Consider the following 115,343-nt stretch of genomic DNA (forward strand, 5'->3'; position numbering starts at 1 on the left):
TTTGGAACAACTTGAAACTTCAACATATCAAGACATAATACAAAAACTAGATATTTCTGAATATGAAGGTAAACCCATTATTATTAAAGGCTGCTCAAACAAGCCAGTACCTCAAAATGCTTATATTATGTTAAGTAACAAGCTAAAACCAGTTGCCAAATCTATTATGTATGGCGAAGCATGTTCTTCCGTTCCGCTTTACAAAAAAAAGTAATAGTGACTTCTTTACGTAACTAGTGTCTTAAACGTAGTTAATAAATTAAAGACCTTAATTTAAATTAACATTTGTTAAAAATTAATTTATATTTGCCAACATTTTTAAAACTAACAATGATGAAAAAACTATTATTTTTCGCAATTTTATTATTAAGTGTTTCTGTTATACAAGCACAAACAAAAGAAGAATTAGAAGCTCAAAAAGCTGAAAAACAAGCTGAAGCAGATGCTGCTACAGCAGAAGTGGCAGCAATTCAAGCTAAACTTGATGCATTACCAGGATGGAGAAAAGGTGCTTTTGGAGTAATTGGTGGTAGCTTATCTGGTTTTAACAATTGGTATGCTCAAGGTGCACCAAATAATGATTCTGGTAATATTGGGTTTACACTTAACGGTTTTGCTAACTTAATTCAAGAAAAATTCTTTTGGAGAAACAGTTTAACTACAAATTTAAACTGGGTGAAATTAGACAACAAAGATATTGATACGGACAGTGATAATTTTGAACCGACTACGGATGTATTCAATATATCATCGCTTTATGGTAGAAATATTACTAAAAACTTAGCTGCTTCTGGATTAATGGAGTATAGAACAACGATACTTAACAACTTCAATGATCCTGGTTATTTAGATGTTGGTATTGGTGCAACTTGGACGCCTATTGAGAACTTAATAGTGGTAATACACCCATTAAACTACAACTTTGTTTTTGCTGATAATGATGCTGTTTTTGAATCTTCTTTAGGTGCTAAAATTGTTGCTGATTATACAAGACAAATTGGTGCTATTGCTTTTAAAACTAACTTATCTGCTTTCCAAAGCTATAAGACTTCAGAATTATCTAACTGGACATGGACAAACTCTTTTAGCTACACGCTATGGAAAATGATTGGTGTTGGATTTGATTTTGGTTTGAGAAGCAACCAACAAGAGGCTGCCAATTTCCAAGGTGTTGCTTTAGAAGATGCTGATAATGATTTACAATCTTACTATACTTTTGGTTTAAGTTACAAATTCTAACATCATATAAATTTGTAGATTTAAAATCTATAAGTTGAATTTTATAAAAAAATGCGCTTCCCTTTTTTTGGGAAGCGCATTTTTTGCGTTAGGGATTGAACGGCATGTTTGAAATCCCCGACGCAGGAGGGATTGAGTAGTGAAAGCCCGACCCTTTGGGTAACGCCCAAATTACTCTATCCCATATCCTCGTAGTTATAATCTGGATATAGGAAATGATTATAAGGAAAACGGGTAACGTGAATTTCGCGAACCTCATCGTAAACACGCTTTTTAAAATCTTCTAGATTACTTTTATTTATCGCAGATATGAATAAAGCGTTGTTACCAACTTTACTCATCCAAGTACTTTTCCATTCTTCTAGCGTGTAGTGCTTTTTTGTTCGTTCTATTTCCAAATCTGTTTCATCATGCGGTTCTGCTACGTAAGCATCTATTTTATTAAAAACCATAATAGTTGGCTTATCGCTACTATTAATTTCGCCTAAAATTTTATTTACAGATGCTATATGCTCCTCAAAATTAGGATGTGATATATCGACTACGTGTAACAATAAATCTGCTTCTCTAACCTCATCTAGTGTGCTTTTAAAACTATCTACCAATTGTGTTGGCAACTTGCGGATAAACCCTACGGTATCACTTAATAAAAACGGTAAATTTTGAATTACTACCTTTCGTACGGTTGTATCGAGTGTTGCAAACAGCTTGTTTTCGGCAAATACTTCGCTTTTGCTAATAACATTCATAAGTGTAGATTTACCAACATTGGTATACCCTACTAATGCAACACGTACCATTTTACCACGGTTACCACGTTGCACAGCCATTTGCTTATCAATAGTTTTTATACGTTTTTTTAATAACGCTATTTTATCACGAACAATACGTCTATCTGTTTCAATCTCTGTTTCACCAGGACCACGCATACCAATCCCTCCTTTTTGACGTTCAAGGTGTGTCCACATACCTCTTAACCGTGGTAATAAATATTCACATTGTGCAAGTTCTACTTGAGTTCTTGCATAACTTGTTTGCGCACGTTGCGCAAAAATATCGAGGATTAAATTAGTTCTATCTAAAACTTTTACGTTAAGTATTTTACTAATATTTCGTTCTTGTGCTGCAGAGAGTTCGTCGTCAAAAATAGCCGTATCAATGTCATTTTCCTTTATAAACTCGCTTACATCTTCCATTTTTCCAGAACCAATGAAGGTTTTGGCATTAGGCATATCCATTTTTTGTGTAAAACGCTTTACGGCATAACCACCGGCTGTAAAGGTTAAAAACTCCAACTCGTCTAAATACTCTTTGAGTTTAGCTTCGTCTTGATCTTTAGTTACAATACCAATTAAAACAGCTTTTTCTAATCCCATACACGCCTAAAAATTATAATAATATTATATGGACAAAGTTACATAATTGCAGGGATTTTAAGGTTTATAATTTTAAGCCTATTTTTGACTCATGATAGACGATTTTGACGATATACCCGTACGCCACGATATGCAAACTGTGGCTTTTTACAATATTGAGAATTTATTTGATTTAAGAGACAGTAAATTCACTAACGACAATGACTTTTTACCAGGTTCTGCAAAGCGATGGACCCCCAAACGTTATAAAAATAAATTACGAAAAATAGGTTTTGCCATTTCTAATATTGGAAGAGAAGAAACGGGAAAACACCCTGCCATTATTGGTCTTGCCGAAGTAGAAAACGCTAAAGTACTTGAGGATTTATTAGACTCTAAACATTTAGACGATATAGATTACGACTATGTACATTTTGATTCTTTGGATGAACGCGGTATTGATGTAGCAATGATTTACGATACGAATGTTTTTAAACCTATGCATACAGAAACATTCTCTGTAAGTTTAACTGATGATGATGGCTCACCTGATTATACACGTGATATTTTGCTAGTTGGAGGGCACTTAGATGGAGAATATGTTCATTTTATTGTTAACCATTGGTCATCTAGACGTGAAGGACAAAAGGAAACAGAGTTTAAACGATTAGCAGCTTCGGAGAAGATAAGTGAAATTATTTCATCAATAACTCAAAAAGACGAAACCGCTAAAATTATGGTTTTGGGTGATTTTAATGATACTCCACAAAATGAAAGTATTAAACGTTTGGTTAACGACCATAGTTTATTTAATCCCTTTGAAACCTTACGTTCTTTCACGAGAGGTACAGTAAAACATAGGCGTCAATGGTATATTTTTGATCAAATACTAGTTTCTACTATTTTTTTTAAAAGTTCTAACGACGAATTCGAATTTTTTAAAGCTGATATTTTTGATCATGACTTTTTAAAGCAGTTTAATGGGCCCTTTAAAGGTGCTCCTTTTAGAACTTATGTTGGAAAAAAGTATAAAGGCGGATATAGTGATCATTTTCCTGTTTATACTATTTTAAAAAAGTAATCATGTAGCCTGAAAAAGAATATAGGTTAGGCCTAAAACAACAATAGGAAGTAACCAAAGTATCCAAATATTATAAGTCTGTTTTCTTTTTTTTAGCATTTTGGCATTAAGCAAATTTCTTTTCTTTCCGCTGTATTGCATCCAATTTTTAAAAAACACAATTATACTGAGCAAAACAAATAGAGTCCATGCTTTAGATGATGACATGGTATTAACATGCATCTGTCTAAAAAAGCCAGCAAAAAAAACACCTAAAAGTAACAGCAAGCTACATTGGATGAAGGACACATAAAACGTAGCAATCTTAATAGCTTTTTTGCTTTTTTTCGTTTTATAATACTGAAATATGTTAAAGAAAAAAGTGTCGAATATAGACATATAGTTGATGTTATTACAAAGGTATGATTATTCCTGTTAATCAATCTTTCCAAAATCGATAAATACCAAAACTAATTATCTATTCAAAAACTATATCATCAATATAAATATGATGACCAGCTCCATAACTTTGCGAAAACAACGTAAACCCAGAACGAATGCAACTCAAATCTTGCTTTTTAAGTTTGATAGTATATTTCTTCCATTTAGTTCCTAACTTTATTTCACGAGATTCTTTGGCAGTATCTGGGTAAGCTTTGTCTTTTCCTATTAAACCAAAACCAATGGTAGCTCTAAGCGAACTTTCACTACTTTTTGCCCAAAAACTAAACTTGGTGGCACCAGAAATATCATAACCTCCAAGAATATCACCCCAATCATTGGCTGGGTTTACCATACCCAATCCGTACCAATTGTAGTGATGATTATAGCTTATTTTTAAAGCTGCACTTCCAGAATGTACATCAGTAGTATTTCTAGTATCTACTAATATCTTTTCGTAATTACCCATATAAGCTGAAGGGGCATAAGGCATATCTTCACCATCTTTATACACATAGAATGGTAATCTTACTTTAGGTACAAGATACTTTCTGTTTTTAGCATCTTCATCTGTTACTTTAATAGCTGTTGATGCAATACCAACATTATTGTAACTATCCTTGGCATTTACATAAACTTTAATGGCGCCATGTTCTTTGGGTAGTTGAATTTCAAAACTACTTTTTAGAGTTCCTCTGTGCATTAAAGTATTAATTTGATTGCGCCTAATTCTACTACCTTCTCGATGGTTGTAATGAAAACTAATATTAAGTGTCTCATTTTCTACATCTGCAACGTTTAAAGTTACTGGAACCCAAGAATAACTTTTGTATTTACCATAAGGTAATTCAAAATTTACTACTGCCGGCACGTTATTTATTGGTTTTTCACCAGTATATGCTTCTCGGATAGCCCAGTATTGTGGTCGGTATGCTCCTCTATGATGCGTATGTAACCAAGGTGATCCATAATGATTACCATCGCTGTAATGAAATACGAATACACCTAAATTAGCTGGTTTATTAGCTATCCATTCAGGATATCCATTAGCTATGGCGTTATACTTTTCTTTATCAGTTGGTTCTTGTTTTACACCATATTTTTCAATTTTAATATCCCACTCGCCAGTAACACCAAACTCGGTAACGATATAAGGTTTATCAATATTACGTTTTTCTAATTCTGAAGCTAAAAATCCTGCACCTGCACCGTAACTATTTAATCCATAAATATCAATAGAAGGTACGTATTTCTGCCACCATTCTAATCCGAAAGTCCAAGCCTCTACTGATGTTATTGGATGGTTAGGATCAATAGATTTTATTTTACTGCAAATCCGTTCCAAGAGTTCTGAATATGCTTCCTTTTCTTCATCGGTAGCCATATTTAAATATACCTCGTTACCAATTCCCCAAGTTAAAACTGCAGAATGGTCTTTATACTTTTGCACAACACGTATCGCATTATTGTACATGTCTTCCATTCCTTTTTTGTCTTTAAGGTAGTTAAAACTATCATCGTCTTCCATTCCAGGTCTACCATGGCGCATCCAAATACCAACCATAACTTTTATATTGTACTTTTTGGCAGCCTCTAAAAGTTGAGGCATATTATTTCCAGTAGCCCAAGTTCTGATAGCATTAACACCAAGAAAATTTAAGTCTTTAAAATAGGTGTCGTAGTTTGCTATGTCTTTATCGTAGCCAAATGTTACCCCTTTTATATCGAAAGGTTTGCCATCAACTAAAAGTTGCCAACTTTTGCCTTGTTTTTGAATGGTTGTTTGGGCTTGGGAATATTGAAATATACACCCTAGAACGAGTAATAAAGATAAAATTCTCTTCATATGATTTTCTTGTTAAGATAAGATATTTTAAAATGGTTTTATAACAAGGTGCCTTTAGACTTGTCTATTAATTTTTGTCTGGAATTTTATTGATTAACAAAAACTTTAGCCAACACATTACTTAGGCGGATGAGACCCGCGTTAGGGATTGTAGCGGCATCCTTTTGTTTTTTATATAAAATAGACTGACGTTTATTGAAAGCTATGGATAGTCTAGTGGATTTTTGCCTTGGTAGAAATAATAGAAACAAAAGATATAGCGAAAAGCCCGACCGAAGCGATCCTACAAGGTTTTTTAACCTTGTAGGTATGAGCGCAGGGAACGCCCAAATTTAAATTATTTTATGGCATGTAATCTACACTAATCTCATCCAACTCGTAAACTCCATCAAACGTAGATTGTCCACTTCCTGTATACTTAAACGCAATATGAATAGTACCTGAAAGACAAGATAAATCTATATTTCCAGAACTAAACCATTCAGCAAAAGAATCAGAATCTTTTACTACATAAGCATCAGTTAAAATACGCCATGTAGCGGCATTTACTCCTGCTTCGGAGCCATCCCAATCATCAGCATAAAATACTTCCATATAACTACTATCTGCTAAACTATTTGAAGTTTTAAACTGTAAAGTCTCACCGTCTTGAGTATCTAAATTTATTGCAGGGGTAATTAGCCAACCAATATTACTTGCATCACCAGAACTAGCGGATTGAAATCTGCAAGAACGCCCTAAGGAAGCGTTTGACGAGGTTGAAGAATATCCTTCCCAAGCCTCAGTTCCTGCTTCAATGTAATTTGTCCATCCATCAATTTCTATAGGTCTATTATTCCTTTGTGGCTCAAAATCTTCATAGAGTAAATTCTGTGATCCAATTGCTGAAGCTAAACCACAAGAAAACTCTAGTGGATCGCAACGCTGATTATTATCAAAATTAACATCCACAGAACTATTTATAACTAAAACATTAAAGTTGTCTCTGAAGTCACGACTAAACACACCTGTAACTTGCCCTCTTCCTTGTGGTACAATTAAAGATTTAAAATCTGAAAATGTACTGGTTTGCATGATAATTTGAATACCTGAATCACAACTTTCCAATAAACGTAAACCGTCAAATTCATCAAACGATTCACTAGCGTAGGTTGCTCCTAATTCAAATCTGTTTAATTGCATATTGTTTAACTGTATTAAGGTGTTTTCATCAGCCTCAGTTAAATCTGCTAAGCCAGAAACTTTGGGTTTAATGTCAACAATCTCGTTGGTTCTTAGCACAATTTCTTTGTACTCTGCAGGTTGAATCTGTTCTACACTAACCGCTTCTCCTTTTCCAATGGTTACTACTCCACTGGTTTCGCCAATAGTTAAACCTTGTAATTTTACATATACTTTTTGCCCAAATTGGTAGGTATCAGACAGACTACTTTGATTAATATCTATTTTAAAACCTAATCTGGGATCGCTGTCAGGATTACTATCATCTATTTTATTTTGAATAATCAATTCTTCAAAAAAGTTCCCAGCTTTATCTGAGGATACGACATAACCTTTAATATAAATATCGTCTTCAATTTTTACAGTTGTATTTCCCCCATTAACAGTTTGCTCATAAAGGGATTTAATAGCTTTAAAGGTGGTAAGCTTTTCATCAGGAATCATTGGGTTTTCACTAGAAATATTTGGTACACCAAAATCATCATCATTTACACAGGAAAAGCATACTAAAAGTATTCCAAAAAACACTATTGCTACTCTGTTAATACTTATTTTCATAGTTTATATTTTTAGTTTCCACAAAGGTTTCGATTGCTCTTAACCTATAATTTGGATTATATTTTAGAACCTGTAATTCACATTTAAAAAATATGTAGCACCCCGACCATACCAATATTTTGATCCAAATACAGGTATATCTAGTGCTTGATCATCTCGTAGTTGTCTGAAATTTGCATTTCTACCTTGCTCAAAACCACCTGTTTTAAATACCTCATCCAATAGGTTATTCACACTTGCAAAGACACTAATGTATTTACTCCCTATTTTCCACGATTTTCCACCCACTAAATTCACTGCCATATAATCATCAAAACGCTCTTGCCTCAATAATTCTCTAGCTAACTCTTCATCATAATCATTAAATACATTACCATCAAAATCTGTTGTGAAATTCGAAGATCGGGTTAATGGACTTATATCGATATACGTATTTGTAAAGAAGTTTGCCGTAGCTCCAAACCACCAAAAATCAGGATCGCGATATTCAAATCCAACAGAATACGCTCGATGCGGACCCGCAGCAATTTTGTAATCTTTTAAATTTGATGTTCCAAAATCCTTAAACCCATCTATAAAACCTGCAGCCACAGATTCATCATCCGCTTCGGTTGTTAAAAATAAATTGGGGTTGTTGGCATAAGTAAATTGCCCAATTGAAGCCACCCCTTTTAATTTAATACTAGGAGTTACTTGTGCTTCTACTCCCAATTCCCCTCCAATATGTTGTTTATCAATACCTTGTAAAATTTCTTGAATAAACGCCACATTATCACCGCCAATACCATCTGCAAAGAAAAAAGAGATTTCATTGGCATCTTGAATTTTAGTGTAGTAACCTGTTATTTTTGCTTTTATAATTGGCGAACGAAAAATATAACTAGCATCAGCAGATACTATTTTTTCCAGTGTAATATCTGGCACTACATTATGGTTTTCTCTTGAATTGGAATACGTATTTCTTAGTGATGGTGCTCTTGTAATGTAGCCTCCATTGACATTCACTAAATGCTTGCCCGAAATTTTATAGGTTAATCCGCCTTTAGCTCCAAAACCCATAAAATTCAATTTCTCACCTTTACCCAAAGAATTATCGGGAAATGCTCCGTTTTGATATAGGCCTTCTCTTTGATATTGAGTATTTGTTACGCTTCCTGATAGGAAAAAATCTAATTTATTATATCTAAACTGCGCTTGGGCAAACCCACTGATAACATTGGCAAACAAATTATAATTGTATTTAAATTTATCACCCTCTGTTACTATTCGATTAGGGTTTTGTAAATCGTTCTGCGCTTCATCAACATCATCGGCAAATTGATCGATATCCAAATAGGTTTCTGCTCCTAGCAGATCTAAGACTTCAGCAAAATTCTCTGATTTTAAAGTCTGGATACTCAAACCTGCATTCAAAATCACATTATCATTCAACTCTGAATTTAAAATTGAATTTAATGTAAACTGAGAATCATCAACGCGATCTTCGTAAAGCGCATATCTAGCATTACCACCCGTTTGTGCATTCGAAATATTGGCTTCATACAGTGTATTCCAGTCAATTTGACCATTATTCTGAAATTCCTGCAACGCCAAATACGCAAACTGTAAATCGTCAGGAAAATTACGCTCAAAATAACTTGGGAGCTTTTGGTAGTATGTTGGACTGGGATTTGCACCTCCACCTTCCGGAACACCATTAACCAAATCAGTTCCATTATTATCCAAGCGGCTATTTCCTAGTTTCCCAAACTGATAAGCTACATTGGTATTCAATTTTGTTTTTGACGATATATCCCAATAATGGTTTAGCATAAAAACAGGTTCTTCAACCTCTTTAATACGCGAATTTCGCTTTTCCCCATCTTGCCATCCCCAATACTCGTTGTATCGAAGACCCTTCAAATCAAAGACTTCTTGTGTGTTTGGGGAAGATTTCCCTCTTCTATTAGGCGCATATATTCCCGTAAAACTCAAACTATGTTTATCATTCAACTTATTTTCAACAGATAAGAAAAGTGAATTTGCATCATAGATAGTGGCATCCTGATACCCTTCATTTCCCCATCGTCTCCCAAGGGAAATAGTATATGCCCAATTGTTTTTTAATAATCCAGAAGCATAGGTTGCCATTAAGCGATTGGTATAACTCCTATTTGAAGAGGAGTAGGTTAAGCGTCCACCTTGTCTTGCCTGAGATGCTCTTACGTTTATGTTAGTAGTTCCTAAAATACCACCAAAGTTATAATCAGATGGAGCTAGACCAGTGGTTAATTCCTGATTTCGTATCACATCGTTCAAACCGCCCCAATTGCTCCATTGGGGTCTGCCATTAAACAACTTATTCATTGGAATACCGTTTATAAGCACACTTCCATTTTCAGAATCTAATCCTCTTAATCTGAAGAACGACTGGCTAAATTCAAATGCTGCTGTCCTTTGAAAAACATCTAGTGAAGATGATAATAATCCCGTAATATTATCTGCCCCAACAGCATCATTATCCAACTCATCATCAGAAAGTGTTATGGTAAACAAATCTTGACTTTGCGATAAGTCACGCTCTAAAGACATATCACTAATATCAACCGTTTGTCCTTCATTTATAATAATCGGAAAACGTTTGGTAGTATATCCTGTCTTAGAAATTTTAAGAATCTGTTCACCTAAAGGTACGTTCGTACTGAAATAAAATTCTCCTTGAACATCGGTAAGCACAACTAATTCTGTACTTTCCAACTCAACAGTAACATTCAAAATAGGCTGAAATGATACTGCATCCTTTACACTACCTTTAACAACTGTCTGTTGTGAAAAAAGGGAAATTGAAAAAAATCCGAATAAAAAAATGAGGGTTATTTTATTCATAATTACCTTTAAGACACCAATAATAAGAAAAAGTAACTGATTGATTATAAAAAATTTAAATCATTAAGCTAACTTTGGCTTGGGTTTTGCACTGAACAAATTGCAATTTTTAAGAATGAATTTTTTTAAACTTACTTTATCTATTTTTTGCTTGAGTGTCGTCTTAAACTTGGATGCTCAAGATAAAAAATTCAAAATACATACTATTGCCTTTTACAATTTAGAAAACCTATTCGACACTATTAATAACCCATTAAAACTTGATGAGTATAGTCCCATAATGGGATTAAAGACCAATCGAAAGCAAGCTTATTTGCAAAAATCAAGAAATATGGCTCGAGTGATTTCTGAAATTGGTAAAGATGTTACACAAAATACTCCTGCCATACTTGGTGTTTGCGAGGTTGAAAATAGAAATGTACTTGAAGATGTAGTTAACGACTCTCTTTTAATTGGAAAAGATTACGGTATCATACATCATGATTCACCAGATGCTAGGGGAATTGATGTAGCCTTATTATATCAAAAAAGCCTGTTTACTCCAATTAACACCTCTACTCATGAATTGAAAATTTACGATGACCAAGATGGGAAACGCATCACAACAAGAGATCAACTGGTAGTAAGCGGTCAATTGGAAGGCGACATTGTTTATGTTATTGTTAATCACTGGCCATCTCGACGCGGTGGTGAAGCAAGAAGCAGGCCTAAACGTATAGCTGCGGCAAAACTGAACAGGCGTATTGTAGATTCGCTTCAAACTCAAGATCCCTACGCTAAAATATTTATCATGGGCGACATGAATGATAATCCAAATAACCCAAGTTTAAAAGATGCATTAAAAACCCAAAGAAAACGTAAAAAAGTAGGATTTAAAGGGCTGTATAATCCTTATGAGAACTTTTTTCGTAATGGCTTGGGCACAACCGCTTACCGTGACAATTGGAGCCTATTTGACCAAATTATCATATCTAAGCCGTTGCTTGAAAAAGATTATTCATCCTTTAGATACTACAAAGCTGGAATCTTTAATAAAAACTATTTAATTACTTCAACAGGGAAATATAAAGGCTACCCATTTAGAAGTTGGAATAATGGTGGATTTAGTAACGGCTATAGCGATCACTTTCCTGTATATGTGTATGTAATTAAAGAAGTTTATTAAAGTTTACCCCAACCAAGTACTCCACGGAATTCTTGATAAAAATAATACTAAAGCAATGGTATAGAAAATTGCAATAGTTTTTAATTTTGGTCCAGAAGTTAATTTCTTTTTATGCTTTGAATACCCAATAGTGATTAAAGCTACGGCTATTATATTCACTAATGGATGCTCTACAAGATACAATCTATTAATAGCATCTTTCATAACACCACCCATTCCTAATTCACTAAAAAGCGCTAATCTTGGTGAAACAAAATATAAAACTAGCCCAATTAATAATTGAATATGCGAAACAATTAATGTGAATAAAGAAATTCTAAAATCTTTAGCACTGTATTCTTTTCCTGTAACTGTTTTAAATAAAGCATTACCTGCTGCAAGAATTAAAATTAAAAGCACTAAATATGCCCAGTAAGAGTGTAATACTTGAATAGTTTCGTACATAATTCAGAATTTAAGAAGTTCAAAAATAATGATTTTAATCTATAAATAAACCACTTCTTAAAAAGAAGCGGTTTATTTTTATCTTTAAAAGATTAATTATTGCCATTTATTTTCAGCAGCATCGCCACCCCAAATTAATGTTGCTAAATATGGGTTATCAATAAAAGGATTTCTATTTCCTTGTGCTGCGTAAATAACATTATTTCTTTGTTCTTCAAACTCAGAAACTGGGTCTTCAACATTCCATTTTAAGAATAACTCTGCTGTCCCCACTTTTTCAATTTTTTCACGGTATCTAACATTAAGATATAAAATCATTCTTGCTACATCACCTTTCCACTCATCTCCGGGATACCATCCGTTACCGATACGCTTGTAATTACCACTTCCATCAACAAAAGGCAAATTACTTCTATCGGTATTAACTGTAGCATCTGTTGATCTTAAATGGTGTAAATCGGTTACCGCATCTGCTAATCTTAATAATGATTGTGGATAAACATGCTCTGTATTAAATGTTTGAGGCATATAGTCATTATTACCTGAAGTGTACTCTTCCCAATATCTGCTTTCACCAGAATACATTAATGTTACATTATCAGGATTTGACAAATCAGCATCGGCATTATATAAGAAATCATGTCTGTCTCCATAGGATAAAATATCCTCATGATTATCTACAGTATGCTTTCTCAATGCATCATAATTTGCTTCTCCGTCTTGGCTAAGTGTTATGGTTGCATAATATAATTCTAATTCTTCAGGAACATCTAGTCCAAGTCCAATATCTGGCGTATCAAAATCTCTAGTTTCGGCACAACCTATAAATAGTATTGAGGTAATTATAAATATATATTTTTTCATATTTTTTTGTTTATTTAGTTAGCCACCTAAAGTTTAAGGTGGCTTAACTGTAATTTTAAATTATTCACTTATTGGTAAACCCAAATTCCATTTTCTTTGATAACTGCAAAATCTTCTGTAGTTCTCGAACCATTAAAAACATCTATCGTTACAATATATTTTTGAGCCTCGCCAGCAGTTGGATTTATACCATCTAAAATAACAGTTATAGCCTCTAGTACCATTTCATCAGTCCATTGAGCACTATTCCCCGCCCTTCTATCCATATTGCCAAAATTATCCATACTACTTGTAGCATCTGGATATTTTGCTGAAAGCGCAGCTATTATCAAATCATAATCGGGTCTCCCCATGGTATATTTTATTGTGTTGTCTGGTACCCACTTATTACCATCGTGACCAAATTGTAGTTGTACTTGGTGAGGTGTCCACTCTCCATTAACCACACTGTATGAGTTTCCTCTTAATACAGTGCTTCCATTAAAAAATCTGTAAATTACAAGTACTTCATCTTCTTCTTGTGCAAAATCATACGGAGAAGTTCTACTTAAAAACCTTGGAAGATAATCTTCAGGTGCTACAGAGTTACTAAAGTTATTAAACCTACCTGGTCTTCCAGAATCTTCTCCCATAGCGTCATAATCAGATTTGCTTAAATAAAATACGTTTTCAGCTTCTTCCCATCTTGACCCGTCATAGGTGTAATAAGCTCCTTTATTATCAACTTCTCCTTCAACTCCAATAGTCTTTATTGCAAATGACTCTATTCTCCATCTAGGAGAAACATCATCAGTTGATGTATACTTAAATGCTACGTGAATAGTTTCCCCATCATATGCAGAAAAATCTAAATCAGGAGACAATGTTAAACTACCATAAGCTGTTTTATCAAAATCTAGAGCTGTCCAAGAAGCAGCCATAGGGTCTGTACCTGTTACGTAATCTGTAGACACTATAATATCAAACAAATCTATAGGACTACCAAATAAATCAATTTCTTGATTAATTTGAAATTTCAAATCTGTTTGACCTACCAAATCAATTTCTGGAGAGATTAACCAATCTTCATTTGCAAATGCTCCACTTTGAAAACCAGAACCTTGAACGTTAGCAGAACCAACGGTCCAACCTTGATCTCCTAGTACATCAATGTTCTCAAAATCATCATAATTTGTTGGAAAAGACGCTTGGTATATATTTGCTAAACCTATTTCTGGCTCATTAAAAAACTGATCGTATCTTGCTAAAACCATATCGCCTTCTTCAGCCATAGTTATAGCATCTTCCAAAATTTCTGGAAGAAAATCATCTGAATCAATATCTGGATAAAATGCAGCACCTTGATTTCCAGTTGTAGCATAATCTGCTAAACCAAGCTGATATACTGTAGCATTTGTAAGTCCCATTATTTCTGGTAAATCTGTACCAAATTCAATCTCATAATTAACTAATACTGATGATCCTTTTCCCCATACTGGATATCTAACTGTAAGGAAGTCTGGAATCAACTCTTTCGCATCATCAATACTTTCAAAAAAAGAATTAGCAACACCTATTTCTTCATAATCATCATCAGATAGTGTAATTGTTTCATCACCAACTACAGTATTGTCAAGACCAAGTTCATCATATGTATCCTCTAAGGAGCTTTCACATGACACCAAACTAACCGTTAGTATCATGAATATGTAAATAATTTTTTTCATTTTATCTCTCTATTTAGAAATTAATTTTTGTGCTTATACTAAACGTTCTGCCTTGACCAAAAAACACTAATGCATCTGTGGCTGAACTAGTAAGTCCATCATCTGCTCTGTTTATAAACTCTTCATCAAATAGGTTATTTATTCTACCCACAATTCTAGCGTTAAAGTTTCCAAATTCAAAATCATGTCTTAATATGATATCTGATAGGAAATAACTAGGTACTTTCCAAGGCTTAGTATCCAAAGTTGCTTGAGTTGATCTGCTCTGTAAATCGAAATCAGCATAATATCTATCATAATAGTTGTAATCAAAAGAAAATGATGTTTTTCGAGATAAATTTAATTGTATTCCAAGGGCTGAAGTAGTTTGAGCTGAACGTCCAACTGGTATACCTTTTAAAAATATATCTGTAGTTTCAAGTTCTCCATCTTGATTAGTTACAGGATTTCTATCAATATCAAAGAAAGGCACATCTGTTACATTGTTATTCCATGTCCAATCTCCAAACGACACCATTCCAGTTACTGTTAAGTATGTAAATGGTCGAAATTCAAAATCGAATTCAATTCCTTGGTGTAAAGCTTCTAATCCATTAATATTTGCTGTAATTAAGTCATCACCTGTACCTCTGTCAGCAGTCTCTGTTCTGTTTTTCCAAATAGTGTGATATACATTTAAATTGGCTGATAATTTCTCAGTTCGTAATCCGTAACCAACTTCAAAACTCGTTATCTTTTGATTTTCAACACCTTCGTTTAAATCATCATTACTAAAATTCAACCAAACATCATCTAAAAATGGTGCTCTTTCAAAATACCCAGCATTAACAAACACATTGTGCATATTATCAAAACGATAGTTACCTCCCAATTTTACTCCAAATCCATAGAAATTTTGTGGATCTGTTAATTGTGTTGGATCAGCATCAAGTTTTTGGAAAAAATCTTCTCTTTGGTATCTACTATTATTAAAATTAGCAGCTAAAAAAGCTGAAAAGTCATTATCATCATATTCTACTTGACCAAAACCACCAATCCATTGATGGTATCCTTTATCGTGATAATTAATTTTATCCCCAACTCTAGTATTTCTATTAGGGTTATTTATATCATCATCACTAAGAAAATAACTGCCTCCTAATAAATCTGTAACTTCTTGAAAATGTTCTCCTACGTACCAACGATAATCAGCACCTAAGTTCAAATCAATATTATCTGTGAGTTTTGTATTAAAAACACTCAAACCTCCAACCCAAACATGATCATTTCTACTTGCTCTTAGAATAGCAGATGAACCATTGGGACCACTGGCTATATTTTCATCTACAATTCTATCTAAATCAACGGGTCCAAAATTTCCTATTTTATAATCGGCATCAGAGAACTTATTACTTTCCTCACCTGCTATTCCACCGCCTCCACCTGTTCCAGTAGATCCATAAAGAGAAGTGGAAAGGGTACTATTATCATTAATTCTCCAGTAGTGGTTGATAGACATTAGGGGTTTATGATAAAAATTATCTTCTATGTTAGTAACTTCTCCATTCTTATATCCCCAATCCGGGTTATATCGAGTACCTCTATCACTCAATCTATAATCATTAATTAGAGATCTATTTTGGCGCTGTCCATGGCGTTGTTTAGCTCCAAAAACATTAAAGGCAAACTTATGCTGGTCATTTAATCTATATGATATATTCAAAAAATAAGAAATTGCTTTGAAATTAGTACCATCTGCATAAGTAGCATCACCTACTGTTCTATCTCCATAGGCTGTTACAGCAAATCCATTATCTTGAAGTCCAGTTGATATTTTTGCCCCATAACGCGTGTAGCCATCATTTCCAACATCAAAACCAACAAATCCTCCTTTTTCTGAATCTGTAGATTCTGTAATGGTATTTATAGTACCTCCAATTGAAGGTACAGCAATTTTTGCAGCTCCCAGACCTCTTTGTGTTTGTACAGTTGATGTTACACTTCCTAAACTAGCCCAATTACTCCAAAATATTCGGCCATTTTCCATATCATTAACAGGGATACCATTAATTAAAACAGCAACATTCTCTGAATTAAAACCTCTCATGGTAATTTCGCCATCACCAAAACCTCCACCGTTACGTGTTACAAAAACACCTGGTGTAGATTTTAAAATCTCCGGAAACTCTTGATTCCCTAATTTAAGTTGAATCTCTTCTTTTCTAATAGTAGATACTGCCACTGGCGTTTTTCTGTCTACAGCCACAGAAGCAATAATCTGTATTTCTTCTAAACCTACCTGATTTGATTCTAATATGACATTCCCCAGAGTTGCATCTCCAGAAAAAGAAATCGTTTTAGAATTGTATCCGATGTAAGTGATTACAATATCTCCTGTAGAAGATTTTGTTTTAATGGTAAAGTTACCGTCAAAATCTGTAGTAACACCATTTGAAGTGCCTTTCTCAATTACATTTGCTCCAGGAAGTGGAATATTAGTTCCAGCTTCTAAAACTGTACCTGAGATAGTACTTTGCGCCATAACGACTGCAGAAAATAGCAACGCTAGACCAAACATTAAAAAATGTGTAGTTTTTTTCATAATTATTTATTTGAAATTAGTCGAGGCAAAAATACTGATAATTAGAGTATATACATTAACCAAATGTTAAGAATCTTAACATTTATTATTAACAAAAAAGCACCAATATCAATGATATTGGTGCTTTTAGTAAGAATTTTATAATGATTTAAGCGTTTTCCTTATAATATTTCAACAGATTTGAGGTAGAATTATCATGCTCATTCTTTACCTCTCCACTAAATTCTTGTAAAATTTTAGAAGCTAATTGTTTTCCTAGTTCCACTCCAAATTGATCATAACTAAAGATATTCCAGATAATACCTTGCACAAAAATTTTATGCTCGTACATAGCTATCAATTTCCCTAAGCTTTCAGGTGAAAGTTTATTGATAAAAATAGTGTTTGTGGGTTTGTTCCCTTGAAAAACTTTAAAAGGAATAATATCTTCTTTAGTGCCTTCAGCTACAACATCTGATTTAGTTTTACCATTTAATAAGGCTTCTGTTTGCGCTAAAAAGTTAGATATTAGCTTATCTTGATGGTCTTGATTACCGTGTAGTGATTTCGTAAAACCTATAAAGTCAGCTGGAATTAATTTAGTTCCTTGATGAATAAGTTGAAAAAAAGCATGTTGCGAATTTGTTCCTGGTTCGCCCCAAATTAAGGTTCCAGTTTCATAATCTATAGAATTACCATTTCTATCAATACTTTTTCCATTACTTTCCATAATACCTTGCTGTAGGTAAGTAGCAAATTGATTTAAATATTGAGAATAAGGAATAACTGCTTCACTTTCAGCACCAAAAAAATTATTGTACCATATACTCATTAGTGCTAAAACTACAGGAATATTACTTCCAAAATCTTCACTTTTAAAATGCTTATCCATTTTATGAGCACCTTTTAAAAGACTATCATAGTTATTATAACCAACAGCTAAACTAATAGATAATCCAACTGCACTCCATAAAGAAAAACGACCACCAACCCAATCCCACATGGGGAAAATATTATTTGGGTCTATTCCAAAGTTTTTTACCGAATCGATATTTGTTGAAACTGCTACAAAATGCTTAGCTATATCATTAGCACTAGCATGTTTTAAAAACCAAGATTTAATAGTATTTGCGTTGGATAATGTTTCCTGTGTAGTAAATGTTTTAGAAACTACAACAAAAAGGGTTGTTTCTGGATTTAATTTCTTGATAACCTCGTTTACATGATCGCCATCTACATTACTAACAAAATGCGTTGTTAAATGGTTTTTGTAATACTGTAAACTATCAACTACCATCGCTGGCCCTAAATCCGATCCTCCAATTCCAATATTTACAACATCTGTAAAAGGCTTTCCTGTATAACCCTTTCTGTCTCCATTTACAACTTCTTTAGTAAACGCTTCTATCTTTCTTTTTACTTGATAAACTTCTGGTATCACATTTTCTCCATCAACTTTTACGTTATAAGATTCTGGTGCTCTTAATGCTGAATGCAATACTGCCCTTCCTTCGGTTTGATTAATAATTTCTCCTGAGAACTGACTCTCAATAGCTTCTTTAAGTTTAACTTCATCGGCCAATTCGAGAAGATATTTAAACGTTTCTTCAGTAATTCTATTTTTTGAGAAATCAACATAAAAATCATCCCACTTAACTGTAAAGGTGTTTGCTCGATTTTTGTCTTTTGCAAATAAATCCTTCATATGGATATTTTTTATTGCTTCAAAGTGTTCCTCAAGCTTTTTCCAGGAATTCGTTGTTGTTGGATTTATGTTTGGTAAGGCCATGAATATTTGATTAATAGTTAAGTGATATTAGATTATCATTTTGTTTTACAGTATGCTCTGGTTGATTCTGTTCTTCAAAAACATCCTCTAAAAAATGAATATTATCCAATTGATATTTTATGGGTTGAATAAAATTCAAGTATTTTACTTTTAAGGAATCTGAAATAGGCTTTGCTTCAGGTAATTTTTGTTTAAATGGGTCTACTTCTTTTCCATTTTTCCAAAAACGATAGCATACATGAGGCCCTCCAGTGCTTCCTGTCATACCAATCCATCCTATAACATCTCCTTGTTTTACAAATTGTCCAACTTTTGCGTTGCGTTTACGCATATGTAAATATTGAGTTTCATAGGTAGCGTTGTGTCTAATTTTAACATAATTACCATTGCCTCCTCTGCGTTCTGATCGTGTAACTGTTCCATTAGCTGTTGCCATAATTGGTGTGCCAATTGGAGCAGCAAAGTCAGTACCTCTATGAGGTTTTACCCTGAAACCGTAAACTGCAATACGACGTTTTAAATTATACCTAGAAGACAATCGTCCAAATTTTATGGGGGATTTTAAAAATGCCCGTCTTAGATTTTTAGCATCTTCACTAAAGTAATCTACAATCCCTTTTGCAGAGTCTGTTACAAATTCAAAAGCGTAAAAAGGCTCTTTATTATGTTCAAAATAAGCCGCTTTCACCTCATGAACACCTGTGTAAATGGTGTCATCTATATATTTATCAGTGTAAATAACCTTAAATCGATCTCCCTTTTGAAGCCTCCTAAAATCTATAGTCCAAGCGTAAATTTCGTCAGCCATTTTATAAGCTAATCTAGGGCTCAATCCTTGTTCTTCTAAAGTTTCGGAAATATTATTACTTATTACACCAGTAGCGGTTTTCTCAATATATTTAATAGGCTTAGTATCCCTGTATGCATGTATAGAGTCTTGAAAATCTATAACAACGTATTCTTCTAAATTAGGCTGATAAATAAAACATCTGGGTGTTTCTAAAGAATCCTTTGCACATAAAAGCGTATAAGGTTTCCCAACTTGAAGACGCCTAATATCAAACGTATCTTTTGCTTTTTCAGCAATGTTGAAAATTTTAGGATATCCAACGTGGTTACGTTCTAATATTTCACCAAAACTATCTCCTTTTCTAATAGTATCTTTTTTAACAATGTAATCTTTTACATTAAAGCCAAATTCTAAAACTTCTTTTGGTTCCTCTAAAATAGGGATTGGTTCGACTACAACAGGTTTTTCATCGTCTTTACACCCAAAAAGCCCAAAGATTAATATAACTATTACTAAATACCTGTTCCCCACGTTTCTATTTCTTTTTTGGTCCATAAATCTGGAAAAAATATTCTTTTTTGATACTTAGGGTGCATATACTTAACCCACTCGCTACCACCAGTAGCCTCTGCAGTTTCTCCTCCAATATTTAAGTAATGATTTGCTGTATTATAATGTGCCATAACCCATTTTACGTTAACCGTATAATCATAATGACGCATGGCTTTAATTAAGGCTTTGTTTTCTCTGTCCTTTTTTGGCAATGCTTTGTACTTAGACCATAAATTTCTACCCTCATAAGCCTTAGAAAACTTGATAAATTCTTCTTTATAGCGTTCTTCAAAAGCAGATAATGTGTACGTTTTTTTGCCCGTTTTATAATCTTTACCAGCTGCTTGCCAATACAATTGCTCAAAGGCACTATTACAACAAATGTTTTTATCTGCCTTATCTCTAAAGCGCTTATCTATTAAGTTTATCAGATCGGTAGAAGCAAATTCTACCATTCTGTATTGTGCGCTTTGAAATCCACTAGCTGGTGTTAAAGTAGTACGAAATTGATTGTATTGATCAATATTCATTCCGTCTTTCATTATACTAAAAGAAGAGGTTAATACATCAAAATAGCGACTTACACGCATTACTTTTTCGGTAAATTCTGCAACAATAAAATCATTTTCCGCTACTTGTTCTAACTCGGTAAGTATCATTTTAAATAGCAATTCACTAATTTGATGATACATAATAAACACCATTTCGTCGGGAAAATCAGTTCTGGGTTTTTGAAGATTTAATAAAACATCCGTTTGAATGTAATCCCAATAGTTAATGGGTTTACTGTGTAACAAACCTTCCAAGTGCACCTCAACGTCTTGGTCTATGGCTTCGTATTTTTCTTTAAGTTGGTTGGTTATTTTAGAGTTCAAAATACCTTAATTATTAACAACTATTTTAAATGGATGCTTGAGTCCTTTAAAAGCTTCTAAGTCGGCTCTTAAAGACCCAACAGTTAAATCTGCTTTAATACGCAAAGGTACTTTATTTTTGTCTTTCGATACCCATAGTGTTAAACTTTCTTCCTCTTTAAAAACACGCCCTGCCATTACATATGGTCTAAATTTTAACGACTCAATATCTCCAAATTCTGTATCAATAGTTTCCTCTCCTAAATACTTTAGTTTAAAACCATAATTTTCTTCATCAAAAAACATATCAATCTTTACCTCATCACCAACTTTTAAAGACCTTGTATCTAAATTATTCCGCAAATAGTAAAACGTAGATACCATATCCTGGATGTTAGGCTTAGTATCAATAACCTTTTTAGTCTTTTTCTTTTTATTATTTATATGGGCTTTGTTATTTTCTTGATCAAATTCTATTTCTAAATCTTTTGTATGTCCACCTTCGTAAATATTTCTAACAAACTTATAAGGCATTATGGTTTGCTTATCAAAATAGCTTTCATACCTATCTTTAACCTTAAAGAACCATTTAATCATGCCCGTAGTCCAGCCCTTGCCTACTACATGGTACACATCTTTATCACCAAATTTAGCATCTTTAACCGTAAGTGTTGCATTACCTGCTTTAAGCCAATTGCTATAACTCATTTTAAACTTAAACCATTCACCACTTTCAAAAGCCGATTCCTGTTGGGCAAAAGCAGTTTGCATGGAAACTATAGTAATACATATAAGTAGTAATCTTTTCATTTTCTTTGGGTAATTGTAATGTAACTCCGTAGCGTAACATTTATTGTTTTAAGTAAGAAATTACAATTACTGTTCCAAAAATAAAAATTTTATCCTATTAGCAAGGGTTAAGCACATTATAGTTCTGTTAGATTAACAAAAATTAACGCATTATTAGTATTTGGGCGTTACCACAAGGGTCGGGCTATTCGTTACAAGTCCTCGCACTTCCTTCGTCAGGCTGTGGGCTTTCCTCTGCTATCCCTAACGCAGAAAACCTGCTGATTTAATATTAGCAGGTTTTCTATTAGTGTTATAGTTAAGTTACGTTTAAAGTGTCCCGCGTTTAGCTTGCTCGCGCTCAATAGACTCAAAAAGCGCTTTAAAATTCCCCGCTCCAAAACCTCTTGCGCCCACACGCTGAATAATCTCAAAGAATAACGTTGGCCTATCTTCAACAGGTTTGGTGAAAATTTGTAACAAATAACCCTCTTCGTCGGCATCAATCATAATTCCCAATTTTTTTAAGGCTTCAATATCTTCTCGTAGTTCATGACTATGCTCTTCTAAGCGTCCTGGAACTGCTCTGTAATATTCCTCTGGTGGGATGGATAAAAACTCCACACCTCTGCTTCTTAACTGGCTTACTGTTGTAATAATATCATCCGTAGCCACTGCTATATGTTGCACACCAGAACCTTCATAGAAATCAAGATATTCTTCAATTTGCGAACGTTTTTTACCTTCAGCAGGCTCATTAATCGGGAATTTTATTCTACCATTGCCATTACTCATCACCTTACTCATAAGTGCAGAGTATTCCGTATGGATTTGTTTATCGTCAAACGATAAAAAGTTTTCAAATCCCATAACATCTTCATACCATTTTACCCATTTGTTCATTTGCCCCCAGCCCACGTTACCAACCATGTGGTCTATATACTTTAAACCTGCTGGTTCTGGGTTATAATCACTCTCCCAAGCTTCAAATCCGGGTAAAAACGTGCCATTGTAGTTTTTGCGTTCTACAAACATGTGCACGGTTTCTCCATAGGTATAAATTCCTGCTCTAACAACTTCACCGTGTTCGTCTGTTTCAACAGTTGGCTCCATATATGATTTGGCACCTCTGCTTGTAGTTTCTTCGTATGCTTTTCTAGCATCTTCAACCCAAAGTGCAATTACTTTTACACCATCACCGTGTTTTACAATATGCTCGTTTATGGTCGATTTACTGTTTAATGGCGTAGTTAAAACTAGTTTTATTTTATCTTGTGTTAGCACATAACTCACAGAATCTTTAGCGCCAGTTTCTAAACCTCTGTAGGCATAAGATTGAAATCCAAATGCTGTTTTGTAAAAATGTGCCGATTGTTTTGCGTTACCTACATAGAATTCTACATAGTCTGTTCCTAGAAGTGGCAAAAAGTCTTGTGCACCCTCAAATATTTTTTCTAAACCGTAGTTTACTGATTTTATGTCTTTACTCATTTCTTTAGTTTTGTCATTCCCGCAAAGGCGGGAATCTTATCGTTTGAAACTCAATTTTATATAATATGGATTCCTGCCTTCGCAGGAATGACAACTTACTCCAACCAAGATGTATGATAACTATCATCGGCTATTTTCATACCGTCTTCTGTAACCATCAGTGGTTTAAAGGTATCTACCATGACTGCAAGTTCTTCGGTTTTTGTTTTCCCAATACTGCGCTCGGTAGCACCGGGATGTGGCCCGTGTGGAATACCTGCTGGATGCAACGAAATATGACCAGCCTCAACATCGTTTCTACTCATAAAATCTCCATCAACATAATACAACACCTCATCACTGTCTATATTGCTGTGGTTGTATGGCGCTGGGATGGATTGCGGATGATAATCATACAATCGAGGTACAAAACTACATACTACAAAAGCATCGGTTTCAAAGGTTTGATGTACTGGTGGTGGTTGATGAATACGACCCGTAATAGGCTCAAAATCATGAATTGAAAACGCGTATGGATAATTATAGCCATCATATCCAACGACGTCAAACGGATGCGATGCGTAAACCATTTCTATAATGTCATCTTGTTTTTTAACCTTAATTAAAAAGTCTCCAGATTCGTTATGGGTTTCTAATTCTTCCGGTCTGCGGATATCGCGTTCACAAAATGGTGAGTGTTCTAATAACTGACCAAACCAATTGCGATATCGTTTTGGCGTGTAAATGGGCCTGCGAGATTCTACTATAAAAAGTCTGTTGTCTTCGGTATCAAAATCTATTTTATAAATAATCCCTCTTGGAATCAATAGATAATCACCATATTTAAAATCAAGATTTCCTAACATGGTTCTCAATTTTCCTGTGCCTTTGTGAACGAAGATTAATTCGTCTGCATCGGTGTTTTTATAAAAATAATCTTGGGTAGATTGTTTTGGAGCTGCTAAAATAATGGCACAATCACTATTTATTAAAACTGTTTTTCTACTGTTTAGAAAATCGTTTTCTGGCTTTACTTGAAATCCTTTTAAACGATACGATTTTATATTATTTGCTTTGGCTATTTTTGGCGCTACATTGTATTGTTTTCCTATTTTTTTTACTTGTGTAGGACGTTGCTCGTGATAACTGTTTGTTGACATGCCATCAAACCCAATAGTTCCAAACAATTGTTCGTAATACAAACTACCATTTGGTTTCCTGAATTGGATGTGTCGTTTATGCGGAATATTTCCTAATTTATGATAAAAAGGCATACTTTGAAATTTAAAAAATTAAATTTAGCCGAAAGCTAAACGAATGATACTAAAGATAATAAATTAAAAAGGATTCCTGCCTTTGCAGGAATAACAAGAATGTATGCTCATTCAGGATTTCTCTTGATGAGATAATGAAGATGTGCCAGTAAGTTTTCCCAAAAAGGCTTCATAGTTTCACAAATATCGTGAAAATTCTTGAGAAAATGTGATCGTGTAAAGCATCATAAGATTTACACCTTCGCCTAAGTAGTAAATACCACGATTAAAACCAAAAACCTACATTAAAAAACAACGTACCCTCTCCCTGTTCTGGAGAATAACTGTATTTAGTTTGCACAGGACCTAAAAAAGTTTCTATGGCATAACCAATAGCATATCCTCTATAGTCTGGAAGCGTAAACCACTCACCAGTATCAAAAATATTATCATCAACATTTGCCCAATTACCCTCTAATGTAATGTGATGGTGTTTTATAAACTCGAAATCTGCAACTACAGAGGCTTTTACATAACTATTTCCTGATAAGGAGATAAAATCGTACCCTAAAAAAGGAATAAAATTATTAATAAAATTATTTCCATAACCTCCCAAAGCAAAATCTAAAGACTTATTTGATTTGTCTCCAAATTTAAATCCACCACTACTACGCAAATTAAGTGCTATCTTATCTGAAACACCAATAGCGTAGCCCACTTCAGCTTTAGCGATAGAAAACTCTTCAAAATCATCTACAATACCTGATCCATTAAAATAAATATTTAAACCGCCATTAAAGTAAACTCCTTTTTTAGGAAAATATTTATTATCATAAGTATCAAATTTTAAATTTCCAAAAACACTAAGGTAATCCGAACTTTCTATTATAAATTCTTCATCTGGTGTATCCCCAGGAATCGTTTCAGAATCTATCATTAAACGTTTATGTTCCAAACCTAATGCTAATGAAAAATCTCGCCTAAAAAGTGTTTTCAAATAAAATTGATTTGTTTGGTCCCTGAGCTTAACATCCATTTTGTTTAATCCCATATTTGATATAACATCTTCTTCTAAAAATAAAGCAGCACTTATATTTTTATTAAACTGATTATATCTTGATCTTAAACCTACACTCCAATAAAATCCTTTATCAATTAAATAATCAAAATTATATCTTATGTTATCTCCTAAAATAATATCAAGCGAACCAACATCATTTTTAAATAATAAGCGTTTTTTAGTTAGGTTTACAAGCGCTGCACTCTTGTATAAATCATCATAATGTAAACCAAGTTTTAAAAACGTATTTACTTGTGCCTCTTTTACCCTAGCTACTAAGTCATAGCCTATTTTGTTTGGGCTATCTTTTAGTTCAAACTCAAAAGCATCAAAGTTATTTGTTGCCACAAGATTATTTAAACCTTTAGTAAAATCTCTATAACTTACTTTTTTCTTTTTCTTAATTTTAAGTTTTCCTAGCACATAGGCTCTAGTATAATTTTCTAGACCCTTAATTTTTACTCCATTTATAGTAACACTATCTATCCGCTTCAGTTTAATTTTTTGATTAATATTAGGTTTGGAAGAAGCTACTTTTTTTAAACCACTAAGCTTTGTTATAGCAGCATATCTTCCAGATTCAATAATATCGTTTCCTTGATCAAAAGACACCACATTGAAATCTTTAATATTAGGTTTTATATAGATATCGGTTTTCTTAACCTTAGTCTTCATAGCATTAATCGTCCTGAAATTATTAATTTGAAGAAGTACTTCAGGTGCAGATGTTAAATCATCACGAGCTGCTAAACCATCTTGTACATCCACACCAATAATAACATCCATACCTTTTTCACGTAATTCATCAATGGGATAATTATTTACCACACCACCATCAATTAAAATCTCATTATTAATTGTAACAGGTTGAAAAAGGGAAGGTAATGCGCCACTTGCCATTATAGATTGTGTCAAATTACCTCTATCTAAAACTACTTGCTTTCCGTTTTCAATGTTTGTGGCAATACAGAAAAAAGGAATAGGCAACTTGCTAAAATCATTGATAGTATTAACATGAATAAGCAATTTTAAAAGTAAACTGTATGTATTATGCCCTCTTGAAAGTGCAGATGGTAATTTGATTTTAAAGTTTTCAAAAGGCAGTTTTACCGCATATTTCTCCATGTTATCCCGCTCACTAAATGCTGTGGAGGACCGTGGTAAATCGTCATTAATAATCGTATCAAAATCGACGTTTTGAAAAATTGAATCTAGCTGTTTTCCTGAATACCCTGAAGCATACAAAGCACCAATTATAGAACCCATACTGGTACCGGCAACATAATCGACTTTTACACCTAAGCTATCAAGAACCTTTAAAACCCCAATATGTGCTAATCCTTTTGCACCACCACCACTTAACACCAAACCTACTTTTGGTCTAGTATTTTCCTTTACTTCATTTTGCGCTTTCGCGGAAAGTGAAGCGATTAGAAATAGGGTTAATATTATTGGTTTTAGGTTCAAGTTTACTTTTTCTTATTTAAGTGGTTATTTTATCTTTAATTAACTTCACAATTGTTTCAGCTTTTTCAAAATCTACATTTTGCAACCATATTTTTAAAGTATGATTTACCGTTTTTAATTTTATGTTAGCCTCATTTTTATAATTTTCTCCACCTCCACTTGCAACAAATAAATCTAAAATCCAACTTAAAGTTGTAACAAACCAATCTGTTTTTTTGGGAGTTAACTCAATATTTATAATATTTTTAAATGAAAATGATCCACAATTTTTTGACCGCGAAGCATCTGTAATTTCAATACCTAATCCATCTAACTTTATTTTTAGTAGTGGTTTATATCTCAACTCAAAAGTTTCTGTCATTTAAATACTATAATTCTATCTTATTTCAAACCCACTAGTTTTTTACTTCTCATGATAATAATTATAAACCTTTTCAGCACGCGACACCCCAACAACTGCCTCCAGTTCATCTAACTTAGCATTAGCTACACGTTTAGCTGATTTAAAATGCCTTAGCAATTCTATAACCGTTTTCTCACCAACGCCATTTATGGTTTCTAGCTCTGTGTTTAACGCTGTTTTACTACGTTTATTTCTATGATGTTCGATTCCGAAACGGTGGGCTTCGTTTCGTAGCTGTTGAATAATTTTTAGGGTTTCGCTTTTCTTATCTAAATATAAAGGAATTGGATCGTTAGGGTAAAATAATTCTTCCAAACGTTTTGCAATTCCGATAATAGCAATTTTCCCTCTTAGATTTAAAGCATCTAAACTTTTTAATGCAGATGATAGCTGCCCTTTTCCACCATCAATAATAATGAGTTGTGGCAACGGCTGCTCTTCTTCCAATAAACGCTTGTAGCGTCGATAAACCACTTCTTCCATAGATGCAAAATCATCTGGACCTTCTACGGTTTTTATATTGAAATGACGATAATCTTTTTTACTAGGTTTTCCATTTTTAAAAACCACACAAGCAGCTACAGGATGCGTTCCCTGTATATTTGAATTATCAAAACACTCAATGTGTCGTGGTTCTTCTGAAAGTCTTAAATCGCCTTTCATTTGTGCCATAATACGATTGGCATGCCTATCTGGGTCAACGATTTTCATTTGTTTAAAACGCTCCATTCTAAAATACTTGGCGTTTCTGAGTGATAAATCTAAAATATGCTTTTTATCGCCTAACTTTGGCACGGTTACTTTTACATCTTCTCCCAACTCAACTTTGAAAGGCACATAAATTTCTTTGGAATTGGAATTAAAACGCTGCCTAATTTCTGTAATAGCGAGTTCTAACAATGCTTTATCGGTTTCGTCTAATTTTTTCTTAATTTCAAGTGTGTGTGAACGGATGATTGAGCCATAAGACAATTGTAAAAAGTTGATATAACCATAACTCTCGTCACTCATTATGGAAAATACATCTACGTTGCTGATTTTTGGGTTAACTATCGTTGATTTTGCTTGATAATTTTCTAAAACCTCAACCTTCTCTTTTATTTTTTGAGCCTCTTCAAACTGCATGTTTTCAGCAAACTGTTTCATTTGCGTTTTAAACTGGGATAAAGAATCTTTAAAATTGCCTTTTAAAATTTCTTTTATGGCTTTGATGTTTTTATTGTATTCTACTTCAGTTTCTAAACCTTCACAGGCACCTTTGCAGTTTCCTAAATGGTATTCTAAGCACACTTTGTATTTGCCTGCATCTACTTTTTCTTCGGATAAATTGAAGTTGCAGGTTCTTAAGCTATAGAGTCCTCTTATTAAATCTAGAAGTGTATGTACTGTTTTTACACTGGTGTAGGGGCCAAAGTAATCACCACTTCCTTTAAATACTCTGCGCGTAGAAAACACTCTAGGGAAACGTTCTTTTTTGATGCAAATCCAAGGGTAAGACTTATCATCTTTCAACAACACATTATATCTTGGCTTGTGCTTTTTTATAAGGTTGTTCTCTAATAAAAGTGCATCTGTTTCAGTTTCTACAACGATGTGCTTTATGTTGGCAATTTTTTTTACCAGTACTCGGGTTTTGCCATTTTCGTGGGTTTTGGTAAAATAGGAACTAACACGTTTTTTTAAGTTTTTTGCTTTCCCAACATAGATAATCGTCCCTTCTTTATCGAAATATTGATAAACTCCAGGTTGATTTGGTAAGGTTTTTAATTGTATCTCTAAATCGGGGGTATTCATGTCATGTAAAGGTATATTAAATTCTAGATAATGTGAAAATTCGTCTCTCTTTTTTAGTATATTGCATAGAAAGGCTAAACCGCTTTTAATGAATATAGTTATACTCTCCAGAAATCCTAATTTATACTCTACCGACCGTTTAGTTGAAGAAGGTGAAAGAAAAGGCCATAAAGTAGAAGTAATAGATCCGCTTAAATGCGATATTATTATCGAAAAGGAAAAACCAACCATCTATTATAAAGATAGATATTTAGACTATGTTGATGCCATCATTCCAAGAATTGGAGCTTCAGTTACGTTTTATGGATGTGCCGTGGTACGGCAGTTTGAAATGATGGGGGTTTTTACCATCGTTACTTCAGATGCTATACAACGTTCCAGAGATAAACTACGGAGTTTACAACGATTAAGTAAAGCAGGTATTGGTATGCCAAAAACCGTTTTTACAAATTACTCAAGGGATGTAGAAGAGGTTATTGAGCATGTTGGCGGAACCCCTGTAATTATTAAACTTTTAGAAGGCACACAGGGTTTAGGTGTCGTTTTAGCTGAAACTAAAAATGCAGCCGAATCCGTTTTAGAAGCTTTTAACGGCTTACAGGCAAGAGTAATTGTTCAAGAATTTATAAAGGAAGCTGGTGGTGCTGATTTACGTGCTTTGGTAGTAGACGGGCAAGTTGTAGGCGCTATGAAACGCCAAGGTAAAGCAGGTGAATTTCGGTCTAACTTACATCGTGGTGGTTCAGCAAATATTATAAAACTAAATCATGATGAACTAAAATTAGCCATGAATGCCTCAAGAGCACTTAAATTACCCGTTTGTGGCGTAGATATGTTACAATCTGCTAGAGGTCCTTTGCTATTAGAAGTTAATTCTACACCTGGTTTAGAAGGTATTGAAACTGCCACAGGACGAAATATCGCTAAGGCTATTATACGTTTTATTGAAAAAAACAGACAATAAATGACGCAAATTAATAATGGAACTTTAACTATTCTTGGTGAAACAATTGAGCTTGGTGAAAGTAGAGAAGTAAACTTTGATGTTGCAAATTTGCACACCTCTACGCCAGTAAATGTTCCCGTAATTATAGAACGCTCTAAAAAACCCGGACCAACCGTTTTATTTACTGCTGGCATTCATGGAGATGAAGTTAATGGTGTTGAAATTGTACGACAACTTATTGCTAAAGGTATAAACAAACCTAAATGCGGTACTATTATTTGCATGCCAGTAATTAATATTTTTGGATTTATTAATTTGAAACGTGAATTTCCTGATGGTCGTGATTTAAACCGTGTGTTTCCAGGAAGCCCTTCGGGTTCGCTTGCAGGACGTGTCGCTTATAAATTGATACATGATATTATTCCGCATGTAGATTTAATTATGGATTTTCACACAGGAGGCTCGGGTAGGTTTAATGCTCCACAATTACGTTATTCCAAAGAAAATAAAGAGCTTAACGATTTAGCTAAAGTATTTGGGGCACCTTTTGTGTTATACTCTAAAAATTTATCAAAATCTTTTAGAACCACTTGCTATAAACTTGGAAAACCACTTTTGCTTTTTGAAGGCGGAAAATCGTTTCATATTGATGATATTGTTACCAATTCTGGTGTTAATGGCTCCAAACGTGTATTAAAACATTTAGGCATGTTAAAAACCGTTTTTAAATCGTCTAGACCTAAAAAAGAAACAGTTTTTATAAATGAAAGCCGATGGCAACGTGCAAAATATTCTGGTATGTTTAAAGCATCAGTAACTATTGGAACATACGTAGAAAAAGAAGATTTAATAGGGAATATTACAGATCCTTACGGAAAGTTCAACTATTTTGTTAGAGCTTCAAATAGCGGATATATTATAAATGTAAATGAATCACCTATTGTTTATCAAGGTGATGCATTGTTTCATATTTCTACAGAACTTAAAAAGTAGAATTATGACTAAAACTGAGCTTCGAAAAACATATAAAGCTTTACGAAAAGACTTGTCTTCTGAAACTATCGAAGATTTAAGTTTAGCCATTTCCAATCAGCTTTTAAAAATTCCTATTTGGGAATATTCGTTTTACCATATTTTTTTAGCTATTGAAGCGCAAAAGGAAGTGAATACCGATTATATTTTGAATATTTTATCGGGTAAAGACAAGAATGTCCTGATTTCTAAAAGTGATTTTGAAACAGGAGAAATGACGCACTTTTTGTTGACAGACAATACCGTTATTAAAAAAAACAATTATAATATTCCTGAACCTGTTGATGGGATTGAAATTACTAATGATAAAATTGAAGTTGTTTTTATTCCGCTTTTAGCTTTTGATAAACAAGGAAATCGCGTAGGCTACGGGAAGGGCTTTTATGATCGGTTTTTAGCAAATTGCAAACCTGAAACTATAAAAATTGGATTGTCTTTTTTTGAAGCTGAAGTTGAAATTAGTGATGTTTTTGATGGGGATATTGGGTTGGATTATTGTGTGACGGCTAATAAAATTTATCAATTCTAACTATTTTTTTTCTTAACAAGACATATTATCATTGAAATTAAAGTTAGAATGGCTAAAATTATTATCCCAGTTATAACTAACTTAATCCAAATTTCAACATAATTTAACTCTGGCGCTATAGTCCTTAAAACTAATTCTGCTGAGAAACACCAAATAATTGATAGCGCTATAAGCACTGCAAAGTGAAGTAATATTATTTTCCAATTTTTCACTCTTTCGAAAATGCCTTCTTATTAAACACAATAAGCATAATAAAACCAGTACTTATAGCCATATCTGCTATATTAAAAACAGGATCGAAAAAGCTAAAGCGTTTTCCGCCGTAAAACGGAAACCACTCGGGTAAATCTACTTCAAATAATGGAAAATGAAGCATATCTACAACTTTACCATGTAGTAAACTATCATAACCTCCTAATTCAGGTAAAAATGTTGCTACTTGACTATAACTATCATCAAATAAAACACCATAAAATACAGAATCTATTATATTCCCTAAAGCACCAGAAAAAATTAAAGCAATGGCTATAATTAATATTTTAGAACTCTGTTTTTTTGTAGCATCGTAAAGCCAATATCCAATACCAAAAATAGCAACTACCCTAAATAGTGTCAAGATTACTTTGGCTGTTCTATCTGAAATAAACGACGCAAAATCGCTAATTTTTGTCCCCCAAGCCATTCCATCATTTTCAACAAATATGATTTCAAACCAACTAAAAACATCAATACTTTCTTGAAGTACAAAATTGGTTTTAATGTATATTTTACTAATCTGATCGATTAATAAAATGATGATGATTAGTGCTATGGATTTTTTTAGTGACATAAAATTTATTTAAGACCTTTCAACTTTAGTCTATGCTAAGCGCAGACAAAGTACTCAAGGCGACAAAAATGTTTAAATAAAAAACGTCTCGGATTAAACGAGACGTTTCAAATATATTATTTTAACAAAATTATTTTTGCATGTTCTTTGCTTCAATACTTAACGTAGCATGTGGCACAAGCTCTAAACGTTTTTTGTTAATTAATTTTCCTGTTACTCTGCATACCCCATACGTTTTATTCTCAATACGGATTAATGCATTTTTCAAATCACGAATAAACTTTTCTTGACGAATAGCGAGTTGCGAATTAGATTCTTTACTCATTACCGCACTGCCTTCATCAAAAGCTTTAAATGTTGGTGATGTATCTTCTGTACCATTATTATGGTCGTTCATATACGCACTTTTAATCAACTCTAAATCGTGTTGTGCTTTTTCTATTTTTTCTGTTATCAATTCTTTGAATTCTGCTAAATCAGCATCTGAATATCTTACACTGTCTGCCATAATAATTTAATGTTTTTGAATAAATAGCTTGGTATTTACATCGTCAAAAGCAATTTCTATACCATCTTCTAATTTATCTATAATTTCAAGTTCATTTGTTAATGTTTCCGATTTGATATAAGCTCTATTCGCATCAACTGCATTTACAATCTGATCATCTTTTTGAAGAATAACATCAATTCTGTCTGTAACTTCAAAACCTGAATCTTTTCGTAAATTCTGGATTCTATTAATCAGTTCTCTTGCAATACCTTCTTTTCTTAAATCGTCAGTAATTGTTACATCTAAAGCCACTGTTAAAGCACCTTCATTTGCAACTAACCACCCCTCAATATCTTGAGATGTAATTTCCACATCTGTAAGTTCTAAGGTAATAGTTTTTTCGTTTACTTCAACGTCTAAAATACCCTTTTGTTCGATATTTTTTATATCATCAGATGTAAAGTTATTAACTACCTGAGCTACAGCTTTCATGTCTTTCCCGAAACGGGGTCCTAACACTTTAAAATTAGGTTTAATTTGTTTTACAAGAATATCTGAAGCATCTTCTAAAACTTCAATTTCTTTTACATTTACCTCAGATTTTATAAGGTCTGATACTGCTAAAATCTCATTTTTCTGGGATTCACTATTTATAGGAATCATTATTTTTTGCAGCGGTTGCCTTACTTTTATTTTCTCTTTTGCTCTTAACGATAAAACTAAAGAGGATATTGTTTGAGCACTTTCCATCTTGTTTTCCAAAGACTTATCAACATAAGTTTCATCAAAAACAGGGAAATTTGCCAAATGTACACTTTCAAATGCTTCTTTCTTGGTTGCTGCATTTAAGTCTAAATACAACCTATCCATAAAAAATGGTGCAATTGGTGCTCCCAATTTAGCAATAGTAACCATACAAGTATAAAGTGTTTGGTAAGCTGAAATTTTATCTTGTTGATAATCCCCTTTCCAGAAACGTCTTCTACTTAAACGTACAAACCAGTTACTAACATAATCTTGTGTGAAATCTGAGATTGCTCTTGCTGCTTTTGTAGGCTCGTAATCTGCATAAAACGCATCAACTTTTTGAATTAGTGTATGTAATTCTGAAAGTATCCATCTATCTATTTCGGGTCTTTCACTTAAAGGAATATCAGCTTCACTATAATTAAAGTTATCTAAATTCGCATATAGTTGAAAGAATGAATATGTATTATAAAGTGTTCCGAAAAACTTACGTTTTACTTCTTCAACACCATCCAAATCGAACTTTAAGTTATCCCAAGGGTTTGCGTTACTAATCATGTACCAACGTGTGGCATCTGCACCATAATTTCCTAGAGTTTCAAACGGGTCCACAGCATTTCCTAAACGTTTGGACATTTTTTGCCCATTCTTATCTAATACTAATCCGTTTGACACCACGTTTTTATAAGCTACAGAATCAAAAACCATAGTTCCGATAGCATGAAGCGTATAGAACCACCCACGAGTTTGGTCGACACCTTCAGCAATAAAATCTGCTGGATACGTTGTGCCTTTATCAATTAAATCTTTATTTTCAAACGGATAATGCCATTGAGCATAAGGCATAGAACCCGAATCGAACCAAACATCAATAAGATCGTTTTCGCGGAACATTTCTTGACCTGTTGGGGATACTAATACAATATCATCAACAATGTTTTTATGCAAATCGATTTTAGCATAGTTTTCTTCGGAATTATTTCCCACTTCAAAATCAGCAAAAATATCTGCTTTTAAAACTCCAGCTGAAACAGCCTTAGCCATTTCAGATTTCAACTCTTCAACTGAACCGATACAGATTTCCTCTTTACCATCTTCAGTTCTCCATATTGGTAATGGAATTCCCCAATAACGAGAACGTGATAAATTCCAATCATTAGCATTTGCTAACCAATTTCCAAAACGTCCAGTACCTGTTGATTTTGGTTTCCAGTTTATAGTTTCGTTAAGTTCAAACATTCTGTCCTTAACATCAGTAACTTTTACAAACCAAGAATCTAATGGGTAGTATAGAATAGGTTTATCTGTACGCCAGCAGTTTGGATAACTGTGTTTATACTTTTCAACCTTAAAGGCTTTATTTTCTTCTTTTAATTTTATGGCAAGTTCAACATCAATAGAACGTTCTGGTGCTTCACCATCTGTATAATATTCGTTTTTTACATATTTACCAGCAAACTCTGCCATTTCTGTCCTGAATTTCCCTTGTAAATCTACCAGAGGAACCAAATTATCGTTCTCATCTTTTACCAACATTGGAGGAACTTCAGGTGATGCTTGTTTTGCAACTAATGCATCATCTGCTCCAAAAGTTGGTGCGGTATGTACTATTCCTGTTCCATCTTCAGTAGTAACGAAATCTCCAGAAATTACTCTAAAAGCATCTTGGGGATTATCGTTTGGCAAGGCGTATTTTAAAAGTTGCTCGTATCTAATTTCCAGTAAATCTTCACCTTTACATTCGGCAGCAATTAAAAAAGGGATTTTTTTGTTTTCTTTTGAATAGCTTGATAATTCTGAAACATCTTCTGTTTGCTGATACTTTCCTGTAAACTGTTTTCCAACTAGATTCTTAGCCAAAATAACGTGAATAGGCTCAAAAGTATATTGATTATACGTTGCCACTACAACATAATCAATCTTAGACCCAACAGTTAACGCCGTATTACTTGGTAAGGTCCAAGGTGTTGTAGTCCAAGCTAGAAGATGTAAATTATCGAATTTTTTTAAGAATTCTGGTAACGTGTTTTCAACTGCTTTAAACTGAGCAACTACAGTAGTATCTGTTACATCTTGATAGGTTCCTGGTTGGTTTAACTCATGTGAACTTAAACCGGTACCTGCCTTTGGAGAATACGGTTGTATAGTATATCCCTTATATAACAAACTTTTATTATAAATCTGCTTTAATAACCACCAAACAGATTCCATATATTTAGGCTCATAAGTAATGTATGGATCATCCATATCTACCCAATAACCCATTTTCTGAGTTAGGTTATTCCAAACATCTGTATAACGCATTACTGCTTTTCTACAAGCTGCATTATAATCTTCAACAGATATAGTTTTTCCAATATCTTCTTTGGTAATTCCTAATTCTTTTTCAACACCCAATTCAATTGGAAGACCATGAGTATCCCATCCTGCTTTACGCTTTACTTGATAACCTTTCATGGTTTTATACCTTGGAAAAATATCTTTTATAGCGCGCGCCAATACGTGGTGTACACCAGGTAAACCATTTGCAGAAGGTGGCCCTTCAAAAAACACATAAGATTCTGCACCTTCTCTGGTAGATACACTTTTCTCAAAGATGTTGTTTTCTTGCCAATATTGTAGTATGTTGTCTGCCACATTTGGTAAGTCAAGTCCTTTATATTCAGGAAATTTCATCTGATAATTTTTATTTTATTATAATAAGACAGATGTAAACTTTGGTGACAAATCGGTGCTAAACACAATCTTCTCTAAACCAAAGTTTTAGCGCTCATTTACTCTTATTTCTTATAAGTTCGCGAATTTAATGAATTATCCTTAAAACATTAATTTTAAAACCAAAAAAAAGACTACTTAAAATCAGTAGTCTTTTTCTAATTTTATTCTTTCTTATTATTATTTCACGATAATCTTTTTAGTTAACACCGCATTGGTTTCTGTTCGCATAGAAACTATGTAAGCACCTGTAGATATATTGTTGAACTGTATTCCATTTTCTAACTCTTCTCTTGACACATCTGTTAATTCCTTAACTGCCTGACCTCTCATATTCACTAAAGAAAACTTGATTACATCACTATTGAGTTTCTTTACATAAAACGTATTGTTCGTGTTCTTGAAATACATGAAGTTTTCTTTTGCTGTTGCAATATCTGTACTTAATGTTTGCGCTTCACTCTGGAAAACAATCTCAAACCTTCCATTGAATATTCCTTGTTCTGCTGTAAAACTATAAGCCAAATCCTGAGTTAAATCAAAATAGGTTTGTGTAAGATTGTCTCGTAGGTAAATCTCCTGATCTGATTCTACGTTCTCCATATCTGTAATTCTTATTTCAAAACTATTATCACCTGATGATCTGAAGTTTAATGGTATAACTTTATCTGATGTAATAACTGAATAAGCCTGCATGTTCATATTCTGCCCTTCCAAATCTAAATTCAAATCATTATTACTAGTCTCTGTGTTTTTAGCATCATATCCATAATCAAAGGCATCGGTTGTATAATCACTAAAACCTAATAACAACTCTCTTGTAGTCTCTGGTCCTGTAACTGAATTTAGCTCCAAACGTATCTTTTGCATACTATCTGAACCCGATTCCTTTCCTGATTTTGAATTTGATGTTTTTGTTTTTTCTTTTGTTGACTTTGAAAAAGTTGATCCATTACCATAAGTCCCATCTGCGTCTGATTCCTTGATGAATATACGCTGGCTGTTATTAAACTCTACTTGTCCATCTGCGATAATCTCTGCAATAAATCCTTGACCTACTGGCATGTATCTTGTTGGAACAATAGTACCGTCTTGATTACCATTGTGAGCCCCATAAAAACTCACAAATTGATACGCTCGTGTGGATCCTAGTTTATTTACTTGGGCATAACCGCCTTCGTACTCGCTAAGATTATGTGAATCGCCACCCCATTGTTGCCATAACTGTAAAGTACCATCTATAACACCTACATTGTCATCTATAAACTTATGAATATCTATAGCAGAGGCATAAGGGTTACCTAGTAAGTATTCTGTTTTTGTGTGGTTGGCCACTGAACCTGGACCGCCTACATCTTCTACATCTACTAGAATAGTACCGTTGTTGGGCTTGCCCTCAAATATGTATTGCTGTTCGGTACCTCCTGAACCTGTTCCTTTTTGGGTATAGCCTACGCCTGGGCTTAATGGTGTACTTGGGGATACCCATGCCCAATCCCAATATGTTTTTCCATTGACAAACTTATACAACCAATAAGTACTAATGCTACCGCTACCTGTATAATTTGAGGTGAACATACAGGTTGAGCCTGAACCATCCTTGAGCATATCTAAGCTAAAGGCCGAATTGTTAGCGTTATTGGTTGCCGCATTGTTATCTGTTAAACTCGTTGCGCCAGTGCTTCCAACAGGTGATGACCAATAATTATAACGGTATGGACTCGATGTTCCTTCCTGACGCCTTAGTATCTTGCCATCGGCTGATGTTACCAAATCACTCGTCTCGGTCTGGACTAATTGACAATCATCCTCCAAATCTAAGGTACCATTTAACTCCAAGTACCAATTATTAGTTACTGCCTTTTCGCTGTGAATCCGCAAGTTAGTGCCAGAATCTATTATTAAACCAGATGTTGATATATCGTGACTAGCTGTCACTTCATTAGATATATGCACTATACTCCAATCTTTATTATTGGCCGTATCCTCAATATCCCACACATCGCCATGTAACCATGTCCCTGTACTTGTCCATGCCCCATCACTTGAAGTCTCATAAGGCATTGGCGCCGTTTGCTCTTGTGCTGTTTGTATGTTTCTTAGAGATAGTGTTTTGTTATTTCCTGAGATGTCATCCGTTGTGTTATTCTTTATATCAGTCATCGGATAGTAGGCTATTAAACTACTCCAAGATACTTTTGATCCTGTACTACGTTCTTCTATATCTTTTGGAATGACACTTCCTCGAACATTACCGCCATTGTTCTCTATTTGCTGATAGACCATCTGTTGTACCTGGTCTTCGGTTAGGGAGACATCAAATACTCGAACCTCGTCTATGTTACCACTAAAATACTGAATCGTTGGTGTAATATCTCTTGATAAACGACCTACTTCAAAATTCCCATTCCATAAACTCGCATCGGCTTCTATAGTTTGACCAGAAAGTGACCCATCAGTAACTGTGGATATCATCTTTCCATCCACATATATAGATTGGGTTCCTGTGGCGCTTGAATATGTACCTGCTACATGATGCCACTCATCATCAATAATACTTATACCATTTATTACGTTTGTAGTTCCTGATGTTGTTCTAATACCAAATGCAAGTGTATTTCCATGCTTACGATATAATCGGCATGAAACATCCTCTCCAACTATAGTTCTATCTGTTACACCTGACAATGAGCTCAATTTTACCCAAGCCATTATAGTAACTTCACCTAACCCTTGCAATAAAGCTTCACCTTGTAAATAATCATCTACACCATCAAAATCTATGGTTGCTGAAGTTGGTGGATTAATATCAAATAAATCTCGGTAATCTAAATCGCCTCCTAATGTTAAATCAAAATCAGCATCAGGCAAAATTGATAAATCTGTAGGGTCTTCTATATCTTCATTAACATCCAAAGTAGCATCGTTTATCCCTGTAGTTTCAAAGGCATCATCTAACCCATCATTATCGGTATCTGTACCCAAGATAACATTTGGCATACCGTTTTCTTCGATATCTGGCGTACCATCATTATCTGAATCTAAATCTAAATAATCTGGCGTACCATCTCCATCAGTATCTTCTAATGATAATAATCCAACTCCATAATTATCATCTATACCGTCGTTGTTAACATCTGTAATTCCTGGACCATTACCACTTGGTGCTATGTAACCAATTGTAGGTTGTGCTTCTACATTATCTGGTATCCCATCGTCATCAGAATCAATATCTAAATGGTCTGATATTCCATCTGAATCAGAATCACAAAATTGATACACAGCTGTTAACGTAATTTCAGCAAAGTCTACAAATAAATAATCATCTGCATAATCATCTCCAATTATTATATTCCATGTTCCCACATTTGGAGCTTCGTGGTATAAAGATGTTAGACTATTTTTTGGCAAAAACGTACCAGATTGTGGTAGGTTGTATGTTGGATCTGCATCACTGGCAATTACTGCACCTGTACTATTAAATACTTGATCTACATCAATAAAAGATACCCCAGAACCAGCTCCAGAGCCATAATCTCCATAGTCGACGAAGTTAATAACTGCTCCGCTGGGTGATTTTAATCCAAAATATTTTTCGTCTGCATAAATAAGACCAGGTGAACCACTGCATTTATCTCCTGGTGTTCCAGAAAATATACCATCAAATATTTCAAATTTAATTCTTATTGATATATCAGTTACTCTATAACCTGCTGGTACAGAAAAACTTCCTATAACAAATTCTTCTTCATTTATTAACTTAGAACATGAAAGTCCATCAACAAAAATAGGACTAGCAATATCTCCACCAATTGTTTCAGTATACATAATTCCTGGACACTCATCAGTATCTAAAATTCCATCGTTATCATCATCTAAATCAACTATATCTGAAAGACCATCTGCATCTGAATCATTGTAAACTGTTACAGTAGCTATAGCTGAAGAACAGTTAGTGGCGTTTGCTACTTCGCAAATTTGATAAGTTACAGGGTAAGTTCCTACTGTTGTTCCTACTGGAACCATTATATTTCCGGATGTATCAATAGAAACTCCTGTCAATCCACCATCTGCTATAATAGATATAGTAACATCAGAATCTACTACAGGGGTTCCGTTCAATATATCATTTACAGTAGCATCTCCCGCAATTCCACCAGAAATATTTGTGACTGATGTATTATAAAAGGTGTCATCTACTGCCAGAATATTAATTGCATTTATAGTAATATTCCTTGAAGCTTTACATTGATTAGTTAAATAGTCTAATGCTATTACACTAAAATTATAAGTTCCTATTGAGGTTATTGGTTCAAGTGTTAAAGTAATAGAACCACCATCTCCAAAAACACTATCACTGATATCCATTTCTGAAGCATTTTCAATAAAATACAAGGTGTTTTCTGCAGAATTTGAGATAATTATACTTTGTGGTTGATTAGTAAAAACAGTGTAACTAGTTTTATCTGTATTAGGCGCACTAGGTCCAAAACAAGGAATAGAATAAGTAGAAGGACAAATAATTTCAGCTGTATTGGGTTCTTTAATTCCAATACTTAAAACACCTCCTTCATAAATTTGGTTTGCTAATGTAGTGTTTACTGGAACAGACCAAGTTGTTCCAGAAGTAGTCACTTCACCCAAATAATATCCATCTATATATAATGAAACTATCGTATTTGCAATTGCACTTGCTAAAGTCCCATTAACAGCTGTTGTATTTATATTGGTTATAGGGCTTATGGTTCCGCAACGCAGATTAGAAACGGGTGCAAGTGCTGTAACTAAATTAGAATTCCCACTAGTACCACAAGCTGTAGTTAAAGTAGCATAGTAAACTATTCCTGCAACAGGAGCTGGTGAAGACAAAGTCCAATTTCCTCCTGCACCTACCGTGGTAGTTCCTAATAATACATTAGTCGCATTATCATAAACATTAATTGTTCCTCCTTCAACAGAAGCACTTCCTTGTAGTGGGCTTCCTGCAACTACATTACCATTATCATTATATATATATGGTGATAGCACATCACAAATCACAGTTCTTTGAACAGGAATTGAACATTTATCTTGAGTGGAATCATTTGTGCTTGATAAAACTGCTCTAACTTCCACCACATCCCCTACTTGTAAAAATGAATTGGTAGTGTCATAAGAATATGTTCCTACTGCTGTTGCTGTTGTAATACCCAAATTTATTGGAACAGCTGAGCCATTTTTATACACTACTAAAATTACACTAGAATTTGCAGGTGCAGCACCAGTTATCTCAGAAGTATTTGGTGATATGGGATTAGTTTCTATTGTTGCTACTGGTGTATCTGGTTCAGGAGTATTATTTACATAAGTACAAAATTCATAACATCTAGATTCACATTTTCCAGGTTCTTGATAGGTTATAAAATAGCTTCCAGCTGGTATATCACCTCCAGAAGGACCAGAACAGGTGTTACCAGTATTATAAGCGCTTCCATCCCAACCCCATTCTGTAACTGATGTAGCAAATGTATGCTCAAATTCAAGAACGATGCCTCCAGAACCACTATATCTATAAACTCTTGTTGTAACACCAGCAGGAATAACAGTTCCTGTAATAGCATTATTAGTTCCTATTTTAATTCCTTTATGTGTTGTACAAATATCGTAAATATCAAAACAGCTAGAAGTTTGATTGCATGCAACATCGGTAGATACTTGTACATTATTGCTATCATAACAAGCAGCTTCTCCAGTACTTACAGCAGATGCATAAATAACATCACCGCTTGCAAGTGCGCTAACAGATAAATTCCAGCTTCCTCCAGATGTTGCTGTAGTTGTTCCAATAAGAGTTCCGTTTTTGTATACGGTAATCGTTGCTATACTTTGTGTAGAATAACTTGCGCTTGTCCAGCTTCCAGAAATGGTTGTTGCTCCTGCCGTAATAGGAGAATTTACTGTTGGTGCGTTAGTACAAAGTCCTGTAGGACAGGTTCCATCTAGTATTTGCTGAGGTGTACAAGGCGGTGTAACTATTAGATTTCCTGAAGGATACTTATCCGAAGAAGGCCCACATAATGACGGTTTAGGAGCCATCACAGTAGCTATATCATATCGTAAAGGCGTACTGCTTGTTAAAGGCGTGCTTCCACCTGAAAAGGCGGATAATGGCACATAAAAATCAATAAAATAATCGCTATCACCATCATTATTAGTTAATGCCACTGAGGTTTGAACATGCTGTGGATTAGTTAATAAGGTTCTTTCCCATAGAAGATTACAGCTATTTCCATTATTAACGTCATAAATAGAAATAGTGAATCCTGTTTGCACAACAACTTCATATTCAAATCCTGGATTGGATGTAGTATATGTGGGATCAGAAACCCCAAACTTACTATCTGTATCTATTAAAACACTATAACCTTTAGCTCCCGCAACAATATTACCCAAACGAAATCTTGTTAGTAAATTAGTACCATCAAAATATTGATAAAATGCATGTCCATTTTCATCTTGAACAAAGTCGCTAAACCCACCACTAGGTCCCATTGAAATGTCTCCTGAAGATTCTTCAGAAATAACTGGAACAGAATAATATGGGATCTCACTTGCTAATCCTATATCTGTAGTTGTAAACCCAGTATTGGTTGCAGAGACATATCCATCACCATTAGGGTCTAAAACAGAAGATAAACTTTGAGGAGGAATATTTCCTGCCCCATCTCTTACAATTAAACCTGGTGTTTGTGAAAACACAAAAAACGGTAAAATTAAAAATACAACATAAAGTAATTTTATTTTCATGATTAATTGATTTAGGTAACCTTATATTAAAGATATGATTCGAAAACTTTTACCTGTTAAATATTTGAATAAATACAAAGTCATCATTCATTGATGTATAAACTCATTATAAATTTAGACTCATTTAACACAGATAAGTCACTCTACAATAAGATATGACATGATATTGTACAAAGCATTCAATTCTAAAATGATTTTGAAATTAAACTTGAGGGAAGAATATTTCGTTTATTAGAATTTTAAAATTCTAATAAAAATAACATACAATAATACATCAAAAAATCGACAAAAGTTAAAAAAAATCGGATTAAAATACTTTTTTTAGCGACAAAATGCATATCATCGAAAAAACAATAAAGATCCTATAAGAACAGTTTTGTTACTCAAAACCTTCGTTTAAATAAAAATTAAATCAAAAAGTCTATAAAATTTTCAATTTTAGAAATTCATTGAGTTTTAAGTGAAATCTATTGTTTATGCTAACAGAAAATGTAAACCTGAAGGGAAGAAATATTTATACAGTTAAATAGTTAATTATGTCAAAATAATCTAACTATAATAAATACATAAATTAGCTAAAATATTATATTTTTGCCAATATTGTAGTATGTTGTCTGCCACATTTGGTAAGTCAAGTCCTTTATATTCAGGAAATTTCATCTGATAATTTTTATTTTATTATAATAAGACAGATGTAAACTTTGGTGACAAATCGGTGCTAAACACAATCTTCTCTAAACCAAAGTTTTAGCGCTCATTTACTCTTATTTCTTATAAGTTCGCGAATTTAATGAATTATCCTTAAAACATTAATTTTAAAACCAAAAAAAAGACTACTTAAAATCAGTAGTCTTTTTCTAATTTTATTCTTTCTTATTATTTATTTCACGATAATCTTTTTAGTTAACACCTCATTGGTTTCTGTTCGCATAGAAACTATGTAAGCTCCTGTAGATATATTGTTGAACTGTATTCCATTTTCTAACTCTTCTCTTGACACATCTGTTAATTCCTTAACTGCCTGACCTCTCATATTCACTAAAGAAAATTTGATTACATCACTATTGAGTTTCTTTACATAAAACGTATTGTTCGTGTTCTTGAAATACATGAAGTTTTCTTTTGCTGTTGCAATATCTGTACTTAATGTTTGCGCTTCACTCTGGAAAACAATCTCAAACCTTCCATTGAATATTCCTTGTTCTGCTGTAAAACTATAAGCCAAATCCTGAGTTAAATCAAAATAGGTTTGTGTAAGATTGTCTCGTAGGTAAATCTCCTGATCTGATTCTACGTTCTCCATATCTGTAATTCTTATTTCAAAACTATTATCACCTGATGATCTGAAGTTTAATGGTATAACTTTATCTGATGTAATAACTGAATAAGCCTGCATGTTCATGTTCTGCCCTTCCAAATCTAAATTCAAATCATTATTACTAGTCTCTGTGTTTTTAGCATCATATCCATAATCAAATCCATCGGTTGTATAATCACTAAAACCTAATAACAACTCTCTTGTGGTCTGGGGTCCTGTAACTGAATTTAGCTCCAAACGTATCTTTTGCATACTATCTGAACCCGATTCCTTTCCTGATTTTGAATTTGATGTTTTTGTTTTTTCTTTTGTTGACTTTGAAAAAGTTGATCCATTACCATAAGTCCCATCTGCATCTGATTCCTTGATGAATATACGCTGGCTGTTATTAAACTCTACTTGTCCATCTGCGATAATCTCTGCAATAAATCCTTGACCTACTGGCATGTATCTTGTTGGAACAATAGTACCGTCTTGATTACCATTGTGAGCCCCATAAAAACTCACAAATTGATACGCTCGTGTGGATCCTAGTTTATTTACTTGGGCATAACCGCCTTCGTACTCACTAAGGTTATGTGAATTACCGCCCCATTGTTGCCATAACTGTAAAGTACCATCTATAACTCCTACATTGTCATCTATAAACTTGTGAATATCTATAGCAGAGGCATAAGGATTACCTAGTAAGTATTCTGTTTTTGTGTGGTTAGCCACTGAACCTGGACCGCCTACATCTTCTACATCTACTAGAATAGTACCGTTGTTGGGCTTGCCCTCAAATATGTATTGCTGTTCGGTGCCTCCTGAACCTGTTCCTTTTTGGGTATAGCCTACGCCTGGGCTTAATGGCGTACTTGGGGATACCCATGCCCAATCCCAATATGTTTTTCCATTGACAAACTTATACAACCAATAAGTACTAATGCTACCGCTACCTGTATAATTTGAGGTAAACATACAGGTTGAGCCTGAACCATCCTTGAGCATATCTAAGCTAAAGGCCGAATTGTTAGCGTTATTGGTTGCCGCATTGTTATCTGTTAAACTCGTTGCGCCAGTGCTTCCAACAGGTGATGACCAATAATTATAACGGTATGGACTCGATGTCCCTTCCTGACGTCTTAATATTTTTCCGTCTCCAGAGGTTACTAAATCACTTGTCTCTGTTTGGATTAATTGACAATCATCCTCTAAATCTAATGTGCCATTTAACTCCAAGTACCAATCGTTATTCACTACAGTGTCACTGTGAATTCGCAAACTAGTGCCAGAATCTATAATCAAACCTGACGTACCTATTGAATGGCAAGCACTTATATCATTAGATATTTTTATGATGCTCCATGCTTTATTATTTGATGTATTTTCAATATCCCAAACATCGCCATGTAACCAAGTACTTTCGCTTGTCCAGTTACCATTATTTGAGGTAACATATGGCATTGGCGCCGTTTGATCTTGAATCGTACTAATATAATTTATATACAACCAATTATCATGACCAGAATAATCTGATGTTCTTCCTACAACAATATCAGTCATAGGGTAATATGCTAATAAATTCGACCAGTTTACTGTTGAATGAGTTGAAAAATCTTTTATATCTTTTGGAATAACTTTCCCTCGTAGAGTTCCACCATTATTCTCAATCTCCTGATAAACCATCTGCTGTACCTGACCTTCGGTTAGGGAAACATCAAATACTCTAACCTCGTCTATGTTACCGCTAAAATATTGAATCGTTGGAGTAACATCTCTTGATAAGCGACCTACTTCAAAATTCCCATTCCACAAACTCGCATCGGCTTCTATAGTTTGACCTATTAATGATGGGTCTGTTAATGTAGCTTTTAACTCACCATCTACATAAATATTTTGGGTTCCTGTTGCACTAGAAAAAGTTCCAGCTACGTGATGCCACTCTTCATCAATAATGCTTATACCATTTAGTACACTTGTAGCTCCGGATGTTGTTCTGACACCAAATGCAAGTATATTTCCATGCTTACGATATAATCGGCATGAAACATCCTCACCAACTATAGTTCTATCGGTTATACCTGATAATGAGCTCAATTTTACCCAAGCCATTATACTAACTTCGCTTAACCCTTGTAGTAAAGGTGTACCACTCAAGTAATCATCTATACCATCAAAATCTATGGCTGCATAAGTTGGTGGATTAATATCAAATAAATCTCGGTAATCTAAATCGCCTCCTAATGTTAAATCAAAATCAGCATCAGGCAAAATTGATAAATCTGTAGGGTCTTCTATATCTTCATTAACATCTAAAACAGGATCATTAACATTTGTTGTTTCAAAAACATCATTTAATCCATCATTATCTGTATCAATACCTGCTGTAGTGTTTGCCATTCCGTTTTCTTCAATATCTGGTATTCCGTCGTTATCAGAATCGCTATCAAACATATCGATTAAACTATCACCATCAGTATCAACAGGCGTAATTCCAGTACCATAATTAGTATAAATCCCTGTTACAGGATCAATACTACCTATAGGCAATAAATATCCTAGAGTAGTTTGTGCCTCTACATTATCTGGTATTCCATCGTTATCACTATCAATATCTAATGAATTTAAGTCTCCATCTCTGTCGCTGTCACAAACAGAATCAACGCCTAACTGTGTTAGTCGTAAAGCTGTGCTTGCAATAGATCCTGTGGTGCCAAAAATTAAATCGATATGAGAAAAGATATCAAATTCTAAATATAGCCAATGTGCGGTATCGCTATTAAATGAACCTCCTTCATCTGTCCAATTAGTTGTATCTCCAGCCAAAGTTGGGTCTAGTCTGTATAGTGTATATCCTGCAGGATCTGGGCCATTTACAAATCCTCCTTGTTGTAATTCAGTTGTTGATGCAAGGTATGGTATTATTGTGCCTGTAGCCGTTGAAGGATTAAAACCATTTATCTCAGTGTAATCAGAACCTGAATCACTATCGTTATCTCTAAGCTGTAATATTAAATCGTATAGTACAGCAACCTCTCCTACAGGATTGGAGGGAGTTGCTGTTCCAGAATATACCAAATCTAGAGAATAGCTTACATAAGTATCGTTAACAGGATTTGTAACAGACATATTCAAATTCCCATTACATTGTACTTGAAATACACCATTAATACTTTGAATAGTGAGTACAATATCATAATATGTCCCTTGATAAAACAAAGCGTTTGAATACAAAACTTTTTCTCCAACAAGAACATCGTTTAAATTTGTAGCTGTTAATAATGAAGGTGTATTAAAATTAATAGCAGCTGAACACTCATAGGTATCAATAATGCCATCATTATCATCATCTTCGTCACAAATATCTGAAATACCATCTCCATCAAAATCAGGATTACCAGAAGCCACAGCATCACAAGGATATGTTACTGTTAATGTTGCAGACCTTACTTCTCTGAAACACAATAATTCGTCGTAAGTTATAACAACAAAATACTCATTACCATCTAATCCAGTAACATCACTAATATTTAATCGATCACTGTTTATACCATTGTAAAGACCAGAAAGTGATAACGCTACACCTCCAGCATCAGGATCTCCCAAATACCATTGATAATTTGAATTAAAGGAGGAAAAAAATGAAGAAAATCCACTATAAATTGGGTTGCCAGTACCATCAAAATTTTGTGTTTGATATGCCTCTACACCCACTCTAAAGCTTACACCTTCTCCTTCATCTGCAGATTGATTTATAGGATCAACCACATCAATTCTAGTAGCCTCAACTTCATTAGCAGTGACTCCATTATATCCACCACTACTTCCAGTTACTCGACCATTAACATCAAAGCCTGTACCGTCTAATATCCCATCTCCATTCACATCAACACCACCAGATTCAATTACATCATTACAACCATCATTATCACTATCTAGATCTAAGTAGTTTGGTATACCATCTCGATCCGTGTCAATATCGCATATTGTTTCATCAAATGTAATACCTATAGTATCAAGGTCAACTTGTATAACGCCAGCATCATAAAAAACAAACCTTATATAATATATGGTATTTTGATTTAGGGTGTAACCATCTAAAACATTGAAATCATTGTATCTGTAAGATGTTGTATCTGTATCCGGAGTAGTGCCATCATCTAAAACTGTGTAAGTTGCAAAAGTTGCATCAGTTGAAATTATTACACCCATTTTTAAAGTAGATGGTTCAAATCTGTCTATTACTTTTTTATCTAAGTGTAAAGTAGCATCTAAAGTTCCTAATTGAAATTCCAAGTAGTCATTAGCAGATAGCGCTGTAGCAAACGTAGTTTCATCAGCTCCAGTAAACCTATAATCAAAAGCCCATGACGTATCAACAAGCCCAGATCCAAAATTGGTTGTAGTATATGGAGTTGTATTCGCAGAGTCATATAAGGATGTTGAAAGTAAATGATAATCTCTACCATAATTCCAAGCCAAACGATAATTTTCGTCATCCCTCAGGTAAAAACTACATCCTGCGCCTTCTTCAGTATCTAAAATACCATCATTATCATCATCAAGGTCTGTAGCGTCAACTATTAAATCTCCATCAGAATCTTGAGCATTTATCGAGTAAGTAAACAAACATAGACTAACAATAAACACTTTTAAAAGTGGTTTCGTTTTCATAATTAACATTGTAGATTTGGGCAAATCAAAATTAATTTATTGCTAAATATTTAAATATGCGCATGTTAAAACCGATTGTTATTTTAAAAAAATCAATTCAAAGTCTTAGCACACCTTAAAAATGCTTTGAGGGAGGGGGATTAATCAAGTAATCCTGTAGTTACACAGAAATTTAATACAATAGTAGTTCAAAAAATCGACAAAAACAATAAAAAATCAGATTAAAAGTTATTTTTTTACGACAAAGTGATTATTTCGTATAAATATTTTTATGAATTAAAATTCATTCTTTTTCAATTTCACCACAAAAATCATTATAATAGTAGACAATTTCAGGAATAGTAGTTCTATTAAAATTACCCGAATCTGATTTATTTTTTATACCATCACAATCGTGAAAATATTTCTTAAGCTTTTTTTTGAAATTAGAAAAGATAGCTTCAAAATTTAAACCAGTAGTTAAGCTTAAAACTTTGTCGGCTCCTTTTCGCTTTAAATAATAAAATGTTTCTTCTACTTTATGATTATTTATTGGAAACCCTGTTTTGGAATTTAAACCTGAAGTTACCCAATAGCTTTCAATTTTGATATAAAGATTAACAGCTCCTTCCTCTACTAACTGTAATAATTGTGGATATGATTTTTTACTAAACTTAACATATAAGAAAGTAACATCATCAAATTCATAATGGAAAGTAACCCCTTTTATCATCAAATCAGTCCAAACGTCTGCTTTTCCTTCTTTCGATGCTTTAAACTTAACTTTATACTTTTCACTTGATATTGCTACAAAACCAACAAGTTTACCATACCCTTTAATTGAGGTACCGTCTAGAAAATGAATAGTTGCCTTTTCATAACCATCAAAAAACTCAACCTTTTTACTACAAGGAATTGCATTACCTAAATTGAATGCTAAAGTATACAAGAATAGTATTAAAATTTGTTTTTTCACGCTAAACGATAAGGTCTACTAAATCCTCAATTTTAGAAATTAATTGAACTTTAATAACTGTATTTTTAAGTGATATTTTATTATATTTAGATACAAAAATAGTTGAAAATCCTAGTTTTTCAGCTTCTAAAATACGTTGCTCAACACGTTGCACAGGTCTAATCTCACCAGAAAGTCCAACCTCAGCAGCAAAACAAAAATCACGCTGTAATGCTTCATCTTCATTAGAAGATAAAATAGCAGCTATAACTGCCAAGTCTATAGCAGGATCGTCAACAGTTATGCCTCCTGTTATATTTAGAAACACATCTTTTGCTCCTAGACGGAAACCAGCACGTTTTTCTAAAACAGCCAGTAGCATATTTAAACGTTTTGCATTAAATCCAGTAGCGCTTCGTTGAGGAGTACCATAAACCGCTGTACTTACCAAAGCCTGCACCTCAATCATTAAAGGGCGCATACCCTCTAAAGTTGCTGCAATGGCATTTCCTGAAAGTTCTTCATCTTTTTTAGAAATTAAAATTTCTGATGGGTTAGACACTTCTCGGAGTCCAGAACCTTGCATTTCGTATATTCCTAATTCGTTTGTAGAGCCAAAACGGTTTTTATGAGCTCTTAAAATTCTGAATACATGATTCCTATCCCCTTCAAACTGTAAAACAGTATCTACCATGTGTTCTAAAATTTTTGGACCAGCAATGTTACCATCTTTTGTAATATGTCCAATTAAAAGTACAGGTGTTGCTGTTTCTTTAGCAAACTTTATAAGCTCTGTTGTACATTCTTTTATCTGTGAAATGCTTCCAGATGAAGATTCAATATAATCGCTGTGCAAAGTCTGTATGGAGTCAATAATTACAATGTCTGGTTCTAAAGACTCAATCTGTTTAAAGATATTTTGGGTTTTAGTTTCAGTTAAAATATAGCAGTTACTATTTTCTGGATTAATACGTTCTGCTCGCATTTTTATTTGCTTTTGACTTTCTTCACCAGAAACATAGAGTGTTTTGTATGGCAACTTTAATGAAATTTGAAGTAGCAATGTGCTTTTACCAATTCCTGGCTCCCCTCCCAATAGAGTTAATGATCCTGGTACAATACCACCTCCTAAAACACGATTAAGCTCCGTATCAAAGGTGTTTAACCTAGGTTCTTTTGAAGTATCAATATCATTAATTTGTAAAGGAATTGATGCTTTTTTTGTTTTAGATGTTGAAGTTTTCCAGTCGTTCTTTTCTGGCTTCTGGATAAGCTCTTCAACTATAGTATTCCATTCTTTACAGGCATTACATTGACCTTGCCATTTAGCATATTGCGTGCCACAGTTTTGACAAAAAAAAGTAGTTTTTACTTTAGCCATTAATATCCAAAATCTTCTTTGATTAACTCTGCTTTTTCTAAAACTTCATCCTTTGTAATACCAGCTATTTCATCTAAAGTGTAAGCAGATTGATAAGTGCGCATTGCCTTTTTAGTTTCTCCTGTTTCTTCATAAAATCGCCCTAAATAATAACCTCCCAAAAGTGTTTCTGGGTAAGCTTTTCTTGCCATTTTACCAAGTTCTTCATAATACTCATAAAACTCATTTTTTTCAATAGCTGCAGATATGGCTTTAAAATCATTAATTAATACCTTCTTATCAATACCAAATAAATCAGAAATGGATTGATATTTTTCTTGCAGATAAAGTACTGGTGATATTTCTAATTCTAGGACAACATCTTTATACTCTTTTCTTGAAATAGGCTGAAATACTTTAAAAATGCTTTCCAAAGCACTTGGTATAGCATGAGTTGGTAAGGAGTAATGTGATGCGCTTTCAAAACTATCAAAATTATACACTAAATTTTCATTTTCAATTGCTGAAATATCAGTATTTAAAGCCTCTGTCATTCTTTTTATAGATTTAGCATCATTTTTGGTGTTTGCCAAATAGTAAAATGTTTTAGATTGTGTTTTACCCATAACTTCAGGAAGATAATCTATCATTTGTGGTGCCAATTCTGGACTAATACTAATATAAGCTTGAAATAAGGGTTGAGGCTTTAATAGATAATAGTTTATAAAATTAGCTGTCTCTCCATGTCCTACAGCTATTCTAAAATTTCCTCCTCGGTATGTTTTTTCTATATAAGGCATAAGCTCCATTCCTATAAACTCAAAAAAGGCGGCACCAGTTTCAATAGGCAACGAGTTTTGCTCAGAATACATACAATCATCAAAACGCTTGTCTATTTGATTAACTCCTACTACAATAGATTCGGGCATATCTTCCCAATAGGAATAATAATCAACATTCCCCGCAACAGCTTCAAACATATAATCACCATCTAAGACTATAAATATAGGATAGGTTTTATCTTCTTCATTATTATACCCTCTAGGTAATTGTATTTTTAATTCACGTTCTTCACCTAACTTGGAAGATTGAATAGTTTCATATTTTACTTGGGCTTCTGTAGTTTTAATAACTAGACAAAAAAACAAAAAGAAAATGACTGTTTTTTTCATTTTTAGAATGATTTGAGATTTACCAAGGGCAAGGTAAGAAATATAAGGTTTAGATTAAAAAAGGAAAAATTATAAGTTAAAAAAACACTTAGTCGTTTTTTGAAACTTTATTTCTGTTATAAATGGGTAAATAAATTAATGAAAGCCCTCCAAAAATAATAATCATTAATGTTTGAGATGCCCACATAATCCATCCAAATGCAATACTTGGATCTTCAGGAATACCAAAAATTGAAAATGCCGCGTAAATAGCCAAAGGATAAGATCCAATACCTCCATTTGTAGCGGCTATACTAAAACTTGCTGATATAAAACCTATTAAGATAGCTCCTATAGATATACCTCCTAATTCTGAAATAGAAAAAGAGGTTACATAAAACATTAGTACATACATAGACCATATAAACAAGGTATGAAAAATGTAAGCCCATTTCTTTTTCATTTTGAAAATACTTAAAGCCCCTTCTATTAATCCACTAACAAAGTTTCTTATTTTCAATGCAATCTTTAAATCACTTTTCCTAATAAATCTAAAAAACAGAATCATCATAATTACACCTCCAGTAAGAGCAATTATAATTTTTGTTGGGTTGAACTTTTCAATTAAAAAGCCATAAATAAAATCAAATTGAAGAAAAAGCGTTATTCCAATAATTCCAAACATAACGATTAAATCTGCAATACGTTCTGCTACTATAGTACCAAAGGCTTTTTGAAAAGGAACGCCTTCATAATTTGTTAGGATAGATGCTCTGGCTACCTCGCCAGCTCTGGGTATGGTATAATTAATTAAATAGGTAGCAAAAACTGCCATTACGCTATTTCCAAAACGCACATTGTATCCCATTGGCTCCAGCTGATAACGCCAGCGATACGCTCTAGACAAATGACTCAAAAAACCTAGAAACATACCCAATACTATCCAGGTATAGTCAGCATTTTTAGCATACTCAAGTAGTTCATCAATCGAAACCTTTGATAATGAATACCAAACCAAAAAAACTCCCAACAATAATGGGAGTGATATTTTTAATATGTTTTTTAATTTTTTACTCAAAAGTCTATTTCAATAAATTGGTTGCTTCATCTGGGAATACTAATGAAGGTTTAAACACTTTAGCATCCTCAATATCCATAAAAGCATACGTAATTAAAATTAGTGTATCGCCAACAGATACTTTTCTTGCAGCTGCTCCATTTAAGGTGATTTCACCACTTTTTCGTGGACCAGGAATACAATATGTTTCAAGGCGTTCACCATTGTCATTATTTACAATTTGAACTTTCTCTCCCTGTATGATGTTGGCAGCATTCATTAGGTCCTCATCAATAGTTATACTACCAATATAGTTAAGTTCTGCACCTGTGCATTTAACTCTGTGAATCTTAGATTTTACTACTTGAATTTGCATGCGGCAAAGATAATTAATTTAATGCGATATTATCAATAAGTCTAATATCGTCTGCATATACTGCTATAAAAGCTCGATATGTTTTCTTGTTTGATTTTCGTTTAATTGGTTTTAAGGTTTCAGTGTCTGCTATAAGAAAGTATTCTAACTTCAACAAACCATGGTTAGCAAACTGTTTTTCAACCCATTCCGATACTTTACTAGCACTTTTTGTGCCAAATTTTTCTTTGGCAATTTTTAAAGTTTTATATATAAAAGGTGCTGCCGCTTTGTACTTAGGTTTTAGTCGCGTATTACGAGAACTCATAGCTAAACCATTAGTTTCACGGTGAATTTTACATCCTACAATTTTTACAGGAATGTTGTGTTTTTCAACAAGTTTTTTGATAATGGTTAATTGCTGAAAATCCTTTTCTCCAAAGTAAGCTTTATGTGGTTTTACAATGTCAAAAAAACGTTTTACAATCGTTCCAACACCATCAAAATGCCCAGTTCTAAACTTGCCTTCCATTTCAAACTCTAACCCATCAAAATCGAATGATTGAGACACTGTTTTACCTTCATAAATATCATTTACAGTTGGTGCGTAAACTATAATATCTGTTTTACTTACTGTTTTGAGTAACTCAACATCGTTCTCCAAAGTTCTTGGGTATTTCACTAAGTCTTCTTCGTTATCAAACTGCGTAGGGTTTACAAAAACACTTACCACAACCTTGTCATTTTCATTTAAAGCCCGCTTTACTAGTTGTAAATGCCCCTGATGTAATGCACCCATAGTTGGCACCATTCCAACAGTAAAATCATCAGCTTTTAAATGACTGATGGTTTTAGCTATATCTTCTTTTCTTGAGTAAACCTTCACTTTTTAATAAAAAATTAACGCGTGCAAACTTAATATTTTACAGTCAATTAGCATAAAATTTTGTACTTTTGCGTGTTTTTTATTTTCAATTTTAATTGAAAGAAAACATGAATTGCTATTAACATAGTATTATTTTAAGTCAACAAAATCAAATATATGAAAGATAAGAGGATATTGTACGTATCATCTGAAGTGGTGCCTTATTTACCAGAAACTGAAATTTCATCAGCTTCTTTTGAAGCACCTAGATTAGTAAACCAGCAAGGTGGACAAATACGAATCTTCATGCCCCGATACGGCAATATTAATGAAAGAAGACATCAGTTACATGAAGTTATAAGACTTTCTGGAATCAATTTAGTTGTAAATGACTTAGATATGCCACTTATTATTAAAGTAGCTTCAATTCCGAAAGAACGTATCCAGGTCTATTTTATTGATAATGATGAGTACTTTAAAAGAAAAGCAACTTTAACTGATGAGGACGGCAACCTGTTTTCTGATAATGATGAACGTGCCATTTTCTTTGCAAAAGGTGTTATTGAAACTGTAAAGAAATTAAACTGGGCTCCAGATATTATCCATGTACATGGTTGGTTAGCATCATTACTACCTTTATACTTAAAAGAATACTATAAAGATGAACCTTTATTTAATGAGAGTAAAATAGTTACATCTATATACAATCAAAGCTTTGAAGACACGTTAAACAAAGACATGATCAACAAAGTTAAGTTTGATAATATTAGTGAAGATGCTATTAAGCCATTAGAAACACCTTCATTCAACAACTTAATGAAAGTTGCTATTGACTATTCCGACGCTTTAATTGTTGGATCTGAAAACATTCCAGATGATTTAGATTCTTATTTAAAAGCATCAGACAAACCTATTTTAGAATTCAAAAGTAAAGATGAATTTGGTGAAGCTTATACTACTTTTTTTAACGAAACTGTTTTAAGTTAAACCTAAAAGTTCATTATATTTCATATGAAAAATATTTTTAAAGCCCTTAAATTTCCCTTTGTTTCACTTCTTATTTTGTTATCTTTTATTGCTTGCGATAAGGATTTTAATGTTATAGAAAGTGAAGTCCTTGGAGAAGAGAACGCTAACTTTTTTACAGATTCCATGATATTACCCATAGTTGCTCATAATAAGAAAGTTGAAGCTGTCCAAATAAATAATTTAGCGTCAAATCTTTTAGGTGTTTTTAATGATCCTGCATATGGTAGAACTACAGCAAGTATAATTTCTCAATTAACTCCAACTACTTTTGGCCCAAGTATTTTTGGAACAAATCCAGTACTTGACTCTGTAGCTTATAGCATTCCTTATTTTAGTAGATTAACTGAGGTTGATGTAACTACTGAAACATCTAAATATGCGATAGATTCTGTATATGGAAATCCAAGTAAACCTTTTAAATTAACTATTTATCAAAACAACTATTACTTAAGAGATTTCGACCCCAATGGAGACGTTAATAATACTCAAAACTATTTCTCAAAATCAACAGATATTACTAATCCAAATCATAATTTTGCTTTGGACGGAACTCAAACAATCGACTTTGACAACCATTTAGGAGAAAAATTAATTGAGACAACATTAACCCCAGGCTCTGAACAAGTAACATTGCTTCCACCCGGATTCAGATTGTTAGTAAAAGATGATTTAGAAAGTATTGCATTTTGGAAAAGTACTATTTTAGATAAAAGAGAAGACGCTGTTCTGGCTAATGCAAATAGCTTCAGGAATTATTTTAGAGGTTTATATCTTAAAGCAGAAGCCATTGGTGATGATGGTAATATGATTTTATTAGATTTAGAATCTGCAAATATTACTTTGTATTTTACCAAAGGTGCTAGTGATGCCAGAATACAAGGTGAATATGTTCTAAATTTTAGCGGAAATATCCTCAACTCTTTCATAAACGATTACAATATAACATTAGAAGACGGTGATCAAAATTTAGGAGATCAAAAACTATATCTCAAAGGCACCGAAGGATCAATGGCTGTGGTTAATTTATTTCCAACTCCCGAGGATTTACAAAACTTTAAAGATCAGTTTCTTGATGCGGACGGAAATCAAGTAAGGCTTATCAATGAAGCATTACTAATTATTCGTGAAGATGAATCGGTTGAAACCAACGGAAATCCTGATTTTCATAATTCAGATCGAATTTTCGCTTATGATATAAAAAATAATACAACCACAATTGATTATGATATTGACCCTATTGAAAGCAATGAAGCATTAAACTCTAAAACCCTTAGTTTAGGAAACAGAGATACGTCTGGAAGGTATAAAATTAGACTTACAGAACATCTTAATAGTATCTTACAACAAGATTCTACTAATTTCAAGATTGGATTAGTATTATCTACAAATGTTAACTACACTTCAATATCTGAAACTTTGAACTCAGGAAATTCTGATATTAATGGTGTGCCAGCAGCAGCAGTTATATCTCCTAGAGGAACTGTTTTATATGGTAGTAATGATAATGTTCCAGAGAGTAATAGACTACAGCTAAAAATATTTTTTACAGAAACTAGAAAATAGCACTTGTCTTGTACCGATTTAATAAACAAAATTACTATAAACCTATGATAAAGTGAGTTTTATCGTGTAAATCATTTAATTCGTATAATAATTAACTATCATAAGTAATTATTTTACATATTTGCTACGAATTTTAAAATAACCCCAAAATTAAGAATTATGTGTGGAATTGTTGGATATATAGGACCAAGAGAAGCCTACCCAATTATAATAGAAGGTCTTAAACGTCTAGAATATAGAGGATATGATAGTGCTGGAATTGCATTATTTGATGGCTCTGATCTTAAGGTATCAAAAACTAAGGGTAAAGTAGCTGACTTAGAGGAACGCTCTGAAAAAGAAATTTCAAAAAATGGAAATGTTGGTATCGGGCACACGCGTTGGGCAACTCATGGAGTCCCAAATGATATTAATTCACACCCACATCTTTCTAACTCAGGAGAGTTAGTTATTATTCATAATGGAATAATAGAAAATTATGAAACTCTTAAACAAGAACTGATTTCTAGAGGATATACTTTTAAATCGGATACTGATACAGAAGTATTGATTAACTTAATAGAAGACGTTAAAAAACAAGAAAATGTAAAACTTGGCAAAGCTGTTCAAATAGCTTTAAATCAAGTTATTGGTGCATATGCTATTGCTGTATTTGACAAAAACAAACCTGAGGAAGTTGTAGTTGCACGCTTAGGAAGTCCGTTAGCCATAGGTATTGGTGAGAATGAAGATGAATTTTTTATAGCAAGTGACGCTTCGCCTTTCTTAGAATATACTAAAAACGCAGTATATCTTGAAGACGAAGAAATGGCTGTGATAAGATTTCACAAAGGCATAAAAATTAGAAAAATTCATGATGACTCTTTAGTAGACACATATGTTCAAGAACTACAAATTAACTTAGAACAAATTGAAAAAGGAGGTTACGACCATTTCATGTTAAAAGAAATTCATGAGCAGCCTAAAGCTATTACAGATACTTACAGAGGAAGATTATTAAGGAATGAAGCTATTATTAAGATGGCAGGTGTTGAGGACAATATGAAGAAATTCCTTAATGCAAACCGTATTATAATTGTAGCCTGTGGCACTTCGTGGCATGCAGGATTAGTTGCTGAATATATTTTTGAAGATTTAGCAAGAATACCTGTTGAAGTTGAGTATGCTTCTGAATTTAGATATCGTAATCCCGTTATCAGAGAGGATGATATACTTATAGCTATTTCTCAGTCAGGAGAAACAGCAGATACATTAGCCGCTATTAAATTGGCCAAATCCAAGGGCGCATTTGTATTTGGTGTATGTAACGTAGTAGGATCATCTATCGCTAGAGAATCTGATGCAGGAGCTTATACCCATGCGGGTCCAGAAATTGGAGTAGCCTCAACCAAAGCATTTACAACACAAATTACTGTTTTAACACTAATGGCTTTGAGACTTGCAAGGGCTAAAGGAACTATTAGTAGTTCTGATTTCCGTCAGCATCTCCTAGAATTAGAAATGATACCTAAAAAGGTTGAAAAAGCTTTAGAATCAGATGAAAACATAAAAGTTATATCTGACGTTTATAAAGATGTTAGTAATTTCTTATACTTAGGAAGGGGTTATAATTTTCCTGTAGCACTTGAAGGGGCTCTTAAGCTTAAAGAAATTTCATATATACATGCTGAAGGCTATCCTGCTGCAGAAATGAAACATGGACCAATAGCACTTATTGATGAAAATATGCCCATAGTAGTTATTGCTACAAAAAAAGGACACTACGAAAAAGTAGTCAGTAATATTCAAGAGATTAAATCTAGAAAAGGCAAAATTATTGGAATCGTTACTGAAGGTGATGAGCAAGTTAAAGCACTAGCAGATCACGTAATAGAAGTACCTGAAACACTAGAATCACTTTCTCCACTTCTAACAACAATCCCCCTACAGCTATTATCATATCATATTGCAGTCATGTTAGACAAAAACGTTGACCAACCAAGAAATTTAGCTAAATCTGTTACTGTAGAATAGTTAACATATCTTATCAATAAGAGAATTGCCAAGTTTAAAAAAAACTCGGCAATTCTTATTTTTAACCCCTATTTATTTTTTATTTCACAATAAATTAGCATGTTTTTTGTTAAAAAAATACTATGCATGCATAATTTTTTATATTTTTAGCGACTAGCATAGTATTATTTTTTATGCTATCTTGTTATAAAACTTAAACTAAAAATTATTAAATGAAGACAATTCTCCCCTATTTAGTGCTTTTCCTTTGTGGGATTTCTTTCTCACAAACGACAATTACAGGTTCAGTCGTCGATAATAACAGCCAACCCATACCTGGGGCGAATGTTATAATTTTAGGAACTTCTACCGGAACCGTTACCGATTTTGATGGTAACTTTACACTAACAACTAATCTAAGCCCTCCTTTTACGCTTCAAGCTAGTAGCATTGCTTTTGAAACAATTACTGAGGAAGTTACATCTAATAATCAAAAAATTATTTTTGTTTTAAAAGAAGGTACCTCTCTGGATGAAGTAGTTATTTCTGCCTCCAGAACTCCAGAACGTATTTTTGAATCTCCAGTAACTGTGGAGCGATTTGGTTTAAAACAAATAAAAAATACCGCATCAGCTGATTTCTATGACGGATTAGAAAACCTCAAAGGTGTTGATGTAAACACTAATAGTTTAACCTTTAAATCGGTTAATACAAGGGGGTTTGCTACTTTTGCCAACAACAGGTTTATGCAGTTAGTAGATGGTATGGATAATTCTACGCCAGCACTAAACTTCCCTATTGGAAATTTGGTAGGTATGACTGAAACCGATGTATTAAGCGTTGAGTTACTCCCAGGTGCATCTTCAGCACTTTACGGAGCTAATGCCTTTAATGGTATCCTATTCATGCGAAGTAAAAATCCTTTTGACCATCAAGGTATCAGTGCGTCTTTTAAAAGAGGGATAACTTCTCAAGAATCAGCTGGAGACAATCCTTACACAGATGTAAGTTTCAGAGCTGCATATAAATTTAGTGAAAAAGTTGCTGCTAAAATTAATTTTGGTTATTTGAAAGGTACGGATTGGGCTGCAACAAGCGAAATTGATAAAATAAATCCAAATAGAACAAGAGCTGACCTTGATTATGATGGTATTAATGTATATGGCGATGAAGTTGCTGCAAACATAAGAGCACTTGCTCCAAATAGTATCAAAGGAATAATTCCTGATGTTACAATTAGTAGAACAGGTTATAATGAAAGATATTTGACTAATTACAATGCTGAAAGTATAAAAACTGACTGGGGTGTCTATTATCGCCCATGGGAAAATGACTTTGAAATTCAATATGTTGGAAAAGTAGGAACAGGTTCAACTATTTATCAAGGAACCAATCGCTATAATATTGCAAACTTCTTTCAACAACAGCATAAATTAGAATTTAAAAACGATAATTTCTTTTTAAGAGGTTATGTTGTTTCTGATAAAGCTGGCGACTCATACGATATGGTTTTTACTGGTATAAATATCAATAGAGCATGGAAGAGCGATGAAGATTGGTTTGGACAATACATTGAAACTTATGCAGGAGCTACTCTTACAGGAGCTACTGAGGCGCAAGCCCATGCAGCAGCAAGAGCACAAGCTGAATCAGGACGTTTTTTACCAGGAACTCCACAATTTCAGGCTGCTTTTGATAGAAGCATTAATGATCCTGATTTAAGTACGGGTTCGAAATTTCAAGATGCATCAAAATACTACCATTCTGATGCTAATTATAATTTTAGCCACCTCATAGATTGGGCTGAAATTCAAGTAGGTGGTTCCTACAGGCAATATAGTCTTAATTCTTCTGGTACAATATACACAGATCTAGATGGCCCCATAGATTATTCTGAATTTGGTATTTACACTCAAGTTCAGAAAAATTTAGAGTTAAATGAAAATCTTGAATTAAAGCTAACTGGTTCTATTCGTTACGATAAGTCTGAATTTTTCGACGGTTTTTATTCTCCAAGAATTTCTGCAGGTTTAACGGTTAATGAAAATCATAATATTAGAGCTTCAGTACAAACTGGCTTTAGAAATCCAACAACACAAGATTTATTTATTGGTCTTGACGCCGGTAGAGCCATACTAGTTGGTTCAGCTCCTGATAATTTAGATAGATATGTTAGAACATTTCCTGTAAGTAACGAAGGGCAGGCTTCAGGCCAAGGAGCATCAGTTACTCAAACAGGACGTGTAGCTTATGAGAACTCTTATACTTTCAGTTCTGTTGAGAGATACCTAAGATCTAATAATGCAGACGACCTAGTCGTTTCAAATCCAGACATAATAAAGCCAGAACAAGTATCATCAGCTGAAGTGGGATATCGTGGTAAATTCAAAAATTTAATTGTTGATTTTAGCGCCTATTACAACAAGTACAAAGATTTTATCTCACAAGAGGTAGTTAGATCACCTTTCTATGGTATTGCTGGTGATGGCACATTATCGGTAGATGCTATTGATAATGATGATTATCAAGAATACAGTACATATACTAACTCACAAGCTGATGTTAATTCTTATGGTGCTTCCATTGGTATATCTACAAAGGTTTTTGGGAATTTTGATTTAAATGGAAGTTACACCTATGCAAAGCTAGATTTTGATAGAGTTAAATTTCCAGATTTTACAACTAACTTCAATACCCCTGAGCACAAGTTTAAAGCGTCGTTTGGAAACACTGAATTATTTAAAAACTTTGGTTTTAATATAGCTTATAGATTTAGCGATGACTATTTTTGGGAAGCAACATTTGGTAATGGTTTAGTACCAGAATATCATGTAGTTGATGCTCAAATAAACTTAAGAGTCCCAAGTTTCAAATCTACATTTAAAGCAGGAGCTACAAATCTTTTAGGAGATGAATACTTTACCGCTTTTGGTACTGGGTTTATTGGCTCAATGTATTATGTATCATGGACAATCAATAATCTATAAAAGAAATTAAAATGAAAAATATAAAATATATATTACTATTATTTGGTCTCATTGCTTTTATAGCATGTAATGAACCTGAAGATGTATTAAAAGACACGAATATAGAACCTGAACCTGAAATCATATTACCGCAATTGGTAACTGGATCAGTCGATTTCTCAACATACGTTGCAGTAGGAAACTCATTAACTGCTGGATTTTCAGACAATGCTTTATTTAAAGCTACGCAAGAGAATTCTATGCCTAATATATTATCTCAGAAGTTTGCACTTCTAGGCGGTGGTAGTTTTACGCAGCCATTAATGAATGATAATATTGGTGGACTTATTCTCGGAGGTAATATTATAGTCAATCCTTTAACAGGGAATCAACTATTCAAACCTAGGCTAGTAACCACTGGTGGTGCTCCTCAAGATTTATCTGATGTTATTGGGCCAGTAACACCTACTACTGACTTTGCATTAAATAATCCAACCGGACCATTCAATAACATAGGGGTTCCGGGGGCAAGAAGCTTTCATATGATTGCTCCTGGCTATGGGAATATAGCAAACTTCCCAGCTGCAGCAAACCCTTATTTTATAAGAATGACAGGTAATACTCCAAATGCAAGTATGTTAGAATTAGCAATGGCTCAATCACCTACTTTCTTCTCTCTTTGGGCTGGCTACAATGATGTTTTAGGTTACGCGACTTCTGGTGGTGATGGATCTAGCCCTATTACAGATAAACCAACTTTTGATTTTTCTATTTCTACTTTAATAACAACTTTAACTTCTGGTGGAGCTAAAGGTGTTGTAGCTAACATCCCTTATGTAACTGATATAGCACATTTCACAACTGTACCTTATAACCCTTTGGACCCTACAAACCCAGATTTCGGCTCACAAATTCCAACTTTAAATGGTATTTTTAGTCAACTCAATCAAGTTTTTGCTTTTTTAGAAAGTCAAGGAGTTCCAAATGCTACAGATAGAAGTATTGTATTTTCTCAAACTGCTGCAAGCGCAGTAATTATTAAAGACGAAACTTTAATAGATTTATCTGCACAAATAGCAGGTGTTTTCAATGCTAGCCCAACATTCCCTGCTTTTGTTGAATCTTTTGGATTGCCAGCACAAGCAGCTCCTATTGTAGCAAATCTTTTAGGCGCAGTGTATGGACAAGCTAGACAAGCTACACCTAATGATCTATTCGTATTACCTAGTCTATCAACAATTGGTAACGTAAATGAAGGGCAATCTGCTTTTTTACAATCTCAAGGTCTAACTAGAGCTTTAGCTGAACAATTTTCAGTTGAAGGCATATCTCTACCATTAGAAGATAAATGGGTTTTACTACCTAGTGAACAAGCAGAAATTAAAGCAGCAACAGATGAGTTTAATGATACAATTGAAACCGCAGCTAATAGTACTGGACTAGCCTTTGTAGACGCCAATGCTTTATTAACAAGATTGGCAACTACTGGTATTGCTTCTGATAATTTTATTTTAACTTCTAATTTAGTAACTGGTGGAACCTTTTCATTAGATGGTGTTCATTTAACTTCTAGAGGTTATGCCCTAGCTGCAAATGAATTCATGAAAGCAATTGATGCTGCATACGGCACCAATTTTGAAGCTTCAGGGAATTTGGTAGATATAGGAACGTATCCTACAAACTATTCACCTTTACTACCATAAAAAGATTTAAATAATCACTCCAAAAACACCTTCAATATGAAGGTGTTTTTTTATTAAAAAAAAGCTTAGCAAAACGACTTTCATTTTAAATTAAAAAATATATCTTTGCAGCGCGAAATCAAAACGTATTTCGCTCAATTAAGTCGCATAATATTAAACAAATAAGTAATGTCTAAAGTTACAGGTAAAGTTGCACAAATTGTAGGACCAGTTATCGATGTTGAATTCGCTGCTGGATCAGAACTTCCAAAAATTTACGATTCATTAGAAATTAACAGACCAGATGGTTCTATTTTAGTACTAGAAGTACAATCTCATATTGGAGAAGATACTGTACGTACTATTGCAATGGATTCATCAGATGGTTTAAGTAGAGGTACAGAAGTTGCTGCTACTGGCGCTCCTATACAAATGCCAATTGGTGATGATGTTTACGGACGCTTATTTAATGTAATTGGAGATGCTATTGATGGTCTTGGAGATTTACCTAAAGCTGGAGAAGCAGGTTTACCAATTCACCGTCAGGCACCAAAATTTGAAGATTTATCGACGTCTACTGAAGTTTTATTTACAGGTATTAAAGTAATCGATTTGATTGAGCCTTATGCAAAAGGTGGTAAAATTGGTTTATTTGGTGGTGCTGGTGTAGGTAAAACAGTATTAATTCAAGAGTTGATTAACAATATAGCAAAAGGTCACGGTGGTTTATCAGTATTTGCTGGTGTAGGTGAAAGAACTCGTGAAGGAAATGACCTTTTAAGAGAGATGTTAGAATCTGGTATTATCCGTTACGGAGATGACTTCATGCATTCTATGGAAGAAGGCGGATGGGATTTATCTAAAGTTGATAAATCTAAAATGAAAGAATCAAAAGCAACTTTTGTATTCGGACAAATGAATGAACCTCCTGGAGCACGTGCACGTGTTGCATTATCAGGTTTAACAATTGCTGAGTATTTCCGTGATGGTGCTGGTGAAGGACAAGGGAAAGATGTACTTTTCTTCGTAGATAACATTTTCCGTTTTACACAAGCTGGATCTGAGGTATCTGCACTACTTGGTCGTATGCCTTCTGCGGTAGGTTATCAACCAACATTAGCAACAGAGATGGGTGCAATGCAAGAGCGTATTACTTCAACTAAAAGAGGTTCTATTACATCTGTACAAGCGGTTTACGTACCTGCGGATGATTTAACGGATCCTGCTCCTGCAACAACCTTTGCTCACTTAGATGCTACAACTGTATTATCTCGTAAAATTGCTGAGTTAGGTATTTATCCTGCAGTAGATCCACTAGATTCTACTTCAAGAATTCTAACTGCTGATATTTTAGGTGCAGATCATTACGATTGTGCGCAACGCGTAAAAGAGCTTTTACAACGCTACAAAGAATTACAAGATATTATTGCTATCCTTGGTATGGAAGAATTATCTGAGGAAGATAAAATGGCTGTAGGTAGAGCAAGACGTGTACAACGTTTCTTATCTCAACCATTCCATGTTGCCGAACAGTTTACAGGTATACCAGGAGTATTAGTAGATATTAAAGAAACTATTAAAGGTTTTAATATGATTATGGATGGTGAATTAGATCACTTACCAGAAGCAGCATTTAACCTTAAAGGAACTATTGAAGAGGCTATAGAGGCAGGAGAGAAAATGTTAGCTGAAGCTTAAATTGGTTACTAGTTATTAGTTTAGGGTTATCAAAAAAACACCAATAACAAATAACTAACAACAAACAACTAAAGAATATGTATTTAGAAATTGTATCACCTGAAGCAACATTATTTAGCGGCGAAGTAACTAGTGTTTCTGTTCCTGGTGTTAACGGTGAATTTCAAATGTTAAACAACCATGCACCCATTGTATCGATTCTAAAAGATGGATTTGTAAAGATTTCTGGAACTATAGAATTGGATGAAGAGGTACAGGATAAATTCACAAAAGGTGACAACGGCGACACCTTATTAAAGATAAATTCTGGAACTCTTGAAATGAAAGACAATAAAGCTATTGTTTTAGCTGATTAATATTATATTGAAATAAAAAAAGCCTGTGAAATTAATTTCACAGGCTTTTTTTTACTCTAATGTTTTATGCTGCACTAATTGTAATTAATAAAAATAGTAGTTACTCACTTTAGCTAATTATATTTTTTAATTGTTTCTATTAGTATTTTCAATAAAACTATTAATAGGAATCTTTTATGTCCCATTTTAAAATTTCCCAATCTTGATTATTAGAATGGTACGAGATGAGCACTTTAAATCCAATTGCATAATGCGCATTAAGTGATCGTAGATTAGTTTCATCTACCTCTGTTATAATAGCATTATACTCTTGTTTTATCTCATCCCTCATTTTGCTATACATCCCTCTAAAAATTCCTTTTTTTCTAAATGCTTTATCAATACATATTTGACCCATTACAATGTATTTTAAAGTACTTGGTATGTTTGCCTCAATTTTTGTAAACATAGGTTTTAAAACATCTATATCTTCTTTAAAATCTTTTACCATTGATAATGCATAACCTACTACATTATTATTGCTGGTAGCAATAATATGGGGACATTTGCTATTCATGCTTTTAAGTAACTCAAAACTATGGTGTACGGTAACAAATCCTTCTTTTTGTTTTTCTTCTTCTGAAATTGAAGTTGGAATGTTTTTTTGTTGGAGCTCTAGAATTTGATGTAATTCTTGATCTGTAACCGCTGTTTTATAACTAATACTCACGGTTAATATTTATACCTTTTTTATGACATTTGTTACTATACCCCAAATAACAAAATCATTATCATCAGTTATTTTTATAATTGGGTAATGCGGGTTTTCTGGTTGTAACCAAACACCTTCTTTATTTACTTTTAGGCGTTTTACGGTAAACTCGCCATCTAAAAAACAAACGGCTATTTTATTGTGCGTAGGCTCTAAACTTCTATCTATTACTAGTAAATCGTTATCGTCTAATCCTGCGCCTATCATAGATTGTCCGCTAACACGTGCAAAGAATGTAGCTTCTTTGTTTTTTATAAGCTCCTTATCTAAGGAAAGACGTTGCTCTTTAAAATCCTCAGCTGGTGATGGGAATCCTGCTGAAATTCCTGTATCAAAAAAAGGAGCTCCTAAGCCATTTATTTGGTTTGGAGTGAAAAAGGTTAGGTTGTTAGATTTATGCAATATCATTGGGTATAGAATTTTGTTGGCAGTTAAGTGCGTTAGGGATTGCAGCGGCATCCTTTTTTGCTTTTTCTGCAAAAAAGATATAGCGGAAAGCCCGACCCCTTGTGGGTAACGCCCATATACTTATTTTATGTTCTTAAAATTAGTTTAATTTTTTGAGATTCTTAGTTTATTTAACAACTATAATATCATTAATATTGGTTGTGTAACGTGGCGATAAGCGTTCTTGACGCATTTTCCAGGTGCGTTTTAGATCTTGGCTAGCTAGTTTTACTTTGTTATTGGCGTATTTGGAGTTTAAACCGTCTATGGCGTGCATTAAAGGTTTGTGCTTAGGGTTTTCGGTATCGAACATTTGTAACTGGTGGTTATTGGTTGGCACCAAGCCCATAACAATGACGCCCGCGCGCTTGTACTTTATGCCGGCTTTGAAAATGCTTTTTACGGCGTTAACAGCTTGCTGGCTAATAATTAGGTTGGAATCTGTGGGATAGGGTAAACTGACTACCCGACTTGCACGATGCTGCTCTAAATCTTTTTTATGTCTGTCGCTTTGCAACGTTACATATATCATGTGGCAACTAGAACCCTGTTTGCGTAATTTTTCGGCACAACTTGTAGCAAAGGTGGAAATGCGTTCTTTTATATTATCGATATCAGAATAGGTGTACTCGAAGCTTCTTGTGGTAGCTATGGCACGTTTTGCTTCTACTTCGTCTAATTTTATTTTTGAAATGCCTTCCAAATCTTTTTTGAGTTTCCAGCCTGTGATTGTAAAGTTTTTGCGTACCCAATGATCTGGAAGTTGTGTAAAATCATAAGCTTTTTTACAACCTTTGGCTTTTAATCGTTTTTGTAAGCCACGGCCAATACCCCAAACATCTTCAATATCAATCCATTTTAAGGCTTTAATACGTTTTTCTTCTGAGTCAATTACATACACGCCTTTTGTTGCTTCTGGAAATTTTCGAGCTACCTTGTTAGCGACTTTACTTAATGCTTTTGTTGGCGCAATACCTACGCTAGTTGGAATACCTGTCCATTTTAAAATGCGCTGCCGCATTTGGTTGCCATAGTCTTCAAAATCATGCTTTTCAAAACCTTTAAATTCTAGAAAAGCTTCGTCTATACTATATACCTCAACATCTGGCGTGTATTGCTCTAGAATCGTCATAACCCGATGACTCATATCACCATACAATGGGTAGTTTGAAGATAATACTTCTATTCCATTTAGTTTACAAAAGCTGTCCCACTTAAAAATAGGTGCGCCCATAGGTAAACCAATGGCTTTAGCTTCGTCACTTCTAGAAATAACGCAACCATCGTTATTACTTAAAATAGCAACGGGTTTGTTGCGTAAATTAGGATTAAAAGCGCGTTCACAAGACGCATAAAAATTGTTACAATCTACTAGGGCGTACATGCGTATAAAAGTAATATGATTTCTTCAATTTTTGAACTAAAGCTCTTTATTATATTTGTTAAATGTTTAAAAGTGACCTTATAATTAGCGAACCCAATAAGCCTCTTATTAATAAAATTATAGTAGCATTATTGTACGCTGGTTTATTTAGTTATGTTATGTATTTATATCGATATAAAGACCTTTTAAATCATCCAGAAAAATGGACAATCATAATATATTTAGTTATTTTATTCCTAATATTATTTTTTTCTTCGTTCATGTCAATAGCATCCCATAGTATACATTTAAATTTCAAGAACAATAAAATACAACATCAATTTAGAGTTGGTCTTTTTAATTATAAAGAAGTGTGGCAAGATTTAGTAGATCTCAGTTTTTAAAACTGGCAGCTATTTCCAAATAAATATGTGGTATCAAAAGAATAAAATTTTAAACTTAATGACTTTGGATGATTCAGAAAAAGCAATGGAAAATGGCTTTCTAATTTCTGAAAAATTAGATATAGATTTACTTGATGCAAGAAAAGCTGGGTACCACAAATGGGTTAACAAGCAGGTTTATAAAGAAACTAAGAAAGTTATCTACTCTGATTAAAAAAGCTTTTCTTTTTTTATAATTGTTGTACCAATACGTTTGTAAGTAGCTTCTTTTCCGTTAACACAGAACGTATACGTACCCTTTGCTTTTTGTTCTGAAATGGATAAAAGCACAACATCTTCAACATCACAATTATATGCCTTAGCAACTTTCTTTTTTACATGATTTATAGTAGCACGCCCTTTCTTTAATTGCCCTTGTATTTTTGTGTTTAGTTTAGGTTCTATATAATCTTGTGGTAGATTACAGTTAGGACCTTCTTCTTTTGATTTTGATACGGTTGTAGCTACTGAATCTGTCTTTGGCACTTCAGCATCTATATACTCCCAAGTGAAATCTGCTTTTAGTAATACACGCCTGCCATCATCGGTTTTTACAATATGGTTATCTTGAGCAAAACCAATAGAAGAAACAAGTAGCAGAAAAAAAAAGATAAATGATTTCATAGCAATAAATGTAAAGTTAAAAACGGTTCTCAAAAATACAATTTAATCTTCAACATACTCTAAAATATCTGCAGGTTGGCAATCTAAAGCTTTACATATAGCCTCTAATGTAGAAAACCTAACTGCTTTGGCTTTTCCTGATTTTAAAATAGACATATTTGCTGTGGTTATACCAATAATTTCAGCTAGCTCTTTGCTTTTCATTTGCCGCTTAGCAAGCATAACATCAAGATTTACGATTATAGACATGCTTATTATATAGTTAAATCATTCTCTTCTTGAACATACCTTCCTTTTTTCAAAACATCTAAGTAGAGATATATTAAAAATGCAATTACTAAATGTGCTAACACAATAAAATAATCATCTTCCAGACGAATACTCACACCTCGTAATAAAAATGAAGCTGTAAATACTATAATATAAATTAAAGGCACCAAATTTAATATCATGAAGAAGCGTAATCGTTTTAATGGTTTCGTTTCAAACACCTTTTTTTCAATAAATACTTTTAGAAAATTTTTAAATGCATAAAAATAAATGATGTAGTACGACATAGCTGTCCACATGATAAGAACGGCATAATTGAATGGAACATTTATGCGTAAACCTAATAAGGGAACATGCACTTTCGCACGATTCTCAATAACCTCAACAAAAGGAATTTGTATTCCATATTTATATTCCAAATAGGATAGCATTGAAAAAATCATTACAAAAAGCAGAAGAAATGCAACGCAGTAGAATAATATTAACGATGTAAAATAAGCTAGTTTTTTCATTTTATTATTGTTTAACGATAACAAATATATAATAAATTATCGAAAAACAATAATTTATGCGTTGAAAATTTATTTTCGCAATTAGACCTATCAGGTTTTGAAAACCTGACAGGTCTTAACTATCTTTGATTTATGCTACCTAAAAAACTACAAGACAAATTAGAAGCACGCAAAGCGAATAATGCCTTACGCCAACTTGGAATACAAAGTAGTTTGGTAGATTTTTCATCAAATGATTACTTAGGTTTTTCAAAATCTAAAACTATTTTTAATAATACACACAAATTTTTAAAAGGCCATGATATTACTAATAATGGCGCAACAGGTTCTCGGTTGCTTTCTGGAAACCATGCTTTATATCATCTTGTAGAACAGCAATTATGCAAATTTCATAATAGCGAAAGTGCATTAATATTCAATTCGGGTTACGATGCCAACATTGGTTTTTTCTCTAGTGTACCTCAACGTGGAGATGTCATCTTGTATGACGAATATATTCATGCTTCCATTCGCGATGGCATTTCAATGAGTAATGCCAAAGCTTATAAGTTTAAGCATAATGATTTAGATGATTTAGAAAAAAAATGTCAGACTGAGCGCAGTCGAAGTCCAAAAGAAACAATCATCTACATTGTAACAGAATCTGTTTTCTCTATGGACGGCGATTCTCCCGATTTAAAAAAACTATCGCAGATAAACAATAAACATAAGGCACATTTAGTGGTAGATGAAGCACATGCCATTGGTGTTTTTGGAGAACGGGGCACAGGTATAATTCAAGATTTAAAACTTGAAAAAGAAGTTTTTGCACGCATCATCACTTTCGGAAAAGCTATGGGATGCCACGGTGCTGCTATTTTAGGAAGCAAAAAACTAAAACAATATCTCGTTAATTTTTCACGTAGTTTTATTTATACTACAGCATTACCTCCACATAGTTTAGCAACCATAAACACAGCTTATAATACATTACAAGACACTAAGAATATTACTAAACTACGCAACAACATTAACCACTTTAAAGCTGAAATAAAAAGAAATAAGCTTGAAACTATTTTTATTGCATCAAATTCTGCCATTCATTGTTGTATTATTTCTGGGAATGATAAAGTGAAATCTATTTCAGAAAAACTTCAGAATAGTGGTTTTGATGTTAAACCTATACTTTCTCCTACAGTTCCTGAAGGACAAGAGCGTTTACGTTTTTGTTTACATAGTTTTAATTCAGAAAATAATATATCTAATGTATTACAACAACTGGCCACTTTAATAAATATATGAGCAACACATTTAAAACCATTGCTAGATTTCAATACTCCACAGAAGCGCAAATTATAAAAGGACGTTTAGAGGCTGAAGGTATTCAAGTGTTTCTAAGTGATAATTTAACTATAGATACAGATCCACTGGTAAGCAACGCTATTGGTGGTGTAAAACTTAAGGTACTATCAGCTGATGCTTTAAAGGCGCAACATATTTTAGATTCTATAAATAAATATTCAATAGACGATGACGGAAATACCATAAATTGTCCTAATTGTCAAGGACAACATATCGAGTTATTTTCAACAATAAAAGATGCTAAATCATTATTCTGGTTTATTTTTGGCGTATTATTTTCTGCACTTCCATTTTATACAAGACATAAATACAGGTGTGAAGATTGTAAAACCGAATTCGATTTAAAATGACAACATATTTCATCACAGGAATCTCAACCGATGTAGGCAAAACAGTAGCATCTGCCATTATAACCGAAGCTTTAGAAGCCGATTATTGGAAACCTGTACAAGCTGGAGATCTAGACAACTGCGATACTAAAAAAGTAGAGCGCTTAGTATCAAATACTAAATCTAAATTTCATCCTAATGCTTATGCGTTAAACACGCCTATGAGCCCCCATGGTGCAGCAGATATAGACGGTATCGAGATTGACATTAAAGCCATTAAAGCACCAATAACCAAAAACCATTTGGTTATTGAAGGCGCTGGTGGTTTACTTGTTCCTTTAAATAACAAAAACACCATTCTAGATTTAATACAGCCAGATTATAAAGTAATTGTAGTATCTCGACATTATTTAGGCAGTATCAACCACACCCTCTTAACTGTAAATACTTTAAAAGAAAAAGGGTTTAATGTGTCTATTCTTTTTGGCGGAAACGAACACAAATCAACGGAAGACATCATAAAAAAAATGACACAAGTTCCAGTAATTGGAAGAATTAATGAAGAGCCTTATTTTGATAAAAATGTGGTTAAAGAGTATGCAAAAAAATTCTATGATAAGCTTTGATGAAGCCTGTCATTCCTGTAAAAACAGGAATCCAGAAAAAAGATAATAAAATAATAGATTCCTGCCTCCGTAGGAATAACAAAAATATATGAGTTTACAAGAACGCGATAAAAAACACCTGTGGCATCCACTAAAACAACATCAATTAAACCCAGATAGTTTAGCTATAATAAAAGCTAAAGGTTGCATTTTAACAGATGAAGATGGTAACGAATATATTGATGCAATAGCATCATGGTACACCTGTATGTATGGGCATTGTAATGATTATATTATTGAAGCTACCCATAAACAGATGCAGCAACTAGACCACGTAATGTTTAGCGATTTCACACATGAGCCAGCTATAAAATTATCCGAAAAACTCATTAAGATACTTCCTAAAAATCAAAGTAAAATTTACTTTAACGATAACGGTTCTACAGCCGTAGAAGCTGCTATTAAAATGGCATTACAATACTATTTTAATAAAGGTGAAAAACGCTCTACATTTATAGCTTTTGAAAACGGGTTTCATGGAGACACTTTTGGTGCTATGAGTGTTTCTGGGCTTTCTGTATATAATGGCCCTTTTGAAGACTTTTTAATTAATGTACTCCGTATTCCCACACCAAACGGTGCAAATCATCAAGATATAATTTCACTTTTAGAGCAATATATTTCAGATTTCAAAATAGCAGGTTTTATCTACGAACCCTTAATTCAAGGTGCTGCAGGCATGAAGATTCATAACAGCAACGGTTTACATACCATTTTAAAATACTGTAAATCTAAAAACGTGCTTACTATTGCAGATGAAGTCATGACAGGCTTTGGAAAAACAGGCAAAAACTTTGCTTCAGATTATATTGACACTAAACCAGATATCATTTGTTTAAGTAAAGCGCTTACGGCAGGTTTACTGCCTATGGCTATTACATCTTGCACCCAAGACATATATCAAGGTTTTTTAAGTAACGAGATGTCCAAAGGCTTTTTTCACTGCCACACCTATTCTGCTAATCCTGTGGCCTGTGCTACTGCCATTGCAGGTATTGAGCTTTTAACCTCAAAAGAAATACAAACCAATATAGAAAGAATAATACAAGCCCATAAAAAGTTCGAAAAACATATCAAAAACCATCCAAAGGTTAATAGCACAAGGCATTTAGGTGTTATTTTTGCCTTAGATATAGATACAAAAATGGAACGTTATGGCGATTTACGCGATAAACTTCTAAAATTCTTTATGGATAGAGGCGTGTTTTTAAGACCCCTCGGTAATACCATTTATATACAAGTACCATACGTGATTTCAGATACCGAATTACAAAAAGTTTATCAAGTTATTGAGCATGCTTTAGATATTATCTAGAGCGTTACCCACAAGGGGTCGGGCTTTCACTAGTCGCTCTCTGCGAGGAGCTCCAACATACCGTTCAATCCCTAACGCACCTTCCTGCTATAGCCAGTGCTAAAATAAACTATAACACATCTGTAAAAGTATTTGTAAATACAACAGCAATTTAAATCAATACACTAAATTTGCACACTTAATGTAAATTGAATTTATTTTTCAGATTATAACGCTATACGATGAGATGCTGAAAACAATCCTGATAGTAATCCGGACAGCATCATAACAACCATGAATAAACCAATCTCCATTACAGCCATTTCATCTATATCCTCACTTGGTACAACCCATGAAGATATATGGAATAGTTACCAAAACGGCAAACACCATATTTCAGAAAAAGAGGTGTTAGGTAAACCTGTACTTGTATCTCAAATTTCTAATGGAACAAAACAAGAGATAGAAGCATTACGACATTCAGATAGTAAATACAAATCTCTAGATGACACCGTATTGTACGCCATATACGCCTCAAGGCGAGCGGTAAAACAAGCCCATTGGAATGCTTCAGACAATTTTGGTATAAACATCGGTTCGTCACGTGGTGCCACAGGCTTGTTTGAAACCTATCATCAATCTTTTATAGAGAATCATAAAGCAGAAACCCTAAGTTCTCCAACCACTACTTTAGGGAATATTTCCTCTTGGGTAGCACACGATTTGCAAACCCAAGGTCCAGAAATTAGCCATTCTATAACCTGTTCTACAGCATTACATTCTGTATTAAACGGTATCGCATGGATTAACTCAGGCATGTGTGATAAATTTTTAGTGGGCGGTAGCGAAGCGCCTTTAACACCCTTTACCATTGCACAAATGCAAGCCTTAAAAATCTATTCAAAAGAAAAAGGCGACTTTCCATGTCGCGCTCTAGATTTAAACAAAACCAAAAATACCATGATTTTGGGAGAAGGTGCAAGCATGATTTGCTTAGAAAAAGGAGCAACCAAAAACGCATTAGCTACTATAAAAGGATTTGGATATGCAACTGAAATTTTAAAACACAATATATCCATTTCAAGTGATGCCAAATGTTTTCAAAAATCAATGAAAATGGCTTTGGGCAATTTAAATCCAGATGCTGTTGATGTTATAGTAATGCATGCCCCAGGAACAGTAAAAGGCGATGTTTCAGAATATAAAGCAATACAAAAACTCTTTAAAGATAAAATGCCAATTTTAACATCTAACAAATGGAAAATTGGCCACACATTTGGAGCTTCTGGTGCTTTAAGCTTAGAACTTGCAACCTTAATAATACAAAATCAAAAATGTATTAACATCCCTTATTTAAAACCTCAAAAAGCATCAAAACCCATAAAAAATGTCATGGTAAATGCTGTGGGTTTTGGAGGTAATGCGGTTTCTATATTATTAAATAAAAACTAAACATTTCATCTTTTAATTACTATTTTTGATATTAACTAACTGATAGATTTATGAGCGCGACCAAACATAACTGGACCAAACAAGAAATTCTAGATATTTACAACAAACCGTTTATGGAACTGCTTTATGAAGCAGCAACGGTTCATAGAATAAATCATGACCCAAATACAGTACAAGTATCTACACTGTTATCTATAAAAACAGGAGGTTGCTCTGAAGATTGTGGCTATTGTCCGCAAGCAGCACGTTACCATACTGATATTGAAGGGAACGATTTAATGTCTGTTCAGCAAGTTAAGGCTCAAGCATTACGTGCAAAATCTACAGGAAGCTCTCGTGTATGTATGGGTGCCGCATGGCGTAATGTAAAAGATGGCGAGGAATTTGACCAAGTGTTAGAAATGGTAAGAACCATTAATAAACTTGACATGGAAGTGTGTTGTACACTAGGTATGGTAACCGAAAATCAAGCAAAACGTTTAGCTGAAGCAGGGTTATATGCATACAATCATAATTTAGATTCTTCTGAAGAATATTATAAAGAAGTGATTTCAACAAGAGGGTATCAAGATAGATTAGACACTATTGATAATGTGCGTAAAACCAACGTAACTGTGTGTAGCGGTGGTATTATTGGTATGGGAGAAAATATTGAAGATAGAGCTGGAATGTTAGTGGCATTATCCACACTTAATCCACAACCAGAATCTACCCCTATAAATGCATTAGTAGCTGTTGAAGGCACCCCCTTAGAAGACCAAAAACCCGTTTCTATTTGGGATATGGTGCGTATGGTAGCAACTACAAGAATAGTAATGCCCGAAACACAAGTGCGCTTGAGTGCGGGTAGAACACAAATGAGTAGAGAAGGGCAAGCCATGTGCTTTTTTGCTGGAGCTAATTCTATTTTTGCTGGCGATAAACTACTAACTACGCCAAATCCTGATGTGAATGAGGATATGGAAATGTTTAAAATGCTTGGACTCAATCCACAAAAACCATTTACTAAAAAGGTACAACCGCAAACTGTAGAAGCTAAAGACTCTGAGTTTGAAGCCTTAGGAGAAAAACCAAAATGGACAAGACCAGAGCATACTATCGAACGTAATGAAGTTGCTAAAGCAAAGGCCAAGGCGATTAAGTAAATTTATTTAATTTTTATGCATTGCCTTATGGGTAAGGTATGCGTTAGGGATTGCAGAGGAAAGCCCACAGCGAAGTGCAACGCAGCGAGGACTTGGAACGTAAAGCCCGACCCCTTGTGGGTAACGCCCAAAATACTATTTCTAGATTTGTTACGTTTTTTTAACTTTACAACATCAAACTAAACACATTTTTCGTTGAACCTTCAAGATATTCCACGGGTAAAAAGCATTACCAAAACGGATTTTTTAAAACACTATTTTAAACCACAAAAGCCTGTGGTTATAGAACGCTTTATTGAAGATTGGCCTGCTTACACTAAATGGAATCTAGACTATATGAAAGCGGTTGGTGGCGATTTAACTGTACCGCTTTACGACGATAGACCCGTTGACTATAAAGATGGTTTTAATGAACCGCACGCTGAAATGAAACTTAGTGATTATGTAGATTTGTTAAAGCGTGAGCCTACTAAATACAGAATTTTTCTTTGGAATGCTTTAAAAGAAATCCCTCAATTACAAAACGATTTTACATTTCCTGATTTTGGTTTGCGCCTCATGAAAGGGATACCCATGCTGTTTTTTGGCGGACAGGATTCACACACGTTTATGCACTATGATATTGATTTGGCGAATATTTTTCATTTTCATTTTGAAGGTAAAAAAGAGTGTATTTTATTTGACCAAAAACAGAATAACTACCTTTATAAAATTCCGCATTCACTAATTACAAGAGAAGATATAGATTTTAAAAATCCAGATTTTAAAACATGGCCTATGCTTAAAAAAGCTAAAGGTTATAAAACAGAATTAAATCATGGCGAGGTATTGTATATGCCAGAAGGTTACTGGCATTATATGCGTTATGTAACACCTGGTTTTTCTATGAGTTTACGTGCAATGGCTAGAAATCCAAAAAACTTTAGCAAGGCACTTTATAATATATTTATTATGCGAAATTTTGATAATGTAATGCGCCATATCAAAGGACAAAAATGGATCGATTGGAAAAACGAACAAGCTATAATTAAAACCCACAAACATCTATAAAGGAATCTTTGATTTTAAAAAACTTGTGATATATTTGCCCACTTAAATTTAAAACTCAAATCATGAAGAATTTACTTTTTTTATTAACCATACTAAGCGTTTCATTAGTTAATGCACAGGCTTTTATTGGAAAGAACGATAACAAATTTCAAGTTGGTGCTAATTTTCAAGATAATGCCTCAGGAATTAATGTTAGCTATGATTATGGTATTGGTGAAAATATTTCTATAGGATTATCTTCTACCTACCTTTTAGGTGTTGATGATGCCTTGAAAGACAATGACAATGATGATTTAAATGCAGGTTTTGATAGCCGTTTTGATATTAGAGCTCGTTTTAACGCTAATTTAGGAAATGTTATTAATGTTAGTGACAATTTTGATCTTTATCCAGGTTTAAGTCTTGGACTTAAAAACTTTGGTGGACATTTAGGAGCACGCTACTTTTTTACTGATGGTTTTGGTATATATACAGAATTGAATGTACCATTTGCCAAATATAAGAGTGATAAATTAACTGCTGCTGAAACATTGCACAACCAATTTACTATAAATTTAGGAGCAAGTTTCAATCTGTAAACTTTACAACCAATATTTATTAAAAAAGCGGATTGTGTATACACTTAATCCGCTTTTTATGGTTTTACCCGAAAAGTTCCTTTGCTTTTTCGTACACCAGATGCGTTTCCCAGCCTCTATACAACAGATAATCGATTAATTTTCTCTTTTTTTTATAGATATTAGTTTCTGTAATCAAATTCGACTTTTTTTCGGCTAAATCGTTGAAAACCTCGATGTACTCCGTATTATCTATTTCTGCAAGTGCTTGATTTATATTAACTTTGCTGATGTCTTTTTTCTTTAATTCATAAGTTAATCGACGTCGGCCCCAAGCCTTAATTTTAAACTTACCGCTTACAAATGTTTTGGCAAAACGTTCTTCATTAAGAAAGTTATGTTCCAAAAGATGGACTATTATTACATCGATAGCATCAGGTATCATGTGTAATGACTCTAACTTTTTTCGAACTTCTTGATGGCAACGTTCTTGATACGCACAATAATGCTCTAGTTTTCTAGTAGCTTCTTGTACTGTATATGTTTTTTTTGAGTGCATAAGCATCAAAAATAGCAATGTTAATTTAACATTTTGAATAAAAATTTATAAAAACCAAATCTTAGATTTTTTAAACTTAACGATTATGAAAAAGATTACTTTAATATTAATACTGCTTTTGGCTTTTGGCTTTAGTTATGGGCAGACAACTTTATCGGAAGGAGATATCGCCATAACCGGTGTTAATTCTGATAATCCTGATGAATTTTCTTTTGTGCTTTTAGCAGATATCCTAAATGGTACACAAATAAATTTTACTGATCATGGTTGGCAATCTGCTGGAGTTTTTAACACACCGGGTAATGGTGGAAACAATGAGGGTGTTATTACTTGGTCTGCCACAGCTGATTTAAGTTGTGGAACTGAAATTATTATTACAGATTTAGGATCTAATATTTATTCTGCAACAACTGGATTAGCGTCTGAAACAGATGCTGGTTTTGCTTTGTCGGAATCTGGGGATCAATTATTTGCATACCAGGGATCTTTAGCTACTCCAACCCTTATATATGGCATGAATTATGGTCATAATTTTGGCTGGTCTGAAGCAACCAATACAAACACAACTGCTTTACCTCCAAGTTTAATCGATGGAGTAACAGCAATTTACCCAGGTAATAATGACAACTATAGTTATAATTGTTCAGTAGTTTTATACGAGCCGAATATACTTGCTGCTATTGGTGATTTAAGTAACTGGATTGGTACAAACGCAATAAATAGACCAGCTTTATCAACCTGCGGTGGTTTTACTTGTTCTAAATGTATATCAACTACTACTTGGAATGGAACGTGGTCTAACGGTTTACCTAATGATTTAACTAAAAGTGTAATTATAAATACCAATTATAACACAAGCGCTGGAGATATTACTGCTTGCAGTTTAACTGTTGATACTGGTGCAACACTCACGATAGGTAATGGCTCATTTGCCGAAGTAGAACACGATGTAACTATTAATGGAACCATTACTGTTGAAACCCAAGGTAATTTTGTACAAAATGATGACGCAGGAATATTCACAAATAATGGTACTTCTAGAGTAAATAAACAAACTGCGCCTAAAGCGGATTGGTTTTTTTACACTTATTGGAGTTCACCAGTTACTAGCGAAACAATTGGTAGTGTTTTCCCTGATGTCGATGGAGATAGACGCTTTAAATTCATAGCTGCTAATTTTTTAGACAATGATGGTGATGATCTTGATGACAATGATAACGCGTGGCAAGCTGCCTTAACTGGTGAGACAATGGCTCCTGGAGTTGGTTATGCTGTAACAGAATCTCGATTTTTCCCAGGAGGTGTAGGCACCGCATCGTTTGAAGGCGCCTTTAATACTGGTGACGTATCTGTTGGAATATCAAATGTACCTGGTAATGCAATTGCAAGCTGGAACTTTATAGGCAACCCTTACCCATCAGCTTTAGATTTCGATGCCTTTCATGCAGCGAATAATACAGTTGTTGCTGGAGCTGCTTACTTTTGGTCTCAAGCAACTCCTCCAGCTGAATCTAATCCTGGTAATCAACAAAGTAACTTCAGTAAAAATGATTATGCCATTTATACCGTAGGCTCTGGTGGAACAGCGGGTAGCGGTACCCCTGGAGGATCTGGAGTTATTCCCAATCAATACATACCTTCTGCTCAAGGTTTCTTCATTGCAGGTTTAGATAATAACTCTGTTACGTTTACAAATGACATGCGAATGGCAGACGGCACTAGCAACACACAATTTTTTAAAGGCTCTAAGAAATCAAAAGCTAATAATATAGCTAACAGATTATGGATTGACTTAACTACAAATAACGGAGTGTTTAGTCAAATATTGGTTGCTTATGTTGATGGTGCTACTAATGGTAACGATGGTTTATCTTACGATGCTCCTAAAATTGTTAATCAAGATTATGCTGCGATTTTATATTCTTCAATGGATTCTGATGATAAAAAATATGTAATTCAAGGAAAGAGTACAAATAGTATTAACGAAAACGAAATTATTAATCTTGGATTCAGTTCCACAATAAACACAAATACAGAATATAAAATTTCTATTGCCCAAATTGAGGGCGACTTCTTAACAAATAATTCTGTCTTCTTGAAAGACAATTTACTTAGCACGTTACATAATCTATCTGATTCAGATTATGTATTTACTTCTGAAGATGGTGAATTTAATGATCGTTTTGAAATTGTATTCAATGCTAGTATATTATCTACTGAAGATATCATTAAAGACTCAGAAGCATTAAAGATTATTGAATTAGAAGGTGACCGAGTTAAATTCACTACATCTAACACAATAAAAACAGTTACGATATATGATTTATTAGGAAGAGAACTTTACAATTTAAAAGGAAACAGTAACTCTGAAACTTATAACTTATCGAGATTGAGCAGTTCTATTTACATTGCAAAAGTTGAACTAATAAATGGATTAACCATAACTAAAAAAGCATTCAAAAAATAATTTGAAACGAAATTTAAAAAAAGCTCTAATTATTTTAGGGCTTTTTTTATAAACTATACTTTAACGATAAGATAAGATTCCTCCCTGGCGCAGCAATACCTGACGAATACGTTTTATAACGTTGGTTTGTAATATTCTCAAGACTTGCAGTAACTGTAGTAGAGTTATCGATTTGATATTGAGTTCTAAAATTTAGAGTATACCACGATGGACTAAACGGATCTCCATTTGCATCTAAAGCGTATATAAAATCCTTTTCAACTTCAGATGGGGCTAATTGATTATGAGATAACTCCCCATTATAATTAGCAAATAAATCTAATTTTAAATGCTTAGAATTCCAAATTAGGTGCGTGTTTCCAAAATTTGGTGCTACATGTCTAATTGGTACTTCTATATCTCCAGCTTCTTCAGTACCTCCTATTACAGAATATTGAGAAGTGAAATCAAGTTGATTTGTAATAGCCAGTTTCAATCCAACTTCAAATCCATAAATCCAAGCTTTAGAAGCATTTTGTATAGCTTGTACATTACTTAACTCATTGTCATAAATTATTTCCCTTTCACCATTCAAATTGTAATCTCTTCTAACTAGGGCATTATCTAAATAGGTGTAATAAGTGTTCATATCTAACACCAATTTATCATCAAAATTTAGTTTTAAACCTATTTCTCCTCCATAAGCATACTCTGGTCTTAAATCTTCATTTGGAACAACTACGGAGCCAGGTTCAGAATCAAACACCTTTCCAATATCATCAATATTAGGAGCTCTGAAAGCAGATGAAGCATTCAGTTTCCATTGTATAATTGGATTAGGAGACCAACTAATGCCTGCAGTACCTGTTAATGCCTCAGATTCGTTTTTCGTATATTCAAAAGGCAAATTTAAATACGTATTGTTTTCAGTAAAATTAGCTTCCGAAGCTACATAATTAAATCTTAAACCAGATTGAAATACAAACTTTGGGTTAGGCTTATATTTAATACTTGAATAGGCTGCAATAGATTGCCAATTTGAACCATCTGGATACCTAGAAACAGTTTGAGTTCTAGTACTATTAGATATATTTTCTTCTATTCCTGAAGAGCTAACTTTATTGTAAACATATTCTGCACCATAATAAAACTGTGTTTTAGCTGATAACCGCTTTTCTAAATCTAAATTAAAAGAGAATGCATCGACTGTTTCTTCCCGAATATTTCTTGTAGTTGATTGAAAATCTCTATCATTTCTACTTTCCTTAAAGTTTTGATAAGCTAATGTCGCTTTTATCTTATTATATAAATTTGATTTACTACTTAGCTTAGTTATTTGTAAGTTAGACATAAACCATTGCTGTGGTCCGTAATTCCATTCAGCAGAACGTAATTCACCACCTCGATAACGAATTAGTCTGTCATATCTTGGAATATCAGAAGTTGTTGTATAAAATAATCCTAAATCAAAACTTAAATCTTCATAATGTTCATAATGCACTTTCTGCATTACATTTAATTGATTATAACCAGAATATCTTTGTACTAGAGGATTACTATTTTCCACTATCACATCACCACTAGTTGTTGTTAAAACAAATTCAGGTCTTAAATAATCTTCTGGACCATGCTTTCCCATTCTTAAATCATCAAAATCTGTATAACTTGCACTTGTTATGAAAGCCCATTTTTTATATCCTAAATTAAAATTAAAATGCGCTGTTTTTTCGTTACTAGCCGAAGCATATCTTACTAAAGCATTTGAACTAAACATCAAAGAATCAGTATACGACAATTTAGGTTTATGGGTATAAAAACTCATTACGCCTCCAATAGCATCACTACCATATATTACAGACCCTGAGCCTAAGGTTACTTCTGTATTTTGAATAGAAAAAGGATCAATAGATATAACGTTTTGAAGATTTCCTCCTCTGAAGATGGCATTATTCATTCTAACTCCATCAACAGTTATTAACAATCTATTTGTTGAAAATCCTCTTATCATAGGGCTTCCCCCTCCTAATTGGCTTTTTTGGACATAAACTTGCCCAGTATTTTCTAATAAATCCGCACTAGTTTGAGGGTTTGAAAATAGAATTGTTTTAGCATCAGTACTTACAATTTTTTGTGGGATATCTTTTCTGTTCTGCTGAAATTTTGAAGCAGAAATTACAATCTCACCTAAACCTTGAGTATTTGATACCAAATAGACTTTTTTTGATGTTCTTATTTCTGCTTTTTTTAGAAATTTTAAAACATGAGACAAATGTTTGAAATAAATTATTTCTGTTTCTTTAAATTCACTTAAATCAGCCTCTCCTCTAAAATTGGTTACTACACTTCTAGATTTATCTACATTGTATATTGCCACTCCAAAAATAGGTTCTTTTGTTGCCTTATTAAGAACTTTTATGTTTTGAGCCCTCATAAAAATAGCCACAAGTATAAAGAAGAAAGTAAGATAAGGCGACTTCATTGTTTTAACTAAAAACTTGATTAAGTACTTGTAATGATTTAGGGGTTTTAAAACTTCCCAAATGTAGTTCAAAATAAAGCAAAATCATACTTAAAAAAGATTGTCTTTGCCTAACATTTATTTTTATATTAGGTAAAGCATCAAATGTTGTGCCTAATAAGGTTTTTAAAAGCGTTAAATTTTCACCAGTAATAGCGTACTTATTGGTTGAATTATACTCAAATCTCCCTTCATACAGATTGAAAAACGGAAACTCAATATTATTTATATCTGGATAAAAACCCAAATACTTAGTAAGTTTTAGAAGAAATAATAAGTGAAAATTGGCACATTCAGACTCTGAATCAAGCCATAAAAATGTACTTTCTAAATAGGCATAAAGGGTTTGATTCTGTTCTTCTTCTTGAAGTACATTAGTTAACACTTCTGATAAAAACATTGTTATAGCTCCTTTTAAAATATTTGAATGTACCGAGGTATACAAATAATTAAGCTTGGTGTCTTTTATGCTTTGTAGAGACCTATTGTTCTTGTATGTATACTCAAGTTGTAATTGTGAAAGTAATTGAAAATAAACAGCTTTGGAATTACCTTTTTTACTTTTAAAGATTCCTCTAAGTAAAAAACTAACGATACCCATTTCTTGGGTATAACATTTTACAATTAAATCGTTGTCTTTATATTTTAATTTAGAGAGAACAATGACTTTTGTAGTAATAAGCATTATCTAACCACCATTAATTTTAAAACTTTGGTCTCGAAAGTATCTAAGTCTGAAAGCATGACTAAGTATACTCCAGATGAAACGACATTATTTGCTAAATTCTTACCATTCCAATAGGCAGTACCTCCGTCTATTTCTAAATTATAACCCCGGTATCTTTGATTTATTCTAGACTGCGCCTCTGCTACTAGATTCCCTTCAATATCAGTGATTTTAATATTTACGTTTTCTGAAATATCTTTAATTTTTACTTTATCATCTACTATATTAAAACCTGGTCTTACAGGGTTTGGATAAGCAAAGGCAGCACTTAAATCTTCTAGAACACTAGAGCCTCCTGAATTAAAAGAGAGTAGACCTTTACTAGTACCTATATAGACCACCCCATTAACATTATCTAAAGACACATCTGTTATACTGTTTGAAGGCAAAGGCGAATTATCTTTTGTAAAGTGAAATATTGTATTTTGCCCATTTGGAGATAGATAAAATAATCCAGAATCTGAAGTTCCAATCCATTTATTATTAGACCCATCAATTTCAATATCAGTTATATACTGCTCAAAAAGCAACTCCTTAGCAATGCCATCCTCTTCAATTATTATTTCATCTACAGCTACATTATCTTCCGAAAAAAAACTAGATGTATTAAATAATACACGTAATCCTCTAAAAGTTCCAATCCATAATTGATTTCTGTTATCTAATGCAAGTGCTGTTACGAAACCAGTTGGCATATTCTCTTCTGGTGTTCCAATACTCTTCATTACAGGACTTCCATTATTTTCATCAAAGCCAACAATACCCTTTGTATAGGTCCCTATAAATTTTACTCCTGAATTTCTATCTATAACTATATTACTATATCCCAATTCTTCAGGAAAATTTATTGCTTGAGCTAAATCGAAAGAAGTCCAAGATTCATTTTGGAATTTATTCAAAGGTTTTTCGACACGTCCGTTCATTAACCATAATGTGCCATCTGAATCAAAAATACTTGTTGCTGTAAGGTTTAAATCTGCTGCAAATGGTGTAATTGTGCTATTATCTTCATCAAATAAATTAACAATCTCATCATTATTAAACTCAATTAGTCCCTTAAAATACGAACTAACAAAAACCTGATCAGAATTTGTTGGGTTTATCGCAATATGAGCCAAATAAAATGGGTTTTCTATTTGACCAGCTATAGAATCATAAGGAATGTTTACCCATTCATTATCAATCATCCTACTTATTCCTGTTCTTACTCTATCTCCTCCTATAAAGTTGTAAAACAAGTTATATCCTCCAGAAACACCCCACAATTTATTATCAAAATATTCTATTGAAAACAAATCATTTCGTAATGGTCCTCCTGGACGAATTTCTTCAAACATATCTGGAGTATTTATTGTTGATTTTAATACACCAAAATTTCTAGAGCCAGCATAAATAGCTTCAGCATCAATGTAGGCAGAGTTAAATTGCGTATCTAATGAATTAGTCGCTTGTACTGATAAATTAAAGCTTTCATCATAAATAAAAATATCATTACTAGTTGTTACAACTAAATTGTTTTCAACCGATTTTATTTCTACAGGTAAATTATCATAGGTAAATAACGGAATTAAAGCATCATTTACAACATCATAAATTACTCTATTAGTTCTAGTTGCGTATAACCTATTACTATTAGCTTCTATTCCAATAAAATCACCAAGTGTTATAGGTTGCCAATTGTTAAAATCGATTAAATTAGGATTATTTACCTCTGCCTTTCTTATTCCATTTCCTTCAAAACAAGCAGCATATATAAAACCATTAAAAATGGTTGTTTGATTAACAGGAATTTGTGTACCTCCATTACCTATAAAATAAGTGTCATTAAACTCTAAACGTTCCAAATCAAAAACTGATATACCAAAGTTAGTAGAGAGATAGATTGTATTTTCATTTGGATAAATATGATTGATTTTTTTATTTGAAGACTGAATTGTTGGTTTATCAATAATATCAACAATGGTTAAGATGTCTTCATCATTATCAAAAACAATCTCTAGTAGCCCATTTTCATAACCTATTACTAATAATTCATATATTTCACTATAGAATATTGTGGATATTGTTTCTCCTGATAAACCCTGAATAGTAGTAATTGTCTCAATAGCATTTGTCTGAGTATCTATTGTAAAAATAGCATTTTCTGCTGCTGCATATATCTTGTTATTACCTTTAACTACTTGCTTAACGTTGTAGTACGAAAAATGCCCCTCCCAAAATTGTGAGAAGTCCTGTGAAAACAGTGTTAAAGAACATAAAAAAAAAAGAGTGACTATTAATTTTTTCAAAACAACCTTATTATGATTCAAATATATTTATATATAATGAATTAATTTTTAAAATATTATAGAAAGGTATATTTAATTTATAATAAAACTAGCCCGATAATAATTGTCTTTGCCTTTCCTTTCTACTCTCAGATAAAAATCTTAATTCCAGATAATGCCATGAAAATACTGCTAATAATACCACCAACAACAATAATACTGCGCTAATCATATAAGGATTATAATTATTAAATAGATTGAAGTAAACAAATACTTGAACTACAGGAAAATGATAAATATATACCCCATAAGTAATGTCTCCATATTTACAAACATTATTTAACCATCTAAAATTATAGGCTAAATAAAAAACCATAAACCCATAAGCCATTGGCTTGAAAACATGTAAGCTAAATATATATTGTTCAAAATAAAAAACTAACAAGCATGGAATAATTAAATAATGTTTCCATTTTATAAAAAAATTAAAATTCTTATACAGAACTATACCTACAGTAAAAAAAGCTAGCGCACCAGGTAACTGTTTAGCAATTCTATACATATCCACTGAAACGAAATAGTTAAAATAAATAATTGAAGACAAATATATTAGGACATACAAAATATTGATATTTACTTTTTTTGATTTAATCAAAAAATAAAACAAAGGCAGCAATAAATAGAAACCCTCCTCTACCTTAATAGTCCATAATGCACCATTAACGGCACAAATTAAATTGTTTTCAAATACCCCTGGTAAACAGGGCTCAAGATAATTCTGAAATGTCAAATTAGCTAATAAGTACTTCCAAAACTGGATATTAAAAAAATAATCACTGAATGAATTTGTGGATATAACATAAAAAAACAAAGCACAAAAAACAACCACTACTGTGTAGGCTGGGACGATTCTTTTAACTCGCTTTAAAATGTAGCTTTTTAACGACTTACTATTTTCATAACTCTTAGCTATTAAAAACCCGCTAATAACAAAAAAACCATCTATTGCTAAGCGTGTGTTAAAGAATTTGATATATGATTCAAAAGTTTTTACTTGACTCAATTCTATCAAATGCGCTATAGCTACCGTAAATGCAAAAAGCACTCTTAAAACATCAAAATTATTTATATTTATTCTACTGTAGCTCATGAATTGTTTTCAAATATATCTATATATTTTATTTATAATAAGGTTACAACGAAAAAGCTTCCTATTTCTAGGAAGCTTTTTTATTATTAGAGCTTTTTACTTTTATACTATTCCTTGAGCCAACATAGCATCTGCCACTTTAACAAAACCTGCAATATTAGCGCCCTTTACATAATCAATATACCCATCTTCTTCTGTACCATATTCAATACAAGACTTATGAATATCTGCCATGATATCTTTTAATTTATTATCAACTTCTTCTCTTGTCCATTTATATCTCAGTGAGTTTTGAGTCATTTCTAAACCAGATGTTGCCACACCTCCAGCATTAGAAGCTTTTCCTGGTGCAAATAATATTTTAGCTTTGTGAAACGCTGTAATTGCTTCTTTGGTTGATGGCATATTAGCACCTTCACTAACACAAATACAACCGTTACTAAGTAGCGCATTAGCGTCATCCTCGTGAAGTTCATTTTGAGTTGCACAAGGCAATGCTATATCGCATATCTCATGCCATGGCGTTTTACCCTTAGTAAATTTAGCATTGGGATATTCTTTAACGTATTCACTAATCCTACCCCTTTTTTCGTTTTTAAGTTGCATAACAAACTTTAATTTTTCTTCATCAATACCATCCTCATCGAAAATATAACCTGAAGAATCTGAAAGCGTTACTACCTTAGCACCTAACTGAAGAGACTTTTCTGCAGCATATTGAGCCACATTTCCAGAACCAGAAATAACAACTGTTTTACCTTTAAAATTATCATTTTTAGTTTTAAGCATATTTTCTGCAAAATAAACCGTGCCGTAACCTGTAGCTTCTGGTCTTATTAAAGAGCCTCCCCATGTCATACCTTTACCTGTTAAAACACCAGTAAATTCATTTCTCATTTTTCTATACATACCAAAAAGAAACCCTATTTCTCTTTGCCCAACCCCAATATCGCCTGCTGGAATATCAGTATTTGGACCAATATGTCTAAATAATTCACTCATAAAGGCATGACAGAATCGCATAATCTCATTATCCGATTTTCCTTTTGGATCAAAGTCACTACCTCCTTTTCCTCCACCCATAGGTAATGTGGTTAAAGAATTTTTAAACACTTGCTCGAAAGCCAAAAACTTTAAAATACTGGCATTAACAGTTGGGTGGAAACGCAAACCCCCTTTATAAGGTCCTATCGCAGAATTCATTTGAATTCTATACCCTCTGTTTACTTGAATTTCTCCGCTATCATCAACCCAACATACTCTAAATGAAATTAACCGTTCTGGCTCAACCATTCGTAAAAGAATGTTTTTTCCATAATAGATATCATGTTGAACGATATAAGGAATTACAGTTTCTGCAACTTCCTCTACGGCTTGTAAAAACTCTGGTTCATGGCCATTTCTCTCTTTTACAAGGTCTAAAAATCCTTTAATAGTGTCTTTCATGTATACAATTATTGCATTATTGTTTGTTAAATATGTAATTTATTGATACAAATATACGTTATCTTCAAAAAAATATATGTTTCTTTTTGAATTTCGCAATAATTTTTTTTTATGTATTACAGCTAGATTCATTAATATTTGTTAGTGTTCCTAGTTTTTATATATTTGCTCATGATAATGCCCTCAATAAAACAAACCTTTTATGCTTAACTTGAAACATTTAGCTTCCGCTTTTTGCTTGTTTCTTATAGTTCAAACTACAAACGCTCAACTGGGCTTTTCACATGAAATAGGTGCTATTGCTGGTCCTGTTCAATTCAGGTCTGACTTTGGTAGTCGTGATGATTCTGAAACTAATTTCGGGAATTCTGGATACGGCATTGGAATTGTACATTACTTAAACTTTTCTTATCGAGCAGATTGTAATTGTTATACTACGGATACTTATTTTAATGATCACTTTAAGTTACGAAATGAGATATCATATAACAAAACTAATCTTGAGCATCTTGGTAAATGGGTAGATCCAGATAGAACAACTATTGAGGCTAATCAACTTAGAGGTCACAAAGGTGTCGCCAAAAATTTAGACATAGGAACACAACTTGAATTTTTCCCTCTTAGTATTCGTGATTTTCAGGGATTTGCCTATAGCTTTGCTCCTTTTATAAGTTTTGGTGTGCATTACACATCTTTTACTCCAGAAGTAAGTACTACATACGCTAACCCTGATCCAACTGCAGTTGGTGATGTAACTGACCCAAGTAATTTTTATTCTTTTTGGGAGCTAGGTTCTGTTGATGCATCTCCGGGAAGCACTTGGTCTGTTGTTTCTAGTGTTGGTGTTAGATACAAACTTACTAAAATATCAGATCTAATGTTAGATTTGAGATTTCAATACTATTTTGATGATAACATAGATGGTTTAGACCATCAATTAAGCTACAATAAGAATAACGATTGGTTAGTTTGGTTAAACTTTGGTTACATCTACTATTTAGATTAGCAAATTATTCTATTGCCTGTTTTAAATCAGCAATTAAATCATCAATATCCTCAATACCTACACTTAATCTTACTAGCGAGTCTACAACACCTGTTTTTTCGCGTTCCTCCTTTGGTATACTTGCGTGTGTCATACTTGCAGGATGACCAGAAAGTGATTCTACACCACCTAGAGATTCAGCGAGTGTAAACACTTTTAGTTTCTCAACAATTTTAATAGCTTCTTCGTAGTTATTTCCTTTAGTAGTAAACGAAATCATTCCTCCAAAATCTTTCATTTGACTTTTTGCTATATCATGGTTTGGGTGATTTTCAAACCCAGGCCAGTACACGTTTTCTATTTTAGAGTGATTTGCTAAAAATTCAGCCACAGCCCTACCGTTTTCAGAATGACGCTGCATTCTAACATGTAATGTTTTTATACCTCTTAACACCAAAAAACTATCTTGAGGACCACAAATAGCTCCACTAGCGTTTTGAATAAAATATAACCTATCTGCTAAATCCTTATCGTTAACTACCAATGCACCCATTACAACGTCACTATGTCCTCCAAGGTATTTAGTTGCCGAATGCATCACAATGTCTGCTCCTAGATCCATAGGTTGCTGTAAATATGGTGTAGCAAATGTATTATCAACAGCCAATAGAATATTATTGTTTTTTGCAATTTTTGATACTGCTTTAATATCAATAATATTCATCATAGGATTAGTTGGTGTTTCAACCCAAATAAGCTTCGTGTTTTTATTTATATGGGCTTCAATATTTGTAGCTTTATCCATGCCTACAAAATGAAATTTAATTCCAAAATCTTGAAAAATTTTAGTGAACAACCTAAACGAACCACCATATAAATCATTGGTTGAAACCACTTCATCACCAGGTTTCAATAATTTAATAACTGCATCTATAGCTGCCAGTCCAGAGCCAAATGCAAGTCCAAATTTACCGTTTTCAATACTTGCAAAGGCATTTTCTAACGCATTTCTAGTAGGGTTATGCGTTCTAGAATATTCGTAACCTTTATGTCCTCCAGGAGTCGTTTGGGCATAGGTAGATGTTTGATAAATTGGTGGCATAACTGCACCATAGGCTGCATCATGCTCTTGACCTCCATGAATAACTTTAGTATTAAACTTCATATTTAAATGTTTTTCACAAATGTAAGTTTTAATTCGGTCTATTCAAATGCAATAATTATCTTTAAACTAGGTTAACATTATCATATGTATCAGTATAAATATCTTATTATAATATGTTGTTTTTTTGTGTTTCTTAATTGTACAAAAGAACAGAAAACCATCTATTCAGAAGTGAATATCACTACTAATGATAACAATTTAGTAGAAGTAAATATCCCAAAAGCCGAAGGAAATAAATCCATTTCAAACCAAATAAATTCTGAAATACAAAAAAAGGTCATTTCTGCATTACATATAGGAAATTTAAATGATATCCATTCGCCTTCAATAGAAGAAAGTATAGCATCTTTTAATTACGAATACAAGGTTTTCAATAAAGATTTCCCTGAATCACCGCAACTCTGGGAAGCTCAAATTGACGGAGAAGTTATTTATCAGTCAGATGAGTTAACAACCATTGCTATTACAAGCTACAAAAATACTGGTGGAGCTCATGGAAATTTGAATATTTCTTTTTTAAATTTTGATTCAAAAACAGGACAAAAATTAGACAATAGTCAGTTATTCACTGATATTAAATCTTTTAAAGCTATAGCTAAAACTTACTTTGAAGAGGAAATTAAAGAAAAAAACTTACTTACAGATTATAAAACTTTTGAATTACCTGAAAACATTGGCTACAGTGAAAATGGCATTGTTTTGCTTTATAACACTTACGAAGTTGCACCCCATGCAACTGGCATCATAGAGTTTGCAATTCCTTTTCGCAAAGCTGCATCATCTTTAGCCTTTAATAGCCTTTAAAATTGCCAGCACATAACCATAATGTAATCCTTCATGGATGGCTATAAATTGTAAAGCTTCATCAATATTGTTTAATGTATTTCCTGTTGTTGATACGGTATAAGCATTATATTTTTTAAAAACACCATTAGCATAATCAGATTCTGTTTTTTCAAGAGTAGTTAATAATAATGCTTTGATTTCATTAACTTCTTCTTGTGTTAAATCTCCCTGTGGCTTTGAATCTTTTCTGTATTTATTAATTATTTCGTCTGAAAGCATTGATTCTAAACCCGACAATTTATAAGCCAATAACTGCTCAGAAACTACAACATGCCCTATGTTCCAAATAATATTATTATTAAAACCTTTAGGAATCTTATTCAAATCATCCAAATCATTATTTTCAATGATTTTAGTAAAAATGTTTCTTGTGTTTTTTAAAACCTGAAATGTAAAATCCATTTTATTCAATTTTTCGATAAATATAGTTTTAATTTGTTTTTTGAAACAACAAATACCATGAAAAAAGTATACTATTTAAAAACTTGTAATACCTGTACTAGAATTTTAAAAGAATTGAATTTACCTCCTGAATTTATTTTACAAGATATTAAGTCTGAACCTATAACTGTAAAGCAAGTTGAAGCTATGGAAAAACTTTCTGGAAGCTATGAAGCGCTCTTTAGCAAACGCGCAAAATTATACAAGGAAATGGATTTGAAAAATCAAAACCTTACTGAACGCGATTATAAACATTATATCTTAGAACACTATACCTTTTTAAGTAGACCTGTTATTATTGCTGATGATCAGATTTTTATTGGAAACTCTAAAAAGACTATTGAAACTATTAAAGTAGCTATAAAATCTTAATGCTTAAAACTAATTTTAAACAAAAAAGTCTAAATATGACATTGATAATATTGGTGAAGAAAGCAACTAACTTTTAACTTTTAACAGACCTCTTTAATTTTGATAAAAAAAGTTGACAAGTTGACTTAATAAAAAAACCCACTCTCATAAAGAATGGGTTTCCATTATTTAAAATTTTTAAAAATTTAAATTAGAATGCTGGGGGTGGTGTTTCTCCATCACAATCAGTCAAATCAGCTTCAAAATACATTGCCCAACTATTACCTCCAAAATCTTCACCCTCTGCCCAAGCTGTTTCTTCTGATGGACCATCAACTTCTGCATGTACTGCAAAACATAACTCTCCTGTAATTTCTCCTATATCAACTGTATAAGTAACTTGAGTTGTCCCATCTTCATGCTCACTTGCATAATCAAAATGTCCAATTTTTGGATTATATGCTTCTGTAGTTGGGAAACCATCTTCTTCACAATTAGTAATATGTAAATGTGTGACACCTATAACCCAATCACCATTTGTTGTATAAGTTACTGTTAAAATATCTCCTTCAACATCTACAGTTACTGTTCCAATTTCATGATGCTGTCCTGCAATTAAATTAACTGTAAGACAATGCTCACCTGAAGTATCATCAGTTAAATTATCACTTTCTACAACGTCAAAGCTTTTTCCTTTTTTAGAAGATTTTTTCTCAACTAAATTTTGACTATCAGCTTGTTCTATGCTTTCTAGATTACACCCAAAAAATAACAATCCTAAGCTCAAAAGAGCCATTTGTACTATACTTTTCATAACATTTCATTAAGTAGGTTAACAAATCAAATATAGTTTAAATTAGATTATCGGTAAAATATTTTCGTTGTATGACACAAAATCAAACTAAAAGAAGGTTTATTATTACGATAATTTAAAATACTCAACTAAAAAACCCACTCTAAAATTAGAATGGGTCTTGGTTAATTATTATAATTAGGTTCTCTAATTTAATTTTATTCTAATTCCAGCGTTATAGTTCCTACTGACTCAATATTTCCTACTTCAACAGTTACTTCAGAAGATTCATATGATATATATGTCTCTTTACTAATTTTTAAAATATAATTTCCAGCTTCTAGACCTTGTAATACAAAATCTCCATTCTCATCTGTTAATGTATCTTTAACCAATGTATCATCAGTAGTATATACTTCAACAATCTGATTTCCAATTGGCGTTTCAATTGTTTCTTCAATAATTTCAACTACTTTTCCACTTATAGAACCAGAACTAACTTCTGCATTAACTTTAATAACCGGTTTTAAAATATATTTTCCTGAATTACCAGCCTTAACAATAGACTTCTGAACATTCCAATCTAAAATGAATGAATACACAAATCCAGCTTCTAACTCTTCATCTAAATTAAGTTTTAAACCTGATTGTTGTGCACTTGGAGTATCTAATGGAATTAATCCTTCTTCTCCTTCTATTTTAAGTGTATTATTATCACTTAATACAAGTCTTACTTGTTTTAACACACCAACTGGCAATACTTCATCTGTTAACAACAAACTATTTCCAGCTATAAGCTCAGTAATATCAACATTTATTGGATACCCTACTTCAGGAGTAAAACTTTCCCAACTTTCTTCTTCATCAGAAGATTTGTACTGTATGTCTATAATTTCAATATTAACTTCTAAATAATCTCCTGGTTCGTCTACTAATTTTAATTGAACTCTAGCTGTTTCATTTTTATTACTGTTATCACTATCACAATTAACCATTAATAATAGTACCATAATAGTTACTACAGTTCCTAAAACGCTTTTTATATACTTCATACTCATAACTTCCTTTTTTATGGATATTTACAAAAATAAGACCTACTTTAAAAAAAGTCTAATTCTTTACAATCTTTTCGTTGAAATGCACTGTTTTTAAGCAAAGAAAAAGGCTAACCCTTAAATAGGATAAACCTTTAAAAAATCTAGCTTTAGAACTATTAGTTGGCTTTAGACTTTTTTAACCTTTTACCTTTTTCAACTTTCTTTTCTAATATATCAGCTTCTTTTTCAATAGCTTCTAACTTTTCTATTTTTTCACCATAGTCTTCATCTGTTATTTTGCCTTGCTTCTTTTTAGCTTTAAGCTTCTCCTTAACAACTTTAACCCTTTCCTTTGCATCATTAGCTTTGGACTCACCTTTTTTAACGGTATTTTCTAATTGTTTTGTTTTCTCTTCTTTCTGTAACTTAGCTTGCCTTGCACGTTCCTGTCCATAAGCTTTTCCTTCTAACCCATATTTGTCTTTTCCATAAGCATTACTTTTTTCATCAACCTCCTCAATCTTTTCTTTTTTATCCTTTTTTATTTTTTTCTCTACCTTATTTTTCTTTTGCTTTGAATCCTCAACTACTTCTTCTACATTTTTTTTCTCTTTCTTAATTTTCTTTTCAGTTTTTTCCTTTTTACCAGCATGCTCAGGTTTTTGAGCAAATCCAACAACTACAAACCCAACTAGTAATATAACTGTCAATATAGTTTTAAGTGATTTTTTCATAATATTAGTTTTTATATTTCGTTTAACATATCATCCAGTTTTTTTATGGATGCCTCTATACTTTTTTCTGTATTTTTAAGCTCTTCATTAAGAGCTTCTATAGATTCTATTTCTTGCTTTAGTTCGGTGCTTACTTCTTCTATATTAGCCTCACTATCTACATTCTTTTTTTCTTTTTTATTACCACAACTTAATATTGTTAATGATAAGAATAAAATTAAAATGTTAAGATTTTTCATAATACATATATTTTTATATTGAAATTAGACCCAATATATTAAATTAAGTCACATAGTTAAATAATTAAAGGGAAGTTAACCACTTCTCTTAATTTCTCCATCTCCAAACTAATCTCCCTCTACACCGCCTTGCCATGACTATCCTGGGTTATTTTCATCCTACTATGTCCTAACAATTCACTAACTATTTCCTTAGGCATATCATTATAAAGTAAATCAGTGCTTGCAAAAGTCCTTCTAGCCATGGGTGTTATTAATCTTTTATAAATACCTACTAATATCGCTATTTCTTTTAAATAAGAATTATAACATTGATTACTAATCCTAGATAACACAAAACCTTCATCATTGTACTATTCTAGTATTTCTATAGTTTTAGGCAACAATATGGTACCGAAAGCTCCTTAGATGTCTTTTCCCGCTTCATCTTAATCCACAAATTACCATCAAAACCCTTAATTATATTAGCTTTACTTAAATTCATAGTTCTCTATAAAGCAGTCCTGTATAGCAAGAAAACACAAATAAATCTTTAATAAACTGTAAATATCATCTACAGAAAAACTTTCTTCTTTAACTTGAAGCATTAAAAATTTTAGTTTTAATAGAGCTTAACTGATTGTTGATATATTCTGAATCTGGTTCATCTGGTTTTACAAATTGTTGCTTGGAATTCCAGTGATCTGGATTTATAAATTGTCTTGTGCTAAAGGTTTTTCTAATTTTATTATAAGTTAGTCTACACATAAGAACATATAGTCCTTTAGCTTTCTTTTTATGCTTATTTATATTAAATAATATATTGATTTTTATTTGTTTTAAGTTTTATAATTATGGGGTCTTTTTAAAATTGATGGGGGTCTTGATATGTGTCTTTTTTTACCAAATAAGTTAGCAAGTTGCCATTTAGAAGGAAGTGGAACAAATGCATACAATGCAATGATAATAGACTGTTAAGTTTAATGCATAAAAAAAGACCTTACATTTCTGTAAAGTCTTTCTCTTATTAAGCTCCTTCTCTAGGGCTCGAACCTAGGACCCTCTGATTAACAGTCAGATGCTCTAACCAACTGAGCTAAGAAGGAATGTGCTTTTTTACTTAGCGAGTGCAAATATATGTTGTTTTTTAATTACAACAAATATTTTTTAAAAATTTTTACCCGAAAATTGCTTTATAAATATCATTCCCGTTTGCGAATAAAACTAAAGCTATTAAAATAAAGAAACCAACCATTTGCGCGTACTCCATAAATTTGTCTCCAGGTTTTCTTCCTGAAACCATTTCATAAAGTAAAAACATAACATGACCACCATCTAATGCTGGTATTGGCAGTAAGTTTAGTACTCCTAACATAATGGACAAAAATGCTGTTAAGTACCAAAAAGCTTCCCAATTCCATGTTGGAGGAAACATTTGACCTATAGCAGCAAAACCTCCAATTTGTGATGCTCCTTTTTTAGTAAATATATATTTAAATTGTGCTAAATAATCTTTAACTTCCCAATAGGCTTGACTAAAACCTCCTGTTATACTTTCAGCAAAAGTATATTCTCTGGTGTTATATGTTAAATAATCTTCATCTGTTGGAATTCTAAAGAAGCCCATTTTATTGTCTTCATCGGGCGTAATTACTAAATCTATTTTTTGATTGTCTCTAGATATCTGCAAAGCAATCTCTTTTTCAGAGCTATTTTTAATACCATAAACATAGTCAGAAAAATATTCAACTTTTTTACCGTTAATTGATACAATCTTATCTCCTGGAAGTATACCAGCCTTATCTGCTTGAGATTCAGCATCAATTGAATCTACCTCAAAGGGATATCTTGCTTCCAATGCAGGCAAATCTCCCGCCTCAAACAATTGTGTGCCTATATCTTCAGGTAATTTAATGTTTTCTATACTTCCGTTGATGTGCTGCACTTTTACATTGCTAACATCACGAAACATTAAATATTTATTGATAGGAATATTAATATCTTCAATTAGCTCTCCATTAATCGAAATTATCTTATCACCTTGCTTAAATCCGTAATTCTCAAGCGTCTTAGTTACGCCATAGCCATATTTAGCACTATCTTTTGATACATAATTCGTTCCCCAGGTAGCCAACATTACTATAAACAGGAATATGGCTAACAAAAAATTTACTGTAACGCCTCCTAACATTATAATTAAGCGTTGCCATGCAGGTTTAGATCTAAATTCCCATGGTTGTGGTTCTTTAGCCATTTGTTCAGTATCCATACTTTCATCAATCATACCGGCTATTTTAACATAGCCCCCCAATGGTAACCAACCTATACCATAAACGGTTTCCCCTATTTTCTTTTTAAATAAAGAAAACTTTACATCAAAAAATAAGTAAAATTTTTCCACTCTAGTCTTAAAAATTTTGGCAGGGATAAAGTGCCCTAACTCATGTAAAACAACTAATATGGAAAGACTCAAAAGCAATTGAGCCCCTTTAATGAAAAATACCGACATCTACATTTTTTTTATAATCGCACAAAAGTAAGCTTTTAAACCAAGTATAAAAAGTCATTCGTCTATTGGGCTATGTTTTAACAATAATTTAAGCTCTGACTAAAGGTTCTAGAACTTAAAATCATTGTATTTTTGTAGAAATTTTAATCTTCAAGTATTAGATGCTTTCCTTTTTTAAAGATTACAAGTATTTCGCCATTGTTTTTGGGTTTATCTCTGTTGTAATAATTGCTCTTATTTACAATACTTTAAATACGTACCAACCACTACCCATTTACCAACCTACTATGGTGAGTACAGAGTTGGTTGATAGTACTATTCAACACCAAAAAAAGTATCATAAAATCGCGAATTTTAGTTTAATCAATCAAAACGGCAAAAGGGTTACCCAAGATGATTATAAGGGCAAAATCTATGTTGCAGACTTCTTTTTTACAACTTGTAGAACAATTTGCCCAGTAATGACAGGACATATGGTTGAAATACAAAAAAAAATTATGGATGATACTCATGTAATGCTACTCTCTCATTCTGTTACTCCTGAAATTGACACTGTAGCTCAATTAAAACGATACGCTCTTGAAAAAGGGGTTAACGATAAAAAGTGGAATTTAGTTACTGGCGATAAAAAAGAAATTTATAGGCTTGCTAGAAAAAGTTATTTAGCGGTTAAAGACCATGGAGATGGTGGTCCTTTTGATATGGTGCATACCGAAAACTTTATGCTAATTGATAAAAAAAGACAAATTAGAGGGTTTTACGATGGTACTAATGCTGAAGATATTGATAGACTCTTGAATGACATTGAAATTTTAAAGCAGGAAGAAATAGACTAACAATTTGTACATATAATTACATTGGCAAATACGCCCCGCGTTAGGGATTGCAGTGGCAGCTTTTGGCGAGGCGCGCATCGAGCCAAAACTATTAACGTAAAGCCCGACCTGATTAAGGTAACGCTCAAATAAAATAAAACTTTAACCACTATAACTTTTATACTTCTAAACAATTGTGTTATTTTTGCTTCTTTAAAATCAATCTAAATAAGCTTGAAGCAAACTTTAGCACATTTAAAACGTGGAGAACATGCTGTAATTACAGATGTTTCTTCAGTTCACATCCCTTTAAAACTTTTAGAAATGGGCTGTTTGCCTGGGAATTCTGTAGAATTGGTTCAGCTTGCACCTTTTCAAGACCCTATGTATTTGAACGTAAATGGCTCGCACCTAGCTATTAGAAAAGAAACTGCTGCTCATATTTTAATAGAAAAAGTAACACATGAGTAAACAGATAAATGTGGCGCTGATTGGTAACCCTAATACGGGAAAAACCTCTGTTTTTAATGCCTTAACAGGTTTAAACCAAAAGGTGGGTAATTATCCTGGGATTACCGTTGAAAAAAAACAAGGTGTTTGTAAACTGCCACGTGGCGTTAAGGCGCATATTATTGATTTACCAGGTACGTATAGCTTAAATGCGTCGTCTCTGGATGAAAACGTGGTGATTGAACTTTTACTGAATAAAAACGATAAAGACTTCCCAGATATTGCGGTGGTGGTTACCGACGTTGAAAATCTAAAACGCAACCTTTTACTATTTACTCAAATTAAGGATTTAGAAATCCCAACCGTATTGGTTATCAATATGGCAGACCGCATGAGTTACAAAGGAATTTCTTTGGATATTGAGTATTTAGAAGAAAAACTAAACACTAAAATAGCACTAATAAGCACGCGTAAAAACCAAGGTATAGATGCATTAAGAACATTAATTGCTAATTATAAAGAAGTTTCAGTTAAACCGTGTTTAGATACTACGAGTATTGATCCTACATATTTTGGGAACTTAAAAAAGGCATTCCCAAACCAGTTATTATATAAGCTTTGGTTGGTAATTACGCAAGATGTTAACTTTGGAAAAACCGATAGAAAAGGTTTTGATGCCGTTGCAGATTTTAAAACCAAAAGCAAAGGCGATTTAAAACGTTTACAGCAAAAGGAAACTATAAAACGCTACCAATATATTAATGATGCTTTAGCGAAGGGACAAAGCATAGATTTGAGCCAAGCGAAAGATTTACGTATAAAATTAGATAGAATTTTAACCCATAAAGTTTGGGGTTATCTCATTTTTGCAGTTATTCTTCTAACCATTTTTCAAGCTATTTATGATTGGGCCGAAGTGCCCATGGACTTTATTGATGGTACGTTTGCAAGCCTAAGTGAATGGGTGAAAAACAGTTTGCCACAAGGTGCTTTTACCAATTTAATTGCCGAAGGCATTATTCCTGGATTAGGTGGTATTGTAATTTTTATTCCGCAAATAGCCTTTTTGTTTTTATTTATCGCAGTGCTAGAAGAAAGTGGTTATATGAGTCGTGTGGTGTTTTTAATGGATCGTATTATGCGGCGTTTTGGGTTGAGTGGTAAAAGTGTTGTACCCTTAATTTCTGGTACTGCCTGTGCGATTCCTGCTATTATGGCAACACGTAATATTGAGAGTTGGAAAGAACGTTTAATTACCATTTTGGTAACGCCTTTTACAACCTGCGCAGCACGATTACCTGTGTACCTTATCATTATTGCTTTGGTGATTCCAGAAGGACGCTTTTTCGGGTTAAGCTACCAAGCTTTAACCTTAATGCTATTATATTTAATTGGTTTTGGTACTGCTATTTTTTCGGCCTATATTTTAAATAAAGTACTTAAAATTAAAAGTAAAACGTTTTTTGTTATAGAAATGCCTAATTATAAACTACCGCTTTTTAAAAATGTAGCTATTACGGTTATTGAAAAAACAAAAGCATTTGTGTTTGGTGCTGGAAAAATAATTCTTGCCATATCTATTGTACTATGGTTTTTAGCTTCTTATGGCCCAGGAAAACAGTTTAATGATGCTGAAACTATTGTAAAAACTAAATATGCTTCGCAAGATTTAAATGAAGCGGATTTACAACAAAAAATAGCATCTCATAAATTAGAACATTCCTTTATTGGCATTGCGGGTCATGCTATTGAGCCTGTGATTAGACCTTTGGGTTACGACTGGAAAATTGGTGTTGCCATTGTAAGCTCTTTTGCAGCTAGAGAGGTATTTGTTGGGACGCTAGCTACTATTTACAGCGTTGGTAGTGATGATGAAGCCACTATTAAAAACAGGATGGCTGCGGAAACCAACCCCATTCTTGGTGGGCCGTTATTTAATTTTGCATCAGGAATTTCATTGTTACTATTTTATGCTTTTGCCATGCAATGTATGAGTACGCTAGCCATAGTTAAAAAGGAAACCAACAGTTGGAAATGGCCAACGCTACAACTCGTTATAATGACGGCTTTTGCTTATATTGTAGCATTAATTGCATTTCAATTTTTGAAATAAACTAATACTAATTTCGACAAACGCATCATGAACGACATTATCCAAAATACATTTGTATTTACTGCTGTTGCTTTAGCGGTATTATTTTTAGTTAAAAAATTCTTCTGGAAAAAACCGAAACCTAAAAAGGCTTGCGGAAATGATGGTTGTGGTTGCCACTAAAATAATTTACTTTTATCATCCACATTATACATTAAAATTATGAAACTAACGTTCATCACACTACTCTTTGCACTGTTATTTACATGTTGTATGTTTTCGCAAAAGGACAAAACCATAAAACTATTAGACGCCAACTTAACACACTTCAACACACATATTGGTGTACCTCACAGTACTGTGGTTGGCTTGCCGGAAGGCACATTTCAGTCAGATAATGTTAGAAAAGGCACACCTCTAGGTATTAATAATGATATTAAAAATGTGTTTACCACTACCAATATAAACGGTGAAACTACTTTAAATATTAGTGGCGAAATCTACGGTTGTATTACCACTAAAGCCAATTATAGTAATTACCATTTTAGCACCATGTTTAGATGGGGCAACAAAAAATGGGAGCCTAGACTAGATAGACGTAAAGATTCTGGTATTTTATACCACAGTTATGGAGATTATGGTAGGTTTTGGAACACGTGGAAAACCTGTTTAGAATTTCAAGTACAGGAAACAGACTTGGGTGATTTTATTTCGCTTAATGGTAATACTACTTCTCCAAAAGTGGCTGGACCATCAGTAGTTATTAGAGGTAACGATAAAGATGGCACCAAACAATATAACCCAAATTCTGATACTTATTTTGAGGGTAAAGGCTATATTCACGCCTATCTAGAACCGCAAAATCCGCATGGTAGTTGGAATCTTTTAGAACTATATGTTATTGAAAATAATGCAGTACATGTGGTAAATGGTAAGATTGTGATGGTTGTGGAAAATGCAATTGATCCCGAAACCAATACCCCTTTAACCGAAGGACAAATACAAATACAATCAGAAGCTGCAGAATGTTATTATAAAAACATGACCATAACACCAATTACAGAATTTCCAGAATTTATTCGCAAACAGGTAAAATTCAAATCGTAAACTGAATATGATGTAATTATACATACGCTCTACATTTTCTATATAAGTTCTCCTTTTTTCTGTTGTAAAAGGAGAACTTATATTTTTTTTAGCTACATTTGAAAAATTTTTAAGCTTACTTAAAAATAGTTTAAAGCACTACCTATGTCTGTAGCTATAGAAAACTTTGTAAAAGCCATTTATAAAAATGGAAAACGAGACCATAACGATACCAAACCTGGTAATATCGCTAAGGAATTGGGCATTTCAAACGCTGCAGCCACAGATATGGCTAAAAAACTAGCTACTAAAGATTTACTGCACTACGAAAAATATCAAGAGCTAAAACTTACGGATAAAGGCACAAAAATGGCACTTAATGTAGTGCGTAAACACCGTCTTTGGGAAGCACTTTTATTTAAACTTTTTGATATGTCGTTACACGATATTCATCGTGAAGCCGAATTGTTAGAACATCAAACCTCCGATTTATTAGCCAATAAAATAAGTGAGTATTTAGGGAATCCAAAATTCGATCCTCATGGCGATCCCATCCCAAATGCAAATGGAGAAATTACCACTGTTGATACTTCCATACCACTTTCAAATACCGAAGAAGGCAAAACGTATACCATTTCTAGACTGATGAGCGACGATAAAGAATTTTTTGATTTCTGTGCTCAAAACGGATTAAAATATGGCAATTCAGTCTTAATATCAAAACAGTTCAGCAATAATAAAATGACTCAAATTTTAATACACAATAACACCATTCTTTTAAATCAAGATTTCACATCAATTATTTACGTAAATGAAACTAACTAACTTTTTAATGGCCCTTACATGTTTTGGGTTTTCGGTCTCAGTGTTTGCTCAAGACACTAATTTAGGCGCATTAGTCACAGACAGACCTGATGCTACCGAGGCTTCATCAACCGTTGGCAAAGGTATTCTTCAATTTGAAACTGGAGGATTATACGAGTCTTTTGAAGCTAACAGTGTAAAAACAGAGGCCTATACATTTAACACCATGCTTGTACGCTACGGTATTCTAGATAATGTAGAATTACGCTTAGGCTGGGATTTTGTTGAAGGCATTACCACCGTAAACGGCACTAAGCTTGATAATATTACAAGCGGTTTATCACCTTTATTATTGGGTATGAAAATAGATATTGCCGAAGAAAACGGCGCTATGCCAGAAATAGCATTAATCGGTCACGTATTTCCAGTATTTAGTGCATCTGCAGATTACAGACCAGAATACACAGGTATAGATTTTAGGCTATCACTATCACACACTTTAAGTGAAAAATCTAGTTTAGGTTATAATATTGGCGCACAATGGGGCGAGGATTCTCCCGAAGCTGCGGCCATATACACCCTTGCTTATGGCTATAGTTTTACCGAAAAACTTGGCGCGTATGTAGAGCTTTATGGCGATTTGCCAGAAGACAGTGCAGCAAACCATTTTTGGGATGCAGGTTTCACCTATTTAGTAAATAACGATTTACAGTTAGATACTTATTTTGGTACAAGCATTACTCAAGGCCAAGATCTATTAGTAGGCTTAGGATTTAGTTATAGAGTAAGAAAAAAATAATTTTTTAAAATGAAAAAACAACTCGCAGTACTTGTAATCATAACCCTGTTTTTTAGTTGTAAAAACGAAAAACAAAACAACGGAAAACTAAACATAGTCACCACTACCACTATGATAACCGATTTGGTAAAAAACATTGGTGGCCAACACATTAACCTACAAGGCTTAATGGGTAGCGGTGTAGATCCGCATTTATATAAAGCCAGCGAAGGCGATGTTACCAAGCTATCGCAAGCCGATATTATTTTCTACAACGGTTTGCATTTAGAAGGTAAACTTGTAGAAGTTTTCGAAAAAATGAATACCAAAAAAACCGTTGCAATTTCTAGCGTTTTAGACAAAAACACGCTTATCGGTTCAGAATATTTTGCATCAAATTACGATCCTCATATTTGGTTTAATATCGAGTATTGGAAACAAGCCACACAGTTTGTAGTAAGCACATTATCAGAAGCAATTCCAGAGCAAAATTCAACATTCCAAGCCAATGGCAACGCCTATATTGCGCAATTAAACGCATTAAAAAATAAGCTAGAAAACACCATTTCACAGCTCCCAAAAGAAGAGCGAATTTTGGTTACAGCACACGATGCCTTTAACTATTTTGGTAAAGCATTTAATTTTCAAGTAGTTGGTTTACAAGGGCTTTCCACAGCCACCGAAGCTGGGGTGCAAGACGTTCAAAAACTATCAAATTTTATTATAGAAAACAAAGTAAAAGCTATTTTTGTAGAAAGTTCGGTACCAAAACGTACTATCCAAGCACTTCAGGCAGCTGTAAAATCTAAAGGTCACAACGTCACTATTGGCGGCACTTTATATTCCGATGCGCTTGGAAATGCAGGAACCGTAGAAGGTACTTATATTGGTATGTTCGAGTATAATGTAAACACAATAGTAGAAGCATTAAAATAGTTTTTTCAGGAGCTATTTCCTGCTATCCGCTATATCTTTTTTGAAGAAAAATCAAAAAAGGATGCCGCTACTATCAGGGCTAAATTATCAGTCTAAGTCAGCACAAAACCCTAATTTAGTGGCATGTTTGCAAAAGTTTAGAGGTTAGAAAGCTGAAAAATAAACTTAAATATTAAAAATTAATTTGGCAAAAAAGCCAACACCCAAATCAATTCGAAGAATTGAACGTCAAGGCGCAGAATAGATGTAGAAAAGCTCCGAGAACAGGAGAACAATAGTTCGACGCGGAGTTTTCAAATCGGTTTCCAGTTTTAAAAACTGGAAAATTCCTCGTCTTGACCGTGATTTTTTGGTTCGTTTTGCATCAAGGCAAAATGAACATACAAACACGAAACAAATGAAAAATAAAATAGCCGTAAAAGTAGACGACCTCACCGTAGCCTATAACTACAAACCAGTACTTTGGGATATCGATTTAGAAATCCCCGAAGGCGTGCTCATGGCAATAGTAGGGCCTAACGGCGCAGGAAAATCAACCCTTATAAAATCTATTTTAGGTATTTTAAAACCCATAGCAGGAAGCGTAACTATCTACGATAAACCTTATGAAAAACAACGCCAACTGGTGGCCTACGTGCCACAAAAAGGCAGTGTAGATTGGGATTTTCCAACCACAGCTTTGGATGTTGTAAAAATGGGCACTTACGGTAGTTTAGGCTGGATAAAACGCCCCGGGCAAAAAGAAAAGAAAGCAGCCTTAGAAGCTTTAGAAAAAGTAGGCATGTTGCCATTTAAAAACCGACAAATAAGTCAGCTTTCAGGAGGGCAACAACAACGTATATTTTTGGCGAGAGCACTAGTACAAAATGCCGCTATTTATTTTATGGACGAACCCTTTCAAGGTGTAGACGCCACCACAGAGATAGCCATCATCAACATTTTAAAAGAATTACGAAAAGCAGGTAAAACGGTAATAGTTGTGCATCACGATTTACAAACCGTACCAGAGTATTTCGATTGGGTAACCTTTCTTAACGTAAAAAAAATAGCCACAGGGCCAGTTAAAGATATTTTTAATGATGATAACCTTACTAAAACTTATGGAATTAATTATAAGGTTAGTATACAAGAATAGTGGTTAGTGGTTAGTGGTTAGTGGTTAGTGGTTAGTAATAATAGGGAGAAAAAATGGGAACTATAAAGTTTAAGTTTGAAGATTTAAAAGTCTATGAAAAAGCACTAGATTTTGTGGATTTAGCATACGAAATATCCAAAAGTTTCCCAAGTACAGAAAAATTTGGTTTAACATCTCAATTTACTAGAGCCGCTGTCTCTATTGCCTTAAACATTGCTGAAGGCTCATCAGATTCGGATAAGCAGTTTAATAGATTTTTACAAATGGCTCTAGATTCAGTCAACGAATGTGTTGTTTGTGCTACAATCTCTAAAAGACAAAAATTTATTTCAAATCAAACAAATGATACAATAAGAGAAAAACTAGTAGAATTATCTAAAATGATAACAAGTCTACAAAAATACTTAAGAAACAAAACTAACCTCTAACCTCTAATTACTATAGAACTGCTGGAATACATAAAACTCGTCTTTACAGACTACACGCTTAGAACCATAACCCTTGGTACTGCCATACTAGGCGCAGTAACTGGTATGTTAGGAAGTTTTGCCGTATTACGTAAACAAAGCCTTTTAGGCGATGCAATCTCACATGCTGCATTACCAGGTATAGCTATTGCGTTTTTATTAACAGGCGCAAAAGATAGTAATACGCTATTATTGGGCGCATTAGTTAGCGGACTTTTAGGTACATTCTGGATAAGAGGTATCATCAAAAAAACACACTTAAAATCAGATACCGCTTTAGGCTTAATTCTATCCTTATTTTTTGGCTTTGGCATGTTGCTACTTACCTTTATTCAAAAACAACCCAATGCCAACCAAGCAGGATTAGATAAGTATTTATTTGGACAAGCCGCAACATTACTAGAAAGTGATGTTTGGATGATGGCCATTGTAACGGGCATATGCTTATTTGTATTATTGCTTTTCTGGAAAGAATTCAAAATATTACTATTTGATGCAGATTACACCAAAACCTTAGGCTTTAACACCAAAATTATAGATATTTTAATCACCTCATTTATCGTTTTAGCCATTGTTTTAGGGTTACAAACGGTAGGTGTAGTATTAATGAGTGCTATGTTGTTAGCACCAGCTGCTGCAGCCAGACAATGGACCAACAGCTTAAGCATAATGGTATTTCTAGCAGCACTTTTTGGAGCATTTTCTGGTGTTTTTGGAACCGCAATAAGCGCCAGCCAAAACAACTTATCTACAGGGCCTGTTATCGTAATTGTCGCCAGTGTTTTTGTGCTGTTTTCCTTTGTATTTTCACCAAGTAGAGGCTTGTTGTTTAAACAAATACGATTCATAAAAAATCGCCGCGATTTACAATTGCACAAAACCTTGGCATTTATGTATAATATTGTTGAAAGTCATGAAAATATTTCACACCCGCATGCCATAAAAATTTTGAATAATTTTCAAGGCTATACCAAAGGCACACTTCAAAAATTAGTAAGTAAAAATTATGTGGTTTTACAAGGCAATATGTGGAGTTTAACCGAAGATGGTTTTAAAACTGCTGCCAATTTATACAGCCAACAAACAGATAACAATGAGTAACGCGCAAATTGAAATACAATTAATTGCTAGCTTAGTAGCCATTGCCTGTGCCATTCCAGGTACTTTTTTGGTGCTTAGAAAAATGGCAATGATTAGCGATGCTATTAGTCATTCTATCTTACCAGGTATTGTACTTGGTTTTTTTATTACACACGATTTAAACTCGCCTTTGCTTATTTTTCTAGCAGCACTCACAGGTATTTTAACTGTGGTATTAGTTGAATATATTCAAAAAACTGGCTTGGTAAAAGAAGATACTGCCATTGGTTTAGTGTTTCCTGCATTATTTAGTATTGGTGTGATTATGATTGCCAAAAACGCCAACGATGTACACCTAGATGTTGATGCAGTATTATTGGGCGAATTAGCATTTGCTCCTTTTGATAGATTGCTCATTTCTGGGGTTGATGTTGGCCCAAAATCGTTATGGATTATAGGTAGCATTCTAGTCATTACTGTAGGCCTTTTGTTTGCATTCTTTAAGGAATTAAAAGTAAGCACCTTTGATGCTGGTTTAGCTGCATCACTTGGCTTTTCTCCTGCCGTAATTCATTATGGATTAATGACGGTATCGTCAGTAACTACAGTAGGCGCTTTTGATGCTGTAGGGGCTATTCTGGTTGTAGCGTTAATGATTGCGCCCGCAGCTACTGCTTACTTATTAACTAACGAATTAAAGCGCATGCTTATCTATGCGATATGTTTTGGAGTATGTAGTGCAATTTCTGGGTATTGGTTAGCGCATTGGCTGGATGCTTCAATATCAGGATCTATAACCACCATGTTAGGCTTGTTGTTTTTAGCGGTATACTTATTTGCACCAAACAAGGGCGTAATAGCGGTAATGTATCGCGAAAAACAACAACGTACAGAAGTGTCGTTATTAACCTTCTTACTGCACTTAAAAAATCATACAGAAGAACGAGAACGCCATGTAAATCACCTTAACGAGCACATCAATTGGCAAAAAGTACGCTCTAAAACTGTTCTAGAACTCGCATTAAAAAACAATATGATTCAATTAGAAAAAAACATTGTTTCTTTAACCGAAAAAGGCGAAGATTTTACATCTCAAGCTATTGACTACATCATCACTAACGAAGATGCTCAAATAGAAGATATGAAGGATGATTTCTTTTTGTTTAGGGGTTGATGTCATTCAGAGCATAGCGACTATTATCGGAGTGGAAAAATCTAACTAATAATTTTGTTTCTTCTTATTTTTTAAATGATGAAATTTAAGGTTCTTCAGTTGTCCCTCCTTCTTAATGACAAAACAATTCTTTTTGTTTAGAGGATAACTTTGATATCTTTATTGGGGCTGTAATACTAAATTAGCCATTATGAAAAAAACCTTTCTTTTTTTAATAGTGATTATCTGTCTTGGCTCTTGTAATCGTAAAGAGAAATATGAAGGCAAATGGGTATCAGAAATATCCAAATCAGAAAACGACGGATCAGAAACTCCAATGTTTTTCCATATTGAAAATGATTCAATTAAATTCAGTTATTGGAGCTTTAATTATTCACATAAATATGCTTTAAAAATTGAAAAAAATAAATTTTTGTTCAATAATTGGTCTATTAAAGCTGATATGATTGAGGACACCATATTATTACAAAATTCATTCTACATTAAAGATAACAATGACAGTATTATAAGTTGGTTGTGGGATAAGCCTATCACCAAAATTGAGTTACCAAAAACAAATTCAGAATACTTCAATTCTGAGAGTATAAATTATGATGCATACAAGTATTATATGTTATTTGGAAAACGCTTAGATAATAATAAATTCAGTTTACAACTTAACGATAAACATGCAAAAATAGAAGATTTACCCGCATTTATATGTATTGAAAGAGCTTCTGAGAGACACGAATTAATTCCCTTTTATTCCACCTATTTATTAGCAGAAAAAACAACTCCAATGAAATATCTTGAAGACATATTTTTTGAACACAAAAAGGTTAATCAACTAAAAATATGTTTTATTAATGATATTCAATTAAAATATAGTGATTCACTTGGCTTGTATTACAAGTATGAAAAATTAACCAAAAAACTTCCTCCATTTAGAGAACATGACGATTACCACATTAATACTTTAGAAAACAGATATCAGTCCCCTCCACCTCCGCCGTTATATTATTCAGAATCAGACGATAAAAAACCGAACACAAAATTAATCCTATTGAAAAATAATAGAATTTATTATAAAGATAGTATCATTGAAACGAATCATTTGAAAAACCTTATTAAACCTTGGATAGAGAAAAATAACACTATTTTAAATCTTTACGATTTGGAATCTAATTATCATAACTTCTTAGAAATGAACGCTATAATTAATTCAGTATATCAAAACGTAAGACAAGAAAAATCAAAAATAAAATTCAATAAAACGTTAAATGAACTGAATCGTGAGGAACTTACTGAAATTAAGATTGAAACACCTATGAGACATATCTGGGATTATTCTATTCAGCATTTCAACCGTATCGTTAAAAAAGAAAACTCTTTTTATGGATTAGCAGTAACCCCTATCGAATAACGTTAATACATTGTGGATTCCGCATCAAGTGCGGAATGACAAAAAACTAAAAATAGTTCTATTTTAGCTTTATGGCACAACACAACGAACTCGGTAAAAAAGGTGAACAACTTGCTGTAGATTTTCTTTTGAAGCACAGCTACGCTATAGTAGAACGCAATTACCGTTTTGAAAAAGCTGAAGTAGATATTATAGCTCAAAAAGACGATATTCTTGCCATTGTAGAAGTAAAAACGCGTTCTACAGTCGATTTTGGAGATCCTCAAGATTTTGTAAAACCTAAACAAATAAAAAACTTGGTAAAAGCTGTTGATGAATATGTTACCGTAAACGATTTAGATGTAGAAGTTCGCTTTGATATTGTTGCAATTGTAAAAGAAGGCAAAGGTTTTAATATTGAGCATTTAGAAAATGCTTTTTATCATTTTTAAGACACTGTAAACTGTTTCATAGTAAACCCTAACTTATTCATCAGTTTCAAAAAACGCTTTTAGAGCTTTAAAGTCAATAGGTTTTTCAGCTATCTTTTTATCTTTATCTAAAATAAAATAAGCAGGTGTGGATGTTACTCCATAAGCATCACCAATTTCATTATCCCATTTACCTTCCCCATAAACATGAATAAATTCTGGGAAATCGTAGGTTAAATTTTTCCAACCATAAGGTTCATCTTCTAAACCTACTGCAACTACTTTTACTTTTCCTTCTGGAAACGCTTTTATAAAAGTATGCAATTGAGGAATTTCATCTAAACAATGCGAGCAGGTGCTGCTCCAAAACGTAATAATATAATTTTCGGCACCTTCCAACTCTGTAAGTTTCTTTGTAATCAGCTCTTCTTTCTCTTTAATTTCAATATCAAAATCTGGAGCCACTTGTCCTTTAGAAATATTCTTGTACAAAATTAAAGCATGCAAAAGCTCCTGATCATTCAAAGCAACAGCCACATCCATCAAATAATTTTCTGATATATAGTTTGAAACCGACTCAAAACCTAAATCAGACATTTGTTGCCACAAATCAAATAATAAAATCCGTTGCACTTTATGGGGAGCCACTTTTAAATGACTATAAACCACATCTATATTCTTCTTGTATTTTGATATTTCATCCTCAGATTTAGAAGATGTTCCGAAAACATAATTAAGTATTTTTTCTTCTAAAAAATTAGAACTTTGCAGTGTTGGCTTGCTAAAATCTACATAATCAAAATAGTGTTTTTCTAAATTTTGAATATAGGTGTTTACATCTTCAATCTTTTCTGGTATGTAGGGTTTATTTGCCTTTATAAAATCTAAAGCCATTGTGCCTTTAGCAGCCTCCTCAAAACTGGTTTGTGTTTCTCTTTGAGTTTTAAAAATAGCATGTAAAGCAATCGAATCATTACTCTGTTGGCTATAATAATTACCTATACTTTGGGTAACCATAGACATACTATTGGTATAAGATGTTAATAGCTTATTATCGGTAGATTTTAAAAAATCCACGCCTGTTTCAGCAATAAATGTTAATTCGATGTCTTCTTCACCATTATACATGATGTCGAAATTATAATCTTCTTGAGGCACAGCATAAACCAATCGATACATGCCTTTAGTAGCTGTAGAATCTAAGGTAAACTCAAAACTTCCATCTTCACCAATCTCCGCATTCGTTACATAATCAGATATTGTTGGGCCAACTTTATAAAGCAATGCGAAATTGTAATCTTTAGCCGGATAAAAAACACCTTTTATTTTATGTTGAGCAAGTATTATACTCGGGATTAAAAGTGTTAGAAAAAGAATGCGTTTCATCTGTTAAAGTTTTTATTTTTTAGATTTCAAAAATCAAGCCACAATAGGTTGCAATGCCTCTAAAGCTTGTTTTACTGATGTTATTTTTTCGAACGTTAGTAATAAACGTAGTCCGTTTCGGGTTTGCTTCTCTTTCATTTTACAAACTTGCGGATGCGTTTGTACAAACTGTAATACTTTTGTAAAGTTAGGGCTTTGGTAGAAACTACTTTGCTGATCTTGAATAAAATAACCAATCAATTTATTTTGTTTCATAATTACTTTTTCAAAGCCTATTTTAGTAGCTAACCACTTTATTTGGACACTGTTTAATAAATCGGTCACTTGCTTTGGTAATTCTCCAAAACGGTCTATTAACGCTGTTTTAAATTTTTCTAAATCTGCTTCAGTTTTCAAATTATTAAGCTGCGTGTACAAATTTAAACGTTCTGCAATATTATTCACGTAACTATCAGGAAATAAAAGCTCAAAATCGGTATCGATAGTTACATCTTTTACAAAAATCTTTTCTTCGCCATCGTCTTGATATAAGTCCTTAAACTCATTTTCTTTCAGTTCTTCAATAGCTTCATTTAGAATTTTTTGGTAGGTATCAAATCCTATCTCATTAATAAATCCACTTTGTTCGCCTCCCAATAAATCGCCAGCGCCACGAATTTCTAAATCCTTCATCGCGATATTAAAACCGCTACCTAACTCTGTAAATTGCTCTAATGCAGTGATACGTTTTCTGGCATCATCGGTCATTGCAGAATATTCCGGTGTAATGAAATAGCAAAATGCTTTTTTATTGCTTCGCCCCACACGACCTCGCATTTGGTGTAAATCGCTCAATCCAAAATTATTGGCATTATTAATAAAAATAGTATTGGCATTTGGTACATCTAAACCACTTTCTACAATCGTGGTACTTACTAAAACATCAAATCCACCGTCCATAAACTGTAGCATTAACGCTTCTAACTTCTTGCCTTCCATTTGCCCATGGCCAATACCAATTTTAGCATCGGGTACCAAACGTTGTAACATGCCTGCAACTTCTTTAATATTTTCTATACGATTATGAATAAAAAATACTTGTCCGCCACGCTGAATTTCATAGCTTACTGCATCACGAATGGTTTCTTCGTTAAAACGAATTACATGACTCTCAATAGGATATCGGTTTGGCGGTGGTGTTGTAATTACCGATAAATCTCTTGCCGCCATTAAGCTAAACTGTAAAGTTCTTGGTATTGGTGTTGCAGTTAACGTTAACACATCTACATTATCCTTTAAGGTTTTTAGTTTTTCTTTTACGGCTACACCAAATTTTTGCTCTTCATCAACTATTAATAATCCTAAATCTTTAAATTTTACATTTTTATTGACAAGTTGATGTGTGCCGATAATAATATCAACCTTACCTTCAGCTAAAGCCTCTAAAGTTTCACGTTTTTGTTTGGCTGTTCTAAATCTATTTACATAATCTACAACTACGGGGAAATCTTTTAATCGTTGCTTAAATGTTCTGGAATGTTGATATGCTAAAATGGTAGTTGGCACTAAAACGGCAACCTGTTTGCCGTTATCTACGGCTTTAAAAGCGGCACGTATTGCTACTTCGGTTTTACCAAAACCAACATCGCCACAAACAAGCCTGTCCATAGGGCGTTCGCTTTCCATATCAGCTTTAATATCTGCAGTTGCTGTACTTTGGTCGGGTGTGTCTTCGTAAATAAACGAGGCCTCTAACTCATGCTGCATGTAGCTATCAGGATTGTACTGAAAGCCTTTTTCGGTTTTACGTTTTGCGTAGAGTTTTATCAAATTAAACGCAACATGTTTTACACGTGCTTTTGTTTTTTGTTTAAGGGTTTTCCAAGCAGTACTACCAAGTTTGTAAATTTTAGGTGGTTTGCCATCTTTACCATTAAACTTGGTGATTTTATGAAGCGAATGAATGCTTAAATACAACACATCGCGCTCGCCATAAATTAATTTTATGGCTTCTTGTTTTTTGCCTTCTACATCTATTTTTTGAAGTCCGCCAAAACGCCCAATACCATGATCGATATGGGTAACATAATCGCCAATATCTAGGTTAGTAAGTTCTTTTAGAGTAATGGCTTGCTTTTTTGCATACCCATTTTTAAGCTGAAATTTGTGGTATCGCTCAAAAATTTGATGGTCTGTATAGCAAACAATTTTGTTATCGTGGTCTACAAAGCCTTGGTGTAGCGATAAAATTACGGTATGATACTCTTTTACATCTAATTTGGCATCATCAAAAATATCGTGAAATCGTTTGGC

92 protein-coding genes and 1 tRNA gene (2 of these 93 running past the window's edge) are annotated in these 115,343 nt (G+C 33.3%); 41 read left to right on the plus strand and 52 right to left on the minus strand.

Annotation, left to right across the window (positions count from 1 at the left end):
* Together Q0772_RS03185 and Q0772_RS03190 are read left to right on the plus strand one after the other, a co-directional pair.
* Window positions 1-214 carry the end of a DUF2480 family protein gene (locus tag Q0772_RS03185; protein ID WP_298340285.1) on the plus strand. Its footprint begins 293 nt before the window's first position, so the window shows 214 of its 507 coding nt (coding positions 294-507); the start codon falls outside the window, past its left edge; the stop codon is at window positions 212-214.
* Window positions 215-333: 119 nt separating this feature from the next.
* Complete coding sequence (locus Q0772_RS03190) at window positions 334-1,239, plus strand: DUF3078 domain-containing protein (RefSeq protein WP_298340288.1); 906 nt, start codon at window positions 334-336, stop codon at window positions 1,237-1,239.
* Window positions 1,240-1,415: 176 nt separating this feature from the next.
* Here the strand turns inward: Q0772_RS03190 and hflX are convergent, their stop codons facing one another.
* The gene (hflX, locus tag Q0772_RS03195; RefSeq protein WP_298340290.1) at window positions 1,416-2,615 is read right to left on the minus strand and encodes a GTPase HflX; all 1,200 of its coding nucleotides are present in this window, start codon (window positions 2,613-2,615) and stop codon (window positions 1,416-1,418) included.
* A gap of 91 nt (window positions 2,616-2,706) precedes the next feature.
* Between hflX and Q0772_RS03200 the strand changes: the two genes are divergently transcribed.
* Window positions 2,707-3,675, plus strand: a complete 969-nt coding sequence (locus Q0772_RS03200; protein ID WP_298340292.1) for an endonuclease — start codon at window positions 2,707-2,709, stop codon at window positions 3,673-3,675.
* A 457-nt stretch (window positions 3,676-4,132) separates the two neighbouring features.
* Here Q0772_RS03200 and Q0772_RS03205 read toward each other — a convergent pair whose 3' ends face one another.
* The 3 genes from Q0772_RS03205 to Q0772_RS03215 form a co-directional block, all read right to left on the minus strand.
* A complete protein-coding gene (locus Q0772_RS03205) occupies window positions 4,133-5,941 on the minus strand; it encodes a glycoside hydrolase family 2 TIM barrel-domain containing protein (RefSeq protein ID WP_298340294.1) in 1,809 nt (602 codons plus the stop codon).
* Between the two features lie 342 nt (window positions 5,942-6,283).
* Window positions 6,284-7,720, minus strand: a complete 1,437-nt coding sequence (locus tag Q0772_RS03210; RefSeq protein ID WP_298340296.1) for a DUF5689 domain-containing protein — start codon at window positions 7,718-7,720, stop codon at window positions 6,284-6,286.
* Between the two features lie 63 nt (window positions 7,721-7,783).
* Entirely contained in the window at window positions 7,784-10,585 is a 2,802-nt protein-coding gene (locus tag Q0772_RS03215; RefSeq protein ID WP_298340298.1) for a TonB-dependent receptor, read from the minus strand.
* Between the two features lie 115 nt (window positions 10,586-10,700).
* Here Q0772_RS03215 and Q0772_RS03220 point away from each other — a divergent pair, with 115 nt between their 5' ends.
* Complete coding sequence (locus tag Q0772_RS03220; protein ID WP_298340300.1) at window positions 10,701-11,750, plus strand: endonuclease/exonuclease/phosphatase family protein; 1,050 nt, start codon at window positions 10,701-10,703, stop codon at window positions 11,748-11,750.
* Between the two features lie 3 nt (window positions 11,751-11,753).
* Here the strand turns inward: Q0772_RS03220 and Q0772_RS03225 are convergent, their stop codons facing one another.
* From Q0772_RS03225 to uvrC, 13 genes are all read right to left on the minus strand, one after another.
* The gene (locus tag Q0772_RS03225) at window positions 11,754-12,194 is read right to left on the minus strand and encodes a hypothetical protein (RefSeq protein ID WP_298340302.1); all 441 of its coding nucleotides are present in this window, start codon (window positions 12,192-12,194) and stop codon (window positions 11,754-11,756) included.
* 96 nt (window positions 12,195-12,290) lie between these two features.
* Window positions 12,291-13,058 carry an endonuclease gene (locus Q0772_RS03230; protein ID WP_298340304.1) on the minus strand — a complete coding sequence of 256 codons (768 nt, stop codon included), beginning with the start codon at window positions 13,056-13,058 and terminating at the stop codon, window positions 12,291-12,293.
* A gap of 68 nt (window positions 13,059-13,126) precedes the next feature.
* Window positions 13,127-14,764: a choice-of-anchor J domain-containing protein gene (locus Q0772_RS03235; RefSeq protein WP_298340307.1), complete on the minus strand. Its 1,638-nt coding sequence runs from the start codon at window positions 14,762-14,764 to the stop codon at window positions 13,127-13,129.
* A 13-nt stretch (window positions 14,765-14,777) separates the two neighbouring features.
* Entirely contained in the window at window positions 14,778-17,345 is a 2,568-nt protein-coding gene (locus tag Q0772_RS03240) for a carboxypeptidase-like regulatory domain-containing protein (protein ID WP_298340309.1), read from the minus strand.
* Between the two features lie 148 nt (window positions 17,346-17,493).
* Window positions 17,494-19,113 carry a glucose-6-phosphate isomerase gene (gene pgi, locus Q0772_RS03245; RefSeq protein ID WP_298340311.1) on the minus strand — a complete coding sequence of 540 codons (1,620 nt, stop codon included), beginning with the start codon at window positions 19,111-19,113 and terminating at the stop codon, window positions 17,494-17,496.
* 10 nt (window positions 19,114-19,123) lie between these two features.
* Window positions 19,124-20,458: a peptidoglycan DD-metalloendopeptidase family protein gene (locus Q0772_RS03250; protein ID WP_298340313.1), complete on the minus strand. Its 1,335-nt coding sequence runs from the start codon at window positions 20,456-20,458 to the stop codon at window positions 19,124-19,126.
* Window positions 20,416-21,330, minus strand: coding sequence for a tryptophan 2,3-dioxygenase family protein (locus tag Q0772_RS03255; RefSeq protein WP_298340315.1), 915 nt, complete (start codon window positions 21,328-21,330; stop codon window positions 20,416-20,418). The genes Q0772_RS03250 and Q0772_RS03255 overlap by 43 nt, the downstream gene beginning before the upstream one ends.
* Window positions 21,331-21,336: 6 nt before the next feature.
* Entirely contained in the window at window positions 21,337-22,119 is a 783-nt protein-coding gene (locus tag Q0772_RS03260) for a DUF3108 domain-containing protein (RefSeq protein WP_298340317.1), read from the minus strand.
* 309 nt (window positions 22,120-22,428) lie between these two features.
* Window positions 22,429-23,589, minus strand: coding sequence for a 4-hydroxyphenylpyruvate dioxygenase (gene hppD, locus Q0772_RS03265; RefSeq protein ID WP_298340319.1), 1,161 nt, complete (start codon window positions 23,587-23,589; stop codon window positions 22,429-22,431).
* Window positions 23,590-23,684: 95 nt separating this feature from the next.
* Complete coding sequence (locus tag Q0772_RS03270) at window positions 23,685-24,842, minus strand: homogentisate 1,2-dioxygenase (RefSeq protein WP_298340322.1); 1,158 nt, start codon at window positions 24,840-24,842, stop codon at window positions 23,685-23,687.
* 265 nt (window positions 24,843-25,107) lie between these two features.
* The gene (locus Q0772_RS03275) at window positions 25,108-27,348 is read right to left on the minus strand and encodes a patatin-like phospholipase family protein (RefSeq protein ID WP_298340323.1); all 2,241 of its coding nucleotides are present in this window, start codon (window positions 27,346-27,348) and stop codon (window positions 25,108-25,110) included.
* 16 nt (window positions 27,349-27,364) lie between these two features.
* Window positions 27,365-27,709 carry a hypothetical protein gene (locus Q0772_RS03280; RefSeq protein WP_298340325.1) on the minus strand — a complete coding sequence of 115 codons (345 nt, stop codon included), beginning with the start codon at window positions 27,707-27,709 and terminating at the stop codon, window positions 27,365-27,367.
* 42 nt (window positions 27,710-27,751) lie between these two features.
* Window positions 27,752-29,545 carry an excinuclease ABC subunit UvrC gene (gene uvrC, locus Q0772_RS03285; RefSeq protein ID WP_298340328.1) on the minus strand — a complete coding sequence of 598 codons (1,794 nt, stop codon included), beginning with the start codon at window positions 29,543-29,545 and terminating at the stop codon, window positions 27,752-27,754.
* 88 nt (window positions 29,546-29,633) lie between these two features.
* Between uvrC and rimK the strand changes: the two genes are divergently transcribed.
* The 3 genes from rimK to Q0772_RS03300 are packed head-to-tail and all read left to right on the plus strand — an operon-like array spanning window position 29,634 to window position 32,052.
* A complete protein-coding gene (gene rimK, locus Q0772_RS03290; protein WP_298340330.1) occupies window positions 29,634-30,509 on the plus strand; it encodes a 30S ribosomal protein S6--L-glutamate ligase in 876 nt (291 codons plus the stop codon).
* Entirely contained in the window at window positions 30,510-31,484 is a 975-nt protein-coding gene (locus tag Q0772_RS03295; RefSeq protein ID WP_298340332.1) for a succinylglutamate desuccinylase/aspartoacylase family protein, read from the plus strand.
* Window positions 31,485-31,488: 4 nt separating this feature from the next.
* A complete protein-coding gene (locus Q0772_RS03300) occupies window positions 31,489-32,052 on the plus strand; it encodes a 5-formyltetrahydrofolate cyclo-ligase (protein WP_298340334.1) in 564 nt (187 codons plus the stop codon).
* 208 nt (window positions 32,053-32,260) lie between these two features.
* Here the strand turns inward: Q0772_RS03300 and Q0772_RS03305 are convergent, their stop codons facing one another.
* From Q0772_RS03305 to panC, 11 genes are all read right to left on the minus strand, one after another.
* Window positions 32,261-32,881: a lipoprotein signal peptidase gene (locus Q0772_RS03305; protein ID WP_298340336.1), complete on the minus strand. Its 621-nt coding sequence runs from the start codon at window positions 32,879-32,881 to the stop codon at window positions 32,261-32,263.
* A 130-nt stretch (window positions 32,882-33,011) separates the two neighbouring features.
* Window positions 33,012-33,389 carry a TraR/DksA C4-type zinc finger protein gene (locus tag Q0772_RS03310; RefSeq protein ID WP_298340338.1) on the minus strand — a complete coding sequence of 126 codons (378 nt, stop codon included), beginning with the start codon at window positions 33,387-33,389 and terminating at the stop codon, window positions 33,012-33,014.
* Window positions 33,390-33,395: 6 nt separating this feature from the next.
* The gene (ileS, locus tag Q0772_RS03315) at window positions 33,396-36,794 is read right to left on the minus strand and encodes an isoleucine--tRNA ligase (protein ID WP_298340340.1); all 3,399 of its coding nucleotides are present in this window, start codon (window positions 36,792-36,794) and stop codon (window positions 33,396-33,398) included.
* A gap of 219 nt (window positions 36,795-37,013) precedes the next feature.
* On the minus strand, window positions 37,014-43,619 hold the full coding sequence (locus Q0772_RS03320) for a LamG-like jellyroll fold domain-containing protein (protein WP_298340342.1): 6,606 nt from the start codon (window positions 43,617-43,619) through the stop codon (window positions 37,014-37,016).
* A gap of 880 nt (window positions 43,620-44,499) precedes the next feature.
* Complete coding sequence (locus Q0772_RS03325) at window positions 44,500-49,593, minus strand: LamG-like jellyroll fold domain-containing protein (protein ID WP_298340344.1); 5,094 nt, start codon at window positions 49,591-49,593, stop codon at window positions 44,500-44,502.
* Window positions 49,594-49,876: 283 nt separating this feature from the next.
* Window positions 49,877-50,548: a hypothetical protein gene (locus Q0772_RS03330; protein WP_298340346.1), complete on the minus strand. Its 672-nt coding sequence runs from the start codon at window positions 50,546-50,548 to the stop codon at window positions 49,877-49,879.
* Window position 50,549: 1 nt separating this feature from the next.
* Entirely contained in the window at window positions 50,550-51,908 is a 1,359-nt protein-coding gene (gene radA, locus Q0772_RS03335) for a DNA repair protein RadA (protein ID WP_298340348.1), read from the minus strand.
* Window positions 51,908-53,059, minus strand: coding sequence for an alpha/beta hydrolase-fold protein (locus Q0772_RS03340; protein ID WP_298340350.1), 1,152 nt, complete (start codon window positions 53,057-53,059; stop codon window positions 51,908-51,910). The genes radA and Q0772_RS03340 overlap by 1 nt, the downstream gene beginning before the upstream one ends.
* An 88-nt stretch (window positions 53,060-53,147) precedes the next feature.
* On the minus strand, window positions 53,148-54,116 hold the full coding sequence (locus Q0772_RS03345) for a lysylphosphatidylglycerol synthase transmembrane domain-containing protein (protein WP_298340352.1): 969 nt from the start codon (window positions 54,114-54,116) through the stop codon (window positions 53,148-53,150).
* A 4-nt stretch (window positions 54,117-54,120) separates the two neighbouring features.
* Window positions 54,121-54,471, minus strand: a complete 351-nt coding sequence (gene panD / locus Q0772_RS03350) for an aspartate 1-decarboxylase (protein ID WP_298340354.1) — start codon at window positions 54,469-54,471, stop codon at window positions 54,121-54,123.
* A gap of 13 nt (window positions 54,472-54,484) precedes the next feature.
* Window positions 54,485-55,336, minus strand: a complete 852-nt coding sequence (gene panC, locus Q0772_RS03355; protein ID WP_298340356.1) for a pantoate--beta-alanine ligase — start codon at window positions 55,334-55,336, stop codon at window positions 54,485-54,487.
* Window positions 55,337-55,492: 156 nt separating this feature from the next.
* Between panC and Q0772_RS03360 the strand changes: the two genes are divergently transcribed.
* From Q0772_RS03360 to Q0772_RS03390, 7 genes are all read left to right on the plus strand, one after another.
* Window positions 55,493-56,302, plus strand: a complete 810-nt coding sequence (locus Q0772_RS03360; RefSeq protein WP_298340358.1) for a glycogen/starch synthase — start codon at window positions 55,493-55,495, stop codon at window positions 56,300-56,302.
* A 24-nt stretch (window positions 56,303-56,326) separates the two neighbouring features.
* Window positions 56,327-57,907 carry a DUF4270 domain-containing protein gene (locus Q0772_RS03365; protein WP_298340360.1) on the plus strand — a complete coding sequence of 527 codons (1,581 nt, stop codon included), beginning with the start codon at window positions 56,327-56,329 and terminating at the stop codon, window positions 57,905-57,907.
* Window positions 57,908-58,066: 159 nt separating this feature from the next.
* On the plus strand, window positions 58,067-59,920 hold the full coding sequence (glmS, locus tag Q0772_RS03370; RefSeq protein ID WP_298340362.1) for a glutamine--fructose-6-phosphate transaminase (isomerizing): 1,854 nt from the start codon (window positions 58,067-58,069) through the stop codon (window positions 59,918-59,920).
* Between the two features lie 212 nt (window positions 59,921-60,132).
* Window positions 60,133-62,886 carry a TonB-dependent receptor gene (locus Q0772_RS03375; RefSeq protein WP_298340364.1) on the plus strand — a complete coding sequence of 918 codons (2,754 nt, stop codon included), beginning with the start codon at window positions 60,133-60,135 and terminating at the stop codon, window positions 62,884-62,886.
* A gap of 11 nt (window positions 62,887-62,897) precedes the next feature.
* Window positions 62,898-64,568: a G-D-S-L family lipolytic protein gene (locus tag Q0772_RS03380; RefSeq protein ID WP_298340366.1), complete on the plus strand. Its 1,671-nt coding sequence runs from the start codon at window positions 62,898-62,900 to the stop codon at window positions 64,566-64,568.
* 168 nt (window positions 64,569-64,736) lie between these two features.
* Window positions 64,737-66,245 (plus strand): F0F1 ATP synthase subunit beta, encoded by a 1,509-nt coding sequence (atpD, locus tag Q0772_RS03385; RefSeq protein WP_298340368.1) that lies wholly within the window; start codon window positions 64,737-64,739, stop codon window positions 66,243-66,245.
* 77 nt (window positions 66,246-66,322) lie between these two features.
* Window positions 66,323-66,601 carry a F0F1 ATP synthase subunit epsilon gene (locus Q0772_RS03390; protein WP_298340370.1) on the plus strand — a complete coding sequence of 93 codons (279 nt, stop codon included), beginning with the start codon at window positions 66,323-66,325 and terminating at the stop codon, window positions 66,599-66,601.
* Between the two features lie 160 nt (window positions 66,602-66,761).
* On the opposite strand, the gene Q0772_RS03395 is transcribed toward Q0772_RS03390, so the two are convergent.
* From Q0772_RS03395 to Q0772_RS03405, 3 genes are all read right to left on the minus strand, one after another.
* Window positions 66,762-67,310 (minus strand): GNAT family N-acetyltransferase, encoded by a 549-nt coding sequence (locus Q0772_RS03395; RefSeq protein ID WP_298340372.1) that lies wholly within the window; start codon window positions 67,308-67,310, stop codon window positions 66,762-66,764.
* A gap of 9 nt (window positions 67,311-67,319) precedes the next feature.
* A complete protein-coding gene (gene umuD, locus Q0772_RS03400; RefSeq protein ID WP_298340374.1) occupies window positions 67,320-67,760 on the minus strand; it encodes a translesion error-prone DNA polymerase V autoproteolytic subunit in 441 nt (146 codons plus the stop codon).
* A gap of 166 nt (window positions 67,761-67,926) precedes the next feature.
* Window positions 67,927-69,183, minus strand: a complete 1,257-nt coding sequence (locus Q0772_RS03405) for a Y-family DNA polymerase (RefSeq protein WP_298340376.1) — start codon at window positions 69,181-69,183, stop codon at window positions 67,927-67,929.
* 408 nt (window positions 69,184-69,591) lie between these two features.
* Here Q0772_RS03405 and Q0772_RS03410 point away from each other — a divergent pair, with 408 nt between their 5' ends.
* A complete protein-coding gene (locus Q0772_RS03410) occupies window positions 69,592-69,780 on the plus strand; it encodes a hypothetical protein (RefSeq protein WP_298340378.1) in 189 nt (62 codons plus the stop codon).
* On the opposite strand, the gene Q0772_RS03415 is transcribed toward Q0772_RS03410, so the two are convergent.
* Genes Q0772_RS03415 through Q0772_RS03425 form a run of 3 tightly spaced genes read right to left on the minus strand, consistent with a single transcriptional unit; the run spans window position 69,777 to window position 71,011 of the window.
* Window positions 69,777-70,229 (minus strand): DUF3157 family protein, encoded by a 453-nt coding sequence (locus Q0772_RS03415; protein ID WP_298340379.1) that lies wholly within the window; start codon window positions 70,227-70,229, stop codon window positions 69,777-69,779. The genes Q0772_RS03410 and Q0772_RS03415 overlap by 4 nt on opposite strands.
* 42 nt (window positions 70,230-70,271) lie before the next feature.
* The gene (locus Q0772_RS03420) at window positions 70,272-70,478 is read right to left on the minus strand and encodes a helix-turn-helix transcriptional regulator (protein ID WP_298340381.1); all 207 of its coding nucleotides are present in this window, start codon (window positions 70,476-70,478) and stop codon (window positions 70,272-70,274) included.
* A gap of 5 nt (window positions 70,479-70,483) precedes the next feature.
* Window positions 70,484-71,011 (minus strand): DUF2975 domain-containing protein, encoded by a 528-nt coding sequence (locus Q0772_RS03425; protein ID WP_298340383.1) that lies wholly within the window; start codon window positions 71,009-71,011, stop codon window positions 70,484-70,486.
* 132 nt (window positions 71,012-71,143) lie between these two features.
* Between Q0772_RS03425 and Q0772_RS03430 the strand changes: the two genes are divergently transcribed.
* The 8 genes from Q0772_RS03430 (at window position 71,144) to Q0772_RS03465 (ending at window position 78,865) form a co-directional block, all read left to right on the plus strand.
* Entirely contained in the window at window positions 71,144-72,292 is a 1,149-nt protein-coding gene (locus Q0772_RS03430; protein ID WP_298340385.1) for a pyridoxal phosphate-dependent aminotransferase family protein, read from the plus strand.
* Window positions 72,289-72,702: a DUF2007 domain-containing protein gene (locus Q0772_RS03435; protein ID WP_298340387.1), complete on the plus strand. Its 414-nt coding sequence runs from the start codon at window positions 72,289-72,291 to the stop codon at window positions 72,700-72,702. The genes Q0772_RS03430 and Q0772_RS03435 overlap by 4 nt, the downstream gene beginning before the upstream one ends.
* Window positions 72,699-73,307 carry a dethiobiotin synthase gene (gene bioD, locus Q0772_RS03440; protein ID WP_298340389.1) on the plus strand — a complete coding sequence of 203 codons (609 nt, stop codon included), beginning with the start codon at window positions 72,699-72,701 and terminating at the stop codon, window positions 73,305-73,307. Before Q0772_RS03435 ends, bioD begins: the two co-directional genes overlap by 4 nt.
* A gap of 88 nt (window positions 73,308-73,395) precedes the next feature.
* On the plus strand, window positions 73,396-74,661 hold the full coding sequence (gene bioA, locus Q0772_RS03445; protein ID WP_298340391.1) for an adenosylmethionine--8-amino-7-oxononanoate transaminase: 1,266 nt from the start codon (window positions 73,396-73,398) through the stop codon (window positions 74,659-74,661).
* Window positions 74,662-74,934: 273 nt separating this feature from the next.
* Window positions 74,935-76,092, plus strand: a complete 1,158-nt coding sequence (locus tag Q0772_RS03450) for a beta-ketoacyl synthase N-terminal-like domain-containing protein (protein WP_298340393.1) — start codon at window positions 74,935-74,937, stop codon at window positions 76,090-76,092.
* Between the two features lie 50 nt (window positions 76,093-76,142).
* Window positions 76,143-77,237: a biotin synthase BioB gene (gene bioB / locus Q0772_RS03455; RefSeq protein ID WP_298340395.1), complete on the plus strand. Its 1,095-nt coding sequence runs from the start codon at window positions 76,143-76,145 to the stop codon at window positions 77,235-77,237.
* A 195-nt stretch (window positions 77,238-77,432) separates the two neighbouring features.
* On the plus strand, window positions 77,433-78,287 hold the full coding sequence (locus Q0772_RS03460) for a cupin-like domain-containing protein (RefSeq protein ID WP_298340397.1): 855 nt from the start codon (window positions 77,433-77,435) through the stop codon (window positions 78,285-78,287).
* 62 nt (window positions 78,288-78,349) lie between these two features.
* Complete coding sequence (locus Q0772_RS03465; RefSeq protein WP_298340399.1) at window positions 78,350-78,865, plus strand: DUF6646 family protein; 516 nt, start codon at window positions 78,350-78,352, stop codon at window positions 78,863-78,865.
* 64 nt (window positions 78,866-78,929) lie between these two features.
* Here the strand turns inward: Q0772_RS03465 and Q0772_RS03470 are convergent, their stop codons facing one another.
* Window positions 78,930-79,403 (minus strand): regulatory protein RecX, encoded by a 474-nt coding sequence (locus tag Q0772_RS03470; protein ID WP_298340401.1) that lies wholly within the window; start codon window positions 79,401-79,403, stop codon window positions 78,930-78,932.
* Between the two features lie 85 nt (window positions 79,404-79,488).
* Here Q0772_RS03470 and Q0772_RS03475 point away from each other — a divergent pair, with 85 nt between their 5' ends.
* On the plus strand, window positions 79,489-81,870 hold the full coding sequence (locus Q0772_RS03475) for a T9SS type A sorting domain-containing protein (protein ID WP_298340403.1): 2,382 nt from the start codon (window positions 79,489-79,491) through the stop codon (window positions 81,868-81,870).
* Window positions 81,871-81,916: 46 nt separating this feature from the next.
* On the opposite strand, the gene Q0772_RS03480 is transcribed toward Q0772_RS03475, so the two are convergent.
* The 5 genes from Q0772_RS03480 to gdhA form a co-directional block, all read right to left on the minus strand.
* A complete protein-coding gene (locus Q0772_RS03480; protein WP_298340405.1) occupies window positions 81,917-84,328 on the minus strand; it encodes a TonB-dependent receptor in 2,412 nt (803 codons plus the stop codon).
* 4 nt (window positions 84,329-84,332) lie between these two features.
* Window positions 84,333-85,052, minus strand: a complete 720-nt coding sequence (gene recO / locus Q0772_RS03485) for a DNA repair protein RecO (protein ID WP_298340408.1) — start codon at window positions 85,050-85,052, stop codon at window positions 84,333-84,335.
* Window positions 85,052-87,382, minus strand: coding sequence for a two-component regulator propeller domain-containing protein (locus tag Q0772_RS03490; RefSeq protein WP_298340410.1), 2,331 nt, complete (start codon window positions 87,380-87,382; stop codon window positions 85,052-85,054). Before Q0772_RS03490 ends, recO begins: the two co-directional genes overlap by 1 nt.
* Before the next feature lie 88 nt (window positions 87,383-87,470).
* Window positions 87,471-88,511 (minus strand): acyltransferase, encoded by a 1,041-nt coding sequence (locus Q0772_RS03495; protein WP_298340412.1) that lies wholly within the window; start codon window positions 88,509-88,511, stop codon window positions 87,471-87,473.
* A gap of 102 nt (window positions 88,512-88,613) precedes the next feature.
* Window positions 88,614-89,957, minus strand: a complete 1,344-nt coding sequence (gdhA, locus tag Q0772_RS03500; protein ID WP_298340414.1) for an NADP-specific glutamate dehydrogenase — start codon at window positions 89,955-89,957, stop codon at window positions 88,614-88,616.
* Between the two features lie 202 nt (window positions 89,958-90,159).
* Here gdhA and Q0772_RS03505 point away from each other — a divergent pair, with 202 nt between their 5' ends.
* Window positions 90,160-90,963, plus strand: a complete 804-nt coding sequence (locus tag Q0772_RS03505; RefSeq protein WP_298340416.1) for a glutamate dehydrogenase — start codon at window positions 90,160-90,162, stop codon at window positions 90,961-90,963.
* A gap of 4 nt (window positions 90,964-90,967) precedes the next feature.
* Here the strand turns inward: Q0772_RS03505 and Q0772_RS03510 are convergent, their stop codons facing one another.
* Window positions 90,968-92,128 carry a cystathionine gamma-synthase gene (locus tag Q0772_RS03510; protein WP_298340599.1) on the minus strand — a complete coding sequence of 387 codons (1,161 nt, stop codon included), beginning with the start codon at window positions 92,126-92,128 and terminating at the stop codon, window positions 90,968-90,970.
* A gap of 63 nt (window positions 92,129-92,191) precedes the next feature.
* Here Q0772_RS03510 and Q0772_RS03515 point away from each other — a divergent pair, with 63 nt between their 5' ends.
* Window positions 92,192-92,911 (plus strand): DUF3298 and DUF4163 domain-containing protein, encoded by a 720-nt coding sequence (locus Q0772_RS03515; RefSeq protein ID WP_298340418.1) that lies wholly within the window; start codon window positions 92,192-92,194, stop codon window positions 92,909-92,911.
* Here Q0772_RS03515 and Q0772_RS03520 read toward each other — a convergent pair.
* On the minus strand, window positions 92,891-93,355 hold the full coding sequence (locus Q0772_RS03520; protein ID WP_298340420.1) for a DinB family protein: 465 nt from the start codon (window positions 93,353-93,355) through the stop codon (window positions 92,891-92,893). The two genes, Q0772_RS03515 and Q0772_RS03520, sit on opposite strands and share 21 nt — an antisense overlap.
* 57 nt (window positions 93,356-93,412) lie before the next feature.
* On the opposite strand from Q0772_RS03520, the gene Q0772_RS03525 reads away from it, so the two are divergent.
* A complete protein-coding gene (locus tag Q0772_RS03525; RefSeq protein ID WP_298340423.1) occupies window positions 93,413-93,766 on the plus strand; it encodes an ArsC/Spx/MgsR family protein in 354 nt (117 codons plus the stop codon).
* A 190-nt stretch (window positions 93,767-93,956) separates the two neighbouring features.
* Here Q0772_RS03525 and Q0772_RS03530 read toward each other — a convergent pair whose 3' ends face one another.
* The 8 genes from Q0772_RS03530 to rseP form a co-directional block, all read right to left on the minus strand.
* The gene (locus tag Q0772_RS03530) at window positions 93,957-94,559 is read right to left on the minus strand and encodes a hypothetical protein (protein WP_298340425.1); all 603 of its coding nucleotides are present in this window, start codon (window positions 94,557-94,559) and stop codon (window positions 93,957-93,959) included.
* 197 nt (window positions 94,560-94,756) lie between these two features.
* The gene (locus Q0772_RS03535) at window positions 94,757-95,590 is read right to left on the minus strand and encodes a DUF4382 domain-containing protein (RefSeq protein WP_298340427.1); all 834 of its coding nucleotides are present in this window, start codon (window positions 95,588-95,590) and stop codon (window positions 94,757-94,759) included.
* A gap of 161 nt (window positions 95,591-95,751) precedes the next feature.
* A complete protein-coding gene (locus tag Q0772_RS03540) occupies window positions 95,752-96,309 on the minus strand; it encodes a hypothetical protein (protein ID WP_298340428.1) in 558 nt (185 codons plus the stop codon).
* Window positions 96,310-96,320: 11 nt separating this feature from the next.
* Complete coding sequence (locus tag Q0772_RS03545; RefSeq protein ID WP_298340430.1) at window positions 96,321-96,548, minus strand: hypothetical protein; 228 nt, start codon at window positions 96,546-96,548, stop codon at window positions 96,321-96,323.
* A 119-nt stretch (window positions 96,549-96,667) separates the two neighbouring features.
* The gene (locus Q0772_RS16255) at window positions 96,668-96,883 is read right to left on the minus strand and encodes a tyrosine-type recombinase/integrase (RefSeq protein WP_366105095.1); all 216 of its coding nucleotides are present in this window, start codon (window positions 96,881-96,883) and stop codon (window positions 96,668-96,670) included.
* Between the two features lie 238 nt (window positions 96,884-97,121).
* Window positions 97,122-97,295 carry an Arm DNA-binding domain-containing protein gene (locus Q0772_RS16260; protein ID WP_366105097.1) on the minus strand — a complete coding sequence of 58 codons (174 nt, stop codon included), beginning with the start codon at window positions 97,293-97,295 and terminating at the stop codon, window positions 97,122-97,124.
* A 264-nt stretch (window positions 97,296-97,559) separates the two neighbouring features.
* Window positions 97,560-97,633, minus strand: a tRNA-Asn gene (locus tag Q0772_RS03555).
* Window positions 97,634-97,704: 71 nt separating this feature from the next.
* Window positions 97,705-99,036 (minus strand): RIP metalloprotease RseP, encoded by a 1,332-nt coding sequence (gene rseP / locus Q0772_RS03560; RefSeq protein WP_298340432.1) that lies wholly within the window; start codon window positions 99,034-99,036, stop codon window positions 97,705-97,707.
* Window positions 99,037-99,197: 161 nt separating this feature from the next.
* On the opposite strand from rseP, the gene Q0772_RS03565 reads away from it, so the two are divergent.
* The 14 genes from Q0772_RS03565 (at window position 99,198) to Q0772_RS03630 (ending at window position 111,686) form a co-directional block, all read left to right on the plus strand.
* Entirely contained in the window at window positions 99,198-99,872 is a 675-nt protein-coding gene (locus Q0772_RS03565) for an SCO family protein (RefSeq protein ID WP_298340435.1), read from the plus strand.
* A gap of 213 nt (window positions 99,873-100,085) precedes the next feature.
* Window positions 100,086-100,322: a FeoA family protein gene (locus Q0772_RS03570; RefSeq protein WP_298340437.1), complete on the plus strand. Its 237-nt coding sequence runs from the start codon at window positions 100,086-100,088 to the stop codon at window positions 100,320-100,322.
* A complete protein-coding gene (feoB, locus tag Q0772_RS03575) occupies window positions 100,315-102,414 on the plus strand; it encodes a ferrous iron transport protein B (protein ID WP_298340438.1) in 2,100 nt (699 codons plus the stop codon). Before Q0772_RS03570 ends, feoB begins: the two co-directional genes overlap by 8 nt.
* 27 nt (window positions 102,415-102,441) lie before the next feature.
* Entirely contained in the window at window positions 102,442-102,576 is a 135-nt protein-coding gene (locus Q0772_RS03580) for a FeoB-associated Cys-rich membrane protein (RefSeq protein ID WP_298340440.1), read from the plus strand.
* Window positions 102,577-102,615: 39 nt separating this feature from the next.
* Entirely contained in the window at window positions 102,616-103,500 is an 885-nt protein-coding gene (locus Q0772_RS03585; RefSeq protein ID WP_298340442.1) for a DUF1080 domain-containing protein, read from the plus strand.
* Window positions 103,501-103,644: 144 nt separating this feature from the next.
* The gene (locus Q0772_RS03590) at window positions 103,645-104,304 is read left to right on the plus strand and encodes a metal-dependent transcriptional regulator (protein ID WP_298340443.1); all 660 of its coding nucleotides are present in this window, start codon (window positions 103,645-103,647) and stop codon (window positions 104,302-104,304) included.
* Window positions 104,291-105,082: a transporter gene (locus Q0772_RS03595; protein WP_298340445.1), complete on the plus strand. Its 792-nt coding sequence runs from the start codon at window positions 104,291-104,293 to the stop codon at window positions 105,080-105,082. Before Q0772_RS03590 ends, Q0772_RS03595 begins: the two co-directional genes overlap by 14 nt.
* Window positions 105,083-105,091: 9 nt before the next feature.
* Window positions 105,092-105,997: a zinc ABC transporter substrate-binding protein gene (locus Q0772_RS03600; RefSeq protein WP_298340447.1), complete on the plus strand. Its 906-nt coding sequence runs from the start codon at window positions 105,092-105,094 to the stop codon at window positions 105,995-105,997.
* Between the two features lie 397 nt (window positions 105,998-106,394).
* Window positions 106,395-107,132, plus strand: a complete 738-nt coding sequence (locus Q0772_RS03605; RefSeq protein WP_298340450.1) for a metal ABC transporter ATP-binding protein — start codon at window positions 106,395-106,397, stop codon at window positions 107,130-107,132.
* A 53-nt stretch (window positions 107,133-107,185) separates the two neighbouring features.
* On the plus strand, window positions 107,186-107,560 hold the full coding sequence (locus Q0772_RS03610; protein ID WP_298340452.1) for a four helix bundle protein: 375 nt from the start codon (window positions 107,186-107,188) through the stop codon (window positions 107,558-107,560).
* Window positions 107,561-107,572: 12 nt separating this feature from the next.
* Complete coding sequence (locus Q0772_RS03615; protein ID WP_298340601.1) at window positions 107,573-108,700, plus strand: metal ABC transporter permease; 1,128 nt, start codon at window positions 107,573-107,575, stop codon at window positions 108,698-108,700.
* Entirely contained in the window at window positions 108,693-109,853 is a 1,161-nt protein-coding gene (locus Q0772_RS03620; RefSeq protein ID WP_298340455.1) for a metal ABC transporter permease, read from the plus strand. The genes Q0772_RS03615 and Q0772_RS03620 overlap by 8 nt, the downstream gene beginning before the upstream one ends.
* A 190-nt stretch (window positions 109,854-110,043) precedes the next feature.
* The gene (locus Q0772_RS03625) at window positions 110,044-111,255 is read left to right on the plus strand and encodes a hypothetical protein (RefSeq protein WP_298340457.1); all 1,212 of its coding nucleotides are present in this window, start codon (window positions 110,044-110,046) and stop codon (window positions 111,253-111,255) included.
* A gap of 71 nt (window positions 111,256-111,326) precedes the next feature.
* The gene (locus tag Q0772_RS03630) at window positions 111,327-111,686 is read left to right on the plus strand and encodes a YraN family protein (protein WP_298340459.1); all 360 of its coding nucleotides are present in this window, start codon (window positions 111,327-111,329) and stop codon (window positions 111,684-111,686) included.
* A gap of 33 nt (window positions 111,687-111,719) precedes the next feature.
* On the opposite strand, the gene Q0772_RS03635 is transcribed toward Q0772_RS03630, so the two are convergent.
* Together Q0772_RS03635 and mfd are read right to left on the minus strand one after the other, a co-directional pair.
* On the minus strand, window positions 111,720-113,051 hold the full coding sequence (locus Q0772_RS03635) for a TlpA disulfide reductase family protein (protein WP_298340461.1): 1,332 nt from the start codon (window positions 113,049-113,051) through the stop codon (window positions 111,720-111,722).
* 33 nt (window positions 113,052-113,084) lie between these two features.
* Window positions 113,085-115,343: the 3' portion of a transcription-repair coupling factor gene (mfd, locus tag Q0772_RS03640; RefSeq protein WP_298340463.1), read on the minus strand. It continues 1,119 nt past the right edge of the window; the window shows 2,259 of its 3,378 coding nt (coding positions 1,120-3,378); its start codon lies beyond the right edge, outside the window — the gene reads right to left on this strand; its stop codon occupies window positions 113,085-113,087.

This window comes from uncultured Algibacter sp. (assembly GCF_947490405.1).
Taxonomy (GTDB): domain Bacteria; phylum Bacteroidota; class Bacteroidia; order Flavobacteriales; family Flavobacteriaceae; genus Algibacter_B.

Coding starts and splice junctions, on each gene's coding strand:
- Q0772_RS03235 (WP_298340307.1), bottom strand. CDS start 14,764: ATGAAAAAAATTATTTACATATTCATGATACTAACGGTTAGTTTGGTG.
- rseP (WP_298340432.1), bottom strand. CDS start 99,036: ATGTCGGTATTTTTCATTAAAGGGGCTCAATTGCTTTTGAGTCTTTCC.
- Q0772_RS03470 (WP_298340401.1), bottom strand. CDS start 79,403: ATGCACTCAAAAAAAACATATACAGTACAAGAAGCTACTAGAAAACTA.
- Q0772_RS03390 (WP_298340370.1), top strand. CDS start 66,323: ATGTATTTAGAAATTGTATCACCTGAAGCAACATTATTTAGCGGCGAA.
- Q0772_RS03425 (WP_298340383.1), bottom strand. CDS start 71,011: ATGAAAAAACTAGCTTATTTTACATCGTTAATATTATTCTACTGCGTT.
- panD (WP_298340354.1), bottom strand. CDS start 54,471: ATGCAAATTCAAGTAGTAAAATCTAAGATTCACAGAGTTAAATGCACA.
- Q0772_RS03590 (WP_298340443.1), top strand. CDS start 103,645: ATGTCTGTAGCTATAGAAAACTTTGTAAAAGCCATTTATAAAAATGGA.
- gdhA (WP_298340414.1), bottom strand. CDS start 89,957: ATGAAAGACACTATTAAAGGATTTTTAGACCTTGTAAAAGAGAGAAAT.
- bioB (WP_298340395.1), top strand. CDS start 76,143: ATGAGCGCGACCAAACATAACTGGACCAAACAAGAAATTCTAGATATT.
- Q0772_RS03260 (WP_298340317.1), bottom strand. CDS start 22,119: ATGAAAAGATTACTACTTATATGTATTACTATAGTTTCCATGCAAACT.
- Q0772_RS03420 (WP_298340381.1), bottom strand. CDS start 70,478: ATGTCTATAATCGTAAATCTTGATGTTATGCTTGCTAAGCGGCAAATG.
- Q0772_RS03215 (WP_298340298.1), bottom strand. CDS start 10,585: ATGAATAAAATAACCCTCATTTTTTTATTCGGATTTTTTTCAATTTCC.
- Q0772_RS03225 (WP_298340302.1), bottom strand. CDS start 12,194: ATGTACGAAACTATTCAAGTATTACACTCTTACTGGGCATATTTAGTG.
- Q0772_RS03200 (WP_298340292.1), top strand. CDS start 2,707: ATGATAGACGATTTTGACGATATACCCGTACGCCACGATATGCAAACT.
- Q0772_RS03545 (WP_298340430.1), bottom strand. CDS start 96,548: ATGAAAAATCTTAACATTTTAATTTTATTCTTATCATTAACAATATTA.
- Q0772_RS03410 (WP_298340378.1), top strand. CDS start 69,592: ATGTGGTATCAAAAGAATAAAATTTTAAACTTAATGACTTTGGATGAT.
- Q0772_RS03205 (WP_298340294.1), bottom strand. CDS start 5,941: ATGAAGAGAATTTTATCTTTATTACTCGTTCTAGGGTGTATATTTCAA.
- Q0772_RS03190 (WP_298340288.1), top strand. CDS start 334: ATGAAAAAACTATTATTTTTCGCAATTTTATTATTAAGTGTTTCTGTT.
- Q0772_RS03325 (WP_298340344.1), bottom strand. CDS start 49,593: ATGAAAACGAAACCACTTTTAAAAGTGTTTATTGTTAGTCTATGTTTG.
- Q0772_RS03250 (WP_298340313.1), bottom strand. CDS start 20,458: ATGGACCAAAAAAGAAATAGAAACGTGGGGAACAGGTATTTAGTAATA.
- Q0772_RS03295 (WP_298340332.1), top strand. CDS start 30,510: ATGACGCAAATTAATAATGGAACTTTAACTATTCTTGGTGAAACAATT.
- Q0772_RS03220 (WP_298340300.1), top strand. CDS start 10,701: ATGAATTTTTTTAAACTTACTTTATCTATTTTTTGCTTGAGTGTCGTC.
- Q0772_RS03630 (WP_298340459.1), top strand. CDS start 111,327: ATGGCACAACACAACGAACTCGGTAAAAAAGGTGAACAACTTGCTGTA.
- rimK (WP_298340330.1), top strand. CDS start 29,634: ATGAATATAGTTATACTCTCCAGAAATCCTAATTTATACTCTACCGAC.
- umuD (WP_298340374.1), bottom strand. CDS start 67,760: ATGATATTGCATAAATCTAACAACCTAACCTTTTTCACTCCAAACCAA.
- Q0772_RS03595 (WP_298340445.1), top strand. CDS start 104,291: ATGAAACTAACTAACTTTTTAATGGCCCTTACATGTTTTGGGTTTTCG.
- Q0772_RS03430 (WP_298340385.1), top strand. CDS start 71,144: ATGCTACCTAAAAAACTACAAGACAAATTAGAAGCACGCAAAGCGAAT.
- Q0772_RS03320 (WP_298340342.1), bottom strand. CDS start 43,619: ATGAAAATAAAATTACTTTATGTTGTATTTTTAATTTTACCGTTTTTT.
- Q0772_RS03520 (WP_298340420.1), bottom strand. CDS start 93,355: ATGGATTTTACATTTCAGGTTTTAAAAAACACAAGAAACATTTTTACT.
- Q0772_RS03305 (WP_298340336.1), bottom strand. CDS start 32,881: ATGTCACTAAAAAAATCCATAGCACTAATCATCATCATTTTATTAATC.
- Q0772_RS03365 (WP_298340360.1), top strand. CDS start 56,327: ATGAAAAATATTTTTAAAGCCCTTAAATTTCCCTTTGTTTCACTTCTT.
- Q0772_RS03620 (WP_298340455.1), top strand. CDS start 108,693: ATGAGTAACGCGCAAATTGAAATACAATTAATTGCTAGCTTAGTAGCC.
- Q0772_RS03480 (WP_298340405.1), bottom strand. CDS start 84,328: ATGAAGTCGCCTTATCTTACTTTCTTCTTTATACTTGTGGCTATTTTT.
- Q0772_RS03605 (WP_298340450.1), top strand. CDS start 106,395: ATGAAAAATAAAATAGCCGTAAAAGTAGACGACCTCACCGTAGCCTAT.
- Q0772_RS03495 (WP_298340412.1), bottom strand. CDS start 88,511: ATGAGCTACAGTAGAATAAATATAAATAATTTTGATGTTTTAAGAGTG.
- hflX (WP_298340290.1), bottom strand. CDS start 2,615: ATGGGATTAGAAAAAGCTGTTTTAATTGGTATTGTAACTAAAGATCAA.
- Q0772_RS03580 (WP_298340440.1), top strand. CDS start 102,442: ATGAACGACATTATCCAAAATACATTTGTATTTACTGCTGTTGCTTTA.
- Q0772_RS03465 (WP_298340399.1), top strand. CDS start 78,350: ATGAAGAATTTACTTTTTTTATTAACCATACTAAGCGTTTCATTAGTT.
- Q0772_RS03540 (WP_298340428.1), bottom strand. CDS start 96,309: ATGAAAAAATCACTTAAAACTATATTGACAGTTATATTACTAGTTGGG.
- Q0772_RS03300 (WP_298340334.1), top strand. CDS start 31,489: ATGACTAAAACTGAGCTTCGAAAAACATATAAAGCTTTACGAAAAGAC.
- Q0772_RS03585 (WP_298340442.1), top strand. CDS start 102,616: ATGAAACTAACGTTCATCACACTACTCTTTGCACTGTTATTTACATGT.
- Q0772_RS03380 (WP_298340366.1), top strand. CDS start 62,898: ATGAAAAATATAAAATATATATTACTATTATTTGGTCTCATTGCTTTT.
- Q0772_RS03375 (WP_298340364.1), top strand. CDS start 60,133: ATGAAGACAATTCTCCCCTATTTAGTGCTTTTCCTTTGTGGGATTTCT.
- atpD (WP_298340368.1), top strand. CDS start 64,737: ATGTCTAAAGTTACAGGTAAAGTTGCACAAATTGTAGGACCAGTTATC.
- Q0772_RS03450 (WP_298340393.1), top strand. CDS start 74,935: ATGAATAAACCAATCTCCATTACAGCCATTTCATCTATATCCTCACTT.
- bioA (WP_298340391.1), top strand. CDS start 73,396: ATGAGTTTACAAGAACGCGATAAAAAACACCTGTGGCATCCACTAAAA.
- Q0772_RS03505 (WP_298340416.1), top strand. CDS start 90,160: ATGCTTAACTTGAAACATTTAGCTTCCGCTTTTTGCTTGTTTCTTATA.
- Q0772_RS03435 (WP_298340387.1), top strand. CDS start 72,289: ATGAGCAACACATTTAAAACCATTGCTAGATTTCAATACTCCACAGAA.
- ileS (WP_298340340.1), bottom strand. CDS start 36,794: ATGAAATTTCCTGAATATAAAGGACTTGACTTACCAAATGTGGCAGAC.
- Q0772_RS03600 (WP_298340447.1), top strand. CDS start 105,092: ATGAAAAAACAACTCGCAGTACTTGTAATCATAACCCTGTTTTTTAGT.
- uvrC (WP_298340328.1), bottom strand. CDS start 29,545: ATGAATACCCCCGATTTAGAGATACAATTAAAAACCTTACCAAATCAA.
- Q0772_RS16260 (WP_366105097.1), bottom strand. CDS start 97,295: ATGTGTAGACTAACTTATAATAAAATTAGAAAAACCTTTAGCACAAGA.
- feoB (WP_298340438.1), top strand. CDS start 100,315: ATGAGTAAACAGATAAATGTGGCGCTGATTGGTAACCCTAATACGGGA.
- radA (WP_298340348.1), bottom strand. CDS start 51,908: ATGGCTAAAGTAAAAACTACTTTTTTTTGTCAAAACTGTGGCACGCAA.
- Q0772_RS03340 (WP_298340350.1), bottom strand. CDS start 53,059: ATGAAAAAAACAGTCATTTTCTTTTTGTTTTTTTGTCTAGTTATTAAA.
- recO (WP_298340408.1), bottom strand. CDS start 85,052: ATGCTTATTACTACAAAAGTCATTGTTCTCTCTAAATTAAAATATAAA.
- Q0772_RS03535 (WP_298340427.1), bottom strand. CDS start 95,590: ATGAAGTATATAAAAAGCGTTTTAGGAACTGTAGTAACTATTATGGTA.
- Q0772_RS03230 (WP_298340304.1), bottom strand. CDS start 13,058: ATGAAAAAATATATATTTATAATTACCTCAATACTATTTATAGGTTGT.
- Q0772_RS03530 (WP_298340425.1), bottom strand. CDS start 94,559: ATGAAAAGTATAGTACAAATGGCTCTTTTGAGCTTAGGATTGTTATTT.
- Q0772_RS03210 (WP_298340296.1), bottom strand. CDS start 7,720: ATGAAAATAAGTATTAACAGAGTAGCAATAGTGTTTTTTGGAATACTT.
- Q0772_RS03625 (WP_298340457.1), top strand. CDS start 110,044: ATGAAAAAAACCTTTCTTTTTTTAATAGTGATTATCTGTCTTGGCTCT.
- Q0772_RS03475 (WP_298340403.1), top strand. CDS start 79,489: ATGAAAAAGATTACTTTAATATTAATACTGCTTTTGGCTTTTGGCTTT.
- Q0772_RS03415 (WP_298340379.1), bottom strand. CDS start 70,229: ATGAAATCATTTATCTTTTTTTTTCTGCTACTTGTTTCTTCTATTGGT.
- Q0772_RS03635 (WP_298340461.1), bottom strand. CDS start 113,051: ATGAAACGCATTCTTTTTCTAACACTTTTAATCCCGAGTATAATACTT.
- Q0772_RS03310 (WP_298340338.1), bottom strand. CDS start 33,389: ATGGCAGACAGTGTAAGATATTCAGATGCTGATTTAGCAGAATTCAAA.
- hppD (WP_298340319.1), bottom strand. CDS start 23,589: ATGAGTAAAGACATAAAATCAGTAAACTACGGTTTAGAAAAAATATTT.
- pgi (WP_298340311.1), bottom strand. CDS start 19,113: ATGGCCTTACCAAACATAAATCCAACAACAACGAATTCCTGGAAAAAG.
- Q0772_RS03240 (WP_298340309.1), bottom strand. CDS start 17,345: ATGAAAAAAACTACACATTTTTTAATGTTTGGTCTAGCGTTGCTATTT.
- Q0772_RS03405 (WP_298340376.1), bottom strand. CDS start 69,183: ATGTACGCCCTAGTAGATTGTAACAATTTTTATGCGTCTTGTGAACGC.
- Q0772_RS03610 (WP_298340452.1), top strand. CDS start 107,186: ATGGGAACTATAAAGTTTAAGTTTGAAGATTTAAAAGTCTATGAAAAA.
- bioD (WP_298340389.1), top strand. CDS start 72,699: ATGACAACATATTTCATCACAGGAATCTCAACCGATGTAGGCAAAACA.
- Q0772_RS03280 (WP_298340325.1), bottom strand. CDS start 27,709: ATGACAGAAACTTTTGAGTTGAGATATAAACCACTACTAAAAATAAAG.
- Q0772_RS03565 (WP_298340435.1), top strand. CDS start 99,198: ATGCTTTCCTTTTTTAAAGATTACAAGTATTTCGCCATTGTTTTTGGG.
- glmS (WP_298340362.1), top strand. CDS start 58,067: ATGTGTGGAATTGTTGGATATATAGGACCAAGAGAAGCCTACCCAATT.
- Q0772_RS03515 (WP_298340418.1), top strand. CDS start 92,192: ATGTATCAGTATAAATATCTTATTATAATATGTTGTTTTTTTGTGTTT.
- Q0772_RS03360 (WP_298340358.1), top strand. CDS start 55,493: ATGAAAGATAAGAGGATATTGTACGTATCATCTGAAGTGGTGCCTTAT.
- Q0772_RS03270 (WP_298340322.1), bottom strand. CDS start 24,842: ATGCCTTTTTATCATAAATTAGGAAATATTCCGCATAAACGACACATC.
- Q0772_RS03525 (WP_298340423.1), top strand. CDS start 93,413: ATGAAAAAAGTATACTATTTAAAAACTTGTAATACCTGTACTAGAATT.